General features: G+C 70.2%; 85 protein-coding genes and 1 pseudogene (2 of these 86 only partly in view). 27 read left to right on the top strand and 59 right to left on the bottom strand.

Annotation, left to right across the window (positions count from 1 at the left end):
- From LK06_RS21470 to LK06_RS21455, 4 genes are all read left to right on the top strand, one after another.
- A protein-coding gene (locus tag LK06_RS21470) for a fumarate hydratase (RefSeq protein WP_039653103.1) crosses the window boundary here: on the top strand, window positions 1-538 show its end. 1,151 nt of this gene lie to the left of the window's left edge; 538 of the gene's 1,689 nt are visible here — the last part of the coding sequence; the start codon falls outside the window, past its left edge; the stop codon is at window positions 536-538.
- A 195-nt stretch (window positions 539-733) separates the two neighbouring features.
- Window positions 734-1,495, top strand: a complete 762-nt coding sequence (locus LK06_RS21465) for a hypothetical protein (protein ID WP_234367470.1) — start codon at window positions 734-736, stop codon at window positions 1,493-1,495.
- Window positions 1,496-1,516: 21 nt separating this feature from the next.
- A complete protein-coding gene (locus tag LK06_RS21460) occupies window positions 1,517-3,103 on the top strand; it encodes a hypothetical protein (protein ID WP_043406052.1) in 1,587 nt (528 codons plus the stop codon).
- On the top strand, window positions 3,100-3,855 hold the full coding sequence (locus LK06_RS21455) for a TIR domain-containing protein (RefSeq protein ID WP_043406055.1): 756 nt from the start codon (window positions 3,100-3,102) through the stop codon (window positions 3,853-3,855). The genes LK06_RS21460 and LK06_RS21455 overlap by 4 nt, the downstream gene beginning before the upstream one ends.
- An 83-nt stretch (window positions 3,856-3,938) precedes the next feature.
- Here the strand turns inward: LK06_RS21455 and LK06_RS21450 are convergent, their stop codons facing one another.
- Window positions 3,939-4,772 (bottom strand): macro domain-containing protein, encoded by an 834-nt coding sequence (locus tag LK06_RS21450; RefSeq protein ID WP_234367469.1) that lies wholly within the window; start codon window positions 4,770-4,772, stop codon window positions 3,939-3,941.
- 155 nt (window positions 4,773-4,927) lie between these two features.
- On the opposite strand from LK06_RS21450, the gene LK06_RS21445 reads away from it, so the two are divergent.
- The 4 genes from LK06_RS21445 (at window position 4,928) to LK06_RS21425 (ending at window position 11,583) form a co-directional block, all read left to right on the top strand.
- Complete coding sequence (locus LK06_RS21445) at window positions 4,928-6,316, top strand: AfsR/SARP family transcriptional regulator (RefSeq protein ID WP_234367468.1); 1,389 nt, start codon at window positions 4,928-4,930, stop codon at window positions 6,314-6,316.
- Window positions 6,317-7,018: 702 nt separating this feature from the next.
- Window positions 7,019-8,416, top strand: coding sequence for a class II fumarate hydratase (locus tag LK06_RS21435; protein WP_039653100.1), 1,398 nt, complete (start codon window positions 7,019-7,021; stop codon window positions 8,414-8,416).
- 84 nt (window positions 8,417-8,500) lie between these two features.
- A complete protein-coding gene (gene fomD, locus LK06_RS21430) occupies window positions 8,501-9,190 on the top strand; it encodes a cytidylyl-2-hydroxypropylphosphonate hydrolase (RefSeq protein ID WP_039653099.1) in 690 nt (229 codons plus the stop codon).
- A gap of 296 nt (window positions 9,191-9,486) precedes the next feature.
- A complete protein-coding gene (locus tag LK06_RS21425; RefSeq protein WP_039653098.1) occupies window positions 9,487-11,583 on the top strand; it encodes a SpoIIE family protein phosphatase in 2,097 nt (698 codons plus the stop codon).
- A gap of 72 nt (window positions 11,584-11,655) precedes the next feature.
- Here LK06_RS21425 and LK06_RS21420 read toward each other — a convergent pair whose 3' ends face one another.
- Window positions 11,656-14,043, bottom strand: coding sequence for a transglycosylase domain-containing protein (locus LK06_RS21420; RefSeq protein ID WP_039653096.1), 2,388 nt, complete (start codon window positions 14,041-14,043; stop codon window positions 11,656-11,658).
- A 217-nt stretch (window positions 14,044-14,260) separates the two neighbouring features.
- Between LK06_RS21420 and LK06_RS21415 the strand changes: the two genes are divergently transcribed.
- The 5 genes from LK06_RS21415 to LK06_RS21395 all read left to right on the top strand — a co-directional run bounded on the left by LK06_RS21415 (window position 14,261) and on the right by LK06_RS21395 (window position 19,085).
- Complete coding sequence (locus LK06_RS21415) at window positions 14,261-15,208, top strand: SPFH domain-containing protein (protein ID WP_039653070.1); 948 nt, start codon at window positions 14,261-14,263, stop codon at window positions 15,206-15,208.
- Window positions 15,205-15,441, top strand: a complete 237-nt coding sequence (locus LK06_RS21410; RefSeq protein WP_039653068.1) for a type II toxin-antitoxin system antitoxin — start codon at window positions 15,205-15,207, stop codon at window positions 15,439-15,441. Before LK06_RS21415 ends, LK06_RS21410 begins: the two co-directional genes overlap by 4 nt.
- Before the next feature lie 94 nt (window positions 15,442-15,535).
- Complete coding sequence (locus LK06_RS21405) at window positions 15,536-16,060, top strand: PadR family transcriptional regulator (protein WP_039653066.1); 525 nt, start codon at window positions 15,536-15,538, stop codon at window positions 16,058-16,060.
- Window positions 16,057-16,746, top strand: a complete 690-nt coding sequence (locus LK06_RS21400; RefSeq protein ID WP_039653065.1) for an ABC transporter ATP-binding protein — start codon at window positions 16,057-16,059, stop codon at window positions 16,744-16,746. The genes LK06_RS21405 and LK06_RS21400 overlap by 4 nt, the downstream gene beginning before the upstream one ends.
- Window positions 16,743-19,085, top strand: coding sequence for an ABC transporter permease (locus LK06_RS21395; protein WP_043433747.1), 2,343 nt, complete (start codon window positions 16,743-16,745; stop codon window positions 19,083-19,085). Before LK06_RS21400 ends, LK06_RS21395 begins: the two co-directional genes overlap by 4 nt.
- A gap of 67 nt (window positions 19,086-19,152) precedes the next feature.
- Here the strand turns inward: LK06_RS21395 and LK06_RS21390 are convergent, their stop codons facing one another.
- The 4 genes from LK06_RS21390 to LK06_RS21375 form a co-directional block, all read right to left on the bottom strand.
- Window positions 19,153-19,581: a hypothetical protein gene (locus tag LK06_RS21390; RefSeq protein ID WP_039653063.1), complete on the bottom strand. Its 429-nt coding sequence runs from the start codon at window positions 19,579-19,581 to the stop codon at window positions 19,153-19,155.
- Window positions 19,582-19,585: 4 nt separating this feature from the next.
- Window positions 19,586-19,972 carry a roadblock/LC7 domain-containing protein gene (locus tag LK06_RS21385; RefSeq protein WP_039653062.1) on the bottom strand — a complete coding sequence of 129 codons (387 nt, stop codon included), beginning with the start codon at window positions 19,970-19,972 and terminating at the stop codon, window positions 19,586-19,588.
- On the bottom strand, window positions 19,969-20,904 hold the full coding sequence (locus tag LK06_RS21380) for a hypothetical protein (protein ID WP_063837880.1): 936 nt from the start codon (window positions 20,902-20,904) through the stop codon (window positions 19,969-19,971). The genes LK06_RS21385 and LK06_RS21380 overlap by 4 nt, the downstream gene beginning before the upstream one ends.
- 174 nt (window positions 20,905-21,078) lie before the next feature.
- Complete coding sequence (locus tag LK06_RS21375; RefSeq protein WP_039653235.1) at window positions 21,079-22,026, bottom strand: LysR substrate-binding domain-containing protein; 948 nt, start codon at window positions 22,024-22,026, stop codon at window positions 21,079-21,081.
- 139 nt (window positions 22,027-22,165) lie between these two features.
- Here LK06_RS21375 and LK06_RS21370 point away from each other — a divergent pair, with 139 nt between their 5' ends.
- The 3 genes from LK06_RS21370 (at window position 22,166) to LK06_RS21360 (ending at window position 23,764) form a co-directional block, all read left to right on the top strand.
- Entirely contained in the window at window positions 22,166-22,720 is a 555-nt protein-coding gene (locus tag LK06_RS21370; protein ID WP_043433745.1) for a peroxiredoxin, read from the top strand.
- A gap of 3 nt (window positions 22,721-22,723) precedes the next feature.
- Window positions 22,724-23,266: an alkyl hydroperoxide reductase gene (locus LK06_RS21365; RefSeq protein ID WP_039653060.1), complete on the top strand. Its 543-nt coding sequence runs from the start codon at window positions 22,724-22,726 to the stop codon at window positions 23,264-23,266.
- 105 nt (window positions 23,267-23,371) lie between these two features.
- Entirely contained in the window at window positions 23,372-23,764 is a 393-nt protein-coding gene (locus LK06_RS21360; RefSeq protein ID WP_043433743.1) for a cupin domain-containing protein, read from the top strand.
- Between the two features lie 142 nt (window positions 23,765-23,906).
- Here the strand turns inward: LK06_RS21360 and LK06_RS21355 are convergent, their stop codons facing one another.
- The 5 genes from LK06_RS21355 to LK06_RS21330 all read right to left on the bottom strand — a co-directional run bounded on the left by LK06_RS21355 (window position 23,907) and on the right by LK06_RS21330 (window position 30,602).
- The gene (locus tag LK06_RS21355; protein ID WP_039653056.1) at window positions 23,907-25,259 is read right to left on the bottom strand and encodes an AI-2E family transporter; all 1,353 of its coding nucleotides are present in this window, start codon (window positions 25,257-25,259) and stop codon (window positions 23,907-23,909) included.
- A 138-nt stretch (window positions 25,260-25,397) separates the two neighbouring features.
- Window positions 25,398-26,114 (bottom strand): aggregation-promoting factor C-terminal-like domain-containing protein, encoded by a 717-nt coding sequence (locus tag LK06_RS21350; protein WP_039653054.1) that lies wholly within the window; start codon window positions 26,112-26,114, stop codon window positions 25,398-25,400.
- A gap of 430 nt (window positions 26,115-26,544) precedes the next feature.
- Entirely contained in the window at window positions 26,545-27,870 is a 1,326-nt protein-coding gene (gene phoH2, locus LK06_RS21345; RefSeq protein WP_039653052.1) for an RNA 5'-3' helicase PhoH2, read from the bottom strand.
- A gap of 373 nt (window positions 27,871-28,243) precedes the next feature.
- On the bottom strand, window positions 28,244-29,017 hold the full coding sequence (locus LK06_RS21335; protein WP_039653051.1) for an isoprenyl transferase: 774 nt from the start codon (window positions 29,015-29,017) through the stop codon (window positions 28,244-28,246).
- A 799-nt stretch (window positions 29,018-29,816) separates the two neighbouring features.
- Window positions 29,817-30,602 (bottom strand): class I SAM-dependent methyltransferase, encoded by a 786-nt coding sequence (locus LK06_RS21330; RefSeq protein ID WP_039653049.1) that lies wholly within the window; start codon window positions 30,600-30,602, stop codon window positions 29,817-29,819.
- Between the two features lie 324 nt (window positions 30,603-30,926).
- Here LK06_RS21330 and LK06_RS21325 point away from each other — a divergent pair.
- Window positions 30,927-31,292: pseudogene (locus LK06_RS21325) on the top strand (DUF192 domain-containing protein); the annotation flags it as partial.
- A 134-nt stretch (window positions 31,293-31,426) separates the two neighbouring features.
- Here LK06_RS21325 and LK06_RS21320 read toward each other — a convergent pair.
- The 15 genes from LK06_RS21320 to LK06_RS21250 all read right to left on the bottom strand — a co-directional run bounded on the left by LK06_RS21320 (window position 31,427) and on the right by LK06_RS21250 (window position 43,707).
- Window positions 31,427-32,029: a TetR/AcrR family transcriptional regulator gene (locus LK06_RS21320; protein ID WP_234367467.1), complete on the bottom strand. Its 603-nt coding sequence runs from the start codon at window positions 32,027-32,029 to the stop codon at window positions 31,427-31,429.
- Between the two features lie 81 nt (window positions 32,030-32,110).
- Window positions 32,111-32,743 carry an OmpA family protein gene (locus tag LK06_RS21315; RefSeq protein ID WP_039653047.1) on the bottom strand — a complete coding sequence of 211 codons (633 nt, stop codon included), beginning with the start codon at window positions 32,741-32,743 and terminating at the stop codon, window positions 32,111-32,113.
- A 7-nt stretch (window positions 32,744-32,750) separates the two neighbouring features.
- The gene (locus tag LK06_RS21310; protein ID WP_039653230.1) at window positions 32,751-33,338 is read right to left on the bottom strand and encodes a hypothetical protein; all 588 of its coding nucleotides are present in this window, start codon (window positions 33,336-33,338) and stop codon (window positions 32,751-32,753) included.
- A gap of 34 nt (window positions 33,339-33,372) precedes the next feature.
- Complete coding sequence (locus tag LK06_RS21305; protein WP_234367466.1) at window positions 33,373-33,954, bottom strand: pilus assembly protein TadG-related protein; 582 nt, start codon at window positions 33,952-33,954, stop codon at window positions 33,373-33,375.
- Window positions 33,955-33,965: 11 nt separating this feature from the next.
- Window positions 33,966-34,196 carry a hypothetical protein gene (locus LK06_RS21300; protein ID WP_174673908.1) on the bottom strand — a complete coding sequence of 77 codons (231 nt, stop codon included), beginning with the start codon at window positions 34,194-34,196 and terminating at the stop codon, window positions 33,966-33,968.
- 125 nt (window positions 34,197-34,321) lie between these two features.
- Entirely contained in the window at window positions 34,322-35,083 is a 762-nt protein-coding gene (locus LK06_RS21295) for a response regulator (protein WP_043406078.1), read from the bottom strand.
- A 12-nt stretch (window positions 35,084-35,095) separates the two neighbouring features.
- The gene (locus LK06_RS21290) at window positions 35,096-36,454 is read right to left on the bottom strand and encodes a sensor histidine kinase (RefSeq protein WP_078886287.1); all 1,359 of its coding nucleotides are present in this window, start codon (window positions 36,452-36,454) and stop codon (window positions 35,096-35,098) included.
- Window positions 36,455-36,716: 262 nt separating this feature from the next.
- A complete protein-coding gene (locus LK06_RS21285) occupies window positions 36,717-37,604 on the bottom strand; it encodes a DUF5936 domain-containing protein (protein ID WP_039653044.1) in 888 nt (295 codons plus the stop codon).
- A 10-nt stretch (window positions 37,605-37,614) separates the two neighbouring features.
- A complete protein-coding gene (locus LK06_RS21280; RefSeq protein WP_043406081.1) occupies window positions 37,615-38,559 on the bottom strand; it encodes a type II secretion system F family protein in 945 nt (314 codons plus the stop codon).
- Window positions 38,560-38,571: 12 nt separating this feature from the next.
- Window positions 38,572-39,909, bottom strand: a complete 1,338-nt coding sequence (locus LK06_RS21275) for a TadA family conjugal transfer-associated ATPase (protein WP_039653042.1) — start codon at window positions 39,907-39,909, stop codon at window positions 38,572-38,574.
- Window positions 39,906-40,241, bottom strand: coding sequence for a TadE/TadG family type IV pilus assembly protein (locus LK06_RS21270; protein ID WP_043433741.1), 336 nt, complete (start codon window positions 40,239-40,241; stop codon window positions 39,906-39,908). The genes LK06_RS21275 and LK06_RS21270 overlap by 4 nt, the downstream gene beginning before the upstream one ends.
- A 124-nt stretch (window positions 40,242-40,365) precedes the next feature.
- Window positions 40,366-40,695: a septum formation initiator gene (locus tag LK06_RS21265; RefSeq protein ID WP_052269951.1), complete on the bottom strand. Its 330-nt coding sequence runs from the start codon at window positions 40,693-40,695 to the stop codon at window positions 40,366-40,368.
- A gap of 113 nt (window positions 40,696-40,808) precedes the next feature.
- Window positions 40,809-42,068 (bottom strand): CpaE/TadZ family protein, encoded by a 1,260-nt coding sequence (locus LK06_RS21260; protein WP_039653038.1) that lies wholly within the window; start codon window positions 42,066-42,068, stop codon window positions 40,809-40,811.
- Between the two features lie 12 nt (window positions 42,069-42,080).
- Entirely contained in the window at window positions 42,081-42,785 is a 705-nt protein-coding gene (cpaB, locus tag LK06_RS21255) for a Flp pilus assembly protein CpaB (protein WP_039653037.1), read from the bottom strand.
- A gap of 61 nt (window positions 42,786-42,846) precedes the next feature.
- Window positions 42,847-43,707, bottom strand: a complete 861-nt coding sequence (locus LK06_RS21250; protein WP_374208080.1) for a hypothetical protein — start codon at window positions 43,705-43,707, stop codon at window positions 42,847-42,849.
- Window positions 43,708-44,032: 325 nt separating this feature from the next.
- Here LK06_RS21250 and LK06_RS21245 point away from each other — a divergent pair, with 325 nt between their 5' ends.
- Window positions 44,033-45,763 (top strand): chitinase, encoded by a 1,731-nt coding sequence (locus LK06_RS21245; protein ID WP_043406087.1) that lies wholly within the window; start codon window positions 44,033-44,035, stop codon window positions 45,761-45,763.
- 216 nt (window positions 45,764-45,979) lie between these two features.
- Here the strand turns inward: LK06_RS21245 and LK06_RS21240 are convergent, their stop codons facing one another.
- Window positions 45,980-46,369 (bottom strand): ATP-binding protein, encoded by a 390-nt coding sequence (locus tag LK06_RS21240; protein WP_043433739.1) that lies wholly within the window; start codon window positions 46,367-46,369, stop codon window positions 45,980-45,982.
- A gap of 208 nt (window positions 46,370-46,577) precedes the next feature.
- Here LK06_RS21240 and LK06_RS21235 point away from each other — a divergent pair, with 208 nt between their 5' ends.
- Window positions 46,578-47,429 carry a helix-turn-helix domain-containing protein gene (locus LK06_RS21235; RefSeq protein WP_043433737.1) on the top strand — a complete coding sequence of 284 codons (852 nt, stop codon included), beginning with the start codon at window positions 46,578-46,580 and terminating at the stop codon, window positions 47,427-47,429.
- A gap of 8 nt (window positions 47,430-47,437) precedes the next feature.
- Window positions 47,438-47,623: a DUF397 domain-containing protein gene (locus LK06_RS21230; RefSeq protein ID WP_039653222.1), complete on the top strand. Its 186-nt coding sequence runs from the start codon at window positions 47,438-47,440 to the stop codon at window positions 47,621-47,623.
- A 149-nt stretch (window positions 47,624-47,772) separates the two neighbouring features.
- Here LK06_RS21230 and LK06_RS21225 read toward each other — a convergent pair whose 3' ends face one another.
- The 4 genes from LK06_RS21225 to LK06_RS21210 form a co-directional block, all read right to left on the bottom strand.
- On the bottom strand, window positions 47,773-48,405 hold the full coding sequence (locus LK06_RS21225) for a hypothetical protein (RefSeq protein WP_234367465.1): 633 nt from the start codon (window positions 48,403-48,405) through the stop codon (window positions 47,773-47,775).
- 76 nt (window positions 48,406-48,481) lie between these two features.
- Window positions 48,482-48,892 carry a RidA family protein gene (locus LK06_RS21220; RefSeq protein WP_039653031.1) on the bottom strand — a complete coding sequence of 137 codons (411 nt, stop codon included), beginning with the start codon at window positions 48,890-48,892 and terminating at the stop codon, window positions 48,482-48,484.
- Window positions 48,889-49,650, bottom strand: a complete 762-nt coding sequence (locus tag LK06_RS21215; protein WP_039653030.1) for an IclR family transcriptional regulator — start codon at window positions 49,648-49,650, stop codon at window positions 48,889-48,891. The genes LK06_RS21220 and LK06_RS21215 overlap by 4 nt, the downstream gene beginning before the upstream one ends.
- Window positions 49,647-50,738 (bottom strand): sugar kinase, encoded by a 1,092-nt coding sequence (locus tag LK06_RS21210; RefSeq protein ID WP_374208163.1) that lies wholly within the window; start codon window positions 50,736-50,738, stop codon window positions 49,647-49,649. Before LK06_RS21210 ends, LK06_RS21215 begins: the two co-directional genes overlap by 4 nt.
- A 126-nt stretch (window positions 50,739-50,864) precedes the next feature.
- Here LK06_RS21210 and LK06_RS21205 point away from each other — a divergent pair, with 126 nt between their 5' ends.
- Entirely contained in the window at window positions 50,865-52,160 is a 1,296-nt protein-coding gene (locus LK06_RS21205) for an amino acid deaminase (RefSeq protein ID WP_043433736.1), read from the top strand.
- Window positions 52,161-52,169: 9 nt separating this feature from the next.
- Window positions 52,170-53,876 carry an N-acyl-D-amino-acid deacylase family protein gene (locus LK06_RS21200; protein ID WP_078858891.1) on the top strand — a complete coding sequence of 569 codons (1,707 nt, stop codon included), beginning with the start codon at window positions 52,170-52,172 and terminating at the stop codon, window positions 53,874-53,876.
- Here LK06_RS21200 and LK06_RS21195 read toward each other — a convergent pair.
- From LK06_RS21195 to LK06_RS21185, 3 genes are all read right to left on the bottom strand, one after another.
- Window positions 53,798-54,631: a trypsin-like serine peptidase gene (locus LK06_RS21195; RefSeq protein ID WP_043406097.1), complete on the bottom strand. Its 834-nt coding sequence runs from the start codon at window positions 54,629-54,631 to the stop codon at window positions 53,798-53,800. The genes LK06_RS21200 and LK06_RS21195 overlap by 79 nt on opposite strands.
- Before the next feature lie 152 nt (window positions 54,632-54,783).
- Entirely contained in the window at window positions 54,784-55,395 is a 612-nt protein-coding gene (locus tag LK06_RS21190) for a DUF1707 SHOCT-like domain-containing protein (protein WP_078858890.1), read from the bottom strand.
- 149 nt (window positions 55,396-55,544) lie between these two features.
- Window positions 55,545-56,315 (bottom strand): hypothetical protein, encoded by a 771-nt coding sequence (locus LK06_RS21185; RefSeq protein WP_052318937.1) that lies wholly within the window; start codon window positions 56,313-56,315, stop codon window positions 55,545-55,547.
- Window positions 56,316-56,441: 126 nt separating this feature from the next.
- On the opposite strand from LK06_RS21185, the gene LK06_RS21180 reads away from it, so the two are divergent.
- Window positions 56,442-57,653: a pyridoxal phosphate-dependent aminotransferase gene (locus LK06_RS21180; RefSeq protein WP_043406316.1), complete on the top strand. Its 1,212-nt coding sequence runs from the start codon at window positions 56,442-56,444 to the stop codon at window positions 57,651-57,653.
- 89 nt (window positions 57,654-57,742) lie between these two features.
- On the top strand, window positions 57,743-58,180 hold the full coding sequence (locus LK06_RS21175) for an SCO4983 family protein (RefSeq protein WP_039653022.1): 438 nt from the start codon (window positions 57,743-57,745) through the stop codon (window positions 58,178-58,180).
- Between the two features lie 314 nt (window positions 58,181-58,494).
- Here LK06_RS21175 and LK06_RS21170 read toward each other — a convergent pair whose 3' ends face one another.
- Window positions 58,495-60,318 (bottom strand): phosphoenolpyruvate carboxykinase (GTP), encoded by a 1,824-nt coding sequence (locus LK06_RS21170; protein WP_039653020.1) that lies wholly within the window; start codon window positions 60,316-60,318, stop codon window positions 58,495-58,497.
- Window positions 60,319-60,678: 360 nt separating this feature from the next.
- On the opposite strand from LK06_RS21170, the gene trhA reads away from it, so the two are divergent.
- On the top strand, window positions 60,679-61,392 hold the full coding sequence (gene trhA / locus LK06_RS21165; RefSeq protein WP_039653019.1) for a PAQR family membrane homeostasis protein TrhA: 714 nt from the start codon (window positions 60,679-60,681) through the stop codon (window positions 61,390-61,392).
- A 201-nt stretch (window positions 61,393-61,593) separates the two neighbouring features.
- Window positions 61,594-62,346: a Mut7-C RNAse domain-containing protein gene (locus tag LK06_RS21160; RefSeq protein WP_043433734.1), complete on the top strand. Its 753-nt coding sequence runs from the start codon at window positions 61,594-61,596 to the stop codon at window positions 62,344-62,346.
- A gap of 155 nt (window positions 62,347-62,501) precedes the next feature.
- On the opposite strand, the gene LK06_RS21155 is transcribed toward LK06_RS21160, so the two are convergent.
- Entirely contained in the window at window positions 62,502-64,571 is a 2,070-nt protein-coding gene (locus LK06_RS21155; protein WP_078858889.1) for a thioredoxin domain-containing protein, read from the bottom strand.
- A 127-nt stretch (window positions 64,572-64,698) separates the two neighbouring features.
- On the opposite strand from LK06_RS21155, the gene LK06_RS21150 reads away from it, so the two are divergent.
- The gene (locus tag LK06_RS21150) at window positions 64,699-66,135 is read left to right on the top strand and encodes a S41 family peptidase (protein WP_086083434.1); all 1,437 of its coding nucleotides are present in this window, start codon (window positions 64,699-64,701) and stop codon (window positions 66,133-66,135) included.
- A gap of 41 nt (window positions 66,136-66,176) precedes the next feature.
- Here LK06_RS21150 and LK06_RS21145 read toward each other — a convergent pair whose 3' ends face one another.
- From LK06_RS21145 to LK06_RS33980, 23 genes are all read right to left on the bottom strand, one after another.
- Window positions 66,177-67,433 carry a DUF1015 family protein gene (locus tag LK06_RS21145; protein ID WP_043435554.1) on the bottom strand — a complete coding sequence of 419 codons (1,257 nt, stop codon included), beginning with the start codon at window positions 67,431-67,433 and terminating at the stop codon, window positions 66,177-66,179.
- 63 nt (window positions 67,434-67,496) lie between these two features.
- A complete protein-coding gene (locus tag LK06_RS21140; RefSeq protein ID WP_043435556.1) occupies window positions 67,497-68,960 on the bottom strand; it encodes an amidase family protein in 1,464 nt (487 codons plus the stop codon).
- Window positions 68,953-69,675, bottom strand: coding sequence for a thioesterase II family protein (locus tag LK06_RS21135; protein WP_052319075.1), 723 nt, complete (start codon window positions 69,673-69,675; stop codon window positions 68,953-68,955). The genes LK06_RS21140 and LK06_RS21135 overlap by 8 nt, the downstream gene beginning before the upstream one ends.
- A gap of 216 nt (window positions 69,676-69,891) precedes the next feature.
- The gene (locus LK06_RS21130) at window positions 69,892-71,739 is read right to left on the bottom strand and encodes an AfsR/SARP family transcriptional regulator (RefSeq protein WP_052319076.1); all 1,848 of its coding nucleotides are present in this window, start codon (window positions 71,737-71,739) and stop codon (window positions 69,892-69,894) included.
- A 692-nt stretch (window positions 71,740-72,431) separates the two neighbouring features.
- Window positions 72,432-73,178 carry a class I SAM-dependent methyltransferase gene (locus LK06_RS21125; RefSeq protein ID WP_240103570.1) on the bottom strand — a complete coding sequence of 249 codons (747 nt, stop codon included), beginning with the start codon at window positions 73,176-73,178 and terminating at the stop codon, window positions 72,432-72,434.
- Between the two features lie 120 nt (window positions 73,179-73,298).
- Complete coding sequence (locus LK06_RS21120; RefSeq protein WP_043435564.1) at window positions 73,299-74,606, bottom strand: acyltransferase family protein; 1,308 nt, start codon at window positions 74,604-74,606, stop codon at window positions 73,299-73,301.
- Window positions 74,599-75,594, bottom strand: a complete 996-nt coding sequence (locus tag LK06_RS21115) for an alpha/beta hydrolase (protein WP_043435569.1) — start codon at window positions 75,592-75,594, stop codon at window positions 74,599-74,601. Before LK06_RS21115 ends, LK06_RS21120 begins: the two co-directional genes overlap by 8 nt.
- A 138-nt stretch (window positions 75,595-75,732) precedes the next feature.
- Window positions 75,733-76,950 carry a sensor histidine kinase gene (locus tag LK06_RS21110; RefSeq protein WP_052319077.1) on the bottom strand — a complete coding sequence of 406 codons (1,218 nt, stop codon included), beginning with the start codon at window positions 76,948-76,950 and terminating at the stop codon, window positions 75,733-75,735.
- On the bottom strand, window positions 76,947-78,284 hold the full coding sequence (locus tag LK06_RS21105) for an ABC transporter permease (protein WP_052319078.1): 1,338 nt from the start codon (window positions 78,282-78,284) through the stop codon (window positions 76,947-76,949). The genes LK06_RS21110 and LK06_RS21105 overlap by 4 nt, the downstream gene beginning before the upstream one ends.
- Window positions 78,278-79,045 (bottom strand): ABC transporter ATP-binding protein, encoded by a 768-nt coding sequence (locus tag LK06_RS21100; protein ID WP_052319083.1) that lies wholly within the window; start codon window positions 79,043-79,045, stop codon window positions 78,278-78,280. Before LK06_RS21100 ends, LK06_RS21105 begins: the two co-directional genes overlap by 7 nt.
- Window positions 79,046-79,156: 111 nt before the next feature.
- Window positions 79,157-79,804 (bottom strand): response regulator transcription factor, encoded by a 648-nt coding sequence (locus LK06_RS21095; RefSeq protein ID WP_043435572.1) that lies wholly within the window; start codon window positions 79,802-79,804, stop codon window positions 79,157-79,159.
- Window positions 79,805-79,852: 48 nt separating this feature from the next.
- On the bottom strand, window positions 79,853-80,839 hold the full coding sequence (locus LK06_RS21090; protein ID WP_052319085.1) for a TauD/TfdA family dioxygenase: 987 nt from the start codon (window positions 80,837-80,839) through the stop codon (window positions 79,853-79,855).
- An 11-nt stretch (window positions 80,840-80,850) separates the two neighbouring features.
- The gene (sbnA, locus tag LK06_RS21085; protein ID WP_052319079.1) at window positions 80,851-81,861 is read right to left on the bottom strand and encodes a 2,3-diaminopropionate biosynthesis protein SbnA; all 1,011 of its coding nucleotides are present in this window, start codon (window positions 81,859-81,861) and stop codon (window positions 80,851-80,853) included.
- A gap of 28 nt (window positions 81,862-81,889) precedes the next feature.
- Complete coding sequence (gene sbnB, locus LK06_RS21080) at window positions 81,890-82,921, bottom strand: 2,3-diaminopropionate biosynthesis protein SbnB (RefSeq protein WP_043435578.1); 1,032 nt, start codon at window positions 82,919-82,921, stop codon at window positions 81,890-81,892.
- Between the two features lie 15 nt (window positions 82,922-82,936).
- Window positions 82,937-83,914 (bottom strand): TauD/TfdA family dioxygenase, encoded by a 978-nt coding sequence (locus LK06_RS21075; protein WP_234367625.1) that lies wholly within the window; start codon window positions 83,912-83,914, stop codon window positions 82,937-82,939.
- Window positions 83,915-83,916: 2 nt separating this feature from the next.
- Window positions 83,917-86,973: a non-ribosomal peptide synthetase gene (locus tag LK06_RS21070; protein ID WP_052319080.1), complete on the bottom strand. Its 3,057-nt coding sequence runs from the start codon at window positions 86,971-86,973 to the stop codon at window positions 83,917-83,919.
- Window positions 86,974-87,050: 77 nt separating this feature from the next.
- Entirely contained in the window at window positions 87,051-87,878 is an 828-nt protein-coding gene (locus tag LK06_RS21065; RefSeq protein WP_052319081.1) for an ABC transporter permease, read from the bottom strand.
- Complete coding sequence (locus LK06_RS21060; protein ID WP_043435583.1) at window positions 87,875-88,807, bottom strand: daunorubicin resistance protein DrrA family ABC transporter ATP-binding protein; 933 nt, start codon at window positions 88,805-88,807, stop codon at window positions 87,875-87,877. The genes LK06_RS21065 and LK06_RS21060 overlap by 4 nt, the downstream gene beginning before the upstream one ends.
- A gap of 4 nt (window positions 88,808-88,811) precedes the next feature.
- Complete coding sequence (locus LK06_RS21055; protein WP_043435585.1) at window positions 88,812-89,024, bottom strand: MbtH family protein; 213 nt, start codon at window positions 89,022-89,024, stop codon at window positions 88,812-88,814.
- Window positions 89,021-92,656: an SDR family NAD(P)-dependent oxidoreductase gene (locus LK06_RS21050; protein WP_199838665.1), complete on the bottom strand. Its 3,636-nt coding sequence runs from the start codon at window positions 92,654-92,656 to the stop codon at window positions 89,021-89,023. The genes LK06_RS21055 and LK06_RS21050 overlap by 4 nt, the downstream gene beginning before the upstream one ends.
- A complete protein-coding gene (locus LK06_RS21045; protein WP_043435589.1) occupies window positions 92,653-93,441 on the bottom strand; it encodes a thioesterase II family protein in 789 nt (262 codons plus the stop codon). Before LK06_RS21045 ends, LK06_RS21050 begins: the two co-directional genes overlap by 4 nt.
- 60 nt (window positions 93,442-93,501) lie before the next feature.
- Entirely contained in the window at window positions 93,502-103,527 is a 10,026-nt protein-coding gene (locus tag LK06_RS21040) for a non-ribosomal peptide synthetase (RefSeq protein WP_086083430.1), read from the bottom strand.
- On the bottom strand, window positions 103,527-115,343 hold the 3' portion of the coding sequence (locus LK06_RS33980) for a non-ribosomal peptide synthetase (RefSeq protein WP_107430819.1). Its footprint extends 10,494 nt past the window's final position; the window shows 11,817 of its 22,311 coding nt (coding positions 10,495-22,311); its start codon lies off the right edge, out of view — the gene reads right to left on this strand; its stop codon occupies window positions 103,527-103,529. Before LK06_RS33980 ends, LK06_RS21040 begins: the two co-directional genes overlap by 1 nt.

Raw genomic sequence — 115,343 nt, 5'->3', positions numbered from 1 at the left:
CCCGGTCAAGACCCGGCTCTCGCTGACCGGTCCACTGGTCGTGGCCCGGGACATCGCCCATGCCAAGATCAAGGAGCGGTTGGACGCGGGCGAGGAGATGCCTCAGTACCTGAAGGACCACCCGGTGTACTACGCCGGGCCGGCGAAGACCCCCGAGGGATACGCCTCCGGTTCCTTCGGCCCGACGACGGCCGGCCGCATGGACTCGTACGTAGCGCAGTTCCAGGCCGCGGGCGGCTCGAAGGTGATGCTCGCCAAGGGCAACCGCAGCAAGCAGGTCACCGACGCGTGCCACGCGCACGGCGGCTTCTACCTCGGTTCGATCGGTGGGCCGGCGGCCCGTCTCGCCCAGGACTGCATCAAGAAGGTCGAGGTCCTGGAGTACGAGGAACTGGGCATGGAAGCCATCTGGAAGATCGAGGTCGAGGACTTCCCGGCGTTCATCGTGGTGGACGACAAGGGCAACGACTTCTTCCAAAACCCGGCTCCGCAGCCGACGTTCACGAACATCCCCGTCCGGGGGCCTGGCCTCGGCTGACCTGTCCGCGACACCCGCAGGGAGCCCCCGGCCGTGGCCGGGGGCTCCCTGCGTACCCGGGCTCCGCTGCGGGGTACGGGCTGGTCGTGACGTGTCGCCGGAGCGGTGGGCACGGGCGCCCGGGGCCGTCCGGGACGGCCGGGCCCACCGGTCCAGGATCGGAAGCGCATCGGAAGCGGCGAAACCAGCCCCGACTTGGCGAAGGTCGGGCAGAGTGACTCCGGTCGTACCGACGAGACGAGCGAGAACCCGGTGCTCTGCCGGGAACTGCGAGGACCGATGAACCACACCTACAAGCCGCCGAGCGTGTTACCCACGGCCGGCCAGGACCGGATATACGCGCTGCTCATCGCGGGTGTCCCCCTGCTGCTGATCCTGCTGATAGGCGCCCTGCCCCGACTGGCCACGGACAGCACCGGGTCCACCGGCGCGACCGTGGACAGCTACCGTGGCCACTCCTACGAGCCGCGGGTCACACGCTCGGCGGCGCCGGACACCGCCACGACCTACAGCACGGCGCCGTGGGGACCCGCCGACGGCCCGGACACCACGGACACCTACCCGAGCCCGCTCGACACGGAGAGCGGGCTCGGGAACACCGGGTATCCCGCGAACCCGGTGAGCCCGGTGAGCACGGCAAGCGCCGAGGACACGGCCGGGGCCGGGGCGACGGGTCCCGCCGCGACGGTCGTCCGCTACTACGCGGCCATCAACGCCCACGACTTCCGGACCGCCTGGGACCGGGGCGGCAAGAACCTCGCCCCGTCCTTCTCGGCCTTCGTATCGGGCTTCGACAAGACCGAGCAGGACCAGGTCACGGTCAACTCCGTCCAGGGCACGACGGTCTCGGTGGCCCTGCTCGCGCGGCAGAGCGACGGCTCGCAGAAGTCGTACCGCGGCCACTACACCGTGGTGAACGGAATCATCACCAAAGCCTCGATGACCCCTACTGGTTGAACAGAGCGGAGCAACGACGCCATGGCGACCGACACCCTTTCCGTTCCCGCTCAGCCGCCGGGGCCGCCCGGACCGGCCCCGGACCTGCGGTCCGGGTACACCGCGAGCAATGCCACCCGGCTGCTGTGCGCGGGCACCTATCTCGATCCGGTGTACCGCGCCACCGTCATCCGTGAGTTGCTGACCCACCGCTTCCGGGTGGTGGCACCGTCGTACGGTTACGACGCGGTCCCCGTGCTCGCACATGCCCTGGCGGCACGCCGGCTGCACCGTGCCCGGCTGGTCGTCCTCGCCGCGGGCCTCCTCCTCACCTTCCTCCTCACCCGCGCCGGCGTCCTGAACGTGGTCACCGCGTCGCTGACGGAGGTGTGGCTGGTGTGGGTCACCGCGTACTTACGGCGGGTCATCACCCTGCAGACCCTGATGACCCGGCTGCGCCGCCGCACCGGCCCGGGGGACCGGACGAGCGGGTTCGACGGCTCCCGCCCCGAGCACCGCCGGCTGACCGCCGAGCTGGTGGCCAAGATCAACCAGGAGCAGGCGTCGGACGGCACTCTGATCCGCTACGGCGGCTACAAACCGTTCGTCGGCGCGGGCACACAGGTGCGAAGCTGGTCCACCGCCCTGCTGCTGGTCGGCGCGCCGCTGCCGGAGGTCGAGCACCGCCGACATGGACCGGGCGCCCCCACGCCCCCTGAAGCAACCCGTCAGGAACCGGAGCGGAAGGAAGTCATCCCCTTCACCGTGGGGGACATCACCGACTACGTCGCCGACCGCATGAACGCCGAACTGCGCGACCGGGCCCGCCCGTCGGAACGGATCGACGGACTCGCCGTCGAACGGAGCACGTTCACCACCTCCGTCACCACCCGCCTCGGAGTGTGGGAGCCGTCCCCGGGAGAGCACGACGGCCACTGGGAGGACTCCTACCACTCGAAACGCACCTACCTGTGCGTCCGGGTGGGATCGTGGAGCCAGGAGCTGGTCACCACGACGTTCGCGGGCTTCGACCTCAAGGGGAACACGCTGCACACCGAGTTCTACTCGTACGTGCTGGCGCCGGTCCACGCAAGCTTCCACCTGGTGGACCGGCTCCCCGCCGCCCTGAACGTCCGGCTGCTGCTCAGGGTCGCCTGGCACACCCTGCGCAGCACACCCGAGGCCACGCTGCGGCCCGTCCTCGCCCAGTTGCGCTCCTGGCTGCCCAACCTCCTCCCATGGCGGTGGAACAAGACCCGGATCTGGGTGCTGCAACCGCGCGACACCAGCGAGTTCCGCCTCGGCCGCTACGCGGACACCATGCTGAACCGCGGTGCGCTCGCCAGTATCCGGGAGCTGGCGACGGCCGACGACTTCCACGTCTTCTTCCAGAGGACGGACATGATCAAGTACACCCAGATCGTGGAACGCCAACTCCTCCAGTTCACCCGGGAGTTCCTGCACAAGCACAACGTGGACCTGGCGGACCACCAAGCCCGCCAGACGAAGATCCTCAACGACTACGGGAGCAACAACAACTTCGTGGACAGGAACTACGGAAACGTCAACTCGGGGACGCAGAACTACCAGCGCGGCTCTGGCGGCAGCCAGGGGGAGGGATCCTCATGACCGGAACTTCTACGGGCGGCATCTCCGGCAGCAGCAGCAACTACGGAAGCGGCAACGACTTCGGCCGCAACAACAACTTCGTGAACAGCAACAACGGCACCGTCAACTCGGGGACGCAGAACTTCTACGACGGCGCCCCGCCCGGCGCCGACCCCGGGCCCCGGACCCAGGAGGGTCCTGGCCCTTCCCCGGACCGCGGCCGCAACGTCTTCGTCATCCACGGGCGGGACGAGGAGGTGCGGATGAAGATGTTCGACCTCCTGCGCCTGCTCGATCTGCGTCCGCTGGAGTGGGAGGACCTGGTCAGGGCCACCGGCAAGACGGCGCCGTTCCTCGGCGAGGTCATCGCGAAGGCCCCCGCTCAGGCCCAAGCGGCCCTCGTGCTGCTCACCCCGGACGACGTCGTGCAGCTGCACCCGGAACTGCGGGGTGCGAACGAGCCGCCCTATGAAAGCGGGCCGACGGGTCAGCCCCGGCCGAACGTGCTGATCGAACTGGGCATGGTGCTGATGGCCTACCCGGAGCGCACGCTGCTGGTGGAGGTCGGTCCACTGCGCACGATCTCCGACATCGCCGGCATGAACGTCATCCGGTTCGACGGCTCGGCCACCGCCCTGGGCAAGATCACCGAACGGTTGAAACTGGCCGGCTGCAAGGTCAACGACACCGGTTCCGACTGGCGCCAGACCTGGCCGTACCGCCACCTGTCGGCGTACGGCCGCACCGGGCGGGACGTGCCGCCGTCCCGCTGAGCCGCGGTACGGGCCCCGTGGTCGTCCAGGGCCGAGGGGGGAGGGCCCGTACCGCTCTTCACCGTGGCGGCGGACGTCCGGCATCAGACGTAGCGCCGGACGCCCGCCGCCAGGGTGGCCAGGAACGCACCGACCTCCCGCAGGTTGATCCGCGCCAGCTCGCCGGGCCGGACCACCACGTGCAGCTCACGGCAGACCATCCGTTCCCACGAGTGCACGACGAACGACAGCAGGATCAGCCGCAGCAGGCTGTCCTCGTCGAGGTCGTGCAGCCTGGCGAGCCCCGCCCCGGTCAACGGCATGGTCACCCGTTCCAGCTGGCCGTGGCGGTGGACGGCGTCCCACAGCCGGTCCAGACCGAGCCACAGGTCCTGCACTCCGGAGGAGGCGACGCAGTCGTTGCCCATCCGGCTGTAGGCGACGGCGAAGACCAGCTGCGGCCGGTTGCCAAGAACGGCGACGGTCCCGATCGGATACCGCTCGCGCTTGCCCCGCGGTTTGTCCCGCGCACTCTCCCGCGCCACCGGGGACACGCCGTCCAGCGCGACGGCCAGCTCCGCGTCCAGCCGCCCGGCGTCCCCCGCGTAGTGGCGGGCGAGCAACTGCCCTTGCACGCTCGCGTCGTTGATGACCACACCGTCGTCGACCAGCGTGTCGAAGGTGTCGGTGAACCCCACCACCAGATGGCCGGGCTGATCGAAGAGGTCGCCCTCCCCCACCGTCACCGTCATGCCGGGGCGCCCGAACTCCTGCCGTACAGCGGACTGCGGACGCGCCCGGGCCAGTCCCCAGGCCAGGCACAGGGCCACGGAGGCGAACAGCACCGGACCGGGGCGGGAAACGGTGCCCGGGAACAACTGGCCGGCGAACTGCACGACGGCAGACACACCGCCGAAGGCCGCCAACACGCTGCCCACGAACACCCGTCGCCCACGCCGCGACCCCGGAAGCCGGGGACGTGCCAGACGGAACGACGGGAGCGGACCGGTCGATCGCATGTTTCCCTCCAAAACACCTTGGTACGCTGACGACACTGCTGTCGGGACGCCACGCAGCGGAGGGGGCGAAGCGCGTGCAGACCCGCACACCCTGCGTGCGCGTACACGTCCTGGGCCCCGTCCGCCTGGACGTGAACGGCACTCCGGTGCGTCTCACCCCGCTGACCGCGCGGCTGCTGGTCCGCCTGGTCGCCGCCGAGGGCGGGGCCGTGACCGCACGACAGCTCTACCGGGACGTCTGGCAGCAGACCGTCGAACTGCCACGCCAGGACCTGCGCAACCGCAACGAGGTGCAGAAACGGATCCTGGAGCTGCGACGCGCGTTCGACCTCGCCGGCCCCGGTCAGGGCGCCCGGATCGTCACCACCGGACAGCTGCCGACCGCGCGCGGGGCCGAGAGCACCTACCAGCTGAACCTGTCCGTGGCCGAATTGGACAGCACCGAGTTCACTCATCTGGTGGGCGACGCGCTGCGTGCGGCACCGGCATCGGCCGTCCGGATGCTCGCGGAGGCGCTGCGGCTCTGGCACGGGCAACCGCTGGCCGAGGTGCACGGTGAGGACTTCGCGACAGCACCGGTCCGGCGACTCACCCAGCTTCGCGAGACCGCCCTGCGAGAGTTGATCGCCGGACACACCGCGCTGGGCCGCTACGAACTCGCCCTGTCCGTAGCCGAACTGACTGCCCGGGAACAACCAGACGACCCCGAGGCCGCTGCAACCCTCGCGCGGCTGAGGGCTCGGCTGCGCGCGCGGCACGGCGGCGACCTGCTGCGCCACACCCTGCGCGGACTGCGGGTGGACGTCGTCGTGGTGCGCGGCGACCTGTTCGACCAGGAAGACGCCAATCTGGTCGTGGGGTTCTCCGACACCTTCGACACCTCCACCGACGACGTCGTAATCAGTCGGGAGAGCGTGCAGGGTCAGCTGGTCGACCGCCTCTTCGAGGGGCGGCACCGGCTCCTCGACGACAAACTGCGCCGCGGGCTGAAGGAGTTCACCCCGCTGGGCACGGAGAGCATCCGGGCCAAGCGGCGCGGCCGGCGCACTCGCTATCCGGTCGGCACGGCGGTGGCGGTGCCCGTCGGCACGCGCCGCGTCTTCGCCCTCGCCTACTCCCGGCTGGGCAACGACCTGCGCGCCCGCTCCGCCCCGGCGGACCTGCGGCTGAGCCTGGAGCGCCTGTGGCCGACGGTCGCCCTGCACGGACTGTTCAAACCCGTGGCGGTACCGCTGATCGGCGCCGGGCTGTCCCGTATCGTCGAACTCGACCGCACCCAGCTGCTGTTGTTGATCATCGAGACCTTCGTCCGGAGCCTGCACCAGGATCCGGCCGTCTGCCCCGAGTTGCGTGTCGTCATCCGCGGCGACGAGCTGGAGCGGACCGACCTGTCGGCGGTCGAGGCGTTCCTCCGGGCCGTGGACGAGCGGGGGCTGACGCCCCCGCCGACCAAGGTGAGCTGACCTTTTCACTCCCCCAGCAAAGATCCGGCGCCGCTTCCGCAGACAGCCGCCGGCCGCTTCCGGAACGCTTCCGATCCACTCGCCGGTGCGCCGAGGTCGTCGGGGATCGGCAGCACCCGGGGCACCGGGACGTCGGCGCTCTGCGGCACCGGTTCACTCGAAGCGCTGGTTCGCCGAACCGTCGCCGCCGCGGAGCCTGATCCGCTCCCTGGCCGCGCCCAGCGTCAGGCACAGGTCGGGTGCCGGGCCGGGCGAATGGTGCCCGAACGCCGCACAAACCGCTGGTTGGCACCCCCGTGGCAGTTCCACAGGATCAGGCCCGTTCCTGTGGTGCACGAGCCGCCCGGCACATCGAGACACCAGTCGTGGGTCAGCTCCACGTGCAGTGAACCCTGCGGTCGACCAGCGGCCTCTCGGCCGGGTCTCCGTACAGGGCGGTGGCCTCGGCGGCGCGGATGCGTTCCAGGCCGGGCGGGAGGGGGTGGTGCCCGCGGTGACCGGGGCCGCGTGGCCGGCGGGGGCCGTGAGGCCCGCGAACACGATGGCGGCCGCCGCGGCTGCGCCGGCCGTCCGTCTGATCCTGGTTCCGACGCGCTCCATGGAGCCTCCCCGATGCAGGTGTCACCCCGGTATTTACTTGCGGGTAGCAACGAGGGGAATACGCGTGCCGCGCCACGTGCTCACGTTTTCGGAGGTAGGACGATGACGAGCGAAGAGCCGCAGTACCGGATCGAGCGCGACTCGATGGGCGAGGTCCGGGTCCCGGCACACGCCAAGTGGCGGGCGCAGACCCAGCGCGCCGTCGAGAACTTCCCCGTCTCCGGGCAGCGGCTCGAACGGGCGCACATCGAGGCGCTGGCGCGCATCAAGGCGGCGGCGGCGAAGGTGAACGCCGAACTCGGAGTGCTGGACCAGGATGTCGCCGACGCGATCCGCGAGGCGGCAGGCGAGGTCGCCGAGGGCAGGTGGGACGAGCACTTCCCGGTGGACGTGTTCCAGACGGGGTCGGGGACCTCGTCCCACATGAACACCAACGAGGTCATCGCCACCCTCGCCGGTGAGCGGCTCGGCCGGGACGTGCACCCCAACGACCAGGTCAACGCCTCGCAATCGTCCAACGACGTCTTCCCGTCCGCCATCCACATCGCGGCCACCGCCGCCGTCACCCACGATGTGATCCCCGCCCTGGAGCACCTCGCAGCGTCCCTGACCCGCAAGTCCGAGGAGTTCGCGGACGTGGTGAAGTCCGGCCGGACGCATCTGATGGACGCAACGCCGGTGACCCTCGGGCAGGAGTTCGGCGGGTACGCGGCCCAGGTGCGGTACGGCGTCGAACGGCTGCGGGCGGCACTGCCCCGGCTCGCCGAGCTGCCCCTCGGCGGCACGGCGGTTGGCACCGGCATCAACACCCCGCCCGGTTTCTCCGCAGCCGTCATCCAGGAAGTCGCCCGGGTCACCGGGCTGCCACTGACCGAGGCCCGCGACCACTTCGAGGCACAGGGCGCCCGGGACGCGATCGTGGAGACCAGCGGGCAGCTCAAGACGATCGCGGTCAGCCTGACCAAGATCGCCAACGATCTGCGCTGGATGTCCTCCGGGCCGCGCACCGGGCTGGCCGAGATCCGGCTGCCGGATCTGCAGCCCGGCTCCTCGATCATGCCCGGCAAGGTGAACCCGGTCGTCCCCGAGGCCGTGTTGATGGTCGCCGCCCAGGTCATCGGCAACGACACCACCATCACCACCGCCGGTGCCGCCGGGAACTTCGAGCTGAACGTCATGCTCCCGGTGCTGGCCAAGAACGTGCTCGAATCCATCCGACTGCTCGCCGGCGCATCCCGGCTGCTGGCCGACCGGACGGTGGACGGCACCACCGCCGACCGTGAGCGCACCCGCGAGTACGCCGAGTCGTCCCCCTCCGTGGTCACCCCGCTGAACAGGTACATCGGCTACGAGGAGGCGGCGAAGGTGGCCAAGAAGTCCCTCGCCGAGCGGAAGACCATCCGGGAGGTCGTCGTGGAGGGCGGGTATGTCGAGCGGGGCGACCTCACACCGGAGCAACTCGACGAGGCGCTGGATGTCCTCCGGATGACCCACCCGTAAGCACGAGCGAACCTTTCCAGCCACCACTGCACCACCGTGACGCGCACCGCAGCGACGTATGCCCGCGGCACCTAATATCTGTACATGACGGACGACAGAGCGGTGACACGAGTCGAAGCCGGACCTGCCGCGTACTGGACACCCGGAACGCGCATCCTGTGGCGCTACCGGGAGAACGCCGGCGAGGGCGTCCACATCGCCCGGCCCGTCACGGTCGTGCGCGACGACCCGGACCTGCTCGCGGTGTGGATGGCACCCGGCACCGAGTGTGTCAGGCCGGTGCTGGCCGACGGCACCCCCGTGCACCTGGAGCCGCTGGAGTCCCGTTACACCAAGCCGCGCACGGTCCAGCGGGACCGTTGGTTCGGCACCGGCGTACTGAAACTGGCCCAGCCCGGCCGGCCGTGGTCGGTGTGGCTCTTCTGGGAGCCGGGCTGGCAGTTCAAGAACTGGTACGTCAACCTGGAGCAGCCGCTGGTCCGCTGGGACGGCGGAGTGGACTCCGAGGACTACTTCCTGGACATCTCCGTCCACCCTGACCGCAGTTGGCACTGGCGGGACGAGGACGAGTTCGTGCAGGCCCAACGGGACGGACTGATGGACGCGCGCACCGCAGAGCGGGTGCGCGCGGCCGGGCGGGACGCGGTGGCGGTGATCGGCTCCTGGGGGCCGCCGTTCTCCGACGACTGGCCGGACTGGCGCCCGGACCCGTCCTGGACGGTACCGTCACTTCCCGAGGACTGGGGCCGTACGCCCGCGCACGTGTCCTCATGAGACCCTTGATGCGCCCCCGGGCTAGAAACGTAGGATCGTCCTCCGCAAGGGCGCACAAGAGCAACTTTCGGAGCATGCGCCGGGCTTGACCAATCGTCACCGAGGGGCGGCACAGACGTGAGCGAGAGGCACCAGGGCAACACCACGGTCAGCCGCCGGGGCTTCGCCGGTGGCACGGGAACAACCTCTGAGCACGCGGGAATTCCGTTCCAGGGGCACGTATTGCGGGTATCGGGATTTCTGCGGGACCGACTGCGCGCCGGGCGCGCAGCCCCGGACGGACGGATGCGACACGCGTGACGGAGCAGCCCACCTCCTACGAACGCCCCCAGCCGGGCGTCGACCCCGCGGAGACCCGCGGGGCACGTTTGCGTGCCCCGAAACAGCTCGGTACCCCTGCCTTACCAGTGCAGGCCCGGGCCGACGGCGCACCCGCCGGACCAGGGACGGCCACGCCCTGTGACAGGGGAAAGGACGGCAAGGGGAAGGAGCCCCCAGTCAACGGCCCCGAACACTCCCAGCCCGCCACCGCCGAACCCGGCGCCCACCGGCCCCGTCCCGCGCCGGAGGGAGTCCCACCGCAACCCGGTGCGGATCAGGAACGGGGTGCACCGGGCGGTCAGGAGCGCCGTACCGGGCGCGGGCTGCCGCCGGGGCGGCCCATGCCGATGCGGCGCGACGGGGACCGGCTGCGGTTCGTGGGAGCGGCCACCCGGCGGATCGCCCGCGGGCTCGACCTGGACGAGATCGTGATGGGGTTGTGTCGGGCCACGGTGCCGACCTTCTCGGACGCGATCCTGGTGTACCTGCGCGACCCGCTGCCGGTCGGCGACGAACGGCCCACCGGACCGGTGGTGCTGCGGCTGCGCCGTACCGACCGGATACCGGAGGAGCGGGACACCGACGGGGTGCTGCTGCCACCGGTCTTCGAGCCGGAGACCGAACCGGTTCCGCTGGTGGGGCTGTCGTCACTGACGACCGAATTGTGCGAGGTGCGGCCCGGCGGTGCGCTGAACGAGGTGCTGCGCGGGGTACGGCCGGTGTTCGCCGGCACACCCGCAGCCCGGGCCGCGCTGCCCGAACTACTCGGCGAGGGCAGCGAGGCCGTGGTACCAGACGGCCACCACGCGATCCTCGCGCCGCTGCGCGGGCGGCGCCGGGTGATCGGCGCCGCGCTGTTCCTGCGGCGCCCGGAGCGCCTCCCGTTCGAGGCGGACGACCTGTTGGTGGCGGCACAGTTGGCCACGCACAGTGCGCTCGGCATCGACAAGGCGGTGCTGTACGGCCGTGAGGCCTATATCGCCGACGAGTTGCAGCGCACCATGTTGCCCGAGACCCTGCCCCGGCCGACCGGTGTCCGCCTGGCGTCCCGGTACCTGCCGGCCGCGGAGACCGCCCGGGTCGGAGGCGACTGGTACGACGCGATCCCGTTGCCGGGCAGCCGGGTCGCGCTGGTCGTCGGCGATGTCATGGGGCACTCCATGACGTCCGCGGCGATCATGGGTCAGCTGCGTACCACCGCGCAGACCCTGGCCGGTCTCGATCTGCCCCCGCAGGAGGTACTGCACCATCTGGACGAGCAGGCGCAGCGGCTGGGCACCGACCGCATGGCGACCTGCATGTACGCGGTTTACGACCCGGTCACGCACCGCATCACCATCGCCAACGCCGGCCATCCGCCGCCCGTGCTGCTGCACCTGGGCGGCCGGGCCGAGGTGCTGCGGGTACCTCCGGGCGCGCCGATCGGCGTCGGTGGGGTGGACTTCGAGGCGGTCGAACTGGACGCCCCGGCCGGTGCCACCCTGCTCCTCTACACCGATGGCCTGGTGGAGTCCCGGCTGCGGGACGTGTGGACCGGTATAGAGCAGTTGCGGGAGAAGCTCGCCGCGACGGCTCAGTTGACCGGCCCGGACCATCCACCGCCCCTGGAAGCCCTGTGCGACGAGGTGCTGGACATGCTCGGCCCGGGTGACCGCGACGACGACATCGCACTGCTCGCTGCGCGGTTCGACGGAATCGCGCCGAGCGATGTCGCCTGCTGGACCCTGGAGCCGGAGAATTCCGCTCCCGGCCAGGCTCGCCGGCTGGCCCGGCGCGCACTAGCCCGCTGGGGCCTGGAGGAGCTGACGGATCCGGTGGAGCTGCTGGTCAGCGAGGTGGTAACGAACGCCGTGCGCTACACGTCCCGGCCGGTAACCCTACGGCTGCTGCGCACCGACGTGCTGCGCTGTGAGGTCGGCGACGACGTTCCGCAGCTGCCGCGCCTGCGGCAGGCACGTGCCACGGACGAGGGTGGGCGCGGCCTGTACCTGGTCAACAGGCTGGCCCGGCGCTGGGGCGCGACCCGGCTGAGCACCGGCAAGGTGGTGTGGTTCGAGCTGAACCGGAGCTGACGGCCCGGTTCCGTCCTGCCACGTCTGAGGGGCGCCCGGTGTACTCCGGGCGCCCCTCAGATGTGCCGGCCCCTACTGACCGCCGCTGGCCAGCGGGTCTGACGGCGGGGTGCCGTCACCCGTGGGCTCCTGACTGGTGGGCGTCTGGGACGGGGTCTGTGTGGGTGACTGGCCCGGAGACTGGGGCGGGGACGGCGGCTCGGTCGTCGGCGGCGCGCTCGTGGGCGGCTCGGTCGTGGGCGGCTCGGTCGTCGGCGACTCGCTGGTCGGCGTCTGCGACGGCGTCTGGGTCGGGGACTGGGACGGGGAGGCGGACTGGGTCTGGGTCGGCTCAACCGCCGCGCCCTGGGCGGTGTCCAGGTCGAACTCGGCCTTCTTCGTCACGCCGAAGGTGTACGCGGCCCAGATCCGTGCCGGAGGACCACCACCGTCCACCCGTCCCTTGCCCATCGCGCCCTTCATCGAGACGTGGTCCCACTTCTTGATCGGCCTGCCGTCGCAATTGGTGCCGCCGGCCTTGTCCGCCTCGCCGAACAAACCGACCGAGGTGACGAGGTCGGGGGTGTAGCCGGTGAACCAGGCCGAGCGATTGCAGTCGGAGGTGCCCGTCTTGCCGGCCACCTGCTGGCCGTCGCGCAGCGAGTTGGCCTCCACCGAGCTGTGGGCAGTGCCGTCGTCGACCACACCGGTGAGCACGGACGTCACCGTGTCGGCTGCCGTACGGCTGATCACCGAGTCGCCGACCGCGTCGGGCAACTGCACGCTACGGCCCGTCCGCTCAGCTGACTTGAGGATCGACGGGGTCACTTTCTTCCCGTGGTTGGCGAAGGTGGCGTAGATCCCGGCCATTTCCAGTGGGCTGGCGCCCATCGACCCCAGGGTCTGGGCGGGTACGGCCTGCATACCCTTGGTGTCCATGCCGAGTTGCTTGGCCGTGTCCATCACCTTGTCCATCCCCACGTCCACGCCCATCTGGGCGAAGACGGAGTTGACCGAGAGGTTCATGGCCTTCTGGACGGTGATGGAACCGTAACTCTGGTTGTCCTCGTTCGGCGGGGCGAAGCCGACCTTGACGCCGTGGTCCACGGCCTGGCGGCGGCTGTTGCCGTCGTAGATCGTGTCGGCGGTGATCTGCTTGCCGTCCTGGGTGGTGGCGTTGTTCCGGAGCGCGGCGGCGAGGATGACCGGCTTGAACGTCGACGCGGGCTGGAAGTCGCGGCGGGTCGCGTTGCTGCTGTAGTGCGCGTAGTAGTCCTGACCGCCGTACAGGGCGACGATCCCGCCCGTCTTGGGGTCGACGGAGACGGCGCCGGGCTGTACGTACCCGTCGACCCTGCGCTTCTTCTTGTCGAGATGGCCGGTGAGCTGGGACTTGACCGCCTTCTCCAGCGCGGCCTGCTTCTTCCGGTCGATGTTGAGGGTGATGGTCCAGCCCTTGGCGATGACCGCCTTCTCCGCGTCGGTCTGGCTCAGGCTGCTGTCCTGCGCCATGAGCTGCTGTTCCAACTGCTGGTTGGCGAGGCCGACCAGGTAGCCCTTCTGCCCGCCGAGGCCGGCGTCGGGCTTGGGCGCCTTGGGGGTCGGGAACTTCATGGCGTCGCGCTTGGTCTTGGGCAGCCAGCCCTGCTCGACCATGTTGTTCAGGACGTAGTTCCAGCGCGCCTTGACCAGTCGTTTGCTGGTGGGCGTGGCGACGGCCCAGTCGTACTGGCTGGGCGCCTGGAGCAGGGCGGCGAGGTAGGCGCCCTGCTCGACCGTCAGGTCCTGGGCGTCGACGCGGTAGTAGGCCTGCGCTGCGGCCTGGATGCCGTAGGCGTTGCGGCCGTAGTAGCTGGTGTTGATGTAGCCCGCGAGGATGTCGTCCTTGGACTTCTCACGGTCCACCTTCAACGCGATGACCAGTTCCTTCAGCTTGCGGGTGACGGTCTGGTCCTGGTTGAGGTAGTAGTTCTTGACGTACTGCTGGGTGATCGTCGAGCCGCCTTGCTTGCCCTTGCCCGCCAACGTGTTGAGCAGGGCGCGGGCCGTGCCCTTGAAGTCGACTCCGGCGTCCTTGTAGAAGGTCTTGTTCTCCGCCGCGACGAACGTCAGCTGGACCTTGCGGGGCACTTTGGAGAGGCCGACGATCTCGCGGTTGGTCTTGCCGCTGCGAGCCAGCAGTGTTCCGTCGCTGAACTTGTAGACGTTGCTCTGCTGTTGGGCGGCGAGGTTGGGCGGCGGAACGTCCACGTAGAGGTAGAGCCCGATGAAGCCGGCGATGGCCAGCAGACAGGTTCCGAAGATGGTGCCGAGGATCTTCTTCCAGGTGAACATCCGGCGTATGAGGCTCTTTTTGGGTTGGTCGGGCTTGTCTGGAGCCGCGGTGGAGCCGGTGCCGACCGTGGGTGCGGAGCGGCGGCCCTTGGACGCCGCGCGGCGGCCACCGCGCTGTCGCGCTCGTCTCTCTTCCGCTCGTCCCATGAGTCCCTACGCTCGCTTCCGTCTCGGGGTCAGCTTCGAAAGCTAACACCCGCCTATACGACAAAGGGCGTCTCATCCGCTCTTTTGCGGACGTGACAATGAGCACCCGCCCCCTAAGGAACCGACGGATACGGCTGGTCAAGGGTTGCTTGGGCAGTTAAAGTGATATCACTTAGCTAGAATCAAGCTAGGCACGACAAGGAACGGGGGACCACTCATGTCCGTACAAGACACCACCCAGGAAGCGACGACCGTCGCCGACGTACCCGCGATGCCGGCCCCAGGGGTACGGGAGTACACCGCTCACAGCATCGGCGGCGGGCTCGCCCTGCTGCTCGGACTGCTCGGACTCGGCACGTCCGTCGCGCTGTTCGCCACCGCCGCGGCGGTCTCCGTCGTCGGCGCCAAGGCCGGACTCATCATCACCGGCATCCTGGTCTTCCTCGCCGCGGTGATCGCCATGCGCGGCCTGAATACGGTCGCACCGGGCGAGGCGCGGGTCGTCCAGCTCTTCGGGCGCTACCGGGGCACGATCCGTCAGGACGGCCTGCGTTGGGTGAACCCGTTCACCTCGCGTACCCGGATCTCCACCCGGGTACGCAACCACGAGACGGCCGTACTGAAGGTCAACGACGCCTACGGCAACCCGATCGAGTTGGCCGCGGTCGTGGTCTGGAAGGTCCAGGACACCGCCCAGGCCGTCTTCGAGGTGGACGACTACGCCGAGTTCGTCGCCACGCAGACCGAGACGGCCGTGCGGCACATCGCCATCGAGTACCCGTACGACGCCCACGACGAGAACGGCCTGTCGCTGCGCGGCAACGCCGAGGAAATCACCGAGAAGCTGGCCGTCGAACTGCAGGCACGGGTCGAGGCGGCCGGAGTGCAGGTCGTCGAATCGCGCTTCACCCATCTCGCGTACGCCCCCGAGATCGCCTCGGCAATGCTCCAACGGCAGCAGGCGGGCGCGGTCGTCGCCGCCCGGCGGGAGATCGTCGACGGCGCCGTGGGCATGGTCGAGGCAGCGCTCGCCCGGATCGCCGAGCGGGACATCGTGGAACTGGACGAGGAACGCAAGGCAGCCATGGTCTCCAACCTGATGGTCGTGCTGTGCGGCGACCGGGCCCCGCAGCCGGTCCTCAACACTGGGACCCTCTACCAGTGACGGACTCTCCCGACGAGACTCCGCGGCGCCGGCCGCAGCAGCGCAAACAGGTGCTGCTGCGGCTCGACCCGTCGGTCTACGAGGCGCTGGCCCGCTGGGCCGGAGAGGACCTGCGCTCGGCCAACGCGCAGATCGAGTTCCTGCTGCGCAAGTCGCTGGCCGAAGCGGGGCGGCTGCCGAAGGACACCAAACCCATGCCGCGCAGAGGCCGACCGCCTGTCACTGAACCGTGACAAACGCCCCTCACCTGCACCGCCGCACCCTTGGCGATGATCTACACACGGTGCGTATACACCCCGCGTATACACCATGTGTAGAGTCGGGACCATGTCCATCGGTCACACCCTTCTAGGGCTCCTGGAGTCCGGCCCATGCCACGGCTACGACCTCAAGCGGGCCTTCGATGAGAAGTTCGGTCACGACCGGCCGCTGCACTACGGCCAGGTCTACTCCACGATGTCCCGACTGCTGAAGCACGGGCTCGTGGAAGTCGACGGGATCGAGGCGGGCGGCGGTCCCGAGCGCAAGCGGTACGCCATCACCGACGCCGGCATCACCGACGTCGCGCGCTGGCTCGCCACCCCGGAGAAGCCGGAGGAGTACCTCCAGTCGACCCTCTACACCAAGGTCGTGCTCGCGCTCCTGACGGGTCGCGACGCGGCCGACATCCTCGACACCCAGCGCGCCGAGCACCTGCGCAGCATGCGCATCCTGACCGACCGCAAGCGCAAGGGCGATCTCGCGGACCAGCTGATCTGCGACCACGCCCTGTTCCACCTGGAGGCCGACCTGCGCTGGCTGGAACTGGCCGCGGCGCGTCTCGACAAGCTCCGTGCGGCGGTGGCCCGATGACCCCTCCTCCCGGTTCCCTGCTCGCCGCCGAGGACCTGCGCAAGGCCTACGGCCCGACCGTCGCGCTCGACGGCGCCGCTTTCTCCATCCACCCGGGCGAGGTCGTCGCCGTGATGGGCCCCTCCGGGTCCGGCAAGTCGACGTTGCTGCACTGCCTCGCCGGCATCGTGCCGCCCGACTCCGGATCCATCACCTACGCCGGTCGTGAACTGGCCGGCATGAGCGACGCCGAGCGCAGCGCCCTGCGGCGCGGCGAATTCGGGTTCGTCTTCCAGTTCGGTCAGCTCGTCCCCGAGCTGACCTGTGTGGAGAACGTAGCGCTGCCGCTGCGGCTGAACGGCACCTCCCGCAAGGAGGCCGAGCGAGCGGCGCTCACCTGGATGGAGCGCCTGGAGGTGGACGGCCTCAAGGGCAAGCGTCCCGGCGAGGTCTCCGGCGGCCAGGGCCAGCGTGTCGCGGTGGCGCGGGCGCTGGTCACCGGGCCGCGGGTGCTGTTCGCCGACGAGCCGACCGGCGCGCTCGATTCCCTCAACGGCGAGCGTGTAATGGAACTGCTGACCGACGCGGCCCGCTCCACCAACGCGGCCGTCGTGCTGGTCACGCACGAGGCCCGGGTGGCCGCCTACTCCGACCGCGAGATCGTCGTCCGCGACGGCAGGTCCCGGGACATGGAGCGGACCGTATGAGCGCACGAGGGTGGGGGAGGGACCTCGCCCTGGGGGCCCGGTTCGCCTGCACCGGCGGACGCGAGGGCTGGGTCCGCATGCTGCTGACCGCGGTCGGCGTCGGGCTGGGCGTGGCCCTGCTGCTGCTGACGACGGCGTTGCCGAACGCACTGGCAGTACGGCATGACCGCGACGAGGCCCGGCTGGACTACACCTACGGCCGGCACCGGCCGAAAGCCGCCGACACCCTGGTGATCTCGGACCTCAACACGACGTACCACGGCAAGGACGTCCGCGGCCGACTGGTGGAACCCGAGGGACCGCGGGCTCCGGTGGCTCCGGGCCTGACGAAGTACCCGGCCCCCGGCGACATGGTCGTCTCCCCCGCGTTGAAGGAACTACTCGACTCCGCCGACGGCAAACTGCTGCGCGAGCGGCTGCCGTACCACGTGGTCGGGACGATCGGCGAGCCGGGACTCATCGGTTCTCGTGAGCTCGCCTACTACGCCGGTGCGAAGAACCTGGCCCCGCGGATCGACGGCTGGCGGACGGCCCGAATCAGCGAGTTCGGACGTCCGCAGGGGACCACGGCGGACACCTGGGACCCGGTGCTGATCCTGCTGGTGCTGGTCGTCTTCGTGGCGCTGCTGATGCCGGTCGCGGTGTTCATCGCCGCAGCCGTACGGTTCGGCGGCGAGCGGCGTGACCGCAGGTTGGCGGCGCTGCGACTGGTGGGCTCCGACAGCCGGATGACCCGCCGCATCGCGGCGGGCGAAGCGGTCGCCGGATCGTTGCTCGGACTGGTCCTCGGCACGGTGTTCTTCCTGCTGGGCCGGCAGGTCGCGGGTTCCGTCGAGATCCTGGGGGTCAGCGTGTTCCCCAGCTACCTCAACCCCTCCCCCGCACTGGCCGCGCTGGTCGCGGTCGCCGTTCCGGCAGCGGCGGTGCTGGTGACCCTGCTCGCACTGCGCGGAGTGGTCATCGAGCCGTTGGGCGTGGTCCGTACGGCCAAGCAGGCGCGGCGCCGGCTGTGGTGGCGGCTACTGCTGCCGCTGGGCGGACTCGCGATGCTGACACCGATGCTCGGTCAGGGCCGGTCCAACGGCGACTTCAACCAGTACCTGGTGACCGGTGGTGTCCTGCTGCTCCTCTCCGGAGTGACCGCGCTGCTGCCGTGGCTCGTCGAAGCGGTGGTGGCCCGGCTCGGTCGGGGCTCGATCTCCTGGCAACTCGCTGTCCGTCGACTCCAGTTGAGCAGCGGCACGGCAGCCCGCATGGTGAACGGCATCGCCGTCGCGGTGGCCGGGGCGATCGCCCTGCAGATGGTGTTCGCGGGAGTCCAGAGCGACTACACCCGGCGCACCAGCGACGATGTCACCCGGGCGCAGATGCAGGTCAACCTGGGGCGCGGGACCGAGCTCGGCCCGACCGCCCGGAAGTTCTCCGCCACCCAGGGCGTGCGCAAGGCCACCGTGCTGGGGTTCGCCGATCTCGGCGACCGCCCCTGGCACGGCGAACAGGGCCCGCAGACCACGACGAGCGTGACCATCGGCGACTGCTCCTCCCTGCGTGAGGTGGCGCGGATGTCCTCCTGCCGGAACGGGGATGTCTTCGTCGCGAAAGGCGGGCAAGCCGCTGCAAACGTGGCCAGGCTCGCCAGGCCGGGCCGCACGCTCCATCTCGACACCGGCAACGACACGGAGAAGGGCCCGGACGTCGTGTGGACCGTGCCGCACCGCCTGAAGCAGGCCCGCGCGGTCACCGATCCGGCGGGGAACAAGGGGAGCGGCCTGCTGATGACACCAGCCGCCGTGCCCGCCGGGATGGCCCCGGCGGTCAGCGCAACGGTGTACCTCGCTCTCGACGAGTCGGTACCGGACGTGCACGAGTACGTCCGCAATACGGCGGTGAAGATCGACCCACTGGCGGACGCGATGGTGTGGGCTTCCACCGAGCAGTCCCGCAAGTTCACCTCCATCCGCACCGGCCTGTTCGTCGGCGCCACCTGCGTACTGGCGCTGATCGGCGCGAGCCTGCTGGTCTCCCAGCTGGAGCAGTTGCGCGAACGCAGGAAGCTGCTGTCGTCGCTGGTCGCCTTCGGCACGCGGCGGCGCACGCTGAGCCTGTCGGTGCTGTGGCAGACGGCGATCCCGATCGCGCTCGGCCTGCTGCTCGCCTCGGTCGTGGGGCTGACGCTGGGCACCGTGCTCCTGAAGATGGCCGGCGCGACCATGAGCGTGGACTGGTCGAGCGTGCTGGCGATGTCCGCCGTCGGCGCCGGGGTCGTCCTCACCGTCACCCTCTTCAGCTTGCCGCTGCTGCTCCGTCTGATGCGCCCGGACGGACTGCGCACCGAGTAGGAACGGCGGACCGGCCCCCTCGCAACCAGGGCCCCTCCGCCGCCGGAGGGGCCCACTCGGCCAGGAGTCACAGACTGTGCTCTCGCACCACCCTCCGAGCCTGGGCGAACAACATGCCGACGTTCACCGACTTGCGGCACACGACCACGGCGACGACGTCCTGCTGCTCGTTCATGCGGATGAACAGGTGGGTGAGGTTGTCACTGTTGACCAGGATTTCCTGGAAGAAATGAGTGTCATCGGTGATGCCGCGCCGCTCCTTGAAGATGTCCTCGATCATGACGACCGTGCGCCCCTGGAAGAGGTCGAGGGTCGCGCCGGCCAACAGGTCCAGCACCTCGGGCGGATGGTTGTCGACGGTCTCGTACGACAGCAGCATTCCGGTGGACATGTCCACCACACCCGCTGCCACACAGTCCGGCGCGTCCGATCGAAGGCTCTTGACCAGGCTCATGACCTGGTCGGAGAAGCCCGGCGTCAAGCGCTTCGTCGCCATTGGTTCACACTCCCTCGGGGGTCTTGTCGGTGAGGATCGAACCGATCCGGTCGACGGTCGAATGGGTCACCCGGTGCAGACGGTCGACGTCCACGCCCTCGTCGCCGAGCACGACCATCAGTGCGGTCTCGCCGATGGCGTAGAAGGCGATACAACCGTGACTGCCGTAGGTCACTGTCTGGCGCAGCACACCGCGTGCGGTGGCATCGGCAGTGCGGCGGGCAAGGCCCAGCCCGGCGGCCGCCAGGGCCGCGAGGCCCTCCGGGTCGATCGAATCCCCGGTGTCGGCCGCGATGAGCAGTCCGTCGGCAGCCGCGACGGCGGTGTCGGTGATTCCGGTCACCTGCTCGCGCAGCCCGCGCATTTCCCGCGCCAGGGCTTCTTGATTCATGTATTCAGCTCCATCGTTCCTGATCGGATTCGACCGCTGCGGCGGTCAACGCGCCGTTCTCTCGCGTCGTTGGGCGGTTCCGTGCCGCAGCGCAGGAACCCTTTCCAGCTCGCCGCGCTCTTCCGTGGGGCGAGGGCTTCGGTGATGCCACTGGCGCCGGGCTCCCGGCGCGGCAGCACGGTGCAGGCCGACGGAGGCTCGGGCAAGGGCGGTTCGCGGCGGAGGACGGCCTGTGCCTGAGGTCGCACCCGGACCGGGGCGCCGACGAGGGGCTCGGGGCAGTCCAGCAGTCCCTCGCTGAGCATGCGGGCCACCTCGACCGTGACCGTGTAGACCCCGCGACCCGTGCGGAAGGCGAGGTCACGGGCGGTGCGTCGGCCGTCAGCATGCGCGAGCAGCTCACGCTGCAAGGGGGTGCGACCGCATTCCGACGGGACGGTGGGCCACGGTCGTTCCCCGTCGGGGGACACGGGGCAGGGCAGCCCGGCCACGGCGGCGATCCGGCGGAAGACGGACTGGAGCAGCCGGGCGGGCACCTCCCCCTGGGCGACCGGGGCTTTCGGTTCGGTGCCCGGCACGCGTTCACAGCCGTCCACCTGGCCGGCGAGGATGGCGAAGGCCGCATCCTGCAATGCCATCAGGCACACCACCCGGAGTTGGGCGGCCCCCGCATAGCCGTGCGCGATCAATGCGGCGACCGGCCAGCGTTCTCCACCGGACTCGCGTACCAGCGCCGCCCAATGATCGCCGTCGATGCGGTCCGACCGCAGCAGCAGTGCCTCGGGGCCGGGAGAGCCGGGGCTCTCGACCGCGACGACAAGTCCGTTGCGTAGGTGGAAGGCGCCGCCGGGGCTGCCCGGCACCCGCAACTCCCCGGTGAATCCCTCGTGCCCGCACGCGGTCAGCGCGTGGGCGAGCCGACCCTGGTCCATCACTCCCCTTGATTTTTCGCACAGACGCCTGATGCATCGCCCTGAGGGGGAATGTTTATCAGCTCAACGGGGTATTTCCGCCGGGGATTTCCGACCTGTCCCCGACTGATGGAAGTTGGAGTATCGGGTCTTTCAAAGCGCTTTGTTCAGCACTCTTTTGATCGATTGGCGCACTTAGCTGCCCGCGTCGAGCACCCGGACCGGCAGCGGTCGGAACGCCTCCCGCAGAGCCGTCGCCAGCTCCCGGTACTCGGCGCTGCGGGCCGCCCCGGAGCGCATGGCGAGGGCGATGCGCCGGCTCGGCGCGGGTTCGGCGAAGCATCCGGTCAGCAGCTGACTGCTCCGGGTCGTCTCCAGCTTCAGCGCAGTGCGCGGGAGGAGCGTGCAGCCGAGTCCGCCGGCAACGAGTTGGATCAGGGTGGAGAGCCCGGCCGCCGTCGTGGTCACCGGGGCGTCGCCCCGTCCGGCCTCCCGGCAGATGTCCAGGGCCTGGTCGCGCAGGCAGTGCCCCTCGTCCAGGAGCAGCAGGTTGAGTTCCCTGAGTGCTTCACGAGGGATGCCCTCACGCCCACCGAGCCAGTGATCGAGCGGGGTGACGAGCACGAAGTCCTCGTCGAAGAGCGGGAGTTCGACCACGCCGGGGAGACCGAGGGGAACGGCGAGCAGCAGCAGATCGAGGCGGCCGGATTGGAGCCCGTCGAGCAGGTTCGCGGTCTGCTCCTCGTGCACCTGCAGATCAAGGTGCGGGTACCGCTCGTGCACCAGCCGCAGCACGGTGGGCAGCAGGTACGGCGCTACGGTCGGGATCACGCCGAGCCGCAGCGCCCCGGTGAAGGGCGCCCGGACCGCCTCGGCTTCCTCCAGCAACGCTCCGACGGCCTCCAGCACCACCTTCGCCCGTGCGGCGAGCCGCTCCCCCGCAGGGGAGAGCAGCACCTTGCGGGTCGTACGCTCCACGAGGGTCACGCCGAGGGTCTCTTCCAGCGCCGATACCGCGCCTGACAGGGCGGGCTGACTCATTCCGATGGCCGCCGCCGCGTCCCGGAAGTGCAGATGCTCGGCGACGGCCGCGAAGGCACGCAGCTGCGCGAGGCTCGGCTGCCTCCGCTTTCCGTTACTGATGACCACTGATAACCGCCTCCGATCAACGCCTCAGATTGTAGCTATTTCCCTAATCAATGCCTCCTGTGCCAACATCAACGACGTCCAACCCATGGGAAACTCCCTCAAAAGGGGAGTTTCTTCGCTGCAAGGAGAGCGTGTGCTCACTGTCGGTGACAAGTTCCCCGAGTTCGAACTGACCTCCTGCGTCTCGCTGGAGAAGGGCAAGGAGTTCGAGCAGATCCACCACAAGTCCTACGAGGGCAAGTGGCTGGTCGTCTTCGCCTGGCCGAAGGACTTCACCTTCGTCTGCCCGACCGAGATCGCCGCGTTCGGGAAGCTGAACGACGAGTTCGCCGACCGCGACGCCCAGATCCTCGGTTTCTCCGGCGACTCCGAGTTCGTCCACCACGCCTGGCGCAAGGACCACCCGGACCTGACCGACCTGCCGTTCCCGATGATGGCGGACTCCAAGCACGAGCTGATGCGCGACCTCGGCATCGAGGGCGCGGACGGCTTCGCGCAGCGTGCCGTCTTCATCGTCGACCCGAACCGCGAGATCCAGTTCACGATGGTCACCGCGGGCTCCGTCGGCCGTAACCCCAAGGAGGTCCTGCGCGTGCTGGACGCCCTGCAGACCGACGAGCTGTGCCCGTGCAACTGGAGCAAGGGCGAGCAGACCCTCGACCCGGTCGCGCTGCTGGCTGGTGAGTGACCCGTGTCGCTCGACTCCCTGAAGTCCCGCATACCGGACTACGCCAAGGACCTGAAGCTCAACCTGGGCTCGGTCATCGGCAACTCGGAGCTGCCGGAGCAGCAGTTGTGGGGCACGGTGCTGGCGACCGCCATCGCCTCCCGTTCCCCGATCGTGCTACGCGAACTGGAGCCCGAGGCGAAGGCGAACCTCAAGCCGGAGGCGTACACGGCTGCGAAGGCCGCCGCCGCGGTCATGGCGATGAACAACGTCTTCTACCGCACCCGGCACCTGCTGTCCGACCACGAGTACGGCACCCTGCGCGCGGGCCTGCGGATGAACGTCATCGGCAACCCCGGCGTGGAGAAGGTCGACTTCGAGCTGTGGTCCTTCGCGGTGTCCGCGATCAACGGCTGTGGCATGTGCCTGGACTCGCACGAGCAGGTACTGCGCAAGGCCGGCGTCGACCGTGAGGTCGTCCAGGAAGCGTTCAAGATCGCGTCCGTGGTTCAGGCAGTCGGCGTCACCCTCGACGCGGAAGCGGTGCTGGCCGATCCGGCTGAGTGAACCGCCCCTGCGCAAAACGGCCCCTGTCCGCCCACCGGTGGGCAGGGGCCGTCGCCTTCTCCGGTTCTAGGCTGGGAGATGGGAACCTGATCGAGGGAGGTCGCCATGGGCACTCAGTCGGGTCAACCGGGTCGGGTCACGGTGGTCGGTCCCAGCGAACGCAGGCCGGGTCCTCCGACACCGGGAATGGAACGGCAGGAGGCCTTCGCCACGCAGGACATGTGGTCGGGGCTGATCCGCACCGCTCCAGGCATGGTCTCGGGCTGGCACCACCACGGCGACTACGACACGGTGGTGTACGTCCTGTCCGGTCGCGTAAAGATCGACTTCGGCGCGGGGGGCGCCGACAGCGTGACCGGTCGTCCCGGAGACTTCATCCGGGTACCTCGTGACACGGTGCACCGGGAGGGCAACCCTTCGGCGGAGCCCGCCGAAGCCCTGGTACTCCGCGTCGGCAAGGGGCCCTCGACGTTCAACGTCGAGGGGCCGGCCAGCTGAGGGGGCCGGGCGACGTCCACCGCGGTCCCACAGCGCCCCGAGGTGCGGGGAACCGCTTGGCCAGGCACGGGGCGCCGCGGAAAGCCTGTGGTGCGCGGTGTGGCAGTTCCGGCAAAGCGGCAACCCGTGGGTAGGTCCTGAATCAGACCTGGACCTCCGGTTCCGCGCCCTCCGGTGGTCCCGCTGGCCCCACCGGCTCCGCGGAGGTCGTGTCCGTGGTGCCGGATACCGCCGTGGACGGAGTCGGGTCCGGGGCCGCCTCCTGGGAGTACGTGCGCAGATAGCCGACCACCGTGTTCGTCACCGCGACCAGAGGCACAGCCACGACCGCGCCGCCGATGCCGGCCACCATGCCCCCGGTCGCCACCGTCAGGACGACCGCCAACGGGTGGACGCGGACCGCGCGGCCGAGGATGAAGGGCTGCAGGATGTGGCCCTCGATCTGCTGGACCGCGAGGACGACCGCCAGGGTCATGACCGCTGTGAAGACGCCCTGGGTGACCAGCGCCACGATCACCGCGAGCGCACCGGAGGCGACGGCTCCGACGAGGGGGATGAAAGAGAACAGGAAGATGAAGACGGCCAGCGGAACGGCCATCGGCACGTTCAGGAAGTAGATGCCGATACCGATGAAGGTCGCGTCGATCAGGGCGACCAGGACCGTGCCGCGGACGTAGGCGGTCAGGGTGCGCCAGGCACGCGGGCCGGCACCGGCCACCCCGGGGCGGGCGGCGGAGGGCACCAGTTTCAGGAACCACCGCCAGATGCGCTCGCCGTCGTAGAGCAGGAAGAGCGTGGAGAAGAACACCAGCAGAATGCCGGTGAGGGCCTCGACGATGACCTGGACGCCCTCCAGACCCGCGGACGTTATCTGGTCGGCATTGGCGCCGATCGCCTCACGGAGGTTCTTGGCGATCTGGTTGATCTGCTTGTCGGTGACGTGGAAGGGGCTCCTCAGCAACCAGTTGCGCAGATCGTCGATGCCGCTCTGGATCTGGCTGGAGAGCGTGTCGATGTTCTCCATGACCTGCCAGGTCACGAACCACCCCATTAGGCCCATGACGACAAAGCCGAGGATGGCGGTCAGCGCGGTGGCAGGGCCGCGCGGTACCCCGCGGCGCTGCAGCCGGGCGACCGTCGGCTGCAGCAGCGCGGTGATCAGCAGCGCGATGACGAACGCGAAGACCACCAGTTGGACCGCGCTGATGACCCGCATCAGCACCCACACGGTGCCGGCCAGCACGAGCAGGCGCCAGCCGGCCTCGGCCGCGACCCGTACGCCCCAGGGCACGGCCTCGGAGGGGTCGGGGCGGGGACCGGGCGCCGGGGCGGCGAGCGGGACGGCACGCGGGGTGGGATCGCTGGGGGGAGGCACGTCGGGCGGTTCGGTCAGGGCGTGCTCCTTCTCCACCTCGGCGCGGCGCTCGTCCAGGCGCTCGCTCACCTCGGTGAGACCGGCCCCGAGCCGACCAAGCCACCCTGGCACTCGCGACATGATCCGTCCTCTTCCCCCGCGTCCCCGGGTGCTCGCCACCACTCCCCCCTGGAGTTGTCCGGATAGACCGTACAGGGCAAAAGCCCCTCCCCCTAGGACGGGGAGGGGCTACGCAAGGTTGAGCGGGAGACCGGCGGCCTAGTAGTAGTGGTTGGCCTGCCAGAAGGTCCAGGCCTGGCAGGGGCTGCCATAGCGGCCGTTCATGTAGCCCAGGCCCCACTTGATCTGGGTGGCCGGGTTGGTCCGCCAGTCGGCGCCGGCGGTGGACATCTTGGAGGCGGGCAGGGCTTGGAAGAGGCCGTAGGCGCCGGAGGAGGCGTTGACCGCGTGCATGTTCCAGCTCGACTCGTGGTTCACGATGTTGCTGAAGCACTGGAACTGGCTGGCGGGCACCATCTGGCGCGCCATCGCCTGGATCTGCGCGACGGTGTAGCTGCTCTGGACGGGGAAGCTGGAGGAGTCGCGGGCGGCGTCGCGGCTGGCCGCGGCCTTGGCCTCGGCGCGCTCCTTGGCGGCCTTCTCGGCAGCGGCCTTCTCGGCAGCGGCCTTCTCGGCGGCGGCCTTCTTGGCGATCGCGGTCTCGGCCGCGGCCTTGCGGGCCGTTTCCTCGGCGTCCTTCTTGGCGCTCGCGTCGGCGGCGATGGCCTGTGCGTCGGCCTGCTGCGTCAGAGTCGCGGACTGAACCTGCGCCTGCTGACCTGAGGGTATGTCTGCGAGGAGCGTGGCGTCGGCTGCCGTCGGCTCGGCGTCGTTGTTCTGCGCGACGCTGCCAGAGGCAACTCCGACGACGCTTCCGACGGCGGTGACCGCGGTGGCGGAGGCCACTGCGAATCCCCGGACCGAAATCCGGCTCACACGGTTTCCTTCCAGCATCGCCCGCTTCGGTGACCCTGGCGGACGCAATCGTGCCCCTGACACTGGCCTCCCAACTGCGGGGTCACGGGAGGCACGGGCCCGGTGGGCAACTCCCTCGGAGGGAGCGCCGCGTGAAGCTCGGGCGGCATACGACGAACCCTATGGAGTTGGTGCTTCTGGTGCGGTGCCGCACCTCCCCACTACCTCAAGGGTGCGAGGGGCACCCCCAGGGGGATACGGCTGTGTCGTATGCGGGGCCTGACAGAACTGAGACTCTGCCGTAACCAGGCGCCGGGTGGCAATTCTGCGTTACGTGTGAAAGCTCACATCCCGTTTGGCCCTGGGGGTTTCCGGAAATCCCCACGCACGAAGGCGCCGCCCAGCTAGGCTCACGTGCCTTTGCGGGCGGCGCCAACTGGACTGGATCGCCTCAGATGTGACCCTCTTCGAGCATTTCGGTCACAAGGGCAGCGATCCGGGACCTCTCGGACCGGGTCAGCGTGACGTGCGCGAAGAGCGGATGCCCTTTGAGCTTCTCCACCACGGCGACCACCCCGTCATAGCGACCGACACGCAGGTTGTCCCGTTGTGCCACGTCATGGGTCAGAACCACCCGTGAATTCGCGCCGATTCGGGACAGCACCGTCAGCAGGACGTTCCGTTCGAGGGACTGTGCCTCGTCCACGATCACGAAGGCGTCATGCAGCGAACGGCCACGGATGTGGGTGAGCGGGAGCACCTCAAGCATCCCGCGCGCGGTGACCTCCTCGATGACCTCGCGGCTGGTGACGGCGGACAGCGTGTCGAAGACGGCCTGCGCCCACGGGCTCATCTTCTCCGCCTCGGTGCCCGGCAGATAGCCCAGCTCCTGCCCGCCGACGGCGTACAGCGGACGGAAGACCATCACCTTCTGGTGCTGGCGACGCTCCAAGACCGCCTCCAGGCCGGCGCACAGAGCCAGCGCCGACTTGCCGGTGCCTGCCCGACCGCCCATCGAGACGATGCCGACGTCCGGATCCAGTAGCAGGTCGAGCGCGATGCGCTGCTCGGCGCTTCGGCCCTTGATGCCGAACGCCTCCCGGTCACCACGCACCAAGCGGACGTTGCCCTCGACGGTGACCCGGCCGAGCGCCTTGCCGCGCTCGGACTGGATGGTCAGGCCCGTGTGCACGGGGAGGCTGGAGGCCTCCGGGACGTACACGTGCCCTTCCTCGAAGAGGATGTCCACCTGTTCACCCGGAAGGGTGAGTTCGCTCATCCCGGTCCAACCGGAGTTCTCCGTGATGGCGAGCTCGGCCCGGTACTCCTCGGCGAGGAGGCCCACGGAGGAGGCCTTGATCCTCAGGGGCAGGTCCTTCGATACGACGGTGACGTCGAACCCCTCGGCCTGGAGGTTGCGGGCCACCGCGAGGATGCGGGAGTCGTTGTCCCCCAGGCGATAGCCGGTGGGCAGCACGCTGGGGTCCGAGTGGTTGAGCTCGACGCGGATCGTTCCGCCCAGTTCCCCGATCGGGATGGGGGCGTCGAGGCGACCATGCTTCACCCGGTAGTCGTCCAACAGGCGCAGCGCCTGGCGGGCGAAGTAGCCGAGTTCGGGATGGTGCCGCTTGGCCTCCAGTTCCGTGACCACGACCACGGGGAGCACGACCTCGTGCTCGTCGAAGCGGATCAGGGCGTTCGGATCGGCCAGCAGGACGCTGGTGTCGAGAACATAGGTGCGCCGGTCTGGCTTGTGGCGCTTTGCACTGGTCACCACGGAAGGACGTACCCCCTCGGATGAGGTCGGGGAGCGACGGAGTGGAAGCCGGGCCGGGAGGGTGGGAGCAGTGCGACCGATCCCTGGCCCCCGCGTGCGGCGGGCCGGGAGCCGGCCCTCCTCGGCTGCTTCGGTGCAGTGACCGCACGGTCGGGCTGGTGCAACGGGCCTCCCGGGCGGACGGCCCCGTGCCGCCCGCTGAGATCCGACACCCGTGGTTCGGGCGTCGACCTGCTTGGCTTATGCCCTCGAACGCGCGCCGCCATGCAAATACGGCCAACGGCGCGCTGATGAACTCCTTGTGACGTCCCCCGGAACCGGGGTGCGGAGCAACGCCCGCCACCGTGGTGGACGAGGCGGTGGTACGGCTGGGTCAGCCGCCGTAGCGGCGGTGACGTGCCGCATAGTCGCGCAGCGCGCGCAGGAAGTCGACCTTGCGGAAGGCCGGCCAGAAGACCTCGCAGAAGTAGTACTCGGAGTGTGCGGTCTGCCAGAGCATGAATCCGGACAACCTCTGTTCACCGCTGGTACGGATCACCAGGTCCGGGTCGGGCTGGTCACCGGTGTAGAGGTGACGGCCGATCATGTCGATGTCGACGGACTCAGCGAGGTCCTCCATCGACACGCCCTTGTCATGGGCATCGAACAGCATGGAGCGCACGGCATCGGCGATCTCCTGCCGACCGCCGTAGCCGATGGCCACGTTGACGACTATCCCGTCGATGTGTGCGGTGGCCTCCTCGGCCTCCTTCAGCGCCGTCTGCATCTGGGAGGGCAGCAGATCGGTCGTGCCCACGTGGTGCACCCGCCAACGACCGTCGACGGCGAGGGTGTGGACGACGTCCTCGATGATGCCGAGCAGCGGACCGAGTTCCTCCTGAGGGCGGTCGAAGTTGTCCGTGGACAGCAGCCACAGGGTGACGACCTCGACGTCGGTCTCGGTGCACCAGCCGAGGAATTCCCCGATCTTGTCGGCACCGGCTCGATGCCCGTGGACGGCGGTGGATCCGGAGGCCTTCGCCCAGCGGCGGTTGCCGTCCATGATGACGCCGATGTGCTTGGGCACCTGAGCGTGGTCCAGGTGGCCTTCCACCCGGCGCGCGTAGAGCCTGACGAGCAGGCCGCGCAGCTTGTCACGCAGGTTCACGGGCCCTCCGGAGGTTGTGGCGCGGGTACGGTCACCGCGGTCAGAGCCTACCCCCAGACGGGGTCCCGGCAGTGGCTCGGGGCCCGGATTGCGGCAGTTGGGGCGCCAGCGCCGCCGCGAGGTTCCCGACGTCCGGGGGGTAAGAAAACGGGCCGGTCCGTGGGGGGGAGACGGACCGGCCCGAGGGGGGGTTTCCACCATAACCCTTCGTAAGGGATGGTGGGTGCATCGGCGCGACACAACTACTCTCCGAAATCACCCGGCGACGCCTCGAGGGGCACGGAAGACCGGATTCCGGGTCACTTCATGGCTGATTCACAGCGGAATCTCAGGTAGATACGGTCGGGCGCGATCAAATGCGACCCAACACGAAGACATTCACAAAGATTCGAAGGCGCCCGGAAGCGGGGCGGAGGATTTGCGCCATCTTGGGGACGTATCGGCGAGTCGCCCGAGGGTCCCGCTCAGGGGTGACCCCGCCAGCGAACGGGGACTTGACGATTCCGCTACGGCGGCAAAGGTGCACCACCGGGCTCCACGGCACCGCACAGCCCCCTCCACTGCGCGGTGCCGCCCGCGCTGCTTTGCTGGCGCGAATTACCTTGGTCTGAACCTACGTGACGGATGAGGCGGATGTGAACCTCATCCGATAACGATGTGAGAACCATGGGCGGAGCCCTGATGAACACGTGGCCCTTTTCCCCCGTTGCGCCCTGTTCACCACCCGTCCTGTTCGCCAGCCGTCCTGATCACCACCCGACCGGGTGGCACTCGCCGGGTGCGCCGTCCCGCGCTGCGTTCATCCGGCCGTCTTTCGGGCGTCGAAGAGGTGCCGGGTGCTGTGCGCAACGAACGGACCCTCCCGCACAATCCGCTCATGCAACGCACGCAGTTGGGGCTCGTACGCCTCCACCGTGAAACCGGGGACCATCCAGACCACCTTGCGTAGGAAGTGGACGACCGCGGCGATGTCGTGGAACTCCATCCGCAGCCGCTCCGCCCGCAGGACGGCCACCTCCAGGCCTGCCGCCTCGGCATCGGCCCGTTCGCGCCCGGGGTCGCGGGCATCGCGCACTTCCTCCGTCTGCGGCCCGAGGAAGTACTCGACCAACTCGAACACACTGGCGGGCCCCACGTGCTGGGCGAAGTACCTGCCACCCGGCCGTAGCACCCGGGCGATCTCATCCCAGTACGGCAGCACCGGGTGCCGGCTGAGCACCAGGTCGAACGCCTGGTCGGCAAACGGCAGCGGCTCGTCGTCAGGGGCGGCGACGACCACCACGCCGCGGGGCCGCAGCAAGGCGGTGGCCCTGGCCACGTTCGGCGACCATCCCTCCGTGGCGGCGACCAGCGCCGGCCGGGCTGGCTCGGCCACGCTCAGCATGAAGTCCAGCACCTCACCACCGCCGGTCTGGATATCGAGTGCGGCCTGGGCACCGGCCAGCCGTTCCCCCGCCGACCGCGCGTACCCCCAAGAGGGCCGCGCCTCGGTGGCCCGCCCCTCGAACCACGAGAAGTCCCACCCCTCGGTGGAGACGGCGACGGCCTCGGCTACGAGATCTTCAAATGAACGGTTTCCTGCCATAGCGGCCATGGTCGCAGGGCATTCCGGCGGATCCAGCTCCTTTTCCGGCGCCACGACCGGCCACACCGGGAGCAGGGCACGAGGACGGGAGGACACGAGAACGAGAGGGTGCGAGAACGGGAGGGAGGAGGGGAACGCACCGCGCACGCTCCTCGCCCCGCGGGGCCTCACACCGATGGTGACGTGTACGTCGCGGTCTTGTGGAGTCGAATCCTCGGAGTCGAGTCATACCGGCCTTCCTGGTGGGGAGTACGGAAGGGGACAACGCATACACGACCGGGGCGTGTTGAGGTGGCAACACGCGGGGAGGACGGGTAGACGGGCATGGGACGGCGACGGCGCTGGCGCGACGGGCGGGGCCAACTGATCGTGCGGAAGCGTTCGGGGGAACGGGTGATCACCGTCCCCCTGGAGATCTCGGTTTCCTACCGGGCCCGTACGAAGGGTCTGCTGGGCCGGGAGACGATCGACGGGGCGATGCTGCTCTCACCAGCGAGCGGGGTGCACACGTTTGGAATGAGCATGCCCATCGATGTCGCCTATCTGGACCGCCGGCTGACCGTCGTCGCCGTCCACACGATGCGGCCGGGACGCCTGGGCCGGCCCCGGCTGCGGGCACGCCACGTACTGGAAGCTGAGGCAGGCGCCATGGCCCGGTGGGCACTGAGGACGGGAATGCGGGTAGAGGTGGGGCAAGGAGTACGGGAAACGGACGAGGTGCGGGATGACGCCACGGGACGAAGCGCGGGGAGAGCCACGGCGGCGGAAACGAGGGGATGCAGGGAGGGAGACCGGGACGGGAACGGCCAGCCGTCGTGACCGGGTCAGTACCGTTCGTTCGGACTCTGGAGGGAATCGAGCCAGCGCAGCAGGCGCCCTCCTTCACGGCTCATGACGTCCGGATCGCGCAGGGCGTTCGCCAGGAGTGACATGCCCTGGTAGGTGGAGACGAGAGTGAGGGCCAAGTCGTCCGGGTCAGACTGGCCCAGCTCACGGAACTGATGTCCGACCCAGTCCAGCAGTCGCCGGACCACCGCGCCGACTTCCGCGTCTAGGGCGCCGTCCGCGCGCTTGTCGAGTTCAACGGCCAGCGTGCCCGTGGGACATCCGTGACGGGCGGTCACGTCACGCTGGCCGATCCACTCTTCGATCAGCCCCTTGAGGCGGTCTCGCGGATCGGACAGCAGTTCCAACCGGCCGGTGAGCTCGTCCAGATGCGCGCTGTGCTCGGACAGTGCGGCCCGGACCAGTTCGTCCTTGGTCTTGAAGTAGTAGTAGACGTTCCCGACCGGGACGTCGGCCGCACGCGCAATGTCAGCGAGGGTGGTGCGTTCGACCCCCTGCTGGTGCAGAACCCGGGCCGCCGCCGCCGTGAGACGCCGGCGTTTCTGTGAAGCCTGCGCCCGCCGATCCACTGAGTTGGTCACCTCACTGACTATAGACAGCTCCGGTTGGGCGCACATGCCCCTCCTCAGTCAGGCAACTGACTCATGCGCCGAGCCGCCGCCTCACTCCTGCGTACGGGGGAAGGAGACCTCGACCCGTCGATTCTTCTTCCGCCCCGCCTCATTCGAGTTGTCGGCGATCGGGTACTGCTCGCCGTAGCCGCGCACGTCGAAGGTGATGTCCGGGTCGTTCAGGTCCTGGTCCAGAACGGCCTGGACGGCGTTGGCACGCTGTTTGGACAGGACGTCGCCATGGGCGGAGGAGCCGAGGTTGTCGGTGAAGCCGAAGACACGGACCTGGGTCGCGTTCTGCTTCTTGATCTCCGCGGCAATGGCCCCGATGCGGGTTTTCGCCGCCGCGCCGAGTTTGGCACTGTCCTTGCCGAACAGCACCTCGGCCTGCAGCGCGAAGGTCACGTCGGCGTTGGTGTCTTCGCGGCGCTCGTCCCCGCTCTGGTCCTCCACGACCGACTTGATGTCCAGCACCTTGGGGGCGGCCAGGGTCGCCCCCTCGGGAAGCTTCAGATCTGGGTCGGTGGGGTCGATCTTCACCGGCGCCGTGGCGGAGGGCTCCGTTCCGGGGGGCTGGCTGGGACCCGTGTCATCGGCGCTCGCCGGGATCGCTCCGCACAGATCGACCGCGAGGAGGAGGGCAACTGCCGAGAAGGTGAGGGCAAAACGGGGTGTGGTGGTCACGTCGGCCTCACCCGGAGATCTGGATGGTGGCGCTGGAGAACGTGGGCAGTTGGAAGGAGACCGCGCTGGTACTAGCCGGAGGGGCCGGGAACTGCATGAAGACGGGGACCGTGTCGCCAGACTTGACCGTCTGAACGCCTGTCGTGGTCAGAGGGCGGCCATCAGTGTCCCTCAACACGTAGTAGCGCTTCCTCCCCTTCACGTCCACAAGTGTGGCCCCGCCGAAGGACTGCCCGTTCCTCATGATCTCGGTCTCGTTGCCAGTCAGCTGTGACGAGAGGACCGCGTCCTTACCGCCGTCGTTCTTGAGTAGCGCATTGACGGTTACAAACCCTCCGGAATCACGCCGAGCCGACGTAATCTTCAGCGTCAGTCCATCTGGGCCCCGGAGTTCAGCCAGCGGCTCCGCGGACTCACCCTCCTGAGGGCTCACGGCCGAACCACCATGCCTATGCCCGGGGACGGATGCTGAGGTGCCCGACTTCTTACCGCCGCTGCCCCCACCACCACAACCGGCCACACCGACGGTCAAACCGACAGCAACGGCCGTTGCGGCAATTCCTCTGCGAGCCCCCGCAGTGAACCACATGCTCATCGCTCTGCTTTCCTTCTTCATCGTCATCCGCTCGTCATCCGGCCAGGTGGACATCGAAGAGGTCGTCAGGTCCCGGCAAGTTTCCGGAGTCCTCGGGGTTCGGTGCCCAAACCCTGCCGTTGCATGTGAGCTCAGGCAGCGGCGCGTCCTCATTGCGGTTGCCAGGGACATCGAATGTGCAGAGCGGTTCGATCACAGCAGTGGCGGACTTGGTCGATCTGATGTCCTTCGTTCCGGGGACAACGGAGTCTCCAACGGGCTTGTTCGTCTGGACCTCGACCCTGACTCTCAACGGCTCTGAGTCATCGCACATCTGCACGTGTCCGTCATTCTGGGCGGCGAGTTGGTCAGCCCTCCAGCATGACGAACTGTGGTCGACTTTGCCGTCGAAGACGTCCTCCCAGCCAGCCGGATCTTTGAGGCTCTGGAGCCACAATCCCGCCAGATGGTCGCGGCGGCTCTGAGCCGCCGCCAGCGCTGCCGCATCGGCTGCTGTCTGCGCGCCGCTTCGGTTCACCGCAGCCTGACCGACTGCAAGGTAGACGAGCGCAAGAAAGAGCAGACCCGCCACCACCGTGATGTAGATGGGGAAGGCCTGCCCAGAATCACCGTGCACACGCCGAACGCTCAGGTGATCTCCGTGATCTTGGCCTTGATCTTGTCGAGGATCGCCTTGCCGACATCCGTGCCTGTGATCGCCAAAACAATCGCCACCACCACAGCGATGATTCCGAGGTACTCGACCGCGGTCTGTCCTCGGTCGCCGGCGCGGCGCCGCATAGCCGCGACCGTCGTGCCCTTCCAACTGCTCATGTGCACCTTGGCCGCCACGGCCGTTTTCAGCAGCAGATCGCTCATCGTGCTCCCCTCCGGCTTCGCTTCGGATTCGGCAAACGTAAGACTCCACACACCGATCCCCGGAGGGTCCCAGGGCCCAATCCCGGGCCCATTGCGCGCCGTCGGCGTTCCCCCGCACCGGCACCTCAGACCACCCCCAGCCACTTTGCCGTCGCCTGGGACCTGGTCGTGCTGTGGAGCTTGGCGAAAATGCGGTTGATGTGGTTCTTGACCGTCTTCTCGCTGATGAAGCAGACGGCGGCGATCTGTTGGTTGCTCATGCCGGACGCGATGAGGTCCATGATCTCCGCCTCCCTGGTACTCAGCCGGAACCGCGAACGGCATGACTGTCCCACAGATGATTGCAGTTGCGAAAGTGCTTGAGGGTTTTTATCCCTTACGAATAGGGGATGTTGACCTTCTGCATGTGCAGGCGCACTCCTACGAAGCTCGGTGAGTAACGCGCTCGCCGCCCCCGGTGTCACATGCGGCCGTCCCTCCCTCACGTCCCGCACCGCCCGCCCCAGCTGCTCCGTCGTGAACTCGCCGTGCACCAGGTATCCCCCCGCCCCCAGCCGGAGCGCCTCCCGCACGGTCTCCGTCTCGTGGCTATAGGTGAGCATCATGACCGGAGCCAGCCGGACCAGATGCGGCAACGCCGACATTCCATCGACTCCGGGCATCCGGACATCGAGGAGGATGACGTCAGGGCGGTGCTCAAGAGCTGCCTGGTACGCCTCACGGCCATCCGCTGCCTCTGCCACCACGGTGGTGTCCTCGCGGCCCGAGAGCAGGGCGACCAGGCCCGCACGGACCACCGGGTTGTCGTCGGCGACCAGCAGCCGCAGCGGCGCGCAGCCAGGCGAGGCCGGCCCCGGGAAGTCCGGCTGGGGATGGCTGTCCTGCATCGGTGCCTCCTCTCAGTCTTCCCGGAGGGACGGATCGACTCGGTTCAGGACGGATACGGGCAGCTCCACTCGTACCTCCGTGCCTGGCTGGTGACGGACTTGCCCGATACGGATGCGGGCACCTGCCTGGGCAGCTCGTTCGACCATGCCGAGCAGGCCGAAGTGGCCCGAGGCGCAGAGTCGTTCGAGGGTCATTCCGGACGGGATGCCGGTGCCGTCGTCGCGAATGGCAAGACGGAGCAGGTCACCATCGACGGCGGCCCGGACCTCGACATGGGTCGCAAAGGCGTGGCGATGGGTGTTCTCCAGCGCTTCCGCGACGATGGAGAAGAGGTGGTGGGTGAGGGGCGCCGGCAGCACGGGAAGCTCCGGCACACACGACCAGTGACAGGTGACCAGCAGTCCGGTTCGTGCGGTGACGTCACGGGCCAGGAGCTCCAGTTCGCGCCAGACCGTGATCCGCTCGGACGACTCCACGGTGCCTGGCTGCTCCTCCTCGGGCGTTTCCGGCCGCTCCCGCCGCAGGTCCGTCAGCAATTCCCGTGACTCCGCGGCCGCTCTGCGCGCCGACCGGGACACAAGTTCCGCCTGTTCCTTGAGACGGGCCGGGTCGGGGGTGGCCATCGACACGGTCGACGCCAGGCCGTCCGCCGCCAGGGCCACCCCGTAGAGCGTCTTGGCCACGGAGTCGTGCATCTCACGGGCCAGCCGGGCACGTTCGGCACTGACTGCCTCCGCAGCCGCGAGGCGCGCCTGGGTCGTCGTCAGTGCCTGGGTCGCCGCGCCGAAGCGGAGCATCAGGTCGCGCAGGGTGGAGCCCATGGCTCCGGCGACGACACACAGGCCGGGCAGAAACAGTGCCTCGGCGACGGGCGCGTGCCGATCGGTGTTCAGGGTGGCGTGAACAAGAAGCAGGATCAGGGACTGGAGGGAGGCGAAGCAGGCCGCGCCGCGCCAGCTGTAGACCAGACCGGCCAACAACGGAGTGCAGACGCTCACGTAGGCGAGGGTGGTGTCCGGGCCTGCTGAGACGAGGAGGAGGGATCCGAAGAGGGTGTCGGCGGCGAGGAGGGTGGGGTGTCGCAGAAGGAGGGGCCCGAAACGTTCCCAGTCGCGGAACAGGACGTAGGACACCATGAACGTGATGACCACGGCCGCTCCGACCAGGCGGGCGCCGAGTCCGGGGGCGGCGTTGAGCAGGGCCGCCGGGGCCGCCAGGACGATCATGGCCAGTCGGAAACCAAAGACCTGCCGGCACAACGCCTGCAATGCACGGACCTGGATCTTCTCCGACGGCTCGGCCGCGCCCCCCGCCGCGGTCGCCACACCAGGCGCCGCCGCTGTCGCGGGTGTACTGGCCCCTGCCTCCATACCAGTCCTTGTACCGGCCCCTGTACCGCCTCCCCCGCTACCGGCCGACGCCTTCCAGCGGCGCGGCGAGCGCGTGGTGCCTCCCCTGCGCCACCCTCCACGCACGGCGGCCCACCTCGGCCACCCCGCGCGAGCTGCGACCCCGCGCGGCCACCCGCCGAAGGCCCCCTCCGGGGACCTCCGCATCCGTTCCGCGCAGGACACGCCCCCGGCGGACCCGGCGCGCCCGCATTCCATCGGTCGTGTCACCATCACCCCGCCCTCACTTCCCCGTGAGGGAGCCGAAGTCCACCCCGGAGCCCAGGAGCAGGCCCGCGCCGAGCAGGAGCATCGTCGCCGGAACCATGAACGTGGTGATCATCAGCGTGGCCTTGGGTACCGCGCGGGCGGCCTTGCGGCGGGCGTTCTGGGCGTCGGTGCGACGCATGTCCTTGGCCAGGGAGACGAGGGTGTCCACGATGGGCGCGCCCAGTTCCTCGCCCTGCTGCAGTGCCGTCACGAACATCGCGACCTGCTCGGAGTCGTTGCGGCGACGCAGTTCCGCGAACGCCTGGCGCCGGCTCATGCCCAGGTCCATCTGGCGCAGGGTGATGTGGAGTTCGTCGGCCCACGGACCCTCGTAGCGGGAGGCGACCCGGTCCAGGGCCTGGCGGAACCCCAGGCCCGCGCTGACCACCACCGCCAGCACATCCAGGAAGTCCGGCAGCGTGCGCTCGATGACGTCCCTGCGGACCCGCATCGCGGACCAGATGCCGACCTCGGTCCAGAACGCGCCGAACAGCAGGAGCAGCAGGGCGACGAACCACTGGCCGCGGAGCAGGAAGACGAGGAAGCCCACGCCGCCGAGCACGCCGTAGACCGCACGGCGGGCCGCGTACCGGTCGATGGTCAGGCCGCCGGGGTTGCCCGCGAGGTCGATCTTGCGGCGGTACTTGGCGACCAGGCGGGGCCCCATGAGGCGGAGGACGGCCGGGGCGTAGCGCATGCCCATGCGGTCGATGACGGAACCCACCGCGCCGGTGCGGGTGGCACCGACCTCCAGGGCCACGGCAAGGTCGCTGGGGAGCTTCGCGTCCGCGCGGTACATGCGGATGCCGGCGAAGGCGCCCAGGACGCCGACGCCCATCAGCAGCGCGAGGAGGAATCCCATGGCGTCGTCCTCACACGTCGATCCGGCTCAGGCGCCGGATGAACACGAATCCGACGGCGTACAGGGAGAAGGCGATGACCACGCAGGCCTGGCCGACCGGCGAGCCGGTCATGCGTTCCAGGGCGCCGTCCTTGACACCGTTCATCAGGAACAGCGCGCCGATGCCGAGGACGGGTACGGCGTACGACGTCATGGTCACCTGGGAGAGCTGGGTGCGGACCTCACGCCGGGTCTCCTTGCGTTCCTCCAGCGTCTCGGTCAGGTTCCGCAGCGCGGAGACCACCTGGCCGCCGGCCCGGTTGGACAGCACCAGGGTCGTGACGAGCACCACCAGTTCGCGAGAGGGGAGCCGGGCGGCGAGCTCGCCGAGCGCGTCCTCCAGGGTGTGGCCGATGGCCAGTTGGTCGGACACCTTGGCGAGTTCCTCGCCCGCCGGGGCCTCCAGTTCCTCCGCCGCCATGCCGATCGCGGTGCGCAGGGCCAGGCCGGCCTGGGTTGCGTTGGCCAGGATGCGGGCTAGTTCGGGAAGCTGGCCGATGAAGCGCTCGATGCGTTTCTGGCGTTGCCAGTTGAGGAATTGCACGGTCGCCCAGACACCGAGGAGCCCTGCGAGCGGTCCGAAGAAGGGGGCCAGCGTGGCCTGGCCGATCAGCCAGAGCGCGGCGACCGTGGCGAGCATGTAGACGAAGAACTCGCCTGGTGTGACGTCCAGGCCGGTCGTGGCGAGGCGCAGTTCCAGCCAGCGGCCGAAGCGGGTGCGGCGCAGCCGCCGGTCGAGGTCGCCGAAGCGGCGTCTGCGGCCGGTCGCCGGAGGCGGACCGGTGTGCGTGAGTCGGTCGACGAGCGCGGCGCGCTGGGCCCGGCCCGAGGCGTAGGTGTGCACGCCGACCACTGCCAGCACGCAGGTCAGCAGCGCCACGCCGGTGGTCAGCTGGACGAGGGTGTGGAGTTCCATGGGGTTGCCTACCTACCTGGCTTCTCGGGTGGCGAGCTGCTGCGCGGAATGGGCGACGCCGAAGGCCTGCGGGACGGGCTGGCTCGCCATGTAGAGGCGGTCGGCGGTACGGCGTGGGAGGGGGAAGTACTGGAAGGAGCCGGGGACGCGGCCGTCGGGAGTCATGGGCCGGGCGTCGAACCGGGCCACGGTCGCCAGCCGGTACGGTTCCCCGCCGTGGCTGTCGAGCAGCGCGATCTCGGTGATGCGTCGGGCGCCGTCGGCGAACCGGGTGAGCTGGACGATGACGTCGACCGCGCTGTTGATCTGGTCGTGCAACGCCGCGAAGGGCACCTCGACGTCGGACATCGAGGCGAGGGTCTGCAGACGGGTCAGGGCGTCCTCGGCGCTGTTGGCGTGCACGGTGGCGAGGGAGCCGTCGTGGCCCGTGGACATGGCCTGCAGCATGTCGAGGGATTCGCCGCCGCGGACCTCACCGACCACGATCCGGTCGGGGCGCATGCGCAACGAGTTGCGGACGAGGTCGCGGATGGTGACCTGTCCGTTGCCCTCGACGTTCGGCGGACGTGACTCCAGGCGGACCACGTGTGTCTGCTGGAGCTGGAGTTCGGCGGAGTCCTCGATGGTGATAATGCGTTCGTGTGGCGGGATGAGTCCGGACAGGGCGTTGAGCAAGGTGGTCTTCCCCGTGCCCGTCGCACCCGAGACGATGATGTTGAACTTGGCCTGCACCAGCCCGGCCAGCAGGTACACCATGTGCTCGTCGAGCGAGCCGAAGCCGATCAGTTCCTGGAGGGTGTAGGAGCGCGGGAAACGGCGGATGGTGAGGATCGGGCCGGTCAGTGAGAGCGGCGGGATGATGACATTGACACGTTCGCCGGAGGGAAGGCGGGCGTCCACCATCGGGTTGGACTCGTCGACCCGGCGGTTGACCGTCGAGACGATCCGTTCGATGGTCTGCATCAGCTGGTCGGCGGAGACGAAGCGGAGTGGCAACTGCTCGACGCGGCCGCCGCGCTCCACGAAGATCGTGTCGGGGCCGTTCACCATGATCTCGGTGACGGAGGCGTCCTCAAGCAGCGGTTCCAGGATGCCGAGGCCGAGCGCCTCGTCCACGACCCGGCGGATCAGCTGGGAGCGCTCCACCGTCGACAGCACGGGGCCCTCGCGGCTGATGATGTGCCCGAGCACCCGCTCGAGCCGGGCCCGGCGCTCGGCGGCGGCCAGCGAGCCCATCTCCGCAAGGTCGATCTCCTCCAGCAGCTTGGCGCGGTAGGAGGCGACCAGATGCCCGTCCTCGCCCCGGCTGCGGTGCTCCTCCGGGGTGTTGATACGTGCCCGCAGGCTCATGGTCCGCTGCTCCTCTGTCCTGGTCCGTGGTCCAGCGGCATGGTCGCGGTCTTGGTGGCGTCGCCGAGGTCCCAGACGATCTCGGGGATGTGCACGGTCGCGGTGACGGTGACGGAGCCGCCTCCGCCGCCGGACGAGCAGGTCACCTTGATCCCGCCGCTCACCGCGTCCGTGCAGGCCTGTGCTGTGGACCGTCCTAGGGACGCGGCTCGGGCGCCCGCCCGGGCCGCCGTTCCGGCCTGCTCGGCCGCGTAGGCGACCGCGCCGAGCTGGATGCCGGCCAGTCCGACGATCAGCAGGATCGGCACGAACCCGAGGTACTCGATGGCCACTTGACCCGTGTCCCGCCGCCTGCACCCCCGCGCACGCCCGCTACCGCGCCCGTAGCCACGCCCGCTACTGTGCCCGTCCGCCCCCTGGGCACCTGTGCGAGCATTTCCACGCCCGTACGGCATCTCAGCGCTTCACCTCTTCCACAGCCCCGGCGTGGCCGTGCACGGTGACGGGGAAGTCGATGGAGCCGGGGAAGAGCACGGGGACCTTGATGGCCACGTCCGCCGTCACATAACCGGTCCCTCCGCAGGACTCCACGGTCGCGCCCCCTCGCCACGCCCCCGACAGGTGCTTCAGTGCCGCCTGTTCGCACACGCCGAACCGCTCCCCCCGAGGTACCGCCGTTCCCGCCCGCACACCTTCGTCCGCAGCATTCCCCGCGAGCGTGTAGGCGTACCCCACCAACACGGCCTGCCACATCAGCACCAGCGTCAGGATGATCAGCGGTGCCATGCCCAGGAGTTCCACGCTCACCTGTCCCCGGTCGCCGTGCTCTCCCAGGTCCCCGCACCCTCCCAGGGGCGGTTGGTCCCGCCGTCGCTCGCCCGGCCGTCTCATGGCGGCGCTCACTCCTTCCGCCGCCGGAAGCCCACCGACCCGCGGTCGCCCCGCAGCCGTCCGCCCCCGCGGTGGGAAGTCCCCTCGGCCGTCTTCGCCGACTTCGCCAGCCCCAGCTCGCCCGCCAGTCCCCACAAGGCCTGCTTCACCGCGCTCCTGCTGTCGAGTTCGTGGACCCGGCCCGCGTCCACCACCCCCTGCAGTTCCTTGAAGTTGGCGGGGACGGTGGTGCGCGCGAGGGCCGTGCCGGTGATGCGCTGCACCAGCGCGGGCTGGATCTCCGTACTCCGCGTATGCCGGTTGACGACCACTGTCGTCTCCTCGGCCTTGCGGATCTGCAACCGGTCCCACATCCGTACCGTCCGCTTGGCGGCGCGGACGGCGATCACGTCCGGCGTGGTGACCAGCAGGGCGGTGTCGGCCGTCTCGACGGCCGCCGCGCCGGCCCCGCCGAGTTGGGCACCGCAATCGATGACGACGATCTCGTAGCGGGAGCGCAGCGCGCTGACGATCTGGCGGGCGGCCCGGTCGGTGACGTCCTCGCCGCGTTCGCCCTCGGCGGGCGCGAGGAGCAGGGCGAGGCCGGTGTCGTGGCGGAACACGACGTCGGCGAGGACGCGCGGGGAGATGTCCGTGATGGCGGCGAGGTCGGCCACTGAGCGGCGGAACTGGATGTCGAGGTAGGAGGCGATGTCGCCGGTCTGGAGGTCGAGGTCGACGAGGGCGGTGGCGCGACCGGAGGCCTGGGCGGCGAGGGCCAGCTGGATGGCGGTCAGGGTGGCGCCGGTACCGCCCTTGGCGCCGCTGACCGTGACGACGGTGCCACCGGCCCCGCCGAACTCGTCCACGCCATGGCCGAGGTGCCGCCGTACGCCCGTCGACCACTGGGCGACGGCCTGCACGCGGCTGGCGAGGTCCTCGTACGACAGCGGCAGCGCGACCAGGCCGCGGGCGCCGGAGTCCATGGCGGCGGCGAACAGGCCGGGGCTCGCGTCGGTGGTGACGAGGATGACTCCTGCGGCCGGGAAGCGCAGGGCGACCTCGCGGATCAGCTCCAGGGCGGGGACCGGGCCGATGTGTTCATGGACGACGATGACTTCCGGAAGCTCGTCCACCGACTCCGTGGCGAGCCGGGCGAGGGTGTCGACCAGCTGGGTGGAGTCGGTCACCGGCGGCTGTGGTTCGGCGTCGGGGAGCTGGCTGAGCAGGGTGGTGAGGGAGCGGACGGCATCCGGGTCCGCACCGGCCGGGAGGATCCTGGTGGGCATGCGGGCCGCCTCTCACTTGTCCGTCGCGAGTTCGTAGGTGCGGTCCTTGTCCGGGACGCTGGTCTCGCTGCCGGGTGCCACCAGGGCGAGCCGGACGCGCTGGGCGAAGGACTCGGCGTAGGTGATGCGCTGGGCGTCGAGGGTGGACAGCGCGAAGGTGATGGGGACGGCCTCGGCGGGCTGCTGGCTCTTGCTGCGGTCGGGGTCCAGTGCGGTGATGTGGCCGACGTCGAGGACCCGGGCGTTGGTGACGATGATCTTCGACTGGTCCGGGTCGCCGTCCTTCTTTCCCTCGAAGGTGGCGTACACGTTGACCCGTGAGCCCGGCGTGATCTTGCCCGCCACGCCCGTGGCGGCGTCGATCATGATGGCGACCTCCTGCTGTCCGGACTGGAGGGCGGGCTGGTCGACGATCATGTCGGTCTGCAGCAGGGAGCCGGCCCGCAGGGTGGTCACGGCGATCTTTCCCCGGATCTGGCGGAGGTCGGTGACGGCGTTCCCGGACAGCCAGCGCTTGGGCATCCTGACCTTCTCGAACTGCTCCGCGTCCAGCGCGGCGTAGGGCTTCACGTCGGACTTGACCCGGTAGGCGGTGACCTCGGGGCCGACCTTGGAGTTCACGTCGTGGACGACGGAGAGCACGCCGGCGAACGCTCCGAGGGCGCACAGGACCGACAGAATCAGGAGTATCACGCCGCGGCGCTGACGGGAGTTCATGAACCGTGCAACCTCATTGGGGGAATCGGTCGAGCGGGATGTGAGCTGTTGTCGGGGCCGGTCAGGACGGCGTTCGCCGTTCCAGGGCGCGGGGAGTGGCTGGTTCGGGCAGGGGCGGGCAGGCCGAGCAGAAGACGCAGCGGTCACCGATGACGTCGATGCCGCACCAGTGGCAGCTGGTCTGCCGTACGGACGTGACCAGCTGGTAGAGGACCGGCAGGTCGGCGAGGTAGCTGCAGAACTCGACCATCCGGCCGGTCCCCCACCACATCGGGGACTCGGCGGGGAGCGGGGTCTCACGCAGTCCGTGCACGTTCCACCGGGTGCCCAGTCCGGCGACCCAATCGGTCTGCAACTGCCCCTTGGCGACCAGCATCCAGGTGTGGAACTCCGGTCCGTTGAGCGCGGCGTCGGGCCCGATCCGCACGAGCTGCGGCTCCGGGTGGGCCAGGACCGCGAACTGACTGCCGGGAACCCATGACTTGGCGTGCGCCTTCAGGCCCACCGGGACCCGGTCCAGCCTCGCCACGGAACCGAGGACGGCGCCCGCGTGAAGGTAGTGGGTGAGCAGGCGCCCGGCGGAGGCGAGCACACCCGGGCTCAGATCGCAGGAGGCGAGCTGCCGCAGTTGCCGAGCCAGGACCGCGATGGCCAGGGGCGGCAGAGCGGGTCGAAAGAAGGCGATGCGGTCGCTCTCCAGCAGCGAGCGCAGAGTGTACAACCGCCGCAGGACCGATTCCGGGGTGGCCGGCGAGCAGACGACGACCACGTGCCCGTACTGCTCGGTGAGGGTGTGCAGTTCGGTGAGGGCGTGGTCCAGCGGAAGCCGGTCGAGGCCGCCGAGCACGACGGCCGGCACGGTGCGTTCGTCCTGTGCTGGCAGCGCCAGGTCGGCGCTGGTCACGGCAATGGCAGTTGGCACGCGCAGCTCCCCGCTCTCAACACCCCGCCGGCCCACCGGTGTCACTCCAATGCGCCAGGACGACTTCACTGCGTGACTACCTGAGCACTGTATCCACGGGCGTGTGGCCGGAGAACAGCGTTTGTGAAGCTCGTTGGGAAGTCTCTCGGCGCAACTCCCGCCAAATCCGGACAGTTTGAGCATCGACCGGAGGGAGCTTTGGTCTGGACCTCTTGACACCAGGATTGGTCTGGACCAACTTGTTGGGTCAACGGCGTCCGCCGTTCCCCACGCATTCCCCTGTGTTTTCCCGCCCCTCATCCCAGCCGACTCCCCGGAGGTCCCCGTGGACCGCGCACCAGGCACACCCAGACTCCGCAGACGGCGGCTTGCGACATGGTCCGCCGCCACCGCCCTCGCCCTCTCGGTCGCGGGCCTCGCGGCCACCCCGGCCTCCGCCGCGGACGTCAACAACGTCAACAACGCGGGCTTCGAATCCGGTCTGACCGGCTGGACCTGTACGGCTGGCAGCGGCACCACGGTCTCCTCCCCGGTGCACGGGGGCTCCTCCGCCCTGAAGGCCACCCCGGCCGGCCAGGACGACGCCCAGTGCACCCAGACGGTAACGGTCCAACCCAGCTCGACGTACACGCTGAGCGCCTGGGTCCAGGGCGGCTACTCCTACCTGGGCGTGACGGGCACGGGTACGAAGGACGTCTCGACCTGGACTCCCAACACCACGACCTGGAAGCAGTTGTCGACCACCTTCACCACCGGCGCGTCCACGACGTCGGTCACCCTCTACACCCACGGCTGGTACGGCCAGACCGCCTACTACGCCGACGACATCTCGGTCTACGGCCCCGATGGCGGTGGCGGTGGCGACCCGTCCCCGACGGTCCCGTCCGCCCCGACCGGCCTGGCGGTCTCGGGTACGACCTCTTCCTCGGTCTCGCTGTCCTGGTCGGCGGTGTCGGGCGCGACGGGCTACAACATCTACCGCGACGGCACAAAGGTGACGGCGGTGACCGGCACCTCGACGACGGTGACCGGCCTGGCGGCCTCGACGTCGTACACCTTCCAGGTCTCGGCGACGAACGCGGCCGGCGAGTCGGCGAAGTCGGCCACGGTGTCGGCCACCACCGCCTCTGACGGCACCGGCGGCGGGGGTGGGGGCGGCGGGGGCGGCTCCCTGCCCAAGCACGCGGTGACCGGCTACTGGCAGAACTTCGACAACGGCGCCACGGCGCAGAAGCTGTCCGACGTCCCCTCCGCCTACGACATCATCGCGGTGGCCTTCGCCGACGCGACCTCGACGCCCGGCGCGGTCTCCTTCAACCTCGACTCGGCCGACCTCGGCGGTTACACCGTCGACCAGTTCAAGGCGGACATCAAGGCCAAGCAGACGGCCGGCAAGAAGGTCGTCATCTCGATCGGCGGACAGAACGGCACGGTGTCGATCAACGACTCGACGTCGGCGGCGAACTTCGCGAACTCGGTGTACTCCCTGATGCAGACGTACGGCTTCGACGGCGTCGACATCGACCTGGAGAACGGCCTCAACGCGACGTACATGACGCAGGCGCTGCGCTCACTGTCGGCCAAGGCGGGCTCGTCCCTGATCATCACGATGGCCCCGCAGACGATCGACATGCAGTCGACGTCGAACTCCTACTTCCAGACCGCCCTGAACATCAAGGACATCCTCACGGTCGTCAACACGCAGTACTACAACAGTGGTTCCATGCTGGGCTGCGACGGCAAGGTCTACAGCCAGGGGTCCGAGGACTTCCTGACCGCCCTCGCCTGCATCCAGTTGGAGGGTGGCCTCTCCCCGTCCCAGGTGGGCCTCGGCCTGCCGGCCTCCACGAAGGCGGCGGGCAGCGGCTACGTGTCGCCGACCGTGGTGGACAACGCCCTGGACTGCCTCACGGCAGGCACCAACTGCGGCACCTTCAAGCCGTCCAAGACCTACCCCGACCTGCGCGGTGCGATGACCTGGTCGACGAACTGGGACGCGGCCTCCGGCAACGCGTGGTCCGACCCGGTGGGGGCGCACGTGCACGCGCTGCCGTAGCGCGAGCGTTCCCCAGCACCTCCTGACGGACGACGCCCGGGCTTTGGGGAGCCCGGGCGTCGTCGTGCGCGCGGCCCGTTCGCGTACCGGGGCCGCGCGGCCGCGTTCGACCGCTTGGCAGCTGACCGACAGGATCACCCCCGGCCGGGGAAGCGGGTGGCCGGGCCGGCCAGGCACCCACTCCCCAGCGCTCGTCCGTCCGGCGTGATCAACGGGCTACGCCGCCGAGAGCTCGCACCACACGTATTTCCCCCGGTTGCCGAACCGGGCCGACGGCTGCCATCCCCAGAAGTCGGCGCAGGCCCGCACCAGCCCCAGGCCCCTGCCCTCCTCCAGCTCCCCCACCCGCTCCAGTGGCTGCGGCGGTTCCGGCGGGGCGGGATCGGTGTCCCACGCCCCGATCCACACCGCCCCCTCCGCCGTGCGGCGCACCCTCAGCGCGGCCGGTCCCTTCGTGTGCCGCACGGCATTGGAGACCAGCTCCGCCGTATCCACCAGGCGGATCAGTCCGTGCAGGGTGAGGACCAGGCGCAGGGTGCGACGGCAGATCGTCACCACCCTCGGGTCGTTGAGGATGTAGAGCGTGTAGTCCCAGGTTTCGGGCATGCGTCATCAACTCCGGTTGACGAATGGGGATTCCGCACGCGGTGGCATTGCCGCAGCCGTCATGGCAGGGCGGAGCGGTGCACTTCCGATGCGTACACGATGCGTCACCGAAGGTAGGACTTAAATTTAGGTCCCTGCAAGTCGTTGCCGTAATCTTGCACCCGAACGAGGTGCGGTTCCCGCGAGGTTGGGGTCGAGGAGGAAACCGATGGGGCGTCGCCAGCAGCCCACAGCACGTCAGGCGCGTCTGGGGCTGGAGCTGCGAAAGCTGCGGGAGGCTGCCGGACTCAAGGCAACCGAGGCAGCAAGCCTGCTTGGTGTGAACTCCGTTCAGATGAGCCAGATCGAGTCAGGGATCTCCGGCGTCAGCGAGCAGCGGGTGCGTCGGCTTGCCGCGAACTACGCCTGCTCTGACGAGAGACTGATCGACGCCCTGGTGCTGATGGCAACCGACCGCGCGCGGGGCTGGTGGGAGGAGTACCGCGGCACTCTTCCCGCCGCCTACCTGGATCTCGCCGAGCTTGACCATCACGCCACATACCGCCATGACGTGGCGATCATCCACGTTCCGGGGCTCCTGCAGACGGAGAAGTACGCCCGCGCGCTCTTCGGTTACATGAACCCCGAGTTCCCGAGCGACGAGGTGCACCTACGGGTGGAACACCGGATGAAGCGGAGGGTCGTCATCGAGGGGGCAGACCCCATCCCGTACGACACCGTGATCCATGAAGCGGCACTACGCATCAACGTGGCCGGACGCGCCGCTTCCAGAGTCCAGCTGGACCGCATCCTGGAGATGTCCGAGGCCGCCCACATCACCGTCCGGGTGATCCCTTTCGCGTTGGACGACTTCGCAGGAGCCGGAAGCACCATGGTGCACGTCGGCGGTCCCGTTCCCCGTCTCGACACCATCGTGCGTGACGCCCCGCACGGCACTGCCTTCGTCGACTCCGCAGCACAACTGGAGCACTTTCGAAAGCTCTTCCGTAAGGTGAAGGAAGAGGCACTGACCCCGAAGCAGTCGCGTGACCTCGTCCATCGGCTGGCGAAGGAGCTGTGAGGACCGGCATGATCACCCCTACCTCGTGGAAGAAGTCGTCCTTCTCCGGCGGAGGTGAGGGCAACGACTGCGTCGAAGTCGCCGACCTCGACACCCGCATAGCCGTCCGGGACTCCAAGGCCCCGGACAGGGCGACCCTCACCTTCCCGGCCGCCGCGTTCGCCCCCTTCATCGAAGCCCTGAAGAGGCCCTGAGAAGGCCCTGGACAAGGGTCGCTCCACGGGCGGGCGGCCGGTGCGGCGGGGGACGGCGTTCCGCCCGCCCGCTCACAGCGGCGGGCGGGCGGAACTCACCCGTTGGGGCGCGGTGTCGCAGCCGGGGCCGGCCGAAGGCTTCGTGCCCGTCAGCCGGCGTCTTCCTCGGCGTCCTCGAAGTACGCGTCGAGCACCGCGTCCAACTGCTCGTCCCACTCCTTGAAGCGGGCCCTGGCCGCCGCCTCGATCTCGATCGGGTACCAGCGGCGGTCGGGGGTGTGCACGGTGATCGTGAAGCGCTTGCCGAAGCGGGGGGACCCCGTTTCGACGGCGGCGATCTCGTCCCAGCGGAACTCGCAGGCCTCCGCGTCCAGGCTGAGGCGGACGCCCTTGCGATCGGCGACTATCTTCGCCCGGCGGTCGGCGGCCTCGAAGACCGGACCTTCCCCGGCTGCCGCATCCTCCTCCGCCGAGTCCTTCGCCGAGTTCTCCGCAGGAACTTCTGCCGAGCCCTCCACCGGGTCCTCCGCAGAGTCCTCCGCCGGGCCCTCCGCCGGGCCCTCCACTTCCGCCGGGCCGCCCTCGGCACGTACCGAGTCCTCCGGTTCCGCGGCGGTTCCGGCTTCCGGATCCGTCTCGGTGCCCTTGGGCTCTGTCGCCACCGGTGCCGTTATCCCGGGGATGAAGGCCGGGTCGAAACCGGCACCCGTCACGGGCTCGGCCGGCGACGGCTCGGCCTGCGACGGCTTCGGCTTGCTGCTCGATCCTATGCGCTGCTCCACGGCGGAAGTATGGACGACTTCCCTGTGCCGGAACCAGTCAGCCCGCCCATCTCGTAGTTCGCACGGGCCACAGGGCTCAACCGAGGACCGCGAGCGCGTCGATCTCGATGAGGAGGCCGGCCGGCAGGCCGACGTAGACCGTGGTGCGGGCGGCGGGCGGCCGGGTGAGGCCCTGCTCCTCGAAGTAGGCGTCGTAGACGTCGTTCATCTCGGCGAAGTGGTCCACATCGGTCAGGTAGACACGGATCATCATGGCGTCGTCCCAGCTCGCGCCGCCCTCTTCCAGAACCGCCTTGACGTTGGCGAGGGTCTGCAGGGTCTGCTCGCGCAGGGTGGGGCCGGCCGGCGTCAAAGGTCTGCCGCCCTCGGCGGGCAGGAAGCCGACCTGGCCGGCGACTTGGAGGATGTTGCCCTTCCGTACGCCGTGGGAGAACTTGGCGGGCGGGATGGTGTGGGTGTTCGGGGTGATCGCGGTCTTGTCCGTCATCCAGGGTCCCTCACTGGTGTTCTGCCGGAGTACTCGCCGCTGATCGCGTCCGCCGTGCGGCGCACCAGCGGAAGCAGTGCGAGGAGTTCCTCGGCGGTGACGACCACGTTCGGCGCGGACACCGACATCGCGGCGACCACCCGGCCGTCAGCGCCGCGGACGGGGGCCGCCACGCAGTTGATGGACTCCTCGTGGCCACCGAGGTCGGTGGCCCAGCCCTGTTCGCGGGCCTGCTCCAACTCCCGCAGGAAGGCGGTGGCGTCGGCGGTGGAGCGGGGCGTGTAGGCGGGGTAGTCGAGCTTTTCCGCGAGGGTGCGGCGCTCGGGTTCGGGCAGGTCGGCGAGGAGGAGTTTCGCCACGGCGGCGACCGTGATGGCCACCGGTCTACCGATCCGCGAGTACATGCGGACCGGGTAGCGGCTGTCCACCTTGTCGATGTAGAGCACCTCGTTCTCCTCGTAGACGGCGAGGTGCACGGTGTGCCCGCACTGTTCGTTCAGCCGCACCAGGTGGGGGTGGGCGATCTCGCGGATGTCGAGGTTCTCCACCGCCTCCTGGGCGAGGGCGAAGAGGCGGGCGCCCAGCCGGTAACGCTGGTCGGACTGGCGGTAGACCAGACCGTGCTCGTGCAGGGTGCGCAGCAGCCGCAGCGCGGTGGATTTGTGGACGCCGAGGCGGTCGGCGACCTGCCCGAGGTCGGCGGGCCCCTCGGCGAGCATCGGCAGGATGCTCAGGGCGCGGTCGACGGTCTGACTCACGGGGTGTTCGCCTCCTCCTCGGCCGTTCCGGCCTGCGTCCAGCCGGGGCCGAGTCGAAGTCTCCCCCATGCGGTGTCGTCGAGGGCGGCGAGGCGGTCGGCGTGGCCGCGGCAGGGGGGTCCGGTCAGGTCGCCGGGCACCGTGAGCACGGCGGCGGCCATGAGGTGGCCGTGCCGGAGCCGGTCCCGCAGGGGCAGTCCGCGCAGGGTGCCGGAGAGGAACCCGGCGGCGAAGGCGTCCCCGGCGCCGGCATGGGAGACGATGTCGACCTCGGGGGCCCGGACGGAGACCGCGGTGCCCTCGGCGTCCTCCGTCCCGCCGGTGTTCCCGTGGAAGGCGGTTGCTCCGCCCCCGCCCTGCTTGACGACGACCATCTCCGGCTCGGGCAGCGCCCGCAGGATCTCCCGACCGCCGTGCAGACCCCATGCCTGGCGGGCCTCATCGTCCCCGACGAAGACGATGTCGGCCCTCCGCGCCAGCTCCAGCAGCGCCCGGGGGCCGTCCGCGTCCCGCCACAGCTCCGGTCGGTGGTTGACGTCGAAGGAGATCAGCGGGCGACCCGGCCGGGGGGCCGTCAGCTCGCACAGCAGTTCGCGGCACCCGTCGGACAGCGCAGCCGTGATCCCGGACAGGTGCAGGACACGGCCCGCCCGTACCGCCGGCAGGTCCACGTTCTGCAGGCTCATCGCCGAAGCCGCCGAGCCCGCCCGGTAGTACGCCACCTCGTACGCGCCCGTGGCCCGGTCGGCGGCGGTGCGGAAGTACACGCCCGTGGGCCGGCGCGGGTCCCGGACAACGGCGGAGACGTCGACGCCGTGGCCGGCGATGCACGCCACCAGGTGGTCGCCGAAGCCGTCCGTACCGATCCTGCTCACCCACCGCGCCGCGTGCCCGAAGGCGGCCAGCGCACACGCCACGTTGGACTCGGCACCCCCGATCGCACGGTCGAAGGACGGCACCTCCGCGAGACGGCCCGGCCGGCTGGGCAGGAAGGTGACCATGGACTCGCCGAGCGCCACCACGTCGACCTCGTCCCCGGTATTCCGAGGGACGGGCGCAATGGCCGGGTCGTCAGTAGCGTCGTCGATGATGGCTCCTGTTGGTGTCCGGGCAGCGGCTCGCTCCGTTGACCCGGTGTCAGCGAGATGCTAGACACCCATAAGCGTTATACGCAATGAGCGTTGCACATAGTGCAACAACAAGAGAGGGGCTCCATGAGCGCCGAACCGCTCGCCCGCCAGGCCACCGGTCGACTCGCCCGCCTCGCCGAGGAACGCCTCGACCATCGCTTCAAGGGCCTCCCGCCGGACGCCGACGGCCGCACGGTCGGTGAACTGGCCGCTCAGCGCCGCAACCTCTTCGCCGAAGCCGACGGCTTCACCACGCCGATCCTCGCGCTGTCCGCCGAACGTCTGGAACGCAACCTGGCGATGATGGAGACGTACACCGTCCGGCACGGTCTCGCCTTCGCCCCGCACGGCAAGACCTCCATGGCCCCACAGCTCTTCCACCGCCAGATCGAGCACGGCGCCTGGGGCATCACGCTGGCCGTGCCCCACCAAGTGCGGGTGGCGCGGGCGTTCGGCGTCCAGCGGATCTTCCTCGCCAACGAGCTGGTGGACGCCTCCGCACTGCGCTGGATCGCCAGCGAATTGGCAGCCGACCCGGACTTCCGTTTCATCTGCTACGTCGACTCCGTGCGCGGCGTCGGGCTGATGGACGCGGCGCTGCGGGGCGCCGCCCGCCCGGTGGACGTGGTCGTGGAGCTGGCGGCGGGCGAGGGCGCCCGGACCGGTGCGCGCACGGAAGCGGAGTGCACGACCGTCGCCGAGGCCGTGACCGCCGTACCGACGCTGCGCCTGGTGGGGGTGGCGGGCTACGAGGGCGAGGTGCCGCAGCCCGATCCGGAGCGCGTGCGGTCGTATCTGCGGCGGCTGGTGGCGCTGGCTGCGGAACTCGACAAGGGCGGGTGGTTCGGCCGGTCGGAAGAGATCGTGGTGAGCGCAGGCGGCAGCGCCTGGTTCGACGCGGTGGCCGACGTCTTCGCCGCGGTGCCCGACCTCTCCCGGCCGGTGCTGAAGTTGCTGCGCTCGGGCGCGTACGTCTCGCACGACGACGGGCACTACCGCAGGCTCACCCCGTTCACCCGCGTTCCCGAGGAGGGCGCCCTGGAGCCCGCCTTCCGGCTATGGGCGCAGGTCGTTTCCCGCCCGAGTACCGAGCAGGCCTTCGCCAACGCCGGCAAGCGCGACGCGGCCCACGACCTGGACCTGCCCAGCGCCCAGGTGGTACGCCGGGACGGTGTCGAGCGCCCGGCCGCCGGCGTCACCGTGACCGGCCTGTCCGACCAGCACACCTGGCTGCATACCGACCCGGAGGCGAATCTGGAGGTCGGCGACTGGATCGGGTTCGGCCTGTCCCACCCGTGCACCTCCTTCGACAAGTGGCAACTGATTCCGGTGGCCGAAGCGGACGGCACGGTCGTCGACTACATCCGTACGTTCTTCTAGGGGGCCGGCATGCAGGGCCTGGTCATCCGGGACGCCGACGTCGTCGACGGCAGCGGCGCGGATTCCTTCCGCGCCGACGTCGTGATCGACGGCGGCCGGATCACCTCGATCGTCAAGGAGGCCGCTGCGGCCGGCTGTCAGCGTCCGCGGGGGATGCGGGAGCTGGATGCCGAGGGACTGGTCCTCGCCCCCGGCTTCATCGACATGCACGCCCACTCCGACCTCGCCCTGCTGCGCGATCCCGACCACAGCGCGAAGGCCGCGCAGGGAGTCACCCTCGAAGTCATCGGCCAGGACGGCCTCTCGTACGCCCCGGTGGACGACCGCACGCTGGCGGAGGTGCGCCGGGCAATCACCGGCTGGAACGGGTACGGCGAGGACATCGACTTCGACTGGCGGACGGTCGGCGCGTACCTGGACCGGCTCGACCGCGGAATCGCGGTGAACGCCGCGTACCTCGTCCCGCAGGGCACGGTCCGGGCGCTCGCCGTCGGGTGGCAGGACCGCGCGGCCACCCCGGAGGAACTGGACCGGATGCGGCAGCTGGTCGCGGAAGGCCTGGAACAGGGCGCCGTCGGCCTCTCCTCCGGACTCACCTACCCGCCCGGCATGTACGCCGGGCGGGCCGAACTGACCGAGCTGTGCCGGGTGGTGGCCAAGTACGGCGGCTACTACTGCCCGCACCACCGCTCCTACGGAGCGGGCGCCCTGGGGGCGTACGCCGAGATGGTCGCCCTGGCCCGGGAGGCGGACTGTCCGCTGCACCTGACCCACGCCACGATGAACTTCGGCGTGAACGAGGGCCGGGCGCCCGAGTTGCTCGCCCTCCTCGACCGGGCGCTGGACGCGGGCGCGGACATCACCCTGGACACCTACCCGTACACCCCCGGCTGCACCACCCTGGCCGCACTGCTGCCGAGTTGGGTGAGCGAGGGCGGCCCGCAGGAGATCCTGGCCCGGCTCGTCGCCCCGGCGACGGCCGAGCGCATCCGGCACGAGCTGGAGGTGACCGGCTCGGACGGCTGCCACGGCGTGCCGGTGAAGTGGGAGACCATCGAGATCTCCGGGGTGGCCGATCCGACCCTCGGCGACCTCGTGGGTCGTACGGTCCGCGAGGCATCGGAACTGCGTGGCGAGAGCCCCTGGACCACGGCCCGCCGCCTCCTGGTGCGGGACCGGCTCGGCACCACGGTCCTCCAGCACGTCGGCCACGAGGAGAACGTCCGCGCGATCATGCGGCACCGGACGCACACCGCCGGCTCCGACGGCATCCTCCAGGGCGCCAGACCGCACCCGCGCGCATACGGCACCTTCCCGCGGTACCTCGGCCACTACGTCCGGGAGCTGGGGGTGTTGACGCTGGAGGAGTGTGTCGCCCACCTGACGTCCCGTCCCGCGGCCCGACTGCGCCTGCCGGACCGCGGGCTGGTCCGCGAGGGACACCGGGCCGACCTGGTCCTGTTCGATCCGGCGACGGTCGGGGCCGGGGCCGACTTCGCCGAGCCCCGGACGCCGCCGACCGGGATACCGCACGTCCTGATCGACGGCCGGTTCGTGGTCGAGGACGGGAAGCGGACGGACGTCCTGGCGGGCCGGGCGGTCCGTCGTACCCCCGTGGTGACCGCCCGGCCCCGAGGTCAGGGCTTGGGCAGCGTGCAGCCGGACGCGTTCAGGTCGAGCTCGTTGCCGGTCGTGAAGCAGGCCGGTATCTGGTAGGTCTCCTCGGCGTAGTTGATGCCCTGACGGACGGTGACGTCGCCCTTCTCATCGACCTCGCACGGATTGTCGACCGTGCAGGTCTCACCGTCCTCGTTGCCGGTGTTGTTGACGGCCACGACCTTGCCGGTCGCGGTGTCGATGACCGGGGAGCCGGAGGTACCGCCGATGGTGTCGCAGGCGGAGGTGTAGCGGACCGAGTCCTTCCAGGTCCAGTCGCCCTCCTTCAGCCGGTACACGAACCCGTCGATGTCACAGCTGTACGTCCGCCGCCAGTACCCGGAGACGACCTTGATCGCGGCGCCGGCGACCGGGTGGGTGTCGGCCACGGTGAGCGCGTTGATCCCGTACCGGCTCTTGATCCGGTCGTACGTGGTGTTCAGTCGGTAGATGGTGACGTCCGTGTCGGTCATGGTCGAGTAGACGACCTCGTTGGCGCGGAGCGTGCCGATCCGGTTGCTGGAGGAGTCGAGCAGGCCGAAGCGGCGCCAGGAGTACTGGCCGGTGATGACCTCGCCGGGCTCGGGGAAGCCGGTCTCCAGGCAGTGACCGTTGGTCAGCACCAGTGCCGGGTCATTGTCCATGGAGCCGGGAAAACGGATGAGGGAGCCGGAGCAGTTGCTGAGCGAGACGGTGCCGGAGTAGTCGACGGTCACCGCGGCGGTCTTGGCGGGCTGTGGGGCCGCGACGGCCGGGGTCGCGCCCAGCCCGGCCATCGCCAGGGAGGAGAGCGCGGCAAGGAGAGGCTTGTTCATGTGGGGGTCCCCTCTTACGACTTGGGTGACCGGAGGTCGTCCAATCACCTTGAGTTGTCATGCGCATTGTCAGCGCATCGGGGGGTGGGAACAAGAAGCCGGATCAGGCCGTAGGGGTATCCCTGTGCCGCCGGCACACAACCGCCCGGAAATCACTCACCCTTGGGTTTGGTGATGACGGCGCCGAACAGCGCGAAGGCCCTGACGACGACCCGTGGGGCGCCGGGCCGGCCGCTCCTGCGCGCGCCCCGCCTGCCGACCAGCCCGAAGAGCCCGAAGCCCCGCACGTCAACGTCGATGTCGTCCGGTACGACGATCCCGGTGGCACCCCACAGGGCGACGGCCCGGATCTCGGTCTCCTGGGCGGCGAACCGGGCCTCGGTCAGATCGACCCGCCCGCCACCCCACATCGACCAGGCGGTGAAGCGCGGCGGCACGACCCATTCACCAGCACGCCTGAAGCCGCCGAACAGGCCCAGCGCCCCTTTGGACGTGGGAGCGCGGTCCACCACCAGACGACCCCTGGGCGTCGGTTCGGGCAGCCCGTGCACGGCCGCCGTCAGCTCGCCGAGCGTCCGAGCCCGGTACACCCCGCTGAGGCGCCCGTCCAGCTCGCCCAGCTCCAGACGGCCTTCCCCCACCGCCGCCCGTACGCGCTCAGCGGCCCGTTCGCGGTCCTCGTCGGAGACGAGGACCTCATGGCCGGAACCAGCAGCGGGGGCCAGCCCCTTCCCACGGGCGGAGGTCTTGATCTGCTCGGTCACACGGGCAAGTCTCGCACGCCCCGATTGCTGCGCCTCGTACGCGCAGGCCAACTGCCCTGCAGCGCACGACCACTGACGGAAAGGCGAAGGGCGGGGCGTGGAACGGTGCGGGTCCAGGCGGAGCCGGGCACGCCACGGCCCGCGCCCGGTCAGCGGGGGTGTTTCGTGGCGCCGTAGCCCCGGCCATTGCTGCCAGAATGGCCGGGCGCGGATGTCGTCGGGGCGCCGCCGGCCGGCTCCGTCAACGCGGGCCCTTCGGGCGCCGTGGCCGCCGGAGTCGAGGCCGAGCTCGCTGGGACTCCGCCCGTCCCGCTTGCGGTGCCGCTGCCACGCGCGGAGGCGCGCACGGTCGGCGAGGCCGTCGTACGGGACGCCGACGCCCCCGGTGACCGGCCGGCCGTGGCCGGGTCCGTCGCGCTGGGTGCTGCGGTACCCGTGTGGCTGGTCCCGGTGACGGAGCCGCCGTCGGCAACGCGTCCGCCGTCCGCGGGCTGGGACCCGTCCGGGGGATTCGAGCCGCCCACCAGGCCTGCGATCACCGCCGCGGTTCCGGCCACCCCGAGGACCCCGGCGACGACCGCCACCCGACGGCGTCCACCCTTGCGCCGCTCGGCACGCCGCCGACCGGCCCGCCCCGGACCGAACTCGGGCGGCTCGGACGATTCAGATGTCGCGGACGACTCAGAGGGCACGGACGGCACCGACAGCACGGACGGCACGGACAGCTCGGGCACTGGGGGCAGCTCGCGCGTGGCGTCGTAGGCACTCTCCCAGCCGTGCGCGACGGCCGGGTCCGCATAGTCGTCGTACGTCGGGGCCGGGGCCGCCTGCGGGAGGTACACGTTCGGCGGACCCTGGGGCTCGCCACCCGGTCCGTACACGCCGTACGCCCCTCCCTCGTACTCGCGTTCGCTGGACATGACAGCGGATTCTAGGGATGCAAGTGACCCCTGAGACAGCTCGCGGCGATATCCGGGCAAACCTTCATGTCTCACGTGGCGGAAAACACGACCCAAGAACCGTTACCGGGCCGTAAGCTCACGGACATGCAGGTGATCCAGTCGACCAAGCTCGCCAATGTCTGTTACGAGATCCGGGGCCCGGTTCTCGAAGAGGCCATGCGGCTTGAGGCGGCGGGCCACCGCATCCTCAAGCTCAACACCGGCAACCCGGCCGCCTTCGGCTTCGAGTGTCCGCCGGAGATCCTGGAGGACGTCCTCCGCAACGTCTCCACCGCACACGGCTACGGCGACGCCAAGGGCCTGCTCGCCGCCCGCCGTGCGGTCGTCATGCACAACCAGACCCTCGGCATCGAGACGGACGTCGAGCACGTCTTCATCGGCAACGGCGTCTCCGAGCTGATCGTGATGGCCATGCAGGGCCTGTTGGACGACGGCGACGAGGTCCTCGTACCGGCCCCGGACTACCCGCTGTGGACCGCTGCGGTGTCCCTGTCGGGCGGCACCGCGGTGCACTACCGCTGCGACGAGCAGTCGGACTGGATGCCCGACTTGGCCGACATCGAGCGCAAGGTCACCGACCGTACCAAGGCCATCGTCATCATCAACCCGAACAATCCCACGGGCGCGGTCTACGACGAGACGGTACTCAAGGGCCTCACCGACATCGCCCGCCGGCACAACCTGCTGGTCTGCTCCGACGAGATCTACGACAAGATCCTCTACGACGGCGCCACGCACACGCCGACCGCGAAGGTCGCCCCCGATCTGCTCACCCTCACCTTCAACGGCATGTCGAAGGCCTACCGGGTGGCCGGTTACCGCGTCGGCTGGATGTCCATCTCCGGACCGCGCGCCCACGCCGACTCCTACATCGAGGGCCTGACGATCCTGGCGAACATGCGACTGTGCGCCAACATGCCCGGCCAACACGGGGTGGTCGCCGCACTCAGCGGACGCCAGTCGATCAACGACCTGGTGCTCCCGGGGGGCCGGCTGAAGGAGCAGATGGACATCGCCTACGAGCTGCTGACACAGATCCCCGGCGTGAGCTGTGTACGCCCCAAGGGCGCGCTCTACCTGTTCCCGCACCTGGACCCCAAGGTCTTCAAGGTCAAGGACGACCGACAGATGGTCCTCGACCTGCTGCGCCAGGAGAAGATCATGGTCGTCCAGGGCACCGGCTTCAACTGGCCCGAACCCGACCACTTCCGCGTGGTGACCCTGCCCTCGGCAGGGGACCTCAGGGACGCGATGACCCGGATCGGGAACTTCCTGGACGGATACAGCCAGCCGTAGTCGAGGCACCGCAATCCGTGACCCGGCTCAACTTTAGACGAAATCCAAGCTAGGATGGCTTCCTGTCAGAGCACAGGAGGCCGTCTCCCATGTACGAACCGGTCCGCGCCCCTTCCCCTAGTCGGTCCGTCCACAGCACGACGGCGGCCGACGCTTCCTCGGACTTCCCTCACCGGTCCCGCGAGGAGGAGCTGGAGATCCAGCTCGCGGGGCACCTCGCAGCGCTACTCACCGTCACCGACGAGCTCCGCGACCTGACCCCCTCCGCCGACCTGGACACGGCCGCCGAGCGGCTCGCCGCGCAGGTGGCCCGGCTGCGGGGAGGACACAGCCCACTCCGGGCGGAACCCGGCGCCCCCCGTGACTCCGCGGCGCTGCACCGGCGCGCACACGTGCTGGCCGGCCGGGCGCTGGTGGTCGCCGCCTCACGCGCCGACACGACGGCGGCCATCCTCGCGGCCGAGCGGATGGACGCACACGCTGCCGCCGGAGCAGCCGAGCCGAAGGAACTCAGCTCCACCGCCTGACCCCTGCCCGGGTCTCCCCGCGCGGCCCCGGTCCGCGCGCACCCGCAGCGACGCGTGGACCGGACACCCCGGGACCGCTTCCTCCGTACCGGCTTCCGGGACGGTGCGCCCGGCGCGAGCCGCCGAGAGCGGTGCAGCGCGCCGAAACACGCCTGGAGGCCGTTCCCGCCACGGCTACTGCACGCGCACGCGCCGAGGTCCCGCACACGGTGCGCCCTTGCACCGTGTGCGGGACCTCGGGAGTGTTCCACGACCGGTCGTGACGATCGCTGGTCAGGGCACGGCGACCGGCCGTGGAGTCTTCAACGGGCCGTTCAGCCCAGACGCTCCACCAGGGCGCGGTACTGGTCCCACAGCGCCTTCGGGGTGTGGTCACCGAAGGTGTTGAGGTGCTCGGGGACGAGCGCGGCCTCCTCGCGCCAGACCTCCTTGTCGACGGTGAGGAGGAAGTCCAGGTCGGACTCGGACAGGTCGAGGCCGTCGGTGTCCAGGGCCGACCTGGCCGGCAGGATGCCGATGGGCGTCTCGACGCCCTCGGCCTTGCCTTCCAGCCGCTCCACGATCCACTTCAGGACCCGGCTGTTCTCACCGAAGCCCGGCCAGACGAACGCGCCCTCGTCGTTCTTGCGGAACCAGTTGACGTAGTAGATCTTCGGCAGCTTGGACTGGTCCTTGTCCTTCGCCACGTCGATCCAGTGGGCCATGTAGTCGCCCATGTTGTAGCCACAGAACGGCAGCATGGCGAACGGGTCGCGGCGCAACTCGCCGACCTTGCCCTCGGCTGCGGCGGTCTTCTCGGAGGCCACGTTGGCACCGAGGAAGACGCCGTGGTTCCAGTCGAAGGACTCCGTCACCAGCGGCACCGCGGTGGCGCGCCGACCGCCGAAGAGGATCGCCGAGATCGGCACGCCCTTGGGGTCCTCCCACTCCGGGGCGATGATCGGGCACTGCGAAGCCGGCACCGTGAAGCGGGCGTTGGGGTGGGCGGCCGGGGTCTGGGACGCCGGCGTCCAGTCGTTGCCCTTCCAGTCGATCAGGTGGGCGGGCGGCTCCTTGGTCATGCCTTCCCACCACACGTCGCCATCGTCGGTGAGGGCGACATTGGTGAAGACGGCGTTGCCCCACAGCGTCTTCATCGCATTGGCGTTGGTGTGCTCGCCGGTACCGGGCGCGACGCCGAAGAAGCCGGCTTCCGGGTTGATCGCGTACAGGCGTCCGTCCTCACCGAAGCGCATCCAGGCGATGTCGTCGCCGATGGTCTCCACGGTCCAGCCGGAGATCGTCGGCTCCAACATGGCGAGGTTGGTCTTGCCGCAGGCGCTCGGGAAGGCGGCAGCCACGTACTTCGACTCGCCCTGCGGCGGGGTGAGCTTGAGGATCAGCATGTGCTCGGCCAGCCAGCCCTCGTCACGGGCCATGACGGAGGCGATGCGCAGGGCGTAGCACTTCTTGCCGAGCAGCGCGTTGCCGCCGTAGCCGGAGCCGTACGACCAGATCTCGCGCGCCTCGGGGAAGTGGGAGATGTACTTGGTCTGGTTGCAGGGCCAGGGAACGTCCTCCTGGCCCTCCTCCAGCGGGGCGCCCACGGAGTGAACGGCCTTCACGAAGGCACCGTCCTCGCCGAGTTCCGCCAGAACGGCGCTGCCCATGCGCGTCATGGTGCGCATCGAGGCGGCGACGTACGCGGAGTCGGTGATCTCCACGCCCAGCGCCGACAGCGCAGAACCGAGCGGGCCCATACAGAAGGGCACGACGTACATGGTGCGGCCACGCATCGAGCCGCGGAACAGGCCCTGCTCACCGGAGAAGATCTCCCGCATCTCGGCGGGGGCCTTCCAGTTGTTCGTGGGGCCCGCGTCCTCCTCCTTCTCGGAGCAGATGAAGGTCCGGTCCTCGACCCGGGCCACGTCCGTGGGGTCCGAGGCGGCGAGGTAAGAGTTCGGGCGCTTGATCGGGTCGAGCTTCTTGAAGGTGCCCTTTCGGACAAGTTCCTCACACAAGCGCTCGTATTCGGCCTCGGATCCGTCACACCAGACCACGCTGTCCGGCTGCGTCAGTTCGGCGACCTCGTTAACCCACGAGATCAGTTCCTTGTGCTGGGTGGGGACGGTTGAGGGAGCCGCGATGTCGCGCGCCACGATTGCTCCTAGATGAGGGATTTTGGGTTATCGCCCCTTGGGGGCTGCGACCCGGATGCTTCGCAGTTGTCCAACTGTGGGCGCTCATCCGGTGCCGACCGCACTCATTTGATCATCCGCCGTTGGTGCGCATATGTCCAGGGGATGCCACAGGTGAGCGGCGTGAGGAAGGACACGGTTTTCACGTCTTTCCTGCGTACCTCCCCTTCCCTTTACGTGCACGTTGGGTTTGCCTGAAGGATTTTTTGTGCACCGCGTCCGGGTTCGGGATCGGGATCGGAATGAGAGGATGGCCAGTGTGCGACCGGTCACAGAGGGGACTGATCCGTAACCTACGGTTCCGTAGGTACCATGCGGCCCATGACTGCGTCCGCCTCCGACGCGCCCACGGACTCGCCGGCCGCCGGCCGCCGTCCCGTCGCGCTCTCCCTGCCGCATCCGGTCAAGCCCAGACTCCGTGGCTGGCTGCACCTCGGCATGTTCCCGGCCGTACTCATCGCGGGCCTCGTGCTCACCGCCCTCGCCGACTCGACCAGAGGCCGTATCGCCTGCGGTGTCTACGTCCTGACGGCCTGTCTACTCTTCGGCGTCAGCGCGTTGTACCACCGGGGCAACTGGAGCCCCCGGATGGACGGCGTCCTGCGCCGCCTGGACCACGCCAACATCTTCCTGATCATCGCGGGCACCTACACACCGCTAACCCTGCTGCTCCTGCCCGGAGCCAAGGGACAGTGGCTGCTGTGGGGCATCTGGGCCGCCGCGGCGGCCGGCATCGTCTTCCGCGTCTTCTGGGTCGGCGCCCCACGCTGGCTCTACACCCCCTGCTACATCGCCATGGGCTGGGCTGCCGTTTTCTTCCTGCCCGACTTCATGCGCACCGGTGGCATCGCCGTCCTGGTCCTGGTGATCGTTGGCGGCCTCCTCTACAGCGCCGGCGGTGTGATCTACGGCATCAAGCGTCCGAACCCGTCACCGCGCTGGTTCGGCTTCCACGAGGTCTTCCACTCCTTCACCCTCGCCGCGTTCGTCGTCCACTACGTGGGCATCTCGCTGGTCGCGTACCAGCACGCGTAACCGCACGACCGCACACCGTGGTCACGGCTCCGACGAGCCGTGACCACGGTGCGTTGAGGGGTGCCACCGGTCCTGCCCGGCGACCGTCACCGCCGCCTCACGGACGCTCATGCCCGGGTCGTCCTGCTCGACCGCGCGCTGGACGTGCGGGCCGGGGAAAACGGATGAACCCCACTCCGTCCCCCGTGCCATCCTGACGGGGTGAACGGACCCGAGATCCACATCGCTGTCGCCCCCGAACTCCGGCTGTTCGTCCCATCGGCCCGGCGCGTCGGCGTCACCAGCCTCACCACGGACGGTGTCTCCACGCTCGGCCACGTCGTGGAGTCCCTCGGTGTCCCGCTGACCGAGGTCGGCGCACTGGTCGTAGACGGCCGCGAGGTACTGCCCTCGCATGTGCCGAGGGCGGGCGAACAGGTGTCGGTCCAGCCCGTCGAACGACCCCAGCTGGTACCGGGTGCCCCGCTCCGCTTCCTCCTGGACGTCCACCTCGGCACCCTGGCCCGCCGTCTGCGGCTGCTCGGCGTCGACACGGCATACGAGTCGACCGACATCGGCGATCCGGCGCTGGCCGCCCGTTCCGCGACCGAGAAGCGGGTCATGCTCAGCCGGGACCGGGGTCTGCTGCGCCGCCGCGAACTGTGGGCCGGCGCCTACGTCTACAGCACCCGACCCGACGACCAACTCCACGACGTCCTCGACCGCTTCGCCCCCGACCTGCGCCCCTGGACCCGCTGCACCGCCTGCAACGGACTGCTGGAGGAAGCCACGAAGGACGAGGTCGCCGACCAGCTCAAGGGCGGCACCCAACGCTCGTACGACGTCTTCGCCCGGTGCGCCGCGTGCGGTCGCGCCTACTGGAAGGGCGCGCACCACGAACAGCTGGAGGCCATCGTGGAGCGCGCCCTCGCCCGTTTCCCGAGCGGGAACCGGCTGCTGCGGGACGGAGGCTGACGCTTCCTCATCCCTTTCCGCAGGCCATCCCGTCCCGGTTTCGGTCCAGGCGAAGCGGGTCGTCCGTGCCGTTTGCCTTCAACCGACCGCAGTGGCTCTGCGCCAGCCACGCGCAGCGGGCGGCCGTCGTTGCCTGGATCTATCCGAACGCCTGCTTAATTCGGGCGGTCGTCAGCTCCGTTCGCCTCAGGGTTCCAGCTGGTCAGCGCCGCGCGCAGGCGCTCGGGGTCAGTCGTCGGGGCGTCACATGTGAAGGTGCGGCAGATGTACGCTGCCGGTTCACCGCCCACCAGCGGCCGGTCCACCAGGAGCGGGAACTCTCCGCTCTCCGGGGTGCCGGCGGCGACAGCAGCGCCGGGGGCGGTACCGAGAAGGGCCGTACGGTGCAATGCGCTTGTCCGCTCGTCAGTGAGCGACGGACCGACGACCGCCACCTGCCTGGGGCCATCGAGCAGGGCCTCCGCGACGGCCAGACCCCAGCCGATGAACCTCGGCACGCGGGGCCCCAGTGTCCTGACCACGCCCAGCGCCCGCTCGGCGGCGACCCGGTGGGCCGTGGAGCCGGTGTGGGTGGCGTAGCCCAGCAGGGCGCCGGCCGCGGCGGTCCAGCCGGAGGGGACGGCATTGTCGGTGGGGTCCTGGGGCCGGCGGATGAGCCGCTCCGCGTCGGAGGCGGTGTCGTACAGCGAACCGGTCTCCGGATCGGTGAAGAGGACGAGGACGTGGTCGAGGAGCAGGCCGGCGAAGTCCAGCCAGACGCCCTCCGCGGTGACGGACGCAAGTGCGAGGAAACCTTCGGCGACGTCGGCGTAGTCCTCCAGGACGCCCGCGTTGACTCCGGCGCGCCCGTCTCTGCTGGTCCGGGTGAGCCGGGCGTGCTCGTCCAAATGCACCCGAACCAGCAGGTCGGCGGCGCCGAGCGCGGCATCGATCAGATCGGGCCGGTCGAAGTAGGCGCCGGTCTCGGCGAGCGCGGCGACCGCGAGTCCGTTCCAGGCGGCGACCACCTTGTCGTCCCGGCCGGGGGCTGGACGCCGCACCCGAGCGGCCAGCAGCCGCTCTTTGACGGACGCGACCTTCCCTGCGTCGAACACTCGTTCTTCCTGCGGGAGTTGCAGGACGGACCGGCCGTGCTCGAAGGTGCCCTCCTCGGTCACGCCGAAGCGCTGGGCAGCGAGCGAGGCGTCCGCTCCGAGCACCTCGCGAAGCTGCCCGGGCGTCCACACGTAGTAGGCGCCCTCGGTGTGCCTGCCCGTGCCGTCGTCGCTGTCGGCGTCGAGGGCGGAGGCGAACCCGCCCTCGTTCGTGCGCAGTTCACGGACGAGGAAGTCGGCGGTCTCCAGTGCGACCCGTCGGGCGATGTCGGAGCCGGTGGCCCGCCAGAGATGCGCGTACACACGGCACAGCAGCGCGTTGTCGTAGAGCATCTTCTCGAAGTGGGGCACGATCCAGTCGCGGTCGACGGAGTAGCGGGCAAAACCGCCACCGAGTTGATCGTAGATGCCGCCGCGGGCCATGCGCTCGCACGTGTCCCGGACCATCTGCAGGGCGCCCTCGGCACCGGTGCGGGCATGGTGCCGCAGCAGGAACTCCAGGACCATGGACGGCGGGAACTTGGGCGCGCCGCCGAATCCGCCGCGCTGCGGATCGTACTCGCGGGTGAGCCCGAGCAGGGCCTGGGCGAGTTCCGGCTCACCGGGCGGTTCGGCGGCCTGGTGCTGGCCGATCTCGCGCTGGGCGAGGTCGCCCACGATCTTGCCGGCCACCTCGCCGACCTCGTCGCGCCGGGTGGCCCATGCCTGCCGGACGCCCTCCAGCACCTGCTGGAAGGAGGGCACGCCGTGCCGGGATTCGGGCGGAAAGTAGGTGCCGAAGTAGAAGGGTTCCCCGTCCGGCGTCATGAACACGGACATGGGCCAGCCGCCCTGTCCCGTGGCGGCCTGCACGGCCTCCATGTAGACGGCATCCACGTCGGGCCGCTCCTCGCGGTCTACCTTGACGGAGACGAAGTGCTCATTCAGGTACGCGGCGGTGGTGTCGTCCTCGAAGGACTCGTGGGCCATGACGTGACACCAATGGCACGCAGAGTAACCGACCGATAGCAGAACGGGCACATCGCGCCGTCGCGCCTCCTCGAACGCTTCCGGCGTCCAGGGCCACCAGTCGACGGGATTGTCAGCGTGCTGAAGCAGATAAGGCGAGGTCACACCAGCCAGCCGGTTCATACACGCCAGCCTCTCACAACGCCCTACCCGGACCCACGAAGCCCGTGTTCGGGTTCGGATTCCCGCACCCGAACACGGGTGAACACCCCATAGTGTCGGAGGTCGCGCTCTCCGTAACGTAAAAGACATGCCTCTCACGGTCCGTCGCAGGCGCGCCCCGTTCCGCGCCGTCGCACTCGCCCTCGCCCTCGCCGCTCTCCCCGCCATGACCAACGGGACGCCCGGGAACGCCGCGTCCGGGAACCCATCGCTGGAGGGACTGTGGCAGAGCACCGGATACGGCACCGTCATCTCGGTCAGCGGACGCCACCTTCGCACCTACGAGACAACGCGCGTCAGTTGCCTGCCCGGCAGCCTGGAAGCCGAGCGGAGCGGCTCGTCCCGGGCAGGCGGTGCCGTGGATTTCACGCCGACTGTCAGCGAGGAGGCCGGGCGTATCACCCTGACTCCGGGCTCCGACGACAACGGCGATGTCATCAGGCTCCGCTTCGCGGACAACGCAGGGTTCCGCACCCTGCACCGCGTCCACGAGCTTCCCGAGAGGTGCAGTCAAAGGCCGCCCACGGACCCTCGCGCCGTCTTCGACACCTTCTGGCAGACGTATGCGGAGAACTACCCCTCATTCCCAGCCAAGGGCGTCGACTGGGCCGCCGTACGTGACCGCTACCGCCCCACCATCACCGCCGACACCACCGATGCCGAACTGTTCGGCATTCTCGAAAGCATGATCGAGCCGCTGCACGACGCCCACACCGCAATCGTCGCAGGCAGGAAACAGCACTTCGTGGGCCGTCAAGCAGACACGAAGGCACCCACGTCCGACACCGTCACGAAGATCGAGAAGGCGACGGCCGCGAGCGTGGGCACGCCCCAACAACGCTGGGGGCGGGGCGCCATCGGCTACGCGGACCTGCCCGGCCGCATCGGCTATCTACGCATCACCCGTCTTGCCGGCTTCACCGAGAAGGGTGACTACGCGAGGGACCGGGCCGAACTCGACAAGGCCCTCGACGCCATCTTCACCGAAGCGCGCACACGCGGCTCCAAGGCGCTGCGCGCACTCGTCATCGATCTGCGGTTCAACGGCGGCGGATCCGACGCCCTCGGGCTACGCATCGCCTCCAGGCTCACCACCCACGCGTACACCGCTTACACGAAGCGAGCCCGCGACAACACGGTGGGTGGGGAACGGTTCACCTCCGCCCAGCCGATCGGGGTGAGCCCGCGGTCAGGCGGTCCGGTCTACACCGGCCCGCTCGCCGTGCTCACCGGCCGCCTGACCGTCAGCGCGGGCGAGACCTTCACCCAGGCCCTCATGAACCGCACCCCGGCCCCCGTCCGTATCGGTGAGAACACCCAAGGAGCTCTCTCCGACACCATGGACCGTGTCCTGCCCAATGGCTGGTCCTTCACCCTGCCCAACGAGAAGTACCTCGCCCCGAACGGCGCGGCTTACGACGGGGCCGGTATCGCACCCACCATCCGCGTGCCTGTCTTCACCGATGACGAGCTCGCGGCTCGCCGCGACAGCGCACTGACCCGGGCCCGCGAACTCCTCGGCTGAGGCAGGCACGCGCGTCCGTCCGCGTTCGGTGGGACGGGTGCCTACTCAGGAGGAAGGCGCATGTGCTCCAGGCTGTGCAGGATCAGGCCGGAGGCCGGCTTCGGACCGAAGGAGGTCGACTTCCGCGGCATCGTGATGCCTCGGCGCGCCAGGTCGCGGACCACTTCTTCGCGTACCGGATGCATCAGCACGGCCGTGGCGTCATGGAGCTCGGCCTGTGCCACCGCCGCCTCCGCGTCGTGGATGTACGCGATGGAGTCGGCGGCATCCGGGACGCGCCACACCCGGGCCAGGAGGGTTTCGTGCAACACCGCGGCATCCAGGGCGCGCCAGTCCGAAGGACGGTCCTGTCTCATCGTACGGGCGAGAAGCGCTGGGTCCGGGCTGTCGAGGAGGTGATAGGAACCGTCGCCCGCGAGAAGGAAGGCGTTGCCGGTGGAGGCGGCTTCCTCCAGGGCCGACATGGCCCGGGCAAGTGAGGTGTCCAGACGTCGGACGCGGAAGGAGTCCCCTACCGCGTCCAGCGCCTCCGAGACCGGAAGCCGGTGGAGGAGCCGGTGGATCGCGTTGACCTGGAGGGGGTACAGCGCCGTGTCTACGAGGAGAACGAGCCCGTAGTCCCAGAGGCTGGGCGTCGCGGCCTGCTCCCGCTGCAGACGGAGGTACGTGGCCCAGCGGTGGTGGCCGTCGGCGATGAGAGCCTGGTGGCCGGCGAGGTGATCGGCCACCTCGCCGATATCGGCCGGGTCGGTTATCGACCACAGGCGATGGTGGAAGCCGTCCTCCGTGGTGGTGACGAGCAGGGGAGGACGGGCTGTCGCCCGCTCGACGACGGACGTGGCACCGGTCGGTCCGGCAGTGCCCCGGTAGCTGAGCAGCAGTGGTTCGAGGTGGGCGGCGGTGGCCCGCACCAGGGCCGCCCGTTCCTCGAGGAGGTGCACGATGACGTCCTCGTGGGGAAGAACGATTCCTTCCTCGGGCGGAGAGAGCTCCAGGGCGCCGATGACGCCGCGCTGCACAACGTCGCCACGCGCTTGCTCGTACACGTACAGGGCCGGTTCGGCGTCGGAGGCGAGGATGCCTTCGGCGAGCCACGCGCGCAGCGTCTTCGATGCCTGCCGTCGGCGGGCCTCGGCCGTGTCCGCCTGCGGGAGGATCAGGCGGACGATGCTGTACGGATGCGCGGGCGCCTGCTCGTCACGCCGGACGACGCCGTCGAGCGGTGGCGAGGTCACAGCTGCCAGGCCGCCGACTTCTTCCGGGACGTAGCGAACTCCGCGCAGCGGGAGCAGCCTCAAACCGCGGGTCCCTGACGGCGGTGCGGGGTCGTCATTTCCGGGAAGGAGATCGAGCACGGTCGTTCACCTGACGCCGGTCGTGGCACCGGGCGGGCGACGGGACGGCCTCGTCCGCTCGAAGACGTGCGCCAGACGGAACAGAACGGGTTCGCTGAACGCCCTACCGGTGAAGGTGATTCCGACAGGCAGACCCTCCGTCCAGCCCGCCGGTACACTGATGGCGGGGTAGCCGGCAAGGCCGGGTACGAGCGCGGCCCCGTGCGGATCGGGATCGCCCTCGACGACGTCGATCGGCCACGGCGGCGGGCAGGTGGGCATGACCAGCGCGTCGAGTCGGTGCTCGTCCATGACGGCGTCGATGCCTTCCGCCCGCGCCTTTCGCCGCACGGTGGCCAACGCGTCCCGGTAGCCCGGGTCGTCGAGGTCGGGGGCGTGTGCGGCCAGCATCTCCAGGATGTCCTGCTCGTACAGCTCCAGCTCGACCGCGGCGTTCGCCCGGTTGGCCTCCACCAGGGCGGCGATGGTACGCGGGTGGCTGCCTGGCGTTCGGGCAAGGTACTGCCCCAGGCCGTGGGCGGTCTCGTTCACCACGACGCGGCCGAAGGACGGATCGGTGGTGAGCTCGTCCGCTCCCGGAATGTCCGTGTCCTCGACGATGACCGCGCCAACCCCGCTCAGGGCTTCCAGAGCGGACTCGGCAACCGCGTCGGCCGCTTCGCTGTAGCCGAAGAACATCTTTCGAGGCACGCCGATGCGCACACCGCGCAGGTCCGTGGCGCCGAGGAAGCTCAGGTAGTCGAGCACGGGCACGCCGTCCGTCGCGGCGTCGAGCGGGTCGGGCCCGGCGATCATGGAGAGGACTTCCGCGGCGTCGGCGACCGAACGCGCCAGGGGTCCGATCGAGTCGAAGCTGGGGATACCGGGGATCATGCCCGCCCGGCTGGTGAGTCCGGTGGTCGGCTTCACACCGACAAGGCAGTTCGCGGCGGCGGGCCCCAGGATCGACCCGATGGTCTCGGTGCCGATCGCCACGGCGCACAGGTTCGCCGAGGCGCCCACCGCCGAGCCCGAACTCGACCCGTGCGGCGATCGCGTCGGGTCGTACGGATTGCGCGTCTGGCCACCCCGGGCGCTCCAGCCCGCGGGCCCGAGAATCCACGACGTCTTGTTCGCCTTGCCCAGCAGCACGGCTCCGGCGGCTCGCAGCCGAGCCACGACGGTGGCGTCGCGGTCCGGCCGGGACCCGAGCATGACCGTCGAGCCGCTCGTGGTGTGCATGCGATCGGCGGTGTCCAGGTTGTCCTTGAGGAGGACGGGGACGCCGTGCAGCGGACCACGGATCGGGCCGGCGTCCAGCCGGGCGGCCTCTGCCTCGGCATCCGGATTGACCTCGATGACCGCGCACAGTTCGTCATTGAAGCGCTCGATGCGGTCCAGATACCAGCGGGTCAACTCGAGGGCGGTGAGACTCCCGTCGCCGAGTGCCTTCCGCAGTTGAGCCACTGTCGCCTCAGTCGGATCAAGCACAGGACACCTCCGGCAGAGAGGAGAGCTCACGCAGCAGTGCTGCCTCGTGGTCGGCCAGGTAGAAGTGGCCGCCGGGAAATCGGTGCGCCGTGAAGGGGCCCGTGGAGGCCTCGGCCCAGGCGTCGACGTCGTCCGCCCGGGTATCGGCGTCGTCCTCGCCGTAGAACGCGCGCACCGGGCAGCCGAGCAGGCTCGGCTGCCGGCCCGCACGGTAGTTCCGTACGAGTGTGAAGTCCGCCCGGATCGACGGCAGGACGAGGTCGCGCAGCTCGGGGTCCTCGAAGAGCTGGGCGTCGTATCCGCCGAGCCGTTTGACCTCCTCGATGAGCGCTTCGTCGCTGAGCTCACCGCTTCCGTCGCCTCGGCGGGCCGATCCGGGGCGCGCCGAATTCCGTCGTGAGGGCGGTACCTGGGCGGAGACGAGCAACGCGCGCACCGGCATCCGCTGCGCCACCTCGTAGGCGATCCACGCGCCCATGCTGTGCCCGAACAGGACGAGCGGCCGGTCGCGCAGGGGTGCGAGTGCCTCCGTGACCGCCTCGACCATGGGCTCCATCCGATCGAGACAGGGCTCGGTCACACGGTCCTGCCGCCCTGGATAGCGCACGACGAGCACCTCGACGTCGGAGGGCAGCGAGGCGGGCCAGGTACGGAAGGCGCTCGGGCCCCCGCCGGCATGCGCGAAGCAGACCAGGCGGACCCGGGGCTGTTCCACCGGTCGGTATTTCCGCAACCAGATGCTGGTCTGTTGAGCGGCAATCAAGGTACGCCTCCGAAGGAGTGGTCGAGTAGGGGCGCGGCGCGGCCCGGACCCTCCCCCCCGCTCACGGAGACCGGCGCCGCGGTCCGACGGCGGTGTCCGCCGCGGACGGGGACGCGGCGGACGGGCACCGTGGAAACCTGCCGAGCCGCGGGCTCGGCGAGAGGGCGGTCAGTCGACCATACGAAGGGCCGGTATCGCCCTGCTATCGGCCGGGCACTTCAGGTGGGAAGTGCCCGCTGCCAGCACTCGCTCGCACGCCGCCTTGCGGACGGAGGCGGCCACCTCCGTATGAGCCGTCTCTTCCGCGTGGAGAGCGTGCAGCGTGGGCAGACGGTACCGGAACCAGCCGTCCGGGCCGGTGTCGGCCACTTCGATCAACGTGGCGTCCACCAGCTCCTCGAGCAGCCGCTGTGCGGCCATCGCGCCGACTTCGAGAAGGGCCTGAGCCTCCCATACCGCTATGCACTCGCCGTTGATGAGACCGAGCCGGGCGTACAGGTCGGCAGCCGCGGGCGACAGCGTCCGGTACACGCTGTCCAGGACCCGACGCAGCACGGGGGCGCCCGCGCTGAGTTCTTCTAACCGGTGCCGGCGATCGCCGAGCCTGGTCAACAGATGGGGAAAACGCCAGTGGGGCTTGGCGACGAGGCGTGCGGCCGCCGCGGACAGGGCGAGCGGCAAGTGCTCGCACAACGAGGCAAGGCGGCGCGCGGCGGCTTCGTCTTCCTCAACCCGCCCGTCGTCCACGAGAGAGCCGAGCAGCGTCACGGAGTCCGCCGGGGTCAGTTCCGGCACCCTCAGTCGGACCTGTGCCGCGGTCGCCAGTACGCGTCGGCTCGTCAGCAGAACGCAGCACCTCCCCGCCTTGGGGATGAAGTCATGGGCAACGTTGTCGTCGGGGACCCCATCGAGAATGACCAGGAGCCTCAGGTCCCCGATCTGTCGGTGGAACTCCCTGAGTCGGTCCTGGTAGTTGCGAGGTATTTCAGGGTCAGACATGCCGAGGGCTCGCAGGAGGGCGGCAGGGGCGTCGGCGGTGCCGGTCCTCTCGAAGTCGACATAGAGCTGCCCATCGGGAAACGCGTGTGCCGCCCTGCGCGCCCAGTGCAGCACAAGGGCGGTCTTGCCGATTCCGGGACGGCCCACCACCAGGCCCACGGACGACACGCCTTCGCGGGCCCGGCGAAGCAAGGCGTCGAGAGATCGGATCTCGCTGTCCCGACCGACCAATTCGCCTTCTGGCGACCCGAGTTGCGGCGAAGCGGTGACGACGTTCAGCGGTCCGGTCGTGTCCGTGGGCGGCATGAGGTCGGAGGCTTCCCGAAGGATGGCCGTGTGCAGATCCTGAAGGACACGGCCGGGTTCGAGGCCAATCTCATCGCGGAAGTCCCGCTGCGCCTGGCGGAAGAGGGCGAGAGCCTCGGACCGGTGACCTGAACGGTAGTGGGCGAGCATGAGCGCGGCTCGCGCCTGCTCCCACAACGGCCGGTCGTGCACGAGGGCCGTCAGCTCGGCGATGACCTCACGATGCCGGCCAAGCTGCAGTTGCAGGGTCGCGTACTGCTCGTAGGCGGTGAGCCTTCGGTGATCCAGGAGTTCCGCCTCCGTCTCGAGAACGGGGCTGGACATGTCGGGCAGAACCGGGCCTCGCCACAGCCCGAGCGCCTGTCCGAGCCGGTCGGCGGCAGCACCGACGTCCCCCTGGCGTGCGAGCGTCTGCGCGGAGTCCACTCCGGCCGCGAACTCGGTCGAGTCGATGTGGTGTCCGGCCAAGTGCAACAGGTATCCGGGCGCGGAAGTGCCGATCAGCTCCCCTGTGAACCCAGCGGTCCTGAATGCCTTGCGCAGGCTGGCGACGCAGATGGCGATCTGGGTGCGGCATGTGGTGGGCGGCCGTCCGTTCCAGACGGCTTCGACCAGTTGATCGATCGATACGACCCGGTCCGGTGCCAGGAGCAGCATCGCCAGCACGATGCGCTGCCGGGGCCCGCCGATCTCGACCTTTCGCGGCCCCACCCACGCCTCCAGCGGGCCGAGGACCTGGAACGAGATGTTCGGCTCGGCCCGGCCGGCGCTTCTCTGCTGCGCCCGGATATACGGAGGAGCTACCTCCGCTTTTGGTGGTTTCGCCAATGAAACTGCGGCCGCATGATGCATTACTGAAGCCCCCGTTATATACCGCTTGAGTAAAATCTTGAGCTCGTCCTGGGCAAGCTCGGTCAGTTCACATACCTTCGCAATCCGAAGGGTTCCCCGACGTGTTCGGCAGCTTTTCCGTCTCCTCTTCGGCCGCATCCAGACCGCGCCGAGGCGGATCCACAGGACGAAACTCCAACACTTTCCTTTACTGCGCGTCCGATCGAAGGACACCGACCGCCGCGGAGGCGCTTCCCCATCTCACGGCCGCTTTCCTCTCGCACACGCCCGCTTGCAACCGCCCCACACCTTCGCCATCAGGTCGAATGGCACCGAGGTAGGGGGCGACGTCGCCCTCCATAACTTACTTCCACCGGTCAACCCGGCCGTACGGAGGATGGCCGAAACCGTCGTGATCTTGGTCTCACATCCCCCTTCCTCCCCGTCGCGACCCTTTGCGTTGACAGTTCCGACGCTTTATGTCCACATCACCATTGCTCGCGGAACGAAGTTTCGGTGGTGGGCGCGCCCTGAACCGGGCGCACTCACCACCGAAACCTGATCACGCGGTGTTATCCGAGAGTGAAGAAAACCATCGGGTTGTGGCGGCTCTCGCGAACAGGGGTGTCGAGCCGCAGTTCCTTCTTCACCTTGCTGAGGTGCTCGATGACTTCAGGAGCCTTCGCGGCTGAAGGGGTGAAGAAGCTCTTGTTCTGCGCGACGAGCCACTTCATGAGAACCGAACCCTCGCTGATCGGCTTCGGCCGACGGCCGTGGAAGACATCGTGCACACTGGTCGGGGTTCCGGGGCGAACCATCGGAAAGACGTTCTCCACGTACCAGCGACCGAATCGGGCACCGTGGTCAGCGTCGATGAAGAGATAGTCCGCGCTGCCGGGGATATCTCCGAGCGTCTCCCGGACATCTCCCTTGGTGAACGTCCAGCGGTGGGCGGAAAGATCAGCCGGAACATTGCTGACCACGTGGTCGACGATGTCGAACGAGTACAGGTGCCCCACACCGTTGTCCCGCAAAGCACTGAGAATCCACATGGTGGACCAGCCGTAGAACGTGCCGATCTCGACCACCGTCTCCGGCCGGTACTCGCGCAGCAGCAGGTAGGTGATCTCCGCCTCGTAGTCGTCGAGTTGCGCCTTCATCGACCTGCCGCGCTGCCGAAGGAAGGTCCGCTGCTGGTCCCTGACGGCACACAGGTCGTCCTGATACTTCACATAGAGCTCTGACACTGTTTGCACGGTGAGGTCTCGAAGAGAGTTCACGATACCACGGGCGGAAGCCACGTCGGTGCCGCTCTCCACCGGGCCCGGGATATTGTTCGAGATGGCCACGAAATTCCTCCTGAGGTATGCTGCGCCGAAATTTGGGCAAGAAATACTGGAAACCATAGGCCAGTGCGGCATTATTCCCTTATCGGCCGATTATCGGCAGTGCCTCCGGGCGGACTTTTCCACGTCCTTGAAAGCCAGCCAAAAGACAGCGAGTACGCACGCGAAAACAAGAATCCAGCCGAGACGGAAAGCCACCCAGAATGGATCTTCCGGCGCCGTGTGGAGCCCGGGCCAGCGTTGTCCGAACCCGAGCGAGAACACGGTGGTGGCGAGCATGGACGTCTGGTGCCAGAGGAAGATCGTCATGGCCGACAGGTTCAGCAACGCCACGGCCGCCCAGCAGAACTGCCCTGCGGTGGCACGCGCCCCTGCGGCGTCGGACGCGCGGGCGGGGAGGGACGGGACCGGCTCTGCCGGCTGGCCGGTCAGCCGACGGAGCGGGCCGCACAACAGCAGTCCGAGACCGCACTGGGCCAGACCGAAGCAGACAGCCGCGAGACTCGGTGGGTTGAGGTTGGACAGGGCGGCCCCGGGGACACCGACCATGCTCGCCGGATAGCCACACCAAAGCACCAGGCCGGTCAGGCTGGCCGCGCCGCAGACGAGCATGCCGACCGCGTACCTGCGGCGGGCGAGGCCGCCGGCCGCCCAGAACACCCCCAGGGCGTAGGGCACCAGCCAGCCGGTGAAGACGTTCAGCCAGCGGAGCGAATCGACCCATCCCAGGTCGCCGACCAGCCCGCGGACCAGATCCGTGGCCACGACCAGCGCGAAGGCCACCAGCACCAGCCGGCCCGCACCACACCGCCTGATCAGCGGAGTGGCCGCCGTGATCACCGCGTAGACGCAGAGGAACCAGAGCGGGGACACCGCGAGCCGCAGCAGGGTGCGGATCGTCTCGAACGCCACTCCTTCGAAGGCCAGCCCGATCAGCACCAACCCCCACACGCCCAGCAGGGCCAAGGTGGGACGCACCAACTGGCGCAACCGCTGGGCCAACCAGGTCCGGTAACGGGTTCCGGTCGCGCCCGCGGAGGCGTAGCTCTGGAATCCGACTCGGCCGCCGACGAAGAAGAACAGGGCGAGCGGCTGCAACAGCCAGGTCACCGGCGTGAGACCCGGCATGTGGTTGAGGGGGCTGTCGCCTCCCAGATGGCCGCCTGCCCGTAGCACCACCGCGCTCACCAGCCAGTGGCCGAGCACCACGCCGAGGATGGAGTAGGCACGCAGGACATCGACCGCACGGTCGCGGGAAAGCGGAGTCGCCGCATCGATACGCAGGGCAGCCCGGTGCAGTCGCCGCACCGGTGTCAGCCGGACAGGCGGTGCCGGTGACAGGTCCTTCCAGGCCACGGGGGTGGGGCGCTCGTTCTCCGTCCTGACCCGCACATCAGCCATGGGACACCTGCCGGCCTCGGTCCAGGCCGATCAGCGCGATACTCCGGAGCGAAAGGCTGCCGGGGCGCAGGTAGTCGCCGTGCCGGCTGTCTCCGGTGGGGAGTCGTCGGGCGCCGAACTCCACGGACGCCGGGTCCGGGCCGAACCCCACTTTCTCACCGAACACGCCGTACTGAGCGTGCGGCACGTACGAGATCCAGTCCTCGCTGCCGCGCCCTGCCCACACCGGGACGCGCGCGCCCAGTTCAACGGCCGAGTCGACGCCCATCCCCGGACTGCCGAAAACCGCGACACCCGACAGCGTGGACTGCGCGGACCGATCCATTCCGCGCACCGCTTCCCCGCACACCACGGACCCGTACGAATGGCACATCAGAGCCACGGAGGCATCGGGGTTGATTCCCCGTAGCCGGTCGATCTGGCGGCGGAGCAGTCGGCCGCCCTCCTCCGCTCGCTCCTGGGTAACGGTGTCACGGCTCTTGGTGCGGGGCGCCCGGTAGCCGTACCACCCGATTACGGCAACGCGTGTCTCCGGTGCGACGGCTCGCATCTCGGCGTACAGCGTCCGGCTTCCCCCGGCCACCGATCCGTGGCGGGAGCCGAGGTGGTCGAAGGTGTCGATGGTGGTGTCCGAGCCCGGCACCAGAAGGGCGATCCGCTGCGCGTGCGCCAGGTCTCCGAGCACCTCCACCGCCTGGCCGTCACCATCGGCGGAGGCCTCCAGGAAGTGGCGGTCGGGGGAGGCGAGAGCGCCCAGTGCCCGGGCACGCCCACCGTCACCCATCCGGCGTGCCGCATCGGCTGCGCGGGCGAGATAACGCCGGTTCTCGCCGTAGAGCTCGGGCAGGTCCTTCGCCGCCACGGCCACATGCTGGGGCGCGGGCGGCAGGCCGAGCACCCCGTTCGCAGCCGCGGCCGTGACGGACGCGACGATGCTTCCGGCGACGGTGGCTATCAGCATTCCGAGTCTGATCCGCGCAGCGCGCATGGACAGTTGTCCCTTCTTTGGGCATGGGCCGGCGCGAGGCGGCGGGCCGGGGGAAAGCGGCGTCGAGGACGCCGAGGTGTTGGGGTGGGGAGAACCGGGCCGCGGCGAGATGTGAGCGGGCCCGTCATGGGCAGAAGGTCAGATCCGGACCGGCATCTCGAGTACGACGGTGGTCGGGCCCGCGGGCGGGCTGTGGAGACCGAGAGTTCCGTCGACCGCGGTCAGCCGTTCCCTCAGGCCCGACAGGCCACTGCCCACACCGATCCTGGCGCCTCCGCTGCCGTCATCCTGGACCTGGATCCGCAGGACCTTTCCGACGACGCGCGCGTCCACCGACGCCTTCGTCGCCCCGCTGTGCTTGGAGACGTTGGTGAGCAGTTCGGCGACACAGAAGTACGCCACCCGCTCGATCACCGGATCCGGTCGCTGTGACATCTCCACCTGCAGAGCCATCGGCACTCCGGCCTGCTCGGTCAGATGCGGCAGCGCCTCGGCGAGTCCCCGGTCGAGTACGGCGGGGCTCATCCCGTCGATGAGCCGCCTCAGCTCCGCGATGGCCGTGTCGGTCTGCGTGCGGGCCCGTGCGACGAGGGCGCCGGTGCGTCCGGTGGACGCTTCGCCGTCCAGGGTGTCGGCGGCCAACGACAACGTCATGGCGATCGCGACCAACTGGGCCTGCGTGCCGTCATGCAGGTCCCGCTCGACCTGCCTCAGGTCGCGCGTGCCCTCGGTGAAGGCAACAGCGCGCGCCCGCTCCAGCGTCCGGACCCGCAGCTGGGAGGCGCTGGGGCCGAGCAGCTTCCGGCCCAGCAGCCGGTGCACCCGCATCATCGTGCGAGCCGTCACCGGGGTGAAGGCCAGGACGATCAAGGCGCCCAGGACCGCCGTGACCGCCAGCCAGAGCTCCGGGCTTCCGATCACTGTCCACACGATCGACCACACGGCGAAGGCGGGCAGCGCGATCGTCACCACGAAGGCGAGCAGGTCGAGGGGGAGCCGCAGCATCAGGTAGAGCACGCTGCGCCAGGCGGTCACATCGGACAGATTGCTCCGGCTCCACCGGAACGCGCCGGGTGCCGCCGCCTGCGGCGCGGGGGGAACGATGTCCTCGCCGAGCAGTGTCCGCATCAGCCAGGCGTGCCCCCGGCCCAGGTGGCGGGCCCCCGACAGACCGGTCGCGAGCACCGGCAGTCCGATCACGGTCAGTGAGAGCAACCCGCCGACGTAGAGGACCGCGAGGGCGTAGGCCATACCGAGGAGGGAAAGCGGCACCCCGGTGACGGCGAAGACGATCGACCCCGGACGCACCGTCCGGCGTCCGTCGCGGTCCTCGTCCGCGAGGCGGGGCGCGGTCACTGCGCGGCCACGGCGGTGACCGCCGACTCCGAGGTGGCCCGCGCACCGGTGAACAGGATCGTCAGCACGGTCAGCGCCACCGGTCCCAGCACCAGAGGGGCATATGTGTGGAACGCGATGGTGGGAAGCAACTCGCCCGTCGCAGCGCTCGCGAACGCCATGCTCATGGGCGCGGCGACGAGAATTCCGAGCACCACTCCGGCCAGGGCGGTCAGTATCGCCTCCGTGCCCAGCATGCGGATCAGCTGCCGCCGGGTCGCGCCGGTCAGGGCGAGCAGCGCATACTCGCGCCGTCGCGCCGTCGTCAGTGAGGCGAGGGTGTTCACCGTGGCCACAGCTCCGAAGCCGGCCAGCATGGCGAGTTCCACCCCGCGGAGCCAGTTGTCGCTCTCGGCATAGGCGCCGGGCGGGGCAACCTCCTGAAGGGTGCCGCTGACCGAGGCGAACGTTGTCGAGAGTCCGACCAACAGGGCGATCGGCACCACGGCGGAGGACAGGCGGTAGGCGTGACCGCGCAGGTTGTCGGCGGCGAGAGCACCACCGGCGTCTCCCCCGTGCCTGCGGCCCATCAGCCGGAACGGCACACCGAGCAGCACGATGGACAGTCGTGCCAGCAAGGGTCCGAGCAGTCCGGCAGCGACCAGGAAGATCAGCGATCCGAGCAGAGCCAGTTGGGCGGACTTGTCGGCCGACTGCCCGGCGGTGAATACCACAAGGGGTACGGAACCGGCGATCACGAGCAGACCGGCGATGCCTCGAAGCCAGCCCATCTTCGTCTGCTCGGCCGTCTGTGCGAGCACAGTGGACGGCCGGCCGCGGACGATCCGGTGCGCGGCGATCCTCGCCGCGCCGACTCCGACCAGCAGTGTCACCACCGTACCGATCAGCAGAGGCCAGGGGGACCACACCACCACCGCGTCCGCCGGAACGATGTCCCGGGCGGCAAGCTCTGCCAGGAACCGCTTGGCGCCCCACGTTCCGAGCAGCCAGGCCGGCGGCGAGACGAAGAGCGTCAGCCAGAGGACCTGGCACCTGACCAGGCGCTTGATCTGTGCCGGCGTCGCCCCGCTGGTCCTCAGCAGAGCCATGTCCCGGGCCTGGCCCCGCACGGAGAACGAGAGCGTGTTGGTGACCGTGAACAGCGCCATCAGCATCGCGATCTCGCCGAACGCCCCGCCGATCATCCCGAGCCGCGAGCCTCCGCGGCCGCCGATCGCCGTGGCGATGAGGGATCCGAACATGGTGATCACGGCGACGGCCATCAGGAGCGCCGCAGCCGGCCCCGCGTACAAGGAGGGCTTGGCACGCAGCAGCCCAAGGGCAAGCCTCAGCATGCGAGCTCACTCAGCTTCTCGGAGATCTGCGCGGCGGACGGGCGTACCAGCTCGTCAACCAGGACTCCGTCGGCGAGGACGACCACTCGGTCCGCGAAACTCGCCGCGACCGGGTCGTGCGTGACCATGACACAAGTGCGGCCTTCGTTCTCGACCCCCTCGCGCAGGAGCCACAGCACCTCGCGCCCGGTCGCGCGATCGAGGGCGCCGGTCGGCTCATCGGCGAACAGAACGCGCGGACGGGCGTACAACGCCCGCGCCACGGCGACGCGTTGCTGCTGGCCACCGGAGAGACGGCCGGGCCGTTCCTTCCTCCGGTCGGCAAGACCCACCCGCTCAAGGCAGTCGGCGACCGCTGACCAGTCCACGCGCTCGCCCGCCAGCCGAGAGGTCAGGGCGACGTTCTGCTCGACCGTCATGGCCGGCATCAGGTTGTACGACTGGAAGATGAAGCCTGCCTCTGCGCGCCGCAGTTGAGCCAGGCGGCGCTCGGGCAGCGCGGTGATGTCGGTCGTGCCCCAGTGGATTGTGCCGGCGGTCGGTCGGTCCATTCCCGCCACGCACTGCAGCAGAGTCGACTTGCCCGATCCGGACGGGCCCATCACCGCGGTGAAGGTGCCCGGAGCGAAGCCGATGTCCACTCCACGCAGAGCATGAACCGCGGCACGGCCACGGCCGTACGAGCGGTGCAGGTTCTCCGCGTGAATACCCGGACCGCTTTCCACGAGAGGTCGGGCTTGGGCCTCAGTGCTCAGTGACATGCCTTCATTCTCGGCAACACGGCTGCTCAGGGCCATCGTGCTACCTCCCGTTCACGAGGTTCGGATATCCGCCCCCTCGCCGGCGTCCATGGCCACGCCCCTGGCCCGAGGTCAGGGCTTGGACTCCTGCAAGTACGCCACGACCGCCTTGACACGGCGGTTGTCCGCAGCGGTCGGAGGAAGATCGAACTTCGTGAAGATGGACGCCGCGTGCTTCTCCACCGCCCGCTCGGAGATGACGAGCAGTTCGGCGATGGAACGGTTCGAGTGGCCCTGGGCCATCAGGTCCAGGACCACTCGTTCGCGCTCGGTCAGCCGGTCGAGGGGGCGGCTGCCGGTGTTGAACATACGGCTGACGATCTCCGGGTCGAGAGCCACACCGCCGGCCGCGACCCTGTGCAACGCCTCGATGAAGTCGGCGGTGGCCGAGACGCGCTCCTTGAGCAGGTACCCGATGCCCGACGCCTCGCCGGCGAGCAGCCGGGCCGCCCAGGCCGGTTCGGCGTGCTGGGAGAAGACGAGGACGCCCACCCCGGGGTGGGCGGCGCGGAGTTGGATCGCCGCGCGGATGCCCTCGTCGGTGTGGGTGGGCGGCATGCGGATGTCGACCACGGCGACATCCGGGGCATGCGTGGCCACCGCGGCCAGCAGTCCGTCCCCGTCGCCCACGGTCGCGATGACGTCACAGCCTCGGGCGGTCAGTAGTTCCACCATGCCCTCACGGAGAATGACCGAGTCCTCGGCGATGACTACCCGCACTGCGCGCTCCCCTCGTTACCGGTCAACCCGGCGCGGTCGACCTCGATTTCATTCAACCAGCACGTAAACGTCGCCCGGACGCTGCCCCCGCGAGCGTCGCAGAGAGGTCAGCGCGAAGGTGCGCTGCAGCCAACGGTCCCGGCCGTCGTAACGAGGGGTGAACGCGGTACGGCCGTGCGCGGTGACGTGGTTGTCGACGATGACCAGGTCGCCGGGAAGCAGTTCCGACGTCGTCGACACCTGCTCGAAGAGTGCGCCCAGCTCGGCGAGGGCGGTGACCCCCTCCTCCGTGGTGGCCCGGGTGGCGGCGAAGTCGACGCGCAGATCCGGGTCGGTCCAGGATCCACCCAGCACCGGATGGTGGAGCGCGCCCTTACTGCCGGCTCCGAAGGACGGTGGAGCCTCGGTGGTGAATTCGGGCAGGCTCAGCGTCTTCCGTGCCGCCGGGCTGAGCAGGTCCAGAACCTCGCGCACGCAGGCGGTACGCGTGCCCGCGACACCCTCGTGGTCGGCGCGCAGACACAGCAGCATGACGTAGTCCGGGCGGTGTTCGTGGAACGCGTTCTCGGTGTGGAAGGAGAGGAGGACCGATCCGGCGTTTCCCTGGAACTCCTCACGGCCCGGGACGGGCACGACGTCCTGCACCAGGGCTCCGGATTTCTCCTGGAGATACGCGGCGGGGTCGCCAAGTCCGCAGGCCACCATGAGGAGGATCGCGGCGGCGACGGACGCCTCCCGCTGGACCGAGTCGGCGGTCGACGGGGTGGGCCGCGATTCGTCGCCCACCGGAAGCCCCCGGATCAGCAGGCGGCCGCAGGGACCGGAGTGCCGGCGGAACCGGCGGATCTCCTGGCGAAGCGGGGCTGGGAGGTTGTCCCAGGCGTCCCGGGCGGCTGCCACGAACTCGGGGGAGTCGACCCGGCCGTCCGCGGCGTGGAGTATCTCCCGTGCGACCGCCTCCACGGTGGCGGCGTCGCCGCCGAGTGTGAGGGCGGCGTCGTCGCGGGCACCGCTGTCGCGGATACCGTTTTCCATCAGCTCCGTCATCAGGCAACACCTGTTGTGGACATCATCGAAAGTTCCTCGAGCTCCTCGAATTCACCTGCGAGCGCCGCGCTGCCGTAGATCTCCTCGACCCAGCCCCGGTGATAGACCGAGTCCAGGTATCTGTCGCCCATATCCGGTGCGACGGCCACGGCGGTGACGTCCGCGCCCGGTGCGTACTCGTCGAGCCAGCGCAGGGCGCCGCTGATCACCGTCCCCGTGGATCCGCCGAAGAGGAAGCCGCGTCTGGCCAGCCGGCGGCAGGCCCGTATGGTGTCCACCTCGTCCACGTGGACCACGTCGTCCACGTAGGACCGGTCGAGGAGCGATGGGCGCACACCCGTGCCGAGGCCGGGGATCTGCCGCGGCAGGGATGGGCCGCCGAAGGTCACCGAGCCGACCGCGTCGACCGCGACGACCTTGGCCTCGGGACGGCTCTCCTTGAAGTAGCGGGCGCACCCCATGAGGGTGCCGGTGGTGCCCGCACCGATGAAGGCCACCTGTAGATCGGGGAAGCGCTCGGCGATCGCCGGCGCCGTCCCCCAGTAGTGGGCGAGCGCGTTGTTCGGATTCGCGTACTGGTTGAGCCAGACATGGCGGTCGTCCGATTCACACAGCTCCTTCACCAGGTGCAGCCTCGCGCCGAGGAAGCCGCCGTCAGCCGCGGGTTCCGTAATGGTGTGGACCGTGCCGCCCATGGCCTCGATGAGCTGCTTCGTGGCCGGATTGCATCTGCTGTCCGTGACGCAGACGAATCCGTAGCCCTTGCTGGCAGCGAGAATGCTCAGCGCGACGCCGAGGTTGCCCGACGAGGACTCCACCAGAACCGAGCCGGGTCGCAGCACCCCGCTGGCCTCCGCCGCCTCGACCATGGCCCGGGCGGCCTTGAGTTTGATCGAACCCGCGAAGTTGAACCCTTCGCACTTCAGGTAGAGCCTGCGTCCGAAGGTCCGATGGAGGTCGACGAACAGGTCGTTCTCGTGGTACTGCTCCGGCTCTGAAATTATTGGCACAGCTCTCTCCCGTTCCGGGCAGTCGCCCCTAGCCGCCGTACCGGCTCATCTCGTGGAAAAAGTCCTCGACGACGTGAAGGTCACCGCTTCGCGACACCTGGTCGTAGACGTGGGCGCTGACTGCCAGGTCGAGCACACCCAGACCGAACGGCGAGAACACCACCGTGCGATCCGTCGGCACCGTGGTGCGGCCCGTCATGACGTCGTAGAGGGTCCCGTCGAGGAAGTCCCTGTTGCCGGAGAGCTGTTCGGCCAAGTGCGGCGAGGTGTCGGCCTTCAGGCAGTGCTCGACGTCGTCGACGTAGTTGGCCGAATCGAGGATGATCTCCGGTGCCAGATCACGCAGCGAGACATGGAGCACGAGCGGGTGATGGGCGAACAGCCGCGGGTCGGTGATGTGCGGAGCACCCGCCACCGTGGCGAAGACGACCAGGTCACTGGCGCGGATCAGATCGTCCACGGAGCTGTAGACACTCACCTGGCCGTTCTCGCCCGAGCGGTCCAGGTAGTCGGCGAATCCGGCGGCGTGATCCTCGGACAGGTCGTGCACACCGACCTCGTCGAAGCTCCATCCCGTGCCCGCCAGGTAGGTGTGCAGATAGCGGGCGATCAGACCGGTGCCGACGAAACCCACCCGGGTGGGGCGGGCCCGTCCGCGGGTCAGTCGATCGGCGGCCAGCGCGGCTGACGCGGCCGTCCTGCTCGCGCTGATGATCGAGCTCTCCAGGCAGGCGTACGGATAGCCGGTGCGCGGGTCGTTGAGGATCAGGACCGCGGAAGCGCGGGGCAGCCCTGAACTCACGTTCTCCGGGAAACTGGAGATCCACTTGAGTCCGTCCACGGCGGCGTCGCCGCCGAGTGACGCGGGGAGAGCGATGATCCGGGCCGTGGGCCGGTCGGGGAACCGGAGGAAGTACGACGGCGGGTTGACCGTCCTCCCCGCGCCGTGCGCGAGGTAGGCCGCTTCGACCATCTCCGTGACCAGCTTCTCCTGCCCGCTCAGTGCGCGTTGCACCTGCCGACCGGAGATCACTGCGAAATCTGGGCTGTGCTTGGTCATGTGGCTTCTGGACCTCTATACGGAGCGGGTGGTGGGATTCGCCATCGCGACGAGCACCTCGCGGGCTCCGTCGTAGGGCAGCCGGCTGTGCGCCGTGCGGAGGTTGTCGACGAGCATCACGTCTCCCGCGCGCCACGGCTCGGCGACGGTGACGGAGTCGTACGCCTTGTTGATCAGCGCGACGACGTCCTCGGTGACCTCGCCGCCGTCGCCGTAACTCGTGTTGAAGGGCAGGCCCTCCGGGCCGTAGACGTCGACCAGGTACTCACGCACCTCGGGCGCCATCGTCCACTGGTTGAGGAAGGCGATCTGGTTGAACCAGAGCCGCCGGCCATCGGCGGGATGGTGCAGCACCGCGGGCCGACGCTGGCTGGTGCGCAGTTCCTCGCCGCGCCACTCGAAGGAGATGTCATTGGCCGCGCAATACCTCTCGACCTCGGAGCGATCGGTGGTGCCGAACGCCTCCGCCCACGGAACACCGATGTCCTCGTTGTAGCTGCGGGTGAGCAGCCATCCCTCGCGTTCGAAGCGCTCCACGAGGTCGGAGGGCAGCTGCTCCAGGACACGACCGGCGTCGGCCAGGGCGGTGGCCCCGCCGGTGGTGGGTGCGCTGAGGCAGGCGAAGGCCATGGTCGCCGGAAACTCGACCGCGTAGCTCAGCTCGTGGTGCATGCACATCGGTTGGTTCGGCGGCCACTTGGACGACGAGTAGATGCGGTCGTCATACGTCCAGCGGGGCGCGAACGCCTCGCGTTCGGACATCAGGTCGTCTCCCAGGACCTTGAGCACGGCGGCCGCGCCGGCGGCGTCCGCCAGTCCCAGACCACGTACCAGTACGGCGCCCTCTGAGGCGACGATTCGGTACAGCGCTTCGCGGTGTCGGGCGGCCCAGGCCGCCGGGTCCGGCGCGTCGGCAACGGTGACGACGGCCGGGCGGCCCTCGTCACGGCGCCCTTCGAGTCCGGCGTAGGGGTCCGTATCGATCGGCGGCACTTTCACACTCGCTCTCGTTGGTGCATGTCGTGGACAGCCCGCACCACGGCGGCGGTCTGCGCCGGCCTGGTGCGGAAGAAGTGGTGGCCGCCTTCGGGCAGCTCGCGGACCTCAACGGTCCTGGCGATGCCGCGCCAGGCCGCGAGATCGCCCTCGTGGCCCCGGGTGGCGGGATCGTCGGCGGCGGTGACGAGGATCAGCGGGGCCTCGATGAGCGCGACCGGGGGGTTCTCCGCCGCGTCGGCGAAGAACGCGTTCGCTTCCAGGACGTCGTGCCGGTACGCCGCGCCGACCAGCGCCGCTCGGGTCGTGTCCGTCCCGGCGAGTTCGGTGTAGCCGCTGTCGCCGTTGAGCCGCGCCGCGACCTCCAGGGGGGTGAGCGCTTCGAGCTCGGCGCTGTGCCTGCGCCGCGCGTCCGGGGATCCGACGAGTTGGCCACCGATCAGGACGGCCCGCACGTCGTGACCCGTCCGCTCGAGAAGGCGCGCGGTCGCCACGGCCAGGGCCGCCCCGGATGAGTGTCCCCACAGCAGGATCGGGCCGGCGGCACATCGGCCGATCTCGCTCGCCGTGGTCCTGGCGACCTGCTCCAGGGAGACGAACGGCTCGGTCTCGGCTGTGAGGTCGTGTCCGGGCAGCTCCACTCCGTGTACGGCCAGCCCGCTGTCCGCCATCTCGCCGGCCAGGGCGTGGAAGTTGACGGCGTTACCGCCCGCGTAGGGAAAGCAGACGAGCGTGCCGGTCGCGGAGGGAGGCTGGAGGAGGGGGTTCAGAACGCCCGTCCCGGCATCCGCCTCCTCGGGCGTGCCGGTTCCGTCGATGAACGCCGCCAGGTCGCTCAGCCGCGGGTACCGGGTGAGATCCTTCAGCGACACGGCCCGCTCGAGCTTCACGACGAGGCGTACAGCGGAGAGGGAGGTGCCACCCGAGTCGAAGAAGTGACTGTTGCGGCCGACCCGCTGGGGCTCAAGGCCGAGCACGGCCGCCCAGGCGGCGGCGATCCGCTGTTCCGTCGGGGTGACCGGCGGCTCCGGGCCGTCCTCGTCCGCCGCCGCGAGCTCCGCCAACCGCTTCTTGTCAATCTTGCTGTTGGCGGTGAGCGGCAGGGCGTCGAGGCGATGGAAACGGCTCGGCACCATGTACTCCGGCAGCGCGGCCGCCAGCCACGTCCTCAGCTCGTCGACGGGCACGTCGGCGGCGGCGGCGTAGAACGCCGCCAGGCTCTCGCCGACGACGACCACGGCAGTGTCACGGACCCCGGCGACGCCGAGCAACCGGTTCTCGATCTCGCCGAGCTCGACGCGGAAGCCGCGCAGCTTCACCTGCGCGTCGCGGCGGCCCAGGAACTCCAGCTTGCCGTCGGGGCGCCAGCGGCCGAAGTCGCCGGAGCGGTAGAGCCGTTCACCCGGCCGGTGCGGATCGGTGCCGTACGCGGCGGCCGTGCGCTCCGGGTCGTTGATGTAGCCGCGGCCGACGCAGATTCCGGCGAACACGATCTCGCCGGACGAGCCGAGCGGCACCGGTTCGAGGTCGGGGTCGACGACATAGACCCGCACGTTGGCGACGGCCGGCCCGAGGGGGACCCGGTCACCGTGCGGCGGCCCAGTCATCACCTCGTGGTTCGTGTCATCGGAGGTCTCGGTGAGCCCGTACGCGTTGACGAGCGCGGTGCCGGGGAAGGCCGCGAACCAGCGTTCGACGAGCTCCTTCTTGAGCGCCTCACCGGTGGCCGAGAGGCAGCGGATCCGGCCGAGGCCGCCGCCGTGCTCCTCCAGGTGCGACAGCACCACTTCCAGGTAGGAGGGGACCAGCTGGGCCACGTCCGCGCCGCGGACGACCTCCACGAACCTCTCCACGTCGAGGATCGCCTCCTGCGGCACGATGAGTGTCGTGCCGCCGACCAGCAGGGCCGCGACGAGCTGCCAGAGCGAGATGTCGAAGCACTGGGGAGCGATCTGCGCGAGAACGTCGTCCTCGCCCACGCCGAGATCGTCGGTCTTCGCGTAGAGATGGTTGAGCATTCCCTCGTGCTCGCACATCACCCCCTTGGGCTTACCGGTGGAGCCGGACGTGAAGTAGATGTAGGCCAGCCGGTCGGCGCCGATCTCGATACCGAGGTCCGTCGGGTCGGCCCCGTCGCTCTCGTCGACGCGGAGCACGGCGATGGACGGACGGTGGCTCAACGCCTCGTCGAGGGTGGCGGTGCTCCCGGGTTCCGTGAGGACGAGGGTGCAGCCGGAACGGTCGAGGGTGGTGCCGATACGGTCCGCCGGGAAGTGCGGCTCGATCGGCACGTAGACACCGCCAGCCTTGAACACGGCGAGGACGGAGGCCATCCAGTCCAGGTTGCGCTCCGTCACCACGGCGACGGGATCCTCGGCGGTCAGGCCGCGGGCGAGGAGGGTCCGGGCGATCCGGTTCGCGTGGGCGTTGAGTTCGGCGTACGTGATCCGGCGCTCGCCCATGATAGCGGCGGTCTTCCCGGGGTGCAGACGCACGCGCTCCTCGAAGAGCTCGTGGAAGCGGCGGTCCGGAAGCTCCCGCGCCGGACCGGCCATGCCGACGAGCTGATGGTGCCGTTCCTCGGCGGAGAGCAGGCTGCGGCCCTCGTGCGGGGCGTCCGGTTCGGTGGCGATGCGGTGGAGAGCCGTGTGGTGATAGCCGGCGACCCGGGTCGCGTGGTCGGCGTCGAAGTCTTCGGTGCGGTACGTCAGCACCAGGGCGCCGTCGGAGACGGACACCCCGAACACCACGCCGTCGGGCAGTGTGCCCGGCGTCCCGCCGACCACGGTCTCGAAGCCGTGGCGGGGTGCGGCGGCCGCGTCGCGGACGCGGTCCACCAGGCCGGCCCAGGTGGTGCCGGCCACCGGCACGAGGTGGGGCACGGGGCCGAAGGCCACCTCGTCCTCACCGCTGAGAGTCGCGACGACCTTGGCGTGGGCGGCGGACAGTTCCGCCGGCGTCGGTTCGGATTCCAGCGGAATGCCGACGGTCGCCGTGCCCGGTGCCGAACCGATTTTCGCCTGCCACCGCGGAACGGCGGTATGACCGGACCTCATGAGAGGGCTCCTCCACTAGCGGAGTTGGAATGAGAAAAGGTATGGGCGAGGGTTTCCCTCCCGTTATCGATCACATTTCAGCGACGTCGATAGCGGGATATCGCCAGCGGAACCGCGAAGCACATGAGGCCCACGCTCCACAGCACGGTGCCGAGGACAGGGCCGGCGATCGGCCCCCCGGCGAGCAGGTTGCGGCACGCGTCCGTCACCAGGGTCGTGGGGTTGGCCTCGGCGAAGGCCCGCAGCCAGCCCGGCATCGTGCTGGTCGGCACCAGCATGGAACTGCCGAACTGGAACGGGATCATCCAGAGGAAGCCCACCGACTGCACGGTGTTGGGACTGCGGATCGTCAGGCCGATGAAGGCCGACACCCAGGCCAGCGCGGTACCGTACAGCAGCGTGAGCAGCACAGCGGCCACCGCGAACAGGAAGTTGGTCTCGACCCGGAAGCCGATGGCGAGCGCGAAGAAGAGCATGGCGACCTGGCCCAGCAGGAGCCGGCTCATATCTGCCACGATCCGGCCGGTCAGGACAGCCGAGCGGGCGATGGGCAAGGACCGGAACCGGTCCATCACACCGTTGTCGAAGTCGACGGCGAGCAGGTAACCGGTCGAACGGGACGCGAACATCAGCGTCTGCACCATGATGCCCGGCAGGAGGAACTGCCGGTAATCTCCGGGGCGGTCTCCCCAGATGGCGCCGCCGAAGACGTACAGGAAGATCAGGGTGAAGACCATCGGCATGACCACGGAGTCGAGGAGCTGTCCGGGATCGCCGCGCAACTGGAGCATGTTGCGCCTGGCGAGGGCGAGCGATTGCCTGACGACGTCCCGCGGCCCGTTCCGTGCGGAACCGGCGAGGGGGGGTGCCCCGACGATCGGCGCGATGTCGGTGGTCGGGGTCACGCGGTGCTCCTGGTCAGTTCGATGAAGGCCTCGTCGAGGCTGGCGACCCTGGTGTCCACGGCCAACACCTCCACCGCCGAGGCGGTGACGGCCCGCACCGCACGGGTCAGTTCGTCCGGTTCCACGAGCGACAGCCGGACCGCGCAGGCCTCCTGGTCGATCCGGCCGTCCAGCCCTTCCAGGGCCAGGCTTCCCGCGAGGGCTGCCAGATCCCGAGGGTGCGCGGGCCGTATCTCGAGGGTCCGGCCGCCCACCCGGGCCCGGAGCTCCGCGGCCGTGCCGGCGGCGATGACTCGTCCCATGTCCACGACGACCACCGAGTCGGCCAGCGCCTCGGCCTCCTCCATGTACTGGGTGGTGAGCAGAACGGTCGCGCCGGCCCGGGCGCGTTCCTCCACCATGGCCCATAGCTCGTTGCGGCTGTGCGGGTCCAGACCGGTGGTCGGCTCGTCGAGGTAGATGAGCCTCGGCTCGCCCATGAGCGATGCGGCGAGGTCGAGACGCCGGCGCATTCCGCCGGAGTACTCGCGGGCGGGCTTGCCGCCCGCCTCGGCGAGACGGAACCGCTCCAGCATCCCGTTCGCCTCCGACCGGGCCCGCCGGGCGGGCACGCCCAGGAGGCGGGCGATGAGATACAGGTTCTCCCTGCCGGAGATGTTGCCGTCGACCGAGGCGAACTGCCCGGTCAGCGCGATGCAGCGGCGGACCTGGTGGGGCTCCTTCACCACGTCGTACCCGAAGACCCGGGCTCGCCCGGCATCGGGTTGCAGCAGAGTCGCCAGGACACGCACCGTCGTGGTCTTTCCCGCCCCGTTCGGGCCGAGGAGGCCCAGGATCTGCCCGGCCGGCACCGCGAGGTCGACTCCGTCGAGGGCCCGGTGGGCGCCGAAGCGCTTCACCAGGCCCTCGACCTCGATAGCCAGAGTCATGGTGTTACTGCGCGTCCATCGCGGTGGCGAGACTACGCGGGCGCATATCGGTCCAGTTGGCCTCGATGTAGGCGAGGCAGGCGTCGCGGGTGTCGGCCGGGTGGGCGGTCAGCCAGCCGGCGGGCACGTCGACGAACGTCGGCCAGAGGGAGTGCTGTCCCTCGTCGTTGACGAGCACCACATAGGTGCCGTCCGCGTCCTCGAACGGATTGGTCATCCTCGTTCTCCTTCCAATTGCGGGGAAAGCACTGCGGCGAGTGAGCCGACAGTGGGGTGTTCGTAGAGGTGGTGCACTGACAGCCGGGCGGTCAGCGCGCTGTTGATGCGGTTCACGAGCTGGGCGGCGCGCAGCGAACTGCCGCCGAGGTCGAAGAAGCGGTCGTCGCGGCCGACATCGGTGCCGAGGACGTCGGTCCAGAGGGCGGCCAGGGCCTGTTCCAGCTCGGTGGCAGGCGGTACGAACTGCCGTCCGCCCCGTTCCAGCGCTGCGACCGCGACGGTGAGCAGCTGGTCCCGGTCGGCGGGCAGCCTCTCGACGCGCAGACAGCGCATGGGGTGGTCGAGCTCCCTCGCCACCGGTGCCACGGCCGCCCGGACGTCGGCCTCGGAGGCCGGCCCGGTGTACACGACGATCGCCTCCGCGATGTGCAGGCTGTCCGGGGCAAGGGCGCGCGCGATGTGCTCGTTGCGGCCGTCGAGGCCGACCAACACGGTAGCCCGGTCCTGTCCCAGCACGGTGAGTAGCGAGGCGAGGCCCTCGTCGGGGTCGAGGGTGCGGAAGCCGCGGGCCTCGGCGGCGCCCTCGGGCGCGCCCCGGTTCATGCCAAGGCCGCTCCAGGTGCTCCACGCCAGGCAGTGCACCGGCCGGCCGCGTTCGCGGCCCCAGTGGTCGGCGAATCCGTGCAGGAAGCTGTTGGCCGACGAGTACGCCGCGAAGGAGCTTCCGCCGAACTCGCCGTTGACCGACGAGAAGAGCACGAGGGGTGTGTCGGGCCGGTCCTCCAGCAGTTCGGCGAGCGCCAGGGTGCCGGTCACCTTCGCGCGGTAGGCGTCGTGGAAGGCCTGGGGGGACTCGCGGGCTACCTGGTGCAGTTCCAGTCGCGCCCACTGGTGGGAGACGTCGGCGCCGGCCAGGTGCAGCACACCGTCGAGCGGTGCTCCCCAGCGTGCCTCCGCCTCGCGCACCGCGGCCCGCAGCGCGACCGGATCGGCCACGTCGAGCGCGCGGTAGGCCACGTCGCCCAGGACTTCCAGGTCGTCGAGGCGCTCGGCGCGCTCGCCCCGGTCGGCCGGGCTCCGTCCGACCAGCAGCAGTTTCGCGCCGTGGGCGGCCAGGAGGTATTCCGCGACCGGATGGGCGACGCCGCCGAGACCACCGGTGACGAGGTAGCGGCCGCCGGTGACGAACGCGTCCCTCCCCCGTTCGTCGAGGGCCATCGGCCGCAGCCGGGGCACTAGGCGTCGCGTGCCTCGGTGGGCCACGAGGTCGGCGGCGTCGTGGCAGGCGAGTTCCGTGACGATCGCGGCGGCGCGGTCGGAGGGGTCGGACACGTCGAGTTGCCGGACGGACGGCAGCACCCGCTCCGCCGCGGCCGTCCGCAGAAGACCGGGCAGGCCCGCGGTGGCGAGGTCGAGGGTGTCGCCCGCCGCCGTCCACAGACCGCCGCTCGTGACGACCAGGAGCGGGGGCGCGGGATCGTACGCGGCCAGGTCCTGGACCAGCCGCACCACGTCGAGGGCCACGCTCTCCGCGTCGGAGCCCTGTGCCAGGTGGACGACGGCGCCGGCGTGTCCGGCCGGGGTGGCACCGCCGGCCGGGGAGGCGAGGAGCTCGGGGACGCCGGGTACGGCGACGAGCTCCTCCCGGAGGGCCTCCGAGACCAGCCACGGGCCGGGGGGCACCGCGCCGCGTTCGGCGGGAAGGTCGATCCAGGTCCGCTCGAAGTACCAGGGGCCGTCCGGCTCGTCGCACCACTCGGCGTACTTGCCCGCGTCGAGGTCGGCGATGAGCTGGGCTCGCTGGATCTTGCCGCTGCCCGTCTTGGGGAAGTCCTGCCGCTCGACCGGGATCACCAGGTCGGGCTGGAGGCCCAGGGCCTCGGCCACCCGCGCCTTGATCGCGGCGATGGTGTCGTGGACCGAGGTCCGGTCGTCGAAGGCCGGGACGAAGAAGATCACCAGTTTGTCGGTGCTCTCGCCCGCGCCGGACCAGCCGCAGGCGGCGACGTACGTGACCTCGGTGCCCTCCACCTGCTCGGCGATGGACTCCACGTCGTAGCTCAGGATGTTGGCACCCTGGACGATGATGAGGTCCTTGTCCCGGCCGGTGATGGTGAGCCGGCCCTGGTGCAGGAACGCGAGGTCGCCCGTGCTGAACCAGCCGTCGGCGGTGAACGCCTCCGCGTTCGCTTCCTCGTTGCGGAAGTAGCCCTCCATGATCGTCGGTCCCGTGACCTGGAGCCGCCCCACGTGGTCCTCGGGCAGCACGACGTCGTTCGGGTCGATGATGCGCAGCCGCACGCCCGGGATCGGCGGGCCGACTTCCGTGAACGTGACGGCGTCGGGGTCGGTGGACCAGCGCAGCGCCCCGCCGAGCGAGCTCTTGTCCACCCGCAGCCGGCCCTTGTCCGGATCTCCGGCGCGCAGCGTCGAGTACGTCACGCCCGAACTGGTCTCCGACATCCCCCAGGAGGGGCGCATCGCGTCGGCCGGCATCCCGTGCGCCGTGAGCAGCTCGATGAAGCGGTCCGCGGTGCGGCTGACGACGGCCTCTCCCCCGTTGAGGAGGTGCCTCAGCGTCGACAGGTCCCAGGACCGGCCCGTCATCGCGGCGGCACGCTCGTTCACGAGCGCGAAGGCGAAGTTGGGGGCCCAGGTGTTGGTGACGCCGTACCGGTCGACCCAGTCGAGCCAGCGCAGCGGGTCGGCGAGGAAGGCGTCGATGGTGGCGTTGACGTGCCGGCAGCGCAGCACCACGTCCCGCACGCTCCACATGATGATGCCGCCGACGTGGTCGAGCGGCATCCAGTTCAGCCCGACCTCGTCGGAATCGAATCCGTGCACCGCCGCGATGGCCCGGGTGCGGGCCAGGATGCTGCGGCTGGCGTGCCGGACCACCTTCGGCACCCCTGTGCTGCCGGAGGTGAGCAGGTGCACGACCGGGCTGTCCGGGGTCGCCGGGAACCAATCCGTGCTCCGGGGGCCGTCGCACAGTTCCTCGACGACGGCCACCCGCAGGTCGTCGACGTCCCACAGGGCGGACAGCTTGGCCACCGCCGGGGCGAGGGCGGCGTCGGTGAGGATGAGCGGCCGGTCCAGCAGATGCCAGGCGTTGCGCAGTTTGGTCGTGACGGCGTTCTCACGGTCGTAGCCGGGTGCGGCACCGACCGGGGTGGGCAGGTATCCGCCCAGGACGCACGCCCAGAACGCGGTGACGAAAGCGCGGTTGTCGCCGAACTGGAACAGCACGGACTCGCCGGGGGCGATGCCGGTGGAGCGCAGGCCGGTGAGCAGCCGCTGTGCGTCGTTGAGCAGCCCGGAGTAGCTCTGGAACTGCTCGTCGCCACCCGTCAGGTAGATGATCCCCTGCTCCGGGGCGAGTTCGGCGGCCAGCCGGAGAGCTTCCTGCAGGGTGGTGGGGAAACCGGGGTCGGCTGGCAGGTCGCCGCCGTACGCGACGGCCGGCGGCCCCGCCGCCGCGGGCGGTGCGTCCGCGGGGCGGGGTGCGGTCGGGCGCACACGGTCGAGCCTGGCCTCCCTGCGCAGCAGGGGCGCGGCCTCCTCCACCCCTGTGACGGATTCGGCCGCCGCCCGCAGCAGGGCCACGGCGTCGTGTCCGGGCATCGTCATCGGTTCCGCCCCCCTTGGCCGGGGTACGCCAGCTCACGGCCCAGCAGCGTGCCGCCCACGAGCGCGGCGAGCTCCGCTTCGGAGTCGTGGAGGTAGAAGTGGCCGCCGGGGAAGACCTCGACGGAGAACGCCCCGGTGGTCTGCTCCTCCCATGCGCGGAGCCCGCTGACGGGGACGCGCGGGTCGGTGTCTCCGCCGAGTGCGGTGACCGGTACGGAAAGCGGCTGGTCGGGGCGGTGCCGGTGGTTCTCCCACAGGACGAAGTCGGCACGCAGCGTCGGCAGCAGCAGCTTCATCAGCTCGGGGTCGGTGAACACCCCGTCCGACGTGCCGTCCAGGCTCCGCAGAGCGGCTTGGAAGTCGTCGTCGGACAGCCGGTGCAGCTCCGGCGCGGCGACGTCGTGGCCCGGGGCCGACTGCCCGGACAGGAACAGGTGCCCGGGCTGGGTGCCGCGCTTGCGCAGCGCCCTGGCCAGTTCGAACGCCAGCAGCGCGCCGCCGCTGTGGCCGAAGAACGCGTACGGGCCCTGGAGATAGGGCCGCAGCGCCACGGCGACCATGCGGACGGCCACGTCGACGGACGCGGGGTGCGGTTCGCCGACGCGGTCCTCGCGGCCGGGCAGTTGCACGGCCACGATTTCCACCTCCGGCGGGAGGAGATCCGGCCACGCGGCGAAGGCGCTCGCCCCTGCTCCCGCGTGCGGAAAGCAGAACAGACGGACCCTCCGGCTCGTCCGCCGGGCGCGGCGGACGAATGGAGTTTCTGCTATGAGCCTGTCAGGCATGACCGAGCCGCCTCGAAATCCGCGGGACAACAGGAATACGTCGCACGGTATTGAGCCGTCTTATCGGTCCTCTATTACGGCCATTTCCGGCCCGCATTCGAAGGACCCGGCGATACGTGTAGCCACATCGCGCAGCAGGGCCGGCTCCAGCAGATCGTCGTGCCCACACTCGAACGGGGTGACCTTCAGCTCCCCGTCCACGTAGGGAGCCCAGGCGGTGGCGAGCTTCGCGGCCCTCTCCTCGCCGCCCGAGGTGATCAGCGCGACCTCGCCCTTGTACGCTGCGGGCCGGTGCGCCGTGGCCACCATGATGGTGTTGATCATGACGTCGAAGAGCCGCTCGTCGGCCGCGCCGCCGAGGATCTCTCCGACCAGGCCCCGTGCCCGCGCCCGCTGTTCCGCCTCGTCGCCCCGGTTGTCGGGGTCACCGCCCGCGTCGTCGCTCAGGACGGCGAGCACGTCGGCGGAGGTGAGCAGCCGCTGCTCCGCCACCGGGCCCTCCTGAGCGGGGTCGCCCGGCCGGGAGTCCATGATGGCCAGCAGGGCCACCTGCTCGCCCTGTTCCTGCAGGGTGGTGGCGATGGCGTGCGCGATGTTGCCACCGGTCGAGTACCCCAGCAGGTGGTACGGGCCCTGCGGCTGCACGGCGCGCATCTGCTCGACCGCGTCGAGCGCCCACGCGGCCAGCGAGTCCGGCAGCGGTCCCGGGCCGTCGAGTCCCCACGCCTGCAGGCCGTACAGGCCCACGTCCTCGGGCAGCCCGCGCAGGAGTCCCGCGTAGCACCAGCTCAGGCCGAGCGCCGGCGGAGCGCAGAACAGGGAGGGGCGGTCGCCGCCACGGCGCAGCACCGCCATGGGGCCGGTGTCGTCGGCGCTGTCGAGCCGCGCCGCGAGCAGGGCCGGGGTGGGCGCCTCGAAGAGCGTCCGGATGTCCGCCACGACGTCGAGCGCGGTGCTGATCCGGGTGGCGAGGCGCATCGCGAGCAGCGAGTGGCCACCGAGCTCGAAGAAGTTCCCGTCGACGCCGACCCGGGGCAGTTCGAGGGCTTCCGCGAAGAGGCCGCAGAGCAGTTCCTCTCGCAGGCTGCGCGGATCGCGCCCGGCCGTCGCCGCGCCCACCTCCGGTACGGGCAGGGCCTTGCGGTCGAGCTTGTTGCTGGGACTCAGCGGCAGGCCTTCCAGCACCACGACCGCACCGGGCACCATGTGCGCCGGCAGCACCACTGCGAGCCGGCTGCGCAGTTCCCCGGGGTCCAGCTGTACTCCGGGGGCCGGGACGGCGTAGCCGACGAGCCGGTCGGCGTGGACGGCCGCGGCGGCGTGGGTGACACCGGGCTGCTCGGCGAGCGCCGACTCGATCTCCCCCAGCTCGATCCGCAGGCCGCGGAGCTTCACCTGCGTGTCGGCCCGGCCGACGAACACCAGCCGGCCGTCGCGGTCCCACCGGACGAGGTCGCCGGTGCGGTACATCCGGCAGCCGGGTGCGAACGGGTTGGCGACGAACCTCTCGGCGGTCAGGGCGGGGCGGTCGAGGTAGCCGCGGGCCAGGCCGGGACCGGTCGTGTACAGCTCTCCCGCCACGCCGGGCGGGACGGGCCGCAGGTACCGGTCGAGCACGTACACACCGGCGTTGGCGATGGGCCGGCCGATCGGGACCGTCTGCCGGCCCGGAGCGTCGTACACCCAGGACGCGACGTCGACGGTCGCCTCGGTCGGGCCGTACGCGTTGACGAGCCCGCGGCCTTGGGACCAGTGGGCGATCACATCCGCCGGGGGCACGTCGCCGCCGGTGATGATCATCCGTAGGGCGGGCAGCGCGACACGCGGCAGGCCGGACATCACGGCCGGCGTGAGGTGCGCGTGCGTGACGCGCCGGTCGGCGAGGAACGCGGCGAGTTCGTCGCCGACCAGCATGCCCGGGGGGATCACGAGGCAGGAGCCGGTGAGCAGGGCGAGGCACAGCTCGGAGACGCTCGCGTCGAAGCTCGGGGAGATCAGCTGTGCGACGCGGTTGCCCGTCCCGGCTTCGTACCGCTCGGCCTGGTTGGCGACCAGGCCCGCGATGCCGCGGTGGGACACCACGACGCCCTTGGGGTGGCCCGTCGATCCGGAGGTGTAGATGACGTACGCGGCGTCGTCGAGGTGCCGGGCGACGACCGGTTCCGTACCGGGCAGCCCCTCCGGGACCGGGAAGGAAGCGGGCGAGAGCTCGCATACCGGCCGGGCGTCGTCGAGCATGAACGCGATCCGCTCGGCCGGGTAGTCCGGGTCGACCGGCAGGTACGCGGCGCCGGCCTTCAGCGTCGCCAGCACGGCGATCACCAGGTCGGCCGAGCGGGGCAGCCGCAGCGCAACGATCTCCCCCGGTCCCGCGCCCCGCTCGCGCAGCAGGTTCGCGAGCCGGTTGGCGCGGAGGTCCAGTTCGGCATAGCTGAGCGTTTCGGCACCGTGCTCCACGGCCGGGTGGTCCGGGGTACGGGCCACCTGCCGCGCGAAGAGCTCCGGCCAGGTGAGCGGAAGCACGTCGCGGGCGGTGTCGTTCCACCCCTCGAGGACCCGCCGGCCCAGCTCCGGACCGAGGACGTCGAGCCGGTCCACCGGCGCGTCCGGCTCGGCCACGGCCGCGGCGAGCAGCCGGACCAGGGAGTCGGCCAAGCCGCGGGTGGTTTCCGGGTCGAACAGGTCGGTGGCGTACCGCACGATCCCGTTCAGCCCCGAGGCCTCGTCCTCCTCCAGGACAAACGCCAGGTCCACCTTGGCGGCTTCCGAGTCGACCTGCTCCCCGCGGACCACCAGGCCCGCCAGCTCCGGCTCCGAGATGTCGAGGTTCTGCAGGGTGAGCATCACCTGGAACAGGGGGTGGTGGGCCAGCGAGCGGGCCGGGTTGAGCACCTCGACGAGCCGCTCGAACGGCACGTCCTGGTGGGCGAACGCGGCCAGGTCCGTCTCCCGTACCCGGTCGAGGAGCTCGTGCAGCGTCGGGCTGCCGGAGACGTCGGTGCGCAGCACGACCGTGTTGACGAAGAAACCGACCAGCTCACGGGCCGCCTCCTCGTCGCGGCCGGCGACCGCGCAGCCGATCGGGATGTCCGTGCCGCTGCCGTACCGGGCGAGCAGGGCGGCGAGGGCGGCCTGCAGCACCATGAACACGCTGGCGTGCCGGCGGCGGGCCAGGTCCGCGACGGCGCGGTACAGGGCGGGACCGATCGTCAGCGGCACCGAGCCGCCATGGTGGCCGAGGGCGGCCGGCCGGGGCCGGTCGACGGGGAGATCCAGCAGGTCGGGGGCGCCCGCGAGGGTGTCGCGCCAGAACGCCGTCTGGCGTGCCAGCACGCTGTCCGGGTCGTCCTCCTCGCCGAGGACCTCCTGCTGCCAGAGGGCGTAGTCAGCGTACTGCGCCGGAAGCGGGGCCCAGTGCGGGGCGCGCCCGGCGCGCCGGGCCTCGTACGCGGTGGCCAGGTCGCGCAGCAGCGGTCCCATCGACCAGCCGTCGGTGACGATGTGGTGGACGAGCACGAGCAGGACGTGTTCGTCGCCGCCGGGGGAGAAGAGCCAGCAGCGGATGGGAAGTTCGCGGTCGAGCGCGAACGCGTACCCGGCAGCGGCGGCGATGTCGTCGCCGGCCACTTCCTCCAGAACCGGCTCTCCGGTCACGATCCGCTGGTACGGCACGCCCGACTCGTCACCGAAGACGGTGCGCAGGCTCTCGTGCCGTCCCACCACGTCGGCGAGGGCGGCCCGCAGCGCGGCCCGGTCGACCCGGCCGGTGAGCCGCAGCGCCAGCGGGACGTTGTACGTGGGCGACGGGCCCTCGAAGCGGTACATGAACCACAGACGGCGCTGGGCGGCCGACAAAGGCACCTGCTCGGGCCGCGGCCGCGGGGTGAGCGCGGGTCGGGACCGCCCGGCGGCCGGTCCCGACCCGGCGATCCGCGCGGCGAACCCGGCGACGGTGGGTGCCTCGAAGAGGGTCCGGATGCCGACGTCGACGCCGAGCTCGTCCCGGACGCGGGCGACGACCCGGGCGGCGAGCAGCGAGTGCCCGCCGAGGTCGAAGAAGACGTCGTCGACGCCGACCGAGGGCACGCCCAGGCACTCGGCGAAGATCGTGCAGAGTGCTTCCTCTCGGGCGTCCCGGGGGCCCTGGGCGGACGTGCCCGTCGCCTCGGGCTCGGGCAGCGCGTCCCGGTCCAGCTTTCCGTTGGCGGTGAAGGGCAGTCGGTCCATCGCCACGTACGCGGACGGCGCCATGTACTCGGGAAGCCGCTCGGCGGCGTACGCCCGCACGTCCGCCAGGTCGAGCCCGGCGGGCGTCACGTACGCGACGAGACGCTTGTCCGCCGGCCTGTCCTCGCGCAGCACGACGGCGGCGTGCGACACGTCCGGGTGCTTGCCGACGGCCGACTCGACCTCGCCCAGCTCGATCCGGAAGCCCCGCAGCTTCACCTGGTGATCGACACGGGCGACGAACTCCAGCTCGCCGTGCCGGCTCCAGCGGCCGAGGTCGCCGGAGCGGTACATCCGCGACCCCGGAGGGCCGTACGGGTCGGCGACGAACTTGGCGGCGGTGAGGCCGAGCCGGTTGAGGTAGCCGCGGGAGACCAGGTCGCCCGCGATATAGAGCTCGCCCGTCACTCCGACGGGCAGCGGTCGCAGCCTCGCGTCGAGCACATACATCCGGGTGTTCCAGACCGGCCGGCCGATGGTGAGGACACCGCTGGGGACGGCGTCGCCGGGGGCGATGCGGAACTCGGTGCAGCCCACGGTCGTCTCCGTGGGCCCGTACTCGTTGACCACGGTCACGCCGGGGTGCCGACGGCGCCACTCGTCGAGCAGCTCACCCATCAACGACTCGCCGCCGAGCACGAGCTGCTCGGTCGGGGAGAACGCGTCCGGCAGGTTCAGCAGCAACGAGAGGTGGCTCGGCGTGGCCTTGACGAAGGCGGGGCGCGTGCCCGGGGCGTCACCGTTCAGGTCGACGAGGTCCACGGCACCGCCCGCGGTCAGGGGCGCAAAGATACCGGTGACCGTGAGGTCGAAGGAGATCGGCGAGTGCACGAGCGCACCGCGCTCGACGGAGTCGTAGGCGGTCCGGGCCCATGCCAGGTACGAGTTGAGGGAGCGGTGCTCGACCACGACACCCTTCGGCCTGCCGGTGGAACCGGAGGTGAAGATCACGTACGCGGCGGCGCTGTCCGGTACGAACCCCGGCAGCGGCTTTGTCCGCACGGTGTCGCCGTCCGCGTCCGGGAAGAGGTCCGCGTCCAGGTGGAGACGCGGACGCGCGCCGGGAAGCTCGGTCGTCGTGGTGGTCACCACCAGCACCGGATCAACGTCGTCGAGCACGAAGGCGAGCCGGTCGGCCGGGTGCTCCGGATCAAGCGGCAGGTAGGCCGCCCCGGCCCCAAAGACGGCGAGCACCGCCACCACCAGGTCGACGGACTTCGGCAGGGCGATCGCCACGAAGGTCTCCGGGCCGGCACCCCGTGCGATCAGGAGCCGGGCGAGGCGGTCGACGCGGTCGGCCAGTTCGGCGTAGGTGACGCGGTCGTCCCCGCACACCACGGCGACGGCTCCGGGGTTCCGGGCCGCCTGCGCGGCAAAAAGCTCCGGCACGGTCGTCCGGGGCACGTCGTGCCCCGGATCGTTCCAGCCGGTCAGAACATTGTGGCGTTCCTCCTCGGACAGGATCGGCAGATCACCCACCGGGAGGTCCGGGTCGGCCGCGGCTGCGGTGAGCAGACGGACCAGACGGTCGGCCATCGCCTGCACGGTCTCGGCCTCGAACAGGTCGGTGGCGTACTGGATCGCACCGTGCAGACCGTCCGGACGGCCGTCCCCGGTGCGCTCCTCGGCAAGGAAGAAGGACAGGTCGAGCTTGGCTGTGTCCGCGCCGACCTGCTCGCGGACCACCTCGAGACCGGCCATGCCGAAGTCTCCGCCCGCGGTGTTGGCGAACGTCAGCATCACCTGGAACAGCGGATGGTGGGCGAGCGACCTGGCCGGGTTGAGCACCTCGACCAGCCGCTCGAACGGCACGTCCTGGTGGGAGTACGCGGCCAGGTCGGCGGTGCGGACGCGGCGGAGCAGCTCGGCGAAGGACGGGTCGCCCGACACGTCGGTGCGCAGCACCAGTGTATTGACGAAGAACCCGACAAGGTCGTCGAGCGCCTCGTCGGTCCGGCCGGCGATCGCCGTGCCCATGGGGATGTCGACCCCCGCCCCCATACGGGTGAGCAGGGTGGCTATGCCGGCCTGGACCACCATGAACAGGCTCGCCTGGTGGGCCCTGGCCAGCGCCACGAGCGCCTCGTGGGCGGCGGCGGGCACGGCCAGCTCCACGACACCGCCGCCGTTCCCCGCGACCGCGGGGCGGGGGCGGTCGGTGGGCAACTCGAGCAGTTCGGGGGCACCGGCCAGCGCCGTCCGCCAGTAGGCAAGCTGACGGCTGATCAGGCTGTCCGGGTCCTCCTCACCGGCGAGGAGTTCGTGCTGCCACAGGGCGAAGTCCGCGTACTGCACGCGCAGTGCCGGCCAGGCGGGGCTCCCACCGGCGCACCGGGCCGCGTAAGCGGTGGCGAGATCGGTCGCGAGCGGGGACGCGGACCAGCCGTCACCGGCGATGTGGTGCAGGAGCAGCAGCAGCGTGTGTTCGTCGGGACCGGAGTCGAAGAGCGTGACGCGCAGTGGGGCCTCCCGCTCGAGGTGGAAGGTGTACCCGGCCGCCGCGGCGAGCGCCTCCGGGGAGAAGCGTTCCACCCTCAGGTCGACCTCGGCGGGCAGGACCTGCTGGTAGGGCGTGCCCGCGAAGTCGGGGAAGGCTGTCCGCAGGGCCTCGTGCCGCTCGACCACGTCGGTGATCGCGGCCCGCAGCGCGGCCCGGTCCAGCCGGCCGGTCAGGCGCAGCGCGATCGGCAGGTTGTAGGTGGCGGCGGGCCCCTCCAGCCGGTACAGGAACCAGAGACGTCGCTGCGCGTACGACAGCGGCGGGTGCTCCGGTCGCGCGCCCACGAGGATCGGCGGGCGGGCGGTGGCCGCCGTGTCGAGGCGGGCGGCTATCCCGGCCGGGGTCGGCGCCTCGAACAGCGCGCGGATCGGCAGCTCGACGTCGAACGTGGAGCGGATGCGGCTGACCAGCCGGGTGGCGAGCAGTGAGTGTCCGCCCAGCGCGAAGAAGTCGTCGTCGACACCGGCCCGCCGCAGGCCGAGCACCTCGGCGAACAGACCGCAGAGGATCTCCTGCTGCTGCGTCGCCGCGGCTCGCGCCGCGGGGGCGGCTCCGAAGTCGGGGGCGGGCAGCGCGGCGGTGTCGAGCTTACCGCTGGGGGTCAGCGGCAGGGCGTCGAGGAGCACGATCGCGCCGGGCACGAGCACCTCGGGCAGCCTCGCGTCGAGGTGCTCCCGGACCGTGCGGATCAGGTCGTCGCCGACCCGGCCGTCCCCGCCGGGTACGACGTACGCGACGAGTCGCTCGTCGCGTACGGTGACGACGGCCTGGCCCACCTCGGGCAGTTCGGCCGCCGTGGCCCGGATCTCGTCGAGCTCGATCCGGACGCCGCGCACCTTGACCTGGCGGTCGGCGCGGCCGGCGAACTGGAGGGAACCGTCGGGGTTCCACCGCCCCAGGTCGCCGGAGCGGTACATCCGCGACCCCGCCGGGCCGTACGGGTCGGCCACGAACCGCTCCGCGCTGAGGCCCGGACGGTTCAGGTAGCCGTGCGCGAGCTGGACGCCCGCGAGGTAGAGCTCTCCCATGACGCCGGGCGGAACCGGGCGCAGCGCCCGGTCGAGCACGTAGACGCGGGTGTTCCACACGGGGAAGCCGATCGGCGCGTTGCCCGGGCTTATCTCCTGGCCGCCGTCCCACGCCGTGACGTCGACGGTGGCCTCGGTCGGGCCGTACAGATGGTGCAGCGGGACGCCGAGCAGCTCGCGGAAGTCTTGGTGCAGGTCCGCGGGCAGGGCCTCGCCGCCGCAGAACACGCGGCGCAGGCTGGTGCAGCCGACGGCCTGCGGCGTCTGCACGAAGGCCGAGAGCATCGCGGGGATGAAGTGGACCGTCGTCACGCCTTCGGCCCGGATCAGCTCGGCGAGGTACTCGGGGTCACGGTGCCCGTCCGGCTTGGCCATCACCATCGTGGCGCCCCGCAGCAGCGGCCAGAAGAACTCCCAGACCGATACGTCGAAGCTGGTGGCGGTCTTCTGCAGCACCCGGTCGTCGGCCGCCAGGGGGTAGGCGCGCTGCATGCCGTCGAGCCGGTTCACGGCCGCGGCGTGCGGGATGACGACGCCCTTGGGGCGGCCCGTCGAGCCGGAGGTGTACATGACGTACGCCGGGTCGGACGGGTGCAGCGGACGGAGCCGGTCGGCGTCTGTGAGCGGGGTGTCCTCGTACCCCTCCGCGTCCGTGCCGGCCAGGTACGCGCTGTCCAGCACGCGGATCGGGGCGGCGTCGGCGAGCATGTGGGCGATGCGGTCGGCCGGGTAGCCGACGTCCACCGGCAGATACGCCGCACCCGTCTTCACGATCGCGAGCAGCCCAACGAGGAGGTCCACCGAGCGGGGCACGGCGAGGGCCACGAGCTCCCCCGGACCCGCGCCCCGGTCGACGAGATGGCGGGCCAGCCGGTTGGCCCGCGCGTGCAGTTCCCCGTACGTGACCTCCTCGCCCTCCAGGACGAGGGCGACCCGGCCGGGCGTGCGGGCCGCCTGGGCGTCGAGCAGCTCGGGCAGGACCGCGGCGGGCAGTTCGAGACCCGTGGCGTTCCACGTCTCGACGACCTGTTCCCGCTCGGCGGGCAGGGTCACGTCGATGCGGCCGACGAGAAGGTCCGGGTCGGTGGCGACGGTTTCGAGGACCTGGAGGAACCGGGCGGCGATGGCGGTGCCCTGCGCCCTGTCGAACTGCTCGGGACGGATGTCGAGCCGGACGACGAGCCGGTCTCCCGCGATGCCGGTGATGAGGCTGAGCGGGTAGTGGGTCGCGCCGCCGCCCTCGATGTCGGCGATTCTGAGCTTCCCCGCCGGGCTCTCCTCCGCGTCCTCGAAGGGGTAGTTCTCGAAGACGAGGATCGAGTCGAAGAGCTCTCCCAGACCCGCCGCCCGCTGGATCTCGGCGAGGCTGACGTGATGGTGGTCGAGCAGGTTGCCCTGCCGGCGCTGGAGGTCGCCGACGACCTCGGCGAACGTCGCGGCGGGGTCCAGCCCGACGCGCACCGGGAGCGTGTTGATGAAGGAGCCGATCATGGCCTCGACGCCGGGTAGATCGGCCGGGCGGCCGGAGACCGTGGCACCGAAGACGACGTCGGTGCGGCCGGTGAGCTGCCCGAGCACCATCGCCCAGGCGCCCTGCACCAGGTTGTTGACGGTCAGGCCGCGGTCGGCCGCCATCCGGACCAGGCGGGCCGTGGTCCCGGGCGGAAGCTCGGCGGCGATCCGCTCGGGCAGTACCTTGGCCGCGGGAGCGCCGGGAGCCACCGCGGTCGGCCCATCGACGCCGGCGAGCGCGGTCCGCCACGCCTCCGCGCCGGCGTCCGCGTCCTGCCGGGCGAGCCAGCCCAGATAGTCCCGGTACGGGGTGACCCGGGGCAGCCCGTCGGTGCTGCCCCCCGCCTCGTAGACCTCGAAGAGCTCGTCGACCAGCAGGGGCGCCGACCAGCCGTCGAGCAGGATGTGGTGGTTGGTCACCACGAGCCGGTGCTCCTCCGGACCGAGGTGGACCAGGCTGAACCGGATCAGCGGCGGCCGGCCGAGGTCGAACCGGGTGGCCCGTTCGGACGTCAGGAACGCGTCCAGCTCCTCGGCCCGAAGGGTCGACTCGGACCAGCCGGGCGTCACGTCTCGGGGGATGATCTGCATCGGCCGGCCGTTCGCCCGCAGCCGGAAACCGGCCCTGAGGTTGGCGTGCCGCCGCAGGACGGCTTCGGCGCTGCGGCGCAGCAGGGCCGCGTCCACCTCACCGGAGAGCGCCAGCACGAGCTGGGTGTTGTAGACGTCCACGGCCTCGTCGTCGTAGAGGGAGTGGAAGAGCAGCCCCTCCTGCAACGGTGTCAACGGCAGTACGTCTTCGAGGCGCGAGCGCTTCATTACCAATCCCCCAGTTCAGCCTCGAGGCTGTCGATCTCGCTCTGTGTCAGGTCGTCGCTCAGGTCGGACGGCGTCAGTCCGACCACGTCCGGCCGCTCGTCCGCGAGTGCGGTGAGCGCGTCGAACCACGCGTGTGCAAGCCGCCGTACCTCGGACTCGGCAAGCAGTCCGGACGCCCAGGTCCAGGTGGCGACGAGGTGCGGACGGCCCTCGTGGTTCTCGGTGACCGCGGTGATCTCCACCGCGTGTGTCATCGGCATCTCGGGCGACCGCGGCGCGGGCGTCGGCCCGTCGACGGTCTGCCAGTCGCCCGTGTCGTCGCCGCCGACGTACCGGCCCAGGTAGTTGAAGCCGATCTGCGGCGCGACGGCCAGACCGGGCTCGCCCCTCAGGTGGCGCAGAATGCCGTACCCGACGCCGTTGTCCGGGAACGCGCGCATCTGCTCCTTGACCTGCTTGAGCCGGTCGGTGGGCGTGCGGCCCTCCGGGTCGAGCCTGACGGGGTAGAGGCTGGTGAACCAGCCGACCGTCCGGGAGGTGTCCACCCCGTCGACGACATGTTCACGTCCGTGTCCCTCGAGGTCGACGAGGACCGGTCCGGCGCCGCGTCCTTCCACGACCGCCGTCGCCAGCCCGTACAGCAGCGCGTCGGTGACGTTGCCGTTGACACTCGCCGGGATCCTGGTGAGCAGCGCCTCGGTGACGTCCGGTGCCAGGGTGAGCTCGATCTCCCGGGCGGTGGCGGCGGTGTCGACCGCCGGGTCCAGCCGGCGGGTGCCGAGGAGCGGCTCCGCGGTCGCGGCGATCCCCTGCCACACCGGGAGCTCGGCACGACGGTCCGCCGCCTGCAGGCGCCCGGCCCAGGTCCGGTACGACGTGGCGACGGGGGCGAGCTCGGGGGCCCGGCCCGCTGCGGCCGCCTCGTACGCGGCGGCGAGGTCGGGCAGCAGTATCCGCCACGACACCGCGTCGACGACCAGGTGGTGCAGGACGATCAGCAGCGTGCCCGGCACGTCGGGTCCGGCGTCGAACCAGACGAACCGTGAAACATCGCCGGCTGCCGGGGACAGTTCCCGGCGGGCCGTCTCCGCGGCTTCGCCGTCGCCCGGGCCGACGCGCCTGACCGAGACCGGTACGGTGCCGCGCTCGCGCACCTCGTACGTGCCGTCCGGATGGTGGCGCAGGCGCAGGACGTCGTGGTGGTCGATCAGGGCCTGGGCGGCCCGGACCAGTGCCTGCTCGTCGAGGTTCGCCGGGACGCGTACGGTCATCGACTGGTTGAAGCCGTCGGTGGCCTCGTACTGCTCCAGCCAGCGCATGATCGGTGTGGGCGCGAAGGTGCCCGTACCGGCGTCCCGGTCCTCCGTCGTGGTCACCACCGCTGTGGCCACCCGGGCCAGGAGGGCGGGAGTCCGCTCCCTGAAGACGTCGCGGGCCGAGACCAGCAGCCCGCCCGTGCGGGCGCGGCTGACCACCTGGATCGACATGATGCTGTCGCCCCCGAGATCGAAGAAGCTGTCGTCGGGGCTGATGTCGGGCAGGCCGAGGACGTCGGCGAAGATCCGGCAGAGCAGTTCCTCACGGGCGTCGGCGGGCCTGCGGCCGCCGCCGGTGGTCGTGGACCACTGCGGTGCGGGCAGCGATGCCCGGTCGACCTTGCCGTTGGGCGTCAGCGGGATCTCGTCCAGAGCCACCAGGGCGGCCGGGACCATGTAGTCCGGCAGTCCGGTGGCGATCTGTGCCCGCACGGCCGCCGGGTCCGCGTCGCCGACGTAGTAGGCGACCAGGCGCCGGTCACCCGGACGGTCCTCGCGCACCACGGCAGTCGCCCGGCCCACGCCTGTCACGGCGTTCAGGGCGGACTCCACCTCACCGAGCTCGATGCGGAAGCCGCGCACCTTCACCTGCGTGTCCGCCCGGCCCTGGTACTCCAGCTCTCCGTCGGCGGTCCACCGCACGAGGTCGCCCGTGCGGTACATCCGTGAGCCCGCGGGGCCGAACGGATCGGCGAGGAACCGCTCCGCCGTCAGCGACGGACGGCCCAGATAGCCACGGGCCAGACCCGTACCCGCCACGTACAGCTCGCCGGTGACGCCGGGAGCCACCGGCCGCAGGGCCGCGTCCAGCACGTACACCCGGGCCCCCGCGATCGGACGGCCGATCGGCGGCACGGTTTCGCCCGACAGCGGCGCGCTCATGGTGGCGCACACGGTCGTCTCGGTCGGACCGTAGGCGTTGATCATGCGGCGCCCCTCGGACCAGCGGGCGACCAGCTCCGGCGGGCACGCCTCGCCCGCCACGACGACCGTCGCGCCGGCCGGCAGCGCGTCGTCCGGCAGCACCGCCAGCGCCGTCGGCGGCAGGGTCACGTGCGTCACGTCCTGCTCGGCGCAGAGTGCGGCCAGGTCGGGTCCCGGCATCAGCCGCTCCGCCGGGGCGACCACCAGGGTCGCTCCCGACAGGAGCCCCATCACGATCTCCCAGGCCGCCGCGTCGAAGCTCAGTGCCGCGAACTGCAGCACCCGACTGCCCGGGCCCACACCGAACGCGTCCCGCTGGGCACGGGCCAGGGAGGCGATGCCGCCGTGCGGCACGACCACGCCCTTGGGCCGGCCCGTCGAACCCGAGGTGTAGATCACATAGGCCGGGTGGTCCGCACGCGGCTGCACCCGCGCAGCCACGGGCGGCCTGGGTTCGTCGGCGAGTCCGTCCACGAGCACCACCGGCACCCCGCACCCACCGAGCCCCGGCAGCGTCGCGCTGTCGGTGACCAGCAGTGCCGGCCGGGAATCCGAGAGCATGTACGCCACCCGGTCCGCCGGGTAGTCCGGGTCCACCGGCACGTACGCGCCACCGGCCCGCAGCACCGCCAGCAGCGACACCACCAGGTCCACGGAGCGCGGCAGCGCCACGGCCACCACGGCCTCCGGGCCCACACCGCAAGAGGCGAGGTGTGCGGCAAACGCGTCCACCCGCGCCGCCAGCTCGCCGTACGTCAACTCGACATCTTCGAACGCCAGCGCGGGCGCCGAGGGGTCCGCCGCCACCTGGGCCGCGAACAGCTCGGGGAACGACAGGCCGTCACTCGGCTCACCGGAAGGCGCGGGACCCGCCCACTCCTCCAGCATCCGGCCGCGCTCGCCGGCCGACAGCACGTCGACCGCCGCGGCCCGGCCGTCCACATCCGCGAGCAGTCCCTCCAGCACCCGGACGAACCGCTCGCCCAGACCCTGCGCACTCGCCTCGTCGAACAGGTCCGAGGCGTACTGGACCTCTCCACTGAGCCCGTCGGGGGTTTCCTCCAGGTGGAAGGTGAGGTCGAACTTGGCCACGCCGAGGTCGGCGCCCTCGAAGGAGGCGTCGAGGCCGGGGAGGCCGAAGGCAGCCTCGGCGTTGTTGTCGAGGACGACCATCACCTGGAACAGCGGGTGGTGGGACAGCGAACGGTGCGGGCTGACGACCTCGACCAGGCGCTCGAAGGGCACGTCCTGGTGCGCGTACGCGGCCAGGTCCGTCTCGCGGACCCGGGCCAGCAGCTCCCGGACCGAGGGGTCGCCCGACACGTCCGTGCGCAGCACCAGCGTGTTCACGAAGAACCCGACCAGACCGTCCAGGGCCTGGTCGGACCGGCCCGCCACGACCGTGCCCAGCGGCACGTCCGTACCCGCACCCATGCGTGACAGCAGCACCGCGACGGCGGCCTGCACCACCATGAACGGCGTCACCCCGCACTCACGGGCCACCACCAGCAGACGACCGTGCAACTCGGCGCCCATCTCGAAGCGGGCCACCCCGCCGCGGTACGAGGGAGTCTGCGGACGCGGCCGGTCGAGGGGGAGTTCGATCAGTTCGGGTGCGCCAGCGAGTGCGGTGCGCCAGTACTCGATCTGCCGGCCCGCCGTGCTCGTCGGCTCACCCTCGTCCCCCAGCACCTCCGCCTGCCACAGCGCGTAATCCGCGTACTGCACCGGCAACGGAGCCCAACCCGGCACCCCGCCCCCGACCCGCGCCGCATACGCAGCCGACAGATCATCCGCCAGCGGAGCCAGCGACCAGCCATCACTCACGATGTGATGCATCAACACCACCAGCACCGACGACCGCTCACCCACCCGCAGCAACGTCGCCCGCAACGGCAACTCCACGGACAGGTCGAACGCATACCCCGCGGCACCATCCACAGCAGCGGCCAGCCCCTCCTCCGAGACCTCCACCACCTCCAGCACCACACCGGCATCCACCACCGGCAGCACCCGCTGATACGGCACACCATCCACATCCGCGAACACCGTCCGCAAACTCTCGTGCCGGCCCACCACATCACCCAGCGCCAACTCCAGCGCACCCGCGTCCAGCTCACCCTCAAGCCTCAGCACCAGCGGAACGTTGTACGTCGCCGACGGCCCCTCCAACTCATGCAGGAACCACAACCGACGCTGCGCCGCCGACAACGGCACCCGCACGGGGCGCTCCACCGCCACCAACGCCCTCCGCGCCACATCAGCACCCACCAGACGCAACGCCAGACCCGCCACCGTCGGCGACTCGAACACCGCACGGATACCGAGCTCCCGCCCGAAGGCGGAGCGGATCCGGCTCACGAGGCGGGTGGCGAGCAGCGAGTGCCCCCCGAGGTCGAAGAAGCTGTCGTCGGGGCTGATGTCGGGCAGGCCGAGGACGTCGGCGAAGATCCGGCAGAGCAGTTCCTCACGGGCGTCGGCGGGCCTGCGGCCGCCGCCGGTGGTCGTGGACCACTGCGGTGCGGGCAGCGATGCCCGGTCGACCTTGCCGTTGGGCGTCAGCGGGATCTCGTCCAGAGCCACCAGGGCGGCCGGGACCATGTAGTCCGGCAGTCCGGTGGCGATCTGTGCCCGCACGGCCGCCGGGTCCGCGTCGCCGACGTAGTAGGCGACCAGGCGCCGGTCACCCGGACGGTCCTCACGGACCACCGCCGTCGCCCCGGTCACGCCTGTCACGGCGTTCAGGGCGGACTCCACCTCACCGAGCTCGATGCGGAAGCCGCGCACCTTCACCTGGAAGTCGGTGCGGCCGATGTACTCGACAACACCATCGGCCGTCCAGCGCACCAGGTCGCCCGTCCGGTACATCCGCGCGCCCGTCAGGTCGAACGGGTCCGCCACGAAACGCTCCGCCGTCAGCGACGGACGACCGAGATAGCCACGGGCCAAGCCGTCACCGGCGATGTACAGCTCGCCCGGCACACCGGGAGCCACCGGACGCAGAGCCGCGTCCAGCACGTACACCCGTGTGTTGGCGATCGGACGCCCGATCGTCGCGCCCTCCGCAGCCGTCACGTCCGCGGCCGTCGACCAGATCGTGGTCTCGGTCGGCCCGTACAGGTTCGTCACCGAGCGGGCGGCGCCGGCCAGCGTCACCGCCAGATCCGACGGCAGCGCCTCGCCGCCCACCAGCACCCGCAGGCCGGACAGGTCCACCGCGGCCTCGACGAGCGCGTGCCACAGGCTCGGCGTCGCCTGCATCACCGTCGCACCGGACGCCTTCAGCAGAGCACCCAGGATCGACGGGTCCCTGACCGCCTCACGGTCGGCGAGGATCAGGCCCGCGCCGTTCAGCAGCGGCAGGTACATCTCCAGGCCGGAGATGTCGAAGCCGACCGTCGTCACCGCCGGCAGCCGGTCGTCGGAGGAGAGCCGGAAACGGTCCTGCATCGAGCCGAGGAAGTTTGCCAACGCACCTTCGGGGATCACGACGCCCTTGGGCCGGCCCGTGGAACCGGAGGTGTAGATCGCGTAGGCGGCGCGGCTCGGATCGCCGGGCACGCCCAGGTCACCGGCGTCGTACGCGTCGCCCGTGCCGAATGCCGCAAGGACCTCCTCGGTCAGCGTCAGCACCGGGCACGAGTCCTCGAGGACGTACGCGATGCGGTCCTCGGGGAACTCCGGGTCCACCGGCACGTACGCCGCACCCGACTTCAGGACCGCCAGCAGCGAGACCACCAGCTCCGCCGACCGCGGCAGCACCACCGCCACGAACTTCTCCGGACCCGCCCCCTGCTCCACCAGGAAGCGCGCCAGGCGATTCGCCCGGGCGTTCAACTCGCGGTACGAGACGGCGTGTTCACCAAAGGTGAGCGCCGTGACATCCGGCGTCGCCGCCACCTGCGCCTCGAACCGCTCCACCACCGACACCTCGGCGGCACCGGCCACCGCCGTGTCGTTCCACTCCTCCAGCACCCGGCCGCGCTCGCCGGCCGACAGCACGTCGACCGCCGCGGCCCGGCCGTCCACATCCGCGAGCAGTCCCTCCAGCACCCGGACGAACCGCTCGCCCAGACCCTGCGCACTCGCCTCGTCGAACAGGTCCGAGGCGTATTCGATCTCGCCGCTGATCCCCGCCGGCGTGCCGTCTCCGTCATGGCGCTCGAACAGCGCGAACGAGAGGTCGAACTGCGACACCTTCGTGGTGGAGTCACCCGCGGAGACCTGGAGACCGGGCAGCGTGAGCGATGCCTCCGTGTTGTTGTCGAAGAGCACCATCACCTGGAACAGCGGGTGATGGGCCATGGAACGCTGCGGGCTGACGACCTCGACCAGGCGCTCGAAGGGCACGTCCTGGTGCGCGTACGCGGCCAGGTCCGTCTCGCGGACCCGGGCCAGCAGCTCCCGGACCGAGGGGTCGCCCGACACGTCCGTGCGCAGCACCAGCGTGTTCACGAAGAACCCGACCAGACCGTCCAGGGCCTGGTCGGACCGGCCCGCCACGACCGTGCCCAGCGGCACGTCCGTACCCGCACCCATGCGTGACAGCAGCACCGCGACGGCGGCCTGCACCACCATGAACGGCGTCACCCCGCACTCACGGGCCACCACCAGCAGACGACCGTGCAACTCGGCGTCGAGGGTGAGCTCGACGGCTCCGCCGCGGTAGGAGGCGACCGCGGGACGCGGCCGGTCGAGGGGGAGTTCGATCAGTTCGGGTGCGCCAGCGAGTGCGGTGCGCCAGTACTCGATCTGCCGGCCCGCCGTGCTCGTCGGCTCACCCTCGTCCCCCAGCACCTCCGCCTGCCACAGCGCGTAATCCGCGTACTGCACCGGCAACGGAGCCCAACCCGGCACCCCGCCCCCGACCCGCGCCGCATACGCAGCCGACAGATCATCCGCCAGCGGAGCCAGCGACCAGCCATCACTCACGATGTGATGCATCAACACCACCAGCACCGACGACCGCTCACCCACCCGCAGCAACGTCGCCCGCAACGGCAACTCCACGGACAGGTCGAACGCATACCCCGCGGCACCATCCACAGCAGCGGCCAGCCCCTCCTCCGAGACCTCCACCACCTCCAGCACCACACCGGCATCCACCACCGGCAGCACCCGCTGATACGGCACACCATCCACATCCGCGAACACCGTCCGCAAACTCTCGTGCCGGCCCACCACATCACCCAGCGCCAACTCCAGCGCACCCGCGTCCAGCTCACCCTCAAGCCTCAGCACCAGCGGAACGTTGTACGTCGCCGACGGCCCCTCCAACTCATGCAGGAACCACAACCGACGCTGCGCCGCCGACAACGGCACCCGCACGGGGCGCTCCACCGCCACCAACGCCCTCCGCGCCACATCAGCACCCACCAGACGCAACGCCAGACCCGCCACCGTCGGCGACTCGAACACCGCACGGATACCGAGCTCCCGCCCGAAGGCGGAGCGGATCCGGCTCACGAGGCGGGTGGCGAGCAGCGAGTGCCCCCCGAGGTCGAAGAAGCTGTCGTCAAGGCTGACATGCTCGACATCGAGGACCTCGGCGAACAGTCCGCAAAGGATCTCCTCCGCCGGGGTGCCGGGGGCGGCGCGATCCGGCCGGGCGCCGGCGGGGCCTGGCGACGGCAGCGCGGCGCTGTCGATTCGGCCGTCGGCGGTCAGCGGCAACCGGTCCAGGACCACCAGGGAGACCGGTACCAGATGATCGGGCAGGGCGGCCCGTGCGAAGGCCGCGACGGTGGCGGGCGTGACGGTGGAACCGTGAGCCGGCATCAGGTACGCGACGAGGGATCCGTCCCGTACCGCCACGGCGGCCCGGGCGACGTCGTCGTGTTCGGCCAGGACCGCCTCGACCTGCGCCGGGTAGGCAGTGAAGCCAGGTATCGGCAGCGGTGCCCCGACGAACTCCAGCTCGCCGTCGGCGGTCCAGCGGACCAGGTCTCCGGTACGGACCATCCGCGAGCCGGGGGCGCCGAACGGGTCGGCGATCACCGTCGGCGCGGAGCCGAGCAGCGGCCCGCCGACGTGGAGCCGGCCGACGACGCCCGACGGTACCGGACACAGGCCGGCGTCGAGCGCGTACAGGACGGTGCCGGGCAACGGGGCGCCGAGGGGCACCACGGTGTCCCAGCCGTCCGGGTCGCAGGCACGCTCCGTGACGAGGCCGGCGGCCTCGGTCAGCGAGTAGCCGTGCCACAGCGGCACGTCCACCGCGTCGAACCAGGCTCGCTGGAGCGGCTCGGCGAGGGCCTCGCCGGAGCAGAACACCCGCCGCAGACCGGCCTGCGGCAGCGCCGGGTCGCCGAGGAGCACGGCCAGCTCGGAGGGCGTGACGTGCAGCGTCGTGGCACCGCGCAGGGAGTCGTGCGGGTCCGTGCGGTCGGCGCGTACGACGGTCGCACCGGCGGTGAGGGGCCAGAGCACCTCGTCGATCTCGCCCATCGTCCCGGGTGCGGCCGTCGCCCGGACGCGGTCCGTGCCGTCCAGGTCGTGGACGCTCTGGCGGGCCGCGACGCGGGCCGCGACGACATCCTGCGGGACGACGACGGGCGTACCGGTGCGGGTGCGCAGGACGAACGGTTCGCCGCTGACGACCGCGGCCAGGATTCCGGCGGGCGGCTGGGCCAGTAGTTGCCCGTACGTCGTCTCGACGTCGCCGTCGACAATCGCGACGGCGTCCGCCGGCTGTGCGCCGATCAGTTCGAGCAGGGTGGGCGTGTCCACCGGGGCCTCAGCGGCGTGGCCGTGCACGGCCTGCGGCAGTGCGAGCCGGTCCACGACGACGTCCGCGTCGGCGCTCACCGTCTCCAGCACATGGATGAACTGCGCAGCCATCCGCTGCGCCGTGGTGGCGTCGAAGAGGTCCTCGGCGTACTCCAGATCGATGCCGATGCCCTCGGCCGTGCCGTCCGCGCCGACCGCCTCCTGCACGTGCAGGGTCAGGTCGAAGCGGGCCGCTCCCATCTCGACGTCCTCGTCGAACGCGGCGGTCAGGCCGGCCAGGGCGAAGTCGTCCTCGTCGTCGTTCTCGAGGACGAGCATCACCTGGAACAGCGGGTGGTGGCCCAGCGAGCGCCCGGGGCGTACCACGTCCACCAGTCGTTCGAACGGCACGTCCTGGTGGGCGAACGCGGCCAGGTCCGCCTCGCGGACCCTGCCCAGCAGGTCGCGGAAGGACGGGGATCCGGACACGTCGGTGCGCAGCACGAGTGTGTTGACGAAGAAGCCGACGAGGTCCTGGAGGCTGTCGTCCGTCCGCCCCGCGACCGGGGTGCCGATCGGGATGTCGGTTCCCGCGCCCAGCTTGGACAGCATGAGGGCGAGGGCCGACTGCAGCACCATGAACAGGGTCGTGTTGGTCTCCCGCGCCACCGCCTGGAGGCGGCCGTGCAGCTCGGCGGGGATGCGGATGCCGACCTCGGCGCCGCGGTGGGTCGCCTCGGCGGGCCGCAGCCGGTCGGTCGGCAGGGGCAGCAGCTCGGGCATGCCCTCCAGGGCGCCCTTCCACCACGTCAGCTGCCGGCTGACGAGGCTGTCCGGATCGTCCTCGGCACCGAGCAGCTCGGACTGCCACAGGGTGTAGTCGGCATACTGCACCGGAAGTCCGGGCCAGCGCGGTGCCCGGCCGGCCCGCCGGGCGGCGTACGCGGTCGACAGGTCACGTGCGAGCGCCCCGGTCGACCAGCCGTCACTGGCGATGTGGTGCACGAGCAGGAGCAGCCGGTACTCGTCCGGCCCGTCGTGGAACAGTGTGGCGCGCAGCGGGGGTTCGGTTTCGAGGTCGAAGGTGTGCCGGGCCGCCTCTGCGGGGTCCGCGACGCCGGTGGCCAGTACGGGCCTGGCCTCGTCGACTCCGAGCACCCGCTGGTAGGGGGTTCCGTCGGCATCGGACGGGAAGACCGTGCGCAGCGCCTCGTGCCGTGCCACGACGTCGCCCAGCGACGCTTCGAGGGCCGCCACGTCGAGCTCGCCGGTGAGCTTGATCAGCATCGGCACGTTGTACGTGGTGCTCGGCCCTTCGAGCCGGTGCAGGAACCACAGGCGCTGCTGGGCGAAGGAGAGCGGCACGCGCGCCGGACGCTCCCTGCGGCCCAGGCGTGGCCGGTCGGCGGACGCGCCGTCGATCCGGGTGGCGAGCCCCGCCACCGTGGGCTCGGCGAACAGCGCCCGCACCGACAGCTCCGCCCCGAGCTGCGCCCTGATGCGGCTGAGCAGCCGGATCGCGGACAGCGAGTGGCCGCCGAGGTCGAAGAAGTTGTCGTCGATGCCGACCGCGGCGACGCCCAGCGTCTCGGCGAAGAGACCGGCGATGATCTCCTCGGCAAGGGTGCGCGGGCTGCGCCGGACGGCGGCGGTGGTGAGTTCCTCGGTCGGGAGTTCGGCGGGGATCTCCGTGACGACGACGAATTCGGCGGGCACGAGGTAGTCGGGCAGCACGGACTCGGCGAGGCGCCGTGCGGCCGTCGCGTCACCGGCGTGGACGACGTGGGCGACGACCCGGGCGGAGCCGGCGACGACGGCGGCGTCCGCGAAGACCTCGCGCAGCCGGGCTGCGACCTCGGCGGGGTTGACGCGGAAGCCGCGCACCAGGCGTACGTCCTCGGGGCGCCCGAGGAGCTCGGTGGTGCCGTCGGGGTGGCAGCGTGCCAGCTCTCCCGAGGGGAGCGTGGCCACCACGCCCGGGGGCACGAGGCGGCCTTCGGCGTCCACGAGGGCGGTGTCCCGCTCGTCCTCGGACACCAGGTCGAGTTCGTGGACCGGCGCGGTCGGATCGGCGGCGGCCGCGGTGAGCAGCCGGATAAGGCGGTCGCCGAACGCGGTCATCGTCGCCCGGTCGAATAGGTCGGTGGCGTATTCGATCTCGCCGACGATCCCGGCGGGCTCGCCGTCCGGTCCGTACCGCTCCTGCAGACGGACGTCCATGTCGAACTTGGAGGCGTCGCCGACCACGTCCTCGAGCCGGGTTTCGAGGCCGGGGACGGTCAGCTTGACCTCGTCGAAGTTCTCGAAGGTCAGCATGACCTGGTAGAGCGGGTGCCGTGCGAGCGACCGCACCGGGTTGACCACCTCGACGAGGCGCTCGAACGGCACGTCCTGGTGGGCGAACGCGGCCAGGTCGGTCTCGCGTACGCGCTCCAGCAGTTCGGCGAACGTGGGACGGCCCGAGACATCGGTGCGCAGCACGAGCGTGTTGACGAAGTAGCCGAACAGGTCTTCCAGGGCTTCGTCGGTGCGCCCGGCGACCGGGGTTCCGATGGCGATGTCGGTGTCGCCGCTGAGCCTGCTCATGAGGGCGACCAAGCCGGCCTGGATCGTCATGAACAGGGTGGTGTTGCCCTGTCGGGCGAGACGCAGCAGAGCGTCGTGCAGGGCGGCGTCCAGGCGCAGCGGCTCCTCGGCGCCTCCGTACGTGGCCACCGGCGGCCGGGGCCGGTCGGTGGGCAGATTCACGAGCTCCGGCAGACCGCGCAGGTTCTCGGTCCAGTGGGCGAGCTGCCGGGAGATCGCGCTGTCGGGGTCGTCCTCGCGTCCGAGCAGCTCACGCTGCCACAGGGTGTAGTCCGCGTAGTG

The sequence above is a fragment of the Streptomyces pluripotens genome (assembly GCF_000802245.2).
Classification (GTDB): Bacteria; Actinomycetota; Actinomycetes; order Streptomycetales; family Streptomycetaceae; genus Streptomyces; species Streptomyces pluripotens.
This window is presented reverse-complemented; position numbering and strand designations above follow the sequence as displayed.

Bases quoted from the DNA above. Each gene is read 5' to 3' on its own strand.
- LK06_RS21180 (WP_043406316.1), top strand. From the start codon at position 56,442: ATGCAGGTGATCCAGTCGACCAAGCTCGCCAATGTCTGTTACGAGATC.
- LK06_RS21460 (WP_043406052.1), top strand. From the start codon at position 1,517: ATGGCGACCGACACCCTTTCCGTTCCCGCTCAGCCGCCGGGGCCGCCC.
- LK06_RS21295 (WP_043406078.1), bottom strand. From the start codon at position 35,083: ATGCAGGACAGCCATCCCCAGCCGGACTTCCCGGGGCCGGCCTCGCCT.
- LK06_RS21120 (WP_043435564.1), bottom strand. From the start codon at position 74,606: ATGGCTGATGTGCGGGTCAGGACGGAGAACGAGCGCCCCACCCCCGTG.
- LK06_RS21060 (WP_043435583.1), bottom strand. From the start codon at position 88,807: ATGACTCTGGCTATCGAGGTCGAGGGCCTGGTGAAGCGCTTCGGCGCC.
- LK06_RS21280 (WP_043406081.1), bottom strand. From the start codon at position 38,559: ATGGAACTCCACACCCTCGTCCAGCTGACCACCGGCGTGGCGCTGCTG.
- LK06_RS21380 (WP_063837880.1), bottom strand. From the start codon at position 20,904: ATGGACCAGGGTCGGCTCGCCCACGCGCTGACCGCGTGCGGGCACGAG.
- LK06_RS21275 (WP_039653042.1), bottom strand. From the start codon at position 39,909: ATGAGCCTGCGGGCACGTATCAACACCCCGGAGGAGCACCGCAGCCGG.
- LK06_RS21240 (WP_043433739.1), bottom strand. From the start codon at position 46,369: ATGCCCGAAACCTGGGACTACACGCTCTACATCCTCAACGACCCGAGG.
- LK06_RS21415 (WP_039653070.1), top strand. From the start codon at position 14,261: ATGTCCGTACAAGACACCACCCAGGAAGCGACGACCGTCGCCGACGTA.
- LK06_RS21235 (WP_043433737.1), top strand. From the start codon at position 46,578: ATGGGGCGTCGCCAGCAGCCCACAGCACGTCAGGCGCGTCTGGGGCTG.
- LK06_RS21330 (WP_039653049.1), bottom strand. From the start codon at position 30,602: ATGGCAGGAAACCGTTCATTTGAAGATCTCGTAGCCGAGGCCGTCGCC.
- LK06_RS21100 (WP_052319083.1), bottom strand. From the start codon at position 79,045: ATGTCACTGAGCACTGAGGCCCAAGCCCGACCTCTCGTGGAAAGCGGT.
- LK06_RS21055 (WP_043435585.1), bottom strand. From the start codon at position 89,024: ATGACCAATCCGTTCGAGGACGCGGACGGCACCTATGTGGTGCTCGTC.
- LK06_RS21285 (WP_039653044.1), bottom strand. From the start codon at position 37,604: ATGGGATTCCTCCTCGCGCTGCTGATGGGCGTCGGCGTCCTGGGCGCC.
- fomD (WP_039653099.1), top strand. From the start codon at position 8,501: ATGACGGACGACAGAGCGGTGACACGAGTCGAAGCCGGACCTGCCGCG.
- LK06_RS21040 (WP_086083430.1), bottom strand. From the start codon at position 103,527: ATGAAGCGCTCGCGCCTCGAAGACGTACTGCCGTTGACACCGTTGCAG.
- LK06_RS21455 (WP_043406055.1), top strand. From the start codon at position 3,100: ATGACCGGAACTTCTACGGGCGGCATCTCCGGCAGCAGCAGCAACTAC.
- sbnB (WP_043435578.1), bottom strand. From the start codon at position 82,921: ATGACCAAGCACAGCCCAGATTTCGCAGTGATCTCCGGTCGGCAGGTG.
- LK06_RS21290 (WP_078886287.1), bottom strand. From the start codon at position 36,454: ATGGAGGCAGGGGCCAGTACACCCGCGACAGCGGCGGCGCCTGGTGTG.
- LK06_RS21310 (WP_039653230.1), bottom strand. From the start codon at position 33,338: ATGAGCATGTGGTTCACTGCGGGGGCTCGCAGAGGAATTGCCGCAACG.
- LK06_RS21045 (WP_043435589.1), bottom strand. From the start codon at position 93,441: ATGCCTGACAGGCTCATAGCAGAAACTCCATTCGTCCGCCGCGCCCGG.
- LK06_RS21050 (WP_199838665.1), bottom strand. From the start codon at position 92,656: ATGACGATGCCCGGACACGACGCCGTGGCCCTGCTGCGGGCGGCGGCC.
- LK06_RS21155 (WP_078858889.1), bottom strand. From the start codon at position 64,571: ATGAACCGGCTGGCTGGTGTGACCTCGCCTTATCTGCTTCAGCACGCT.
- LK06_RS21115 (WP_043435569.1), bottom strand. From the start codon at position 75,594: ATGCGCGCTGCGCGGATCAGACTCGGAATGCTGATAGCCACCGTCGCC.
- LK06_RS21400 (WP_039653065.1), top strand. From the start codon at position 16,057: ATGACCCCTCCTCCCGGTTCCCTGCTCGCCGCCGAGGACCTGCGCAAG.
- LK06_RS21355 (WP_039653056.1), bottom strand. From the start codon at position 25,259: ATGTCGCGAGTGCCAGGGTGGCTTGGTCGGCTCGGGGCCGGTCTCACC.
- LK06_RS21300 (WP_174673908.1), bottom strand. From the start codon at position 34,196: ATGAGCGATCTGCTGCTGAAAACGGCCGTGGCGGCCAAGGTGCACATG.
- LK06_RS21205 (WP_043433736.1), top strand. From the start codon at position 50,865: ATGAGCGCCGAACCGCTCGCCCGCCAGGCCACCGGTCGACTCGCCCGC.
- LK06_RS21385 (WP_039653062.1), bottom strand. From the start codon at position 19,972: ATGAATCAAGAAGCCCTGGCGCGGGAAATGCGCGGGCTGCGCGAGCAG.
- LK06_RS21090 (WP_052319085.1), bottom strand. From the start codon at position 80,839: ATGGAAAACGGTATCCGCGACAGCGGTGCCCGCGACGACGCCGCCCTC.
- LK06_RS21435 (WP_039653100.1), top strand. From the start codon at position 7,019: ATGACGAGCGAAGAGCCGCAGTACCGGATCGAGCGCGACTCGATGGGC.
- LK06_RS21265 (WP_052269951.1), bottom strand. From the start codon at position 40,695: ATGGCACCGCTGATCATCCTGACGCTGGTGCTGATGTGGCAGGCCGTG.
- LK06_RS21390 (WP_039653063.1), bottom strand. From the start codon at position 19,581: ATGGCGACGAAGCGCTTGACGCCGGGCTTCTCCGACCAGGTCATGAGC.
- cpaB (WP_039653037.1), bottom strand. From the start codon at position 42,785: ATGAACTCCCGTCAGCGCCGCGGCGTGATACTCCTGATTCTGTCGGTC.
- LK06_RS21175 (WP_039653022.1), top strand. From the start codon at position 57,743: ATGTACGAACCGGTCCGCGCCCCTTCCCCTAGTCGGTCCGTCCACAGC.
- LK06_RS21420 (WP_039653096.1), bottom strand. From the start codon at position 14,043: ATGGGACGAGCGGAAGAGAGACGAGCGCGACAGCGCGGTGGCCGCCGC.
- LK06_RS21360 (WP_043433743.1), top strand. From the start codon at position 23,372: ATGGGCACTCAGTCGGGTCAACCGGGTCGGGTCACGGTGGTCGGTCCC.
- LK06_RS21200 (WP_078858891.1), top strand. From the start codon at position 52,170: ATGCAGGGCCTGGTCATCCGGGACGCCGACGTCGTCGACGGCAGCGGC.
- LK06_RS21070 (WP_052319080.1), bottom strand. From the start codon at position 86,973: ATGAGGTCCGGTCATACCGCCGTTCCGCGGTGGCAGGCGAAAATCGGT.
- LK06_RS21260 (WP_039653038.1), bottom strand. From the start codon at position 42,068: ATGCCCACCAGGATCCTCCCGGCCGGTGCGGACCCGGATGCCGTCCGC.
- LK06_RS21105 (WP_052319078.1), bottom strand. From the start codon at position 78,284: ATGCTGAGGCTTGCCCTTGGGCTGCTGCGTGCCAAGCCCTCCTTGTAC.
- LK06_RS21150 (WP_086083434.1), top strand. From the start codon at position 64,699: ATGCCTCTCACGGTCCGTCGCAGGCGCGCCCCGTTCCGCGCCGTCGCA.
- LK06_RS21230 (WP_039653222.1), top strand. From the start codon at position 47,438: ATGATCACCCCTACCTCGTGGAAGAAGTCGTCCTTCTCCGGCGGAGGT.
- trhA (WP_039653019.1), top strand. From the start codon at position 60,679: ATGACTGCGTCCGCCTCCGACGCGCCCACGGACTCGCCGGCCGCCGGC.
- LK06_RS21395 (WP_043433747.1), top strand. From the start codon at position 16,743: ATGAGCGCACGAGGGTGGGGGAGGGACCTCGCCCTGGGGGCCCGGTTC.
- LK06_RS21405 (WP_039653066.1), top strand. From the start codon at position 15,536: ATGTCCATCGGTCACACCCTTCTAGGGCTCCTGGAGTCCGGCCCATGC.
- LK06_RS21195 (WP_043406097.1), bottom strand. From the start codon at position 54,631: ATGAACAAGCCTCTCCTTGCCGCGCTCTCCTCCCTGGCGATGGCCGGG.
- LK06_RS21185 (WP_052318937.1), bottom strand. From the start codon at position 56,315: ATGTCCAGCGAACGCGAGTACGAGGGAGGGGCGTACGGCGTGTACGGA.
- LK06_RS21220 (WP_039653031.1), bottom strand. From the start codon at position 48,892: ATGACGGACAAGACCGCGATCACCCCGAACACCCACACCATCCCGCCC.